The organism is Prolixibacter sp. SD074, from assembly GCF_009617895.1.
Taxonomy (GTDB): domain Bacteria; phylum Bacteroidota; class Bacteroidia; order Bacteroidales; family Prolixibacteraceae; genus Prolixibacter.
The window spans coordinates 115,001-230,343 of record NZ_BLAW01000001.1 but is presented as its reverse complement, the minus strand read 5'-3'; the positions used below and the strand labels follow the sequence as shown (position 1 = coordinate 230,343).

Genomic DNA, 115,343 nt, shown 5'->3' with positions numbered 1-115,343 from the left:
CCTTCTGTGAACAACAGGTCCTTATCAGGATAGGACTCCTTCACCAGTTTCTCATTATCCCATTTCGGTTGGGCGCCGGTCCACGTTTCGTACCAGTGCATTCCCATTCCCCAGGCATATTTGGCTGCATCCGGGTCACCGAAAATGGTGTTAGCCCGGTCGACCATCAAATCGCGGTTATGGTCCCACACAATGATTTTTTTGTCGCCAAAACCAGCTTTTCCCATGGCCGGACCAAGGAAATTTTTCAGGAAATCACGCTCGTCCTCAGCGGTATATACACATGATTCCCACGTTTGAACGGCCATCGGTTCATTCTGAATGGTGATTCCCCAGATGGGGATTCCTGCTTTTTGGTATGCCTGAATAAACTTTACGTAGTAATTGGCCCAGGCCTGATCGTATTCCGGGAGCAATTTACCGCCATGCAGCAAACTCTTGTTGCTTTTCATGAAAGCCGGCGGGCTCCACGGACTGACAAACAGAACCATCTTGCCACCTGCTTCTGCAATGGCTTTTTTAATCATCGGAATGCGATACTTCATATCGTGAGCGACCGAGAAGGTTTTCAGCTCCTTGTCTCCATCTTCTACGTAAGTATAACTGTCACTACTGAAATCACAACTACCGATATTCGTCCGCATCAGCGAATAATCGATACCGTTCTTTCCGTAATAAGCGGCTAAGAACTCTTTTTGCTTATCAGCAGGAAGTTTAGCAAATACTTCTGCCGATGCATCGGTAATGGCCCCGCCAATTCCCAGGAATGACTGGAACGATTTCTTCGGATTAACGAAGAGGGAAATTTCTGATTCTTTGGGTTGAACGGCTTTCTGAAACGCTAACTCGCCGGTATGAGCCAGACGTAGGTTGGTATCTTTCGCCGTCGTAAACACCTCAATCTTCTTCCCGTTTGTTGAAAAATCAGGTACCGGAGTTTCTTTCTTTTCATGTGCCGGTTGAGCACACGACCAGGACAGAAAGGCACTAACGAATAATAGGGAATACTTCATCAGGTTATATTTATTGTTCGATTACCAAACATACGTTCCCACAGCTCCTCCCCCAAGTGTACTGGTAACTGTTTCGTCGCCCGGTTTCATATTGAATGCCTGGGTAACAGAAGCATCGTTCAGCACAATCAAGACAATAGAACCGTCGGGCGTTCGGAAAGCTACGTTCGGTAAATTATCGGGTTGATTCGTCGAAATACGTACCGAACCCGGGCGCACAAACCTTGACGCATGAGCAATGATGTAGTAGGCCGGATTCCGGGTAACCTTATCGCCATCGATGGTTAAAGCTCCCAGGCATTGCGAACAGCCACCATCAGTATGCGGCTGAAGGTTCGAATCAGCAGCCAGGTTCCATTCCAAAACGGTTTTGCACCAGTTTCGGCTGGCGCCGATGATCAATTCGCGGGTGTGCCATCTCAGGTCGTTAGGAAAATCACCCGGAGCGCCAATCCATTGCTCGGTAAAGTAAAGATTCTTGTCAGGATAGCTGTTATGCAACGCAGCCAGGCTATTGATAGAGCCGGCGTAGAGGTGAAAAGCCGCTCCATCGACATATTGCGAGGCATCAGCATCGTTATATATTTCAGCCGGATAATCGGTCCGGTCGCAGTTGTGATCGTAAATAATAATTTTCGTGTTGATGCCGGCCGCTTTAAATGCAGGCCCGAGACTCGTTTTAATAAACGCTGCCTGCTCCGGTGCCGGCATATACATGCTCGGATTGTTTCCGTCGTGCAACGGTTCATTCTGAACGGTAATGGCATCGATGGTAATTCCTTCCTGCGCCATTCCCTGGATATATTTCACAAAATATTTCGCGTAGGCATCGTAATATTCCGGTTTCAGGCTTCCGCCGACAGAATTGTTGTTCGTCTTCATCCACAGTGGTGCCGACCAGGGCGAACCCAGTATTTTGATATTCGGATTAATCGTCAGAATTTCCTTCAGGACAGGAATCAGGTATTGCCTGTCGGGAGCCAACGAGAAATGGGCCATGTTGACATCCGTTTCACCGGAAGGTAAATCGTCATACGAAAACACAGACGCATCCAGGTCGGAAGCCCCGATGCTGATACGAAGATAGCTGATGCCAATGTTGTTGTCGTTATAATCGAACAACTCTGTCAGGAGAGCATGTCGCCTGGCAGCCGACATATTGTAAAGGTGCATGGCGCTTCCACCGGTCAGGGCAAAGCCAAAGCCGTCCATTGTTTGAAATGTGGTAGCCGGGTCAATTTCAATCAGGGGTAAATTATTATTGATTGCCACCGACACACTGTTTTCCTGTGCTGTAAACAGTACCGATTTGTCTGGTTTCGTTAAATAAAAAGCTACATCAACGGGTGTAGAAGGTGGCGGAGGTGGCGGGGTCGCCCCCTTTTTATCATTACATCTCCATCCCATTACACTCAACGTTATCAGCGTAAGCAGTCCAATCGTTAATTTTCGTTTTCCAGGAATCATATATTTTAGTTAAGTAACCAGGTGGCCGAAACCACCTGGTTTTATTTCAGTTTAGTTTTTGACAAACTGGTAAGTTCCGGTTTGATAATCATTACTGACAACAATGGTAGCTGTATAACTGCCATCAACCGTCAGGTTGTTAAAATTCTCTCCACCATTGTTAGTCATGGTACCGCTTAGGGCGGAGGGATCGTCTGCGCCGAACTGCACATCCCACGGCGAGTTAAACTTCATTTCGTATCCGGCCATCAGGTTCGCAGTTACAGTGAAAGTGTACGGGTGCACATATGTCATCACAAACTCATCGCGGGTATCCCAGTTTGACCAATGGAACAACTTCATGTTATAATAGTACCAGCTTACACGAGCTGTAGAAAAGTCAAAGTTTAGCATATAAGCCTGATCTTTTTCAACCGTCATACCACCGGCGTCCCCGGACAAATCAGAGGTTCCGGCTACCTTGTCGGCATCAGGGTTACCGGCATCGCCAACATTTCCGTTGAGCGCATAGCTGGTTCCCGAACCGTCGGGAGCACTGTTCAGCGTATAGGAAACACTGCTTTGCAATGCCAGATAAATTCCGGAAGTAAAGGTATCACCATCTTTGGTGAATTCGTGTACCATGGAACCATCAGCCAGTAAGTACAAATGATCGGGCGTGGTTACCGGACCGGCTGCATTCGGGTCACGTTCAATGGTGTAGGTATAAGGGTCACTTGACAAGTCGAGCGTAAAAATACACAGACCTGATAAGGTAGACTGATCATTTTCAATGGAGATGCCCAGTTCATTGGCTTCAGATTCCATGATGAGCGAATTATCTGTACCGACAATGTGCTTCAGCAGGTAGCCCCAGTCGCCGTTGGCACGGAATACGAACCCACCTTTATCGATCAGGTTGATGCTGCCCTTCCAGACACCGCCGCCCTGGTATTGCAGTGGTTCGTCGCCACCCCAGCCGCCGTCGATAATATCACCGACAACGCTCCATTTATCAATTTTCTGTAGTGCATAAGTATTATTATCCAGATCAACTGTAATACGATAAGCAGCTGAATCCGGTACAACAATTGCTGTTCCCGACTTCACCAGGTTTCCGTCGGAACCACCATATTGATGGGCCGGCAAACTGGTGCCACTGAAAAACTTAAAGGTTTTGCCTTTATCGAGATGGGTGTAAGCTTCGTAGCGGTTAAGGCCGTTTCCGTTGGCATCCTTCAGGCGGCGCATGGGAATCGCCTTTGACAAATCAGTACCATTCTCCGTAGCCTCACCTGAAACATACAGTGATGTAGGAATGATTTCGTGTACAAAACGGGTCACTGACAAATCGCCTGAGGAGTAAGTACTTTTGGTCAAACAGCTGGCCACCACTGCCCAGGTTACTTTCGATTCGGCATCCGCCGGATAGCCCGCCAACGACATTGCTTCGTTCAACTGACTGAACGTAATGGAAGCCGAAAGAGCCGTACCACTATTTCCCGATTTAACGGTAAGAATGGGCGTATCAAAACTTGTAGAGCCAGCCGTATCAATCACGGCCGAATAGTACACCCCAAAGCCGGCAGTGGAAGATGCCCCCGTCCAGGTAAAGACGATGGTAGAATCAGGTTTGGTTTCATCCAGCACAATGGACGAATTCGCTGATGGAGAAACAATGGCAGGATTACTCAAATCCCAGTTTCCCTCCGGCGCAAGATTATCTTCTTCGGTGCACGACCAACCGGCAAACAGCAGTGCGATGGTCATGAGCAATAAACTATATCTTGTCTTCATTTCTTTTCATTTATTGTTTGAAAGTGACATGGTTCCGGTGTCACCTTATATGCCCCTAAATTGTTACTCTCCAACCTGGAGTATATAACCGGCAACACCTTTTTCATGCTTTTTCATCTAACATAAATATCAATATAACCCTCTATTACAATGGGTTTTGTTCCAGTTGCGGGTTCCTGTCGAGTTCCTGCTGCGGAATCGGGAGCAGTGTTTTGGCTTCCGTTACGTTGTACTGGGTTAGCTGACCAGTTCTCAGGTCAATTTCCTGCAGATTGTTCATTGTAGAAACCACCAGATTGTGACGTTTCAGGTCGTCCCAACGCTGTGCTTCCTGAGCCAGTTCCAAACGGCGTTCATTTAGAATAGCGGTACGTAAAGCGTCTTTTGTACCGGTTTGCCCAGCCGTCAGTGGTGCAAGATTTACACGAGCACGAATTTTATTTACTTCAGTGGCAGCAGCCGACAGGTTACCGGTTTCGTTTAGCGCTTCAGCTTTCAGCAACACGATGTCGCCATAGCGAAGAATATACAAACGGTCGGTACTTGCCCAACCCATCGCATTTTTCATCTTGTAAGCAAACGGAATGCTGCTGCCTTTCGCATTACCCCAGTATTCGTCAATCCAGTCTTTGACATTTTCGAAAAGCACACTGGCATTTTTCCGTACTACATCACCTTCTGCATCATAAGCATCTACCAGGTTATGCGACGGAACGACAAACTTGCGCCAGGTATCACCGCTTAACGAGGGCGGCAACATCATCTGCGGGGCCCAGTTTCCTTCACTTCCTCCGGTAAACTGTACTTCCAGAATCGACTCGGCATTGTTGTAGTGGTTACCGTCAAACAGGTCGGCATAATTATCCAGTAAACGATAATTAGCCGAGCTTGCCTCAACTTTTGCAATGTATTCCAGCGCTTTGGCATAGTCATGCGAAGGCTCCTGCATACAGGCCTTTGCCGCAAGTGCATAAGCTGCACCGGCTGTGGCGCGTGCTTTGTTAACCGTTGCATCACTTCCATAAGTATCCGGCAACCGTTTCGCTGCTTCGTCCAAATCTTTCAGGATCTGGGCATACACCTCTGCTTCGGTGGCACGAGGTAACTGTATCTTGCCTGGATCAGTTGTTGTCGTCGATTCGAGCACCAGGGGTACGCCGCCCCAGTTTTTCGCCAGGTTGTAGTAATGCAACGCCCTGAGGAAGTAAGCTTCGCCCATGATCTCTTGTTTGCGTTCATCTGTTAACTTCGGATCGGTAACGTCCTGAATCCGGTCGATGACGGTGTTGGCTTTCAGAATCCCGTTGTAGAGCGACGACCACCACCCCAGTACACGGCTATTCGTAGGGGTGATATTGAACAAATCAATAGCGAAAATCTCCGGGTTGTCTCCTCCTGCATAGTCATTGTCGGTGCGAACATCTTCCAGAAGAATCTGATCCCACACGTAGTAGTCGGACGACTGGAAAGTCTCGTACGCACCGGTCAGTGCAGCCTCAATTTGATTAGCGGTTGAGTAAGCACTTCCGCTCGTCTCTTCCGAGATCGGCGTCAAATCGAGATAGTTGTTACAGGCAGCCGCCGAAAAGAGCACCGCTGCGCTGAGGATATATTTTTTGAATGAATGCAAATTCATATCTCAATCTTTTTTAGAAAGTTATATTTAAACCAAAAATGATATTCCGGGTCTGCGGATAGGTACCGTAGTCGATGCCCTTCGCGGTATTTTGCGTACCGAAGGCATTCACTTCCGGGTCAAATCCTGAGTAGTCAGTAAGCGTCCAGAGGTTCTCCCCGGTAGCATACACCTTCACGTTCTGCATTTTCACTTTGTCCATCCATGCTTTCGGAAGCTGATAGCTCAGTGTAACCGATTTCAGACGGAGGTAAGAACCATCTTCGATAAACCGGGTTGAAATACGTGAATTGTCGTAGCTACCCCAACTGGCTTTGGGAATGTCTGTTTGATCGCCAGGTTGTCTCCAGCGGCGCAGTACGGCAGTCGACTGGTTCTGCGGACCGGTCATGCCTTCAGTTTCCATACGGGAAGCATTCAACATGTCGTTCCCCTGCGAACCTTGCAGGAAGATAGACAGGGACAGTGATTTATAGGAAATATCGTTGGTCATACCGTAGATGAAATCAGGGTTGGCATCCCCAATCACCACACGGTCGCCAGCCGAAGGAGTAAACGTGCTGGTTCCGTCTTTAGCAATGTAATATGCATTACCAGTTTGTGGATCAACACCTCCCCAAACATAACCGAACAGCGTTCCCAACGGCAGGCCTTCTTTTACCAGACTGGCATCCCCGCGGTTGGTGATGGTTCCTGCAAAAATCTCCTGACCAACCAGGTCAACCACTTTATTCCGGTTAAACGAGATATTGAAATTCGTTGACCAATTGATGGCTTTCTTCACATTCACCGTAGTCAGATTGAATTCCAGACCTTTGTTCTGCAGTTTTCCTACGTTCTGAATGGCCGAATCGAAACCGGTACTGCGGGGCAGCGGTGCATTCAGCAACAGGTCGCTGGTATTCCGGATGTATGCATCAGCTGAAAACTGGATACGTCCGCGGAAAGCCATAAAATCAAGTCCAACGTTGGTTTGTTCCGATTGCTCCCATTTCAGGTTCCGGTTTTCTACCGAAGAAGGATACGTTCCTGGCATTGTCGAACCGCCAATCGGGTAATTGGCCCCGCTGCCCACACGTCCGAACCATGCATAATTGCTAATCTGGTCGTTACCGACAATACCCCAACCGGCCCGCAGTTTCAGGTCGTCAATGAAGCTAATATCCTGCATAAACGGTTCCTGGGAAATACGCCATCCGACAGATGATGACGGGAAATATCCCCACCGGTTATCCGGACCGAAAACACTGGAAGCATCCGCACGGAAATTGACTGTCAACAGGTACTTGTCTTTGAAACTGTAGTTGACACGTCCCAGGAAGGAAGTATTCCGCTTTTTCGATTTATCGGAAGAAGCGCCAATCATTTCCGAACCACCGTTGGTCGTTTGGATTCCGTTACCGGAGAAATTACGTGTTTCGATGTGGGCGTTTTCCCAGTAAAACTCCTGGATAACACTACCGGCTAACGCTTCGATTTTGTGTGAACCTAACGTTTTGTTATATGTCATTGTGTTATCCCAGATGTAATAACTGGTCTTGTTTGTATTGTTAATTCCCTGTCCGTTCAAAGCCCGCCCATAGCTGGTCAGGAACGGATCGAGGAAGTAGTCATAAATATCATTGCGATCGTCGATACCCAGATTGGATTTGAAACTAAAATCCTTCAGGAAACTAACTTTAGCATACACATTACCCAGCATTCGCTGGCTTTTGTATTTGCGGTTCGAACCATCGGTGCTGGCAACCGGGTTTTCCCAGTTCTGGAACGGGTTACTGGTAAAAGTCCCGTCTTCGTTATAAATACCGATAACCGGGGGAGTCGTCAATGAACCGAGCAGAACACCACCTTTATCGACACCCTGGTTATCGTTCACATCCACGTCAGAATAAACCGAGTAAGCCATGCGGGTTCCTACGGTCAGCCATTTATTCACCTCCTGATCGAGGTTAATTTTGAAGTTGTAGCGGTTCATCTGTGCACTGCGCACTGCTCCGACCTGTTCTACCCAACCACCGGAAATATAATAAGATGTTTTATTGCTCTTTCCGGAAACGGACAACTGGTAATTCTGTGAACGACCGTTCCGGAAAATCTCTTTCTGCCAATCCGTATTGTGTGTATACTGTGACCAATCGGTATTTTTGCCCATTTCGGTCATCAGGTCACGGTACTGCTCACCGTTCAGCACCGATAATGTTTTCCATACCTGCGAGAAACCATTGTACACGTCGAGTTTTACCACAGGTTTAGCTGAAGTTCCCTTATAGGTGGTAATCAGCACAACACCGTTAGCGCCTTGTGCACCGTAAATGGCAGCCGAGGATGCATCTTTCAGGATGGAAATACTTTGAATATCGGCCGGATTGATGGCGCGGGTATCGGTTGTAGGTACCCCGTCGACTACGTAAAGCGGTTCACTGCCTGCGGTAATGGAGTTGGTTCCGCGAATGCGAATGCTCAGTCCCTGGGATGGTTTACCCGAACTGGAAAGCACCTGTACACCAGCCGCTTTCCCTTCGATGAGCGCTCCCATTTGCGTATTGGGACGCGAGTCCATTTGCTTGGAATCGACGATGGCAACCGAACCGGTTACATCCTTTTTCTGCTGGGTACCATAACCAACCACAACCACCTCATCGAGGCCTGTTACACTCTCTTTCAGGGTGACATCAATCGTTGAGCGGCCACCAATGTTCACCTCCCGGGTCTTCATCCCGATAAAGCTGAAGGTCAGCACGCCATCGGAAGGGATATCTCCCGACAGGCTATACTTGCCTTCAAAATCGGTAATGGTACCGGTTGCAGTTCCTTTCACCATAACGGTTACCGAGGGAATTGGCTCTCCTGATTTGTCCGTCACGAGCCCTGTAATCGTTCGCTGCTGTGCATACGAACTCACCGACAGGAGTAATCCTGCCAGCAGGCATAATACAGATTTATGCCAAAGACGAAATTTCATGAACGTCATTGTTTTTTCTTTTTTCATAGGATTATTTGTTTACCTCCAATTGACTTACCAGGCTATCCGGATGCTCATTGTGCCCACAACACACAATGTTCACATAAATGGCACCAAATAATAGCCGGACATTTTGAGTGCAAATTCTTATTGATTACCAGCCGTCAGCGTGTATTCGTTATTACTACCTACAGCCGGAATAACTGTATTCAATTCAAATGATCTGTGTGGGGTTGCCCGTTCCGGTGGATGGCGGTTGATGTGCTATCGGTTATGAAAGGGGCAAGCAACATGGTGCCCCGCGGAAAAGTGCGCAAAGTCTTCTTCATAGCGATTGTAATTTTAGTTAGCAATGTGCCAAAACGGTTACCGGCCGGCTGCCCGCAGATGTCGACCGTTACTCCCCGCTTTTAGCAAGAGTAAATAGAAACAGATTGGGAAGAAATTGCGAATGGAGGTAGAGAAAATGTAGATAAAAGTAGCTCCACAAGAAGCACTATCGCCTCATATTTAGACAATTAAAATTCTCGCCAGGACAAAAAAAAGTGGATGGTTTAAATCGAAAATGAATACCATTATCTTATTGAGATGAGGAAAAAGAGAAGAATAACTAAACTAATCCCAGCATTAACCTTGCGAAAATTCACCGATTTTCATCACGTAATCTTCAAAGACGTCGCGGGGAACAGCAGCCCGGTTTTTTACTTTCACCCGGTAATTATAAATGGTATTCACCGAATAGCGGAGAAGTTTGGCAATGTTGGCGCTGTCGTTAATTCCAAGTCGGATAAGGGCGAAAATGCGCAATTCCGTATTCAGCAACTCCCCCTTTTTGAGAACAATCTTCTCATCCTCATTTAGCAGGGCATTGAAATTTTCTACAAAATCGGGATAGATCTGCAGGAAGGTATGATCGAAATTGTCATAGAACTCCCTGATTTCATCTTCGATTAGTCGTTTCGACCTGGTTTTCTCAAACAGTTCAGCCACTTCCCTGTCGGCAATCTGTTTGTTCACGTTCCGGCGGAAGCCATCGAGCTTATCAATGTAATCGGAGCAAATGCTAAAGAAGTTGCCAATGTACTGCTCTTTCACGTGGTTCGATTCCGATAGTCGATTATTCAGCTCGTTCAGCTGAGTGTTGGCATCGGACAGGTGTACGTTCAAATCCTGCAATTTCAGGTTCACCGTTTGCAATTCCTTTCGGGCTTTCGCCAATTTCTTCACCTGATTGTAAATAAACAGAATGGACAGCAACAACACGAGCGACAACAGGCTAATAATAATCAACAGATTACGTAAATGGGCCTTCTGTTTGTCACTTTTGCTTTGATACGCCGCTGTAACCACCGGAAGGATGTTGGATATCTGCATATACCGCAAACGCGAATTGAAATAAGCCGCGTCTTCGAAAGAAAATTTCACATACTCATATGCACGATCAATCTTGTTTTCTTTGTAAAGAATGGTAGACAGGGCTGCCATCGATGCATTATCCTTCACCGCGGCACGGATATCGGACATGGCCGACAAAATCAGGTATTTTTCCCGCAGTACCGTATTGTTTTGAAGTTGGTAAGATAACGATCGATCGAAGGTTATCATCGAATATTCGCGGGTCCCCATTTGGGCCATCGCCAAACGCTTGCTGTTCACCCAACGGCACGAATCGTACTCTCCGGCGTCGCGGTACTGTTTTTCCTTAATGGCCAGGAAAGCTTCCGAATTGGGGTCGAGCAGTTTCACCACCGAATCACGGTAGGCTTTATACAATTTGTAATATTTCCCGGCATTCTCCTTTACCTGGTTATACACATTCAGGTCGGAATACACATGCATGAAATCGTTGTAGTAGTTCGGCAGTAGTTTTTCCGATAGATGTTTTCGGTCCACTTCGTGCAAAATATCCAACGCCTCTTCGTACCTGCCCGATGAGGCCAGGATTCCCGAAAGGTTAATGTGGGTTTCATTCAGCATCGTCTTGTTTTCCAGGTCACGGGCCAGCTGAAAATTCAAATCGATGTAGTGAAGGGCCGAGTCGAAGTTAAACGGGATGTATTCGTCGAGGATACGGTTGTTGATGTAATATCGCTGGTTCAAATTCAGCCCCGGCTCATTGAGTAAGTTTTTGATGTTTTTTATCTTCTGCAGCTTGACCTGCTCATATTGCTTCCGCTGTTTCATGGTTAAATCCAGCTGGTGCAACAACGAATCAATCTCGCCGGCCCTGCCCATTTGCCAGCTTCCTGCCAAAAGAATAAGTAACAACAGTAACTTCCTCATTCTGCAAAATTAAAAAAACAACAACATGTCATGATAATCCTGATCTTCGGCAAGATAATCAGAATCCTCCAATTATCCTGTATCCAGCAGTAAATAAGCAGATTAAATAACACCTGGATACACACTCTTCTCTTCGGATGTCATTAAGCATAACATCATCAAAGCACTCGTCAGGATTTTTCCCAACATATTTTTTTATTTTCGTTGGTTATTTAGAACGGCCCTTTATAATGCACCCAGTTAGATTGGAGCCGATACAAACGCATTTATTCATTCAAATTTTAAAACAAACAGGATGAAATGAACATGATTACAGGAAGTTCCAATAGAAATCAGTATTTCCCAATCGTGTGAATTCCATGTGGTAACTAAAAAGTAAAAACAAGCACATGAAACGACATCTTTCTTTTCTGCTTATTGCGCTGGCGGTTGTAATAACGTCCTGCAGCAATGGCAACAGCGGCAAATCAGCCGATAAAAAAACCACCGATTTGAGCAACAACCCCTTTATGAAACCCAGCACCCTGCCTTTTGGCGCCCCGGACTTCACTAAAATAAAAGACAGCGATTTTCAGCCTGCCATGGAAGCCGGAATGAAAGAACAATTATCCGAAGCCATTAAAATTGCCAACAATCCGGAAGGCCCTACCTTCGAAAATACACTGGTAGCCCTTGAGAAAAGCGGTCAGACCTTGAAACGCGTATATGGCGTTTTCAACTTACTGGCCGGGGCCAACACCAATCCTACCCTTCAAAAGATAGGAGAAGAAGAGGCACCGAAACTGGCAGCACACGAGGATGCCATTTATCTTAACAAAGAGCTGTTCTACCGCGTGAAACGGTTATACAACCAGCGTAACAACATGAACCTCGATCCGGAATCGAAACGACTGGTTGAATATTACTACCAGCAATTTGAACTGGCCGGCGCCAATCTTTCGGAAACCGACAAGACCAAACTCAAAAAATTAAACGAAGAAGAAGCCACGCTCAGCGCCCAATTCACCAACCGCCTGATGGCAGCAGCCAAAGACGGAGCCATGGTAGTAGATAACAAAGCAAAGCTGGCCGGACTTTCGGATAATGAAATACAGGCTGCAGCCCAGGATGCCAAAGCCAATAACATGGATGGCAAATACCTGGTTCCACTGCAGAATACCACACAGCAGCCGGCATTGCAATCGCTCACCGACCGCGCCGTGCGCCACGAACTCTTTGAACACTCGTGGACCCGCGCCGAAAAAGGCGACAGCGATGATACCCGTGCCATCATTTCCCGCTTAGCGGAAATCCGTGCAGAGCAGGCAAAATTGTTAGGCTTCAGTAATTATGCTGCCTGGAAACTACAGGACCAGATGGCTAAAACGCCCGAAGCTGTTGAGAACTTCCTAGACAAACTCGTTCCGTCCGCTACCGCGAAAGCCAAAGGCGAAGCCGCCGAAATTCAGAAAGTCATCGACAAGGAAAAAGGCGGTTTCAAACTGCAACCCTGGGACTGGAACTTCTACGCCGAAAAAGTGCGCAAAGCCAAATATGACCTCGACGAAAGTCAGATCAAACCTTATTTCGAGCTGAACAACGTACTGGAAAACGGGGTGTTCTATGCCGCACACGAACTGTACGGCCTGAGCTTCAAAGAGCGTCACGACATTCCGGTTTACCAGGAAGATGTTCGTGTTTTCGACGTGATCGACAAGGACAGCACCACCATTGGTTTGTTCTACTGCGATTACTTCAAACGCGACAACAAATCGGGCGGTGCCTGGATGGATAACATCATCGGCCAGTCGAAATTACTGAACACCAAACCGGTAATTTACAACGTATGTAACTTCACCAAACCGGCTCCGGGACAACCGGCACTGCTTAGCTTCGACGATGTAACCACCATGTTCCACGAATTTGGTCACGCATTGCACGGCTTCTTTGCCAACGAGGAGTATCCGAGTCTTTCGGGAACAAATGTTGCCCGCGACTTCGTAGAATTCCCGTCACAGTTTAACGAGCACTGGGCAATGTACCCGAAAGTATTCAAGCGCTACGCCATCAATTACAAAACCGGCAAACCGATGCCGAAAGAATTGGTGGACAAAATCAAGAAATCAGCGACGTTCAACCAGGGTTACGCTCTGACCGAATTGCTGGCTGCTGCCGAACTGGATATGCAATGGCACACCATTCCAGCCGGCGACTCCATCAAAAATGTGGATCAGTTCGAGGCCAACGCCCTGCAGAAAACACACCTGAACCTGGAACAAGTCCCGCCGCGTTACCGCTCTTCTTATTTCCTTCACATCTGGGGAAATGGTTATGCTGCCGGTTACTACGCTTACCTGTGGGCCGAAATGCTGGACAACGATGCCTATGCATGGTTTGAAGAGAATGGCGGTTTGACCCGTGCCAATGGTCAGCGTTTCCGCGACATGATTTTGTCGCGTGGCAACACCGAAGATTACAACAAAATGTACAACGACTTCCGCGGACGCGATCCGGAGATTACCCCGATGTTAAAAAAACGTGGTTTGCTGAAGTAACTCTTTCTGAACCGGTTCAGAAAGCATAAAAAACTACCCCCTGGTTCCTGAGAATGGAGTCGGGGGGTATTCGTTGTAGAGAGCCGTCAGGACCTTTTTAACCTACTCCTGAATGCAATAATTCCTCAGAGAACGTTCATGTTCGTTTTGGGCACAAAAAAAGAAAACCTCCTGCCTTCCGGCCCCGCTGTTCCCACATCGCTCAAAAGTTCCCGTTTTCCTGTCCTGTAAACGAATGAGTTTTCAACTTAAGTAAAAAAACTCTTTTGTGCCAAACATTTAGACGAATGGCCGATTTTTTATGGTGAACGGCCGGATCTGCCAGGTGAACGAAAATTTTGATAAACGAAAAAGGGGTTTGGATGGGGACCCCGATGCCCGGTTTTGAGCAATTTTTTCTACATTGAGGAACTGAAATAACTAACAGAATGCCAACAGACCTGATCATCGTACTTGAAAAAGCCCGTCACCGTGATAAAACAGTGGTTACTTTTGGGTTTGACTACGACCAGAAGGTGATTGAGCAGGTAAAGCAGGTAGCCGGTGCACGCTGGGGCCAAACGATGGGATGTTGGTACGTGCCGGAAGGGCAGTTGGATTTGCATGCCTTTTTTGAGTCCCTGAAGGGGATGGCTTTTATTGACTATTCCGGACTGAAACAAGAAAGGAAGAAACCACCCAAAAAAGAAAAAGTCATTAAAGGGGAGCGACTTTCCCTTTCCATAGGCCGTCCCCGCGAAGCAAATCCGTTACCGTCTGTACTTAGCAAACCAGAAATACAGCAAATCATAACAAAGTGCAGCAACATTAAGCATAAATGCATTTTATCGCTCATTTATTCAGCCGGGTTGCGTAGAAGCGAATTGATCCATTTAAGGCCTACAGACATTGATTCTCAAAGGGGGCTAATCCGAATTGAAGGAGCGAAAGGAAAGAAAGACCGGTACAGTTTGCTCTCTGCGCCTTTATTATTGCAGTTACGGGCGTATTTCAAAAGGTATAAGCCCCAGACATGGCTATTTGAAGGGCCTGGTGCCGGGCACGCCGTACAGCCCGACAAGCATTGCGAAAATTTTACATGAGGCCAGTACTAAAGCCGGCATTCGCAAACGGGTGACCCCGCACATGCTGCGTCACTCATTTGCCACACATTTGTTGGAACAGGGAGTTGACATCCGTTACATACAAACAATATTAGGACATGAACCGAGTACAACAACGGAGATTTACACCCATATTTCAAAACGATATATTGAAAAGATTAAAAATCCATTGGATGAACTTTTCGAAAATTCAACATAACAATGTACACAATACATCCCAATATGGGTGTATAACAACAACTTATCAACTGGCATAAGAGAAATAACAACAATATTGATACACACTAATTGGCAACATAATGAAAGACAAAAAGACCATAGTATCAACTTTTAATTTTAATCAAATGAACAAAACATTAATTGGAATTGCGATTGTTACAATTGCATTTAGCTGTACGACACAGCAAAAAGTGGTGAAAGTAGAGCCACAAATTCAAGAAGTAAAGCAAGAGGATCAGGCATTAAAGCGAAAAGTTGCTATTGCTCGTTTTTCGAATGAGACTCAGTATGCTAAAGGCGTATTCTATGACAAAGATAACGACCCAATTGGAAAGCAGGCAGTTGATATTTTATCCACTAAACTGGCATCGACAAACAAATTTATCTTGTTAGAACGTCAGGATATGGATAAAATAATGGAGGAATTAAAACTCGCTGGAAATGAAGGTCTACAAAAAGTTGGTGCAGACTACTTAATTATTGGTTCTGTAACTGAATTTGGAAGAAAAAATGTTGGTGATGTTAACGCATTTTCAAGAAGTAAAACTCAAACTGTGCAAGCTGGTGTAAGCATACGTTTGGTTGATGTTTCTACCGGACAGATTATCTATTCCGAAGAGGCTAAAGGAGAAGCGGAAACTACAAATAAAACAGTTATGGGCTTAGGAGAACGAACTGATTATGACGCTACCTTGAGTGATAAAGCAATTTCAGCAGCAATTTCAAAATTGGTTGAAAACATTATTAATAACTGTATGGACAGACCTTGGAAATCATACGTTCTCTCGTATGATGAAGACGGAATCTTAATTTCAGGTGGGAAAAGTCAAGGCTTGAAGGTCGGAGACATTTATGAAGTTGTTGAGAAAGGCAAAAGGGTTAAAAATCCTCAAACAGGCATGATGATGGAATTACCTGGAAAATCCGTTGGAAAAATCAGAATAGATTTTACCGGGGGTGAAAATCCACAAAGCGAATTTTCTATGGTTACATTTACTGAGGGTAGCATAGACAAACAAAATTTAAGTAAGTACTATATAAAGGAGATTAAATAATGAAAAAGATACTTTTTGTAATGGCAATTGGTTTGATATTTCTTACTGGTTGCACAGGTGTAAAAACTTTGTCCACAGGTTTAGAAAACGAATCATTCCTGGAATTCATTGGAAAACCTAGTAATTATTCTGGCGGTGTCGATGTCAGTATTGACGACAAAAGTACATTTAAGGCAGAAGTAAACAAAGACCATGCTAACCGGCCTAAAGGCAAGGTCTATTCAATATCCACAGGAACACATATTGTTACTGTATCCAACAATAACAATGTAGTTTTCAAGAAAAAAATATTCGTTTCAGCACAAGAAACTAAAAAAATAATTTTACCGTGAAAAAAATACTATTCATTTCTATAACTGTTTTAATGTTGGCATCATGCACAACGCAGAAACCTTTGTATTCTTGGGATAATTATGAAATCACCAGCTACAATTATCTAAAAAATAGTGATGAAAAATCAACTCAAGAATTAATCGAAACCTATCAAAATATTATTGAAAAACAGAAAGGTTCCAGAGGGGTTGTCCCCCCAGGTGTTTACGCCGATTATGGCTATGTATTACTTCAAGCTAATAATACAGAAGAAGGTAAAGCAATGTTGTTAAAAGAGGTTGCTTTATATCCTGAATCAAAAATATTTATTGATAGAATCTTAAAAATGATTGAAAAATGAAAAAAATAATTTCTTTCATCATATTAGCAGCCGCATTATTAACAAGTTGTACTACAACCGCACCAATTGCAAAGTCAGCAGCCTATAAAGGTATGTATGACGAAAAGCCGTTAACCGTTTTACTTATGCCTCCTATAAATAGGAGTACAAATGTTGAAGCAAAGGAGTATTTTCACTCAACATTAAATATTCCCATCGCTAACGCAGGTTATTATGTTATTCCTACTTTTCTTTCAATGGAAATCCTAAAAAAGGAAAGCGCTTATGATGCGGAGCTTTTTTTAAATTCTCCTCTTACTAAGTTTGGTGATGTATTTGGTGCTGACCTAGCTGTATTTACAATAATTCATAAATGGGACAAATCAGGGCTTGCAGCAAAAGTTTATGTACAAGTAGAATATATTATCAAATCAACCAAAACAAATGAGGTAGTTTATACAAGAACTGGTGATGTAACTTACGATGCTTCCGTTTCAACGAGTGTTGGCGGTGTTTGGGGTGCGTTAGCTGATATTGCAACATCAGCAATAAATACCGCGGTAACAAAATATGTTGACGTAGCAAGAGCTTGCAACGCTTACACGTTTAAGGATTTACCTGCAGGAAAATATAGTACAACTTATGAAACGGACGGAGAACTACCTGCTGGCAAAAAGATTTTCAAAGTAAATCTAAACTCAAAATACAGATAGACAATGAATTACGTTGCCTAATCGAGTAGACTGCCCCGCCAGTAATTAGCTGACGGGGAGAGCCTCTCACACCACATAGCATACGGGTCTCGTACTACGCGGTTCGTTAAACAATGGGAAATACTTTCCTGTTGTGCCTACCGGCGGCTTCCGCCAGATGGCGGATCCGTTCGGTATTTGCAACTGTTTAACGTTCAGCCCTTCATTGTCTTGTGAGACCTCCGCTTCATTCATCGGCTCGTTACTGGCAACTACTATGGCCTCTGCTGACTCCTTGCCCTAACCAACCCGTGGTTGACAAGGGATCCCCTGGTAAAAGCTTTTCCCTTCTGTCTATTCCTCTGGAAAAATACACACTTGTTATTTCGCTACTATGTAAAGTTTATTTGTATTTTTGAACTTTTTCAATAGCTTACAATTTACCGTTGGGCAGGCTAAGAGACCGAATTACACAGAAATAACCTGTTTAGAATTTGAAAAAACGGATTGAAAATATTGTCTCATTGATTGTAGGTTGGTGCAAGAAAAAATTAGTTTTTGTTAGCCCGCGTCTGCCCTTTGGGGCAGTTTGGGAAGCCCACGCACATTGCACACATTTGCAAATCGCTCGGGCTGACACGCAAACCAAAATTTGCAAAAGAGTGCAATTTTTCGGCAGTACAACTTGATTGATACTTATCGTCCGTAGTCTTATAATCATCTTTTCGCAATCTTTGTTCAAAATTTAATGTGAAATGGAAACATCTTACACGATTGAGGATAAAGAGTTATTACAAAAAGTTGGTGAGCGAATTAGACACTTTAGAATTGAAGCTGGATTGTCTCAAGAAAAGCTTTCATTTGAATGCAATCTTGATAGAACATATATTGGTTCAGTTGAAAGAGGAGAACGGAATATTGCATTAATTAACTTAAATAAATTAGCTAAAGCACTCAATGTTTCTATTTCAGAATTATTAGAAATAGAAATATGAATAATTTATTTAAAATTCCTGCTAAATCTCCTCTAGCACTAACATCTCTGGACGAACTACAAAAGAGATTAAGCTCTATGATTGGTCGAGAGTTTATTTTAACTGGGAAATCAAGAACAGATGGTTCCAATAATCGAAAACTTATTGCAAAAACTTTAGAAGAATATCCTTTCCCTGAGCCCGCTTTTGATGATGGTTACGAAATTGTTCCTCCCAAAAAGAAAGGAATCCCAAAAATAGTTCGTGAATTTATTGATACATATATTGTTACAAGCGGTTCTTCTTACAATCTTCAAGTTTGGAATCGAATACCAGCTAGTAAAACTCTTCTGATAAAATATGAATCTGGAGAAAGTTTAAAATGCAACGATGTACGTTTCGTAATGACTAAGGTGGATATCGAAACTAAGAAAGTATCATGTGTTATCATTGCAACTCCAGAGTACATAGTTAAAAAGTTTGGGAAATTTGGGAAACCTACAATCAAACATCAACTATTAATCTCATCCAAAATCAGGAAAAATATTTACGATAGCGAAAGTAAAATTATGTTCTTCAAAGATTCTAAAAAGCTATCATATTTAATCAGACACGATTTTGAACCTCCAAAAGATAACATGGTTGAAGAAGCAAAGTCAAACGAAGTTTTGGCAATTGAATTAATTAAAACAATGGTTGCCGAAAAATTAATAGGATATAAACTTGCTGCAGATTCAACAAAAAACAGAGGTCAATCATTAGAAAGAAAGGTTCTGGAACTACTTGGCTACGAGCCAACAAATTCTGATTTACTCTATGGTGCTTTTCCAGATATTCCCAATCAGTTACTGGAAGTTAAAGTTCAAGATACCCAAACGGTAGATTTAGGTAAGTTTTCACCTGAAAAAGAGGAAGTTATTAATGAAGAATTAAATATCACGACTTTCGATATAAGATACCTGATTGCCTTGACAAATCCTAAAACTGAAATAATTGAGGGAATCATTCTAAGTCCAGGAGAAAAATTGGGTGAAGTTTTTTCTTACGTGTCAGACCAAAGTTATAAGTGCCAAAGGTCTATTCCTATGGATTTTTTCGATAAGTACAAGGGAAAAGTAGTTGTTAATCCAGATTAATAACTGTCGAAACATTATAAGCTTTTGCTACTTGATTTTCTAAAACTTTGGTCAACTTGGAAATTGTTTTTTCATCATCCGTTCCATTAATTTGCTTAACGGTATTAATAATATCTCTGGATTCAATTGTGTCAATATCAGGAAGTGGATAATTTTCAACATATTGTGAAAAATAGCGTCTGCGGCCAGAATAAAGCTTATTATTAAAAACTAAGTCGTGATACTTTGTCATTAGCTTCGAATTTGCTATTCCTTGGATTAGTAATAATATATTGTTATCCGCTTCTTTTTCTGCAACAATCCAATAACAATTACCATTTACAATTTTACCAGTATTGTCGTAATAAAATCTAGGACCAGTACTAATGTCAGGAAAAACTATTTTTGGTAAATTCCAAAAGGATGGATTCTGAGGCACCCAAATTTCAAACCAGTTTCTACCTGCATCAATTAAATATTTTCGACTTTTAAGTTTTTCTTCGTGACTAAGAAAATAAGCTTTAGCTTTTGGGTACTTTTCAAGGTTGATTGTATATTTCTTTCCATCTTTTGAATAATGAGGATAAAGCACTTTTAGTTTTTTCTTATCACATGAACCCCAAGGTTTTATGTTTTCTTGAGAAATTAATTCTTTTAATAATTCATCTTCAGGTTTGGTTCCGTTTAAATCAGCCCATTTGTCACTTATAAATACTTTGTCAGCAGTTGTTTTTATGCCAACACGAACTTTAAAATGGTCTTTAATAAAAGTTTTAGAATTGCTTTCAATCTCAGAAACCCACGAGCCTTCTTTCTTTGAAAGCATTGTCCATGTATTTTCTTTTGTTTTACTAAACTTTAAAATACCAGATGATTTTTTTAACCGTTTTTCACCGACACTAAAAAAACCATCATTTTCAGAATTTAAAACATCGAAAACAGAATTTTCTGGAATTAATTCCCCTTCATATCCATTTAATTCTTCATATATCTTATAAAACTTTGACGTTGTATTAGTTACATTAGATTTTTTACGTCCAATAAAAATTGCTGGTAAAACAGCCGCATCGAAGAGTTTTGTGTCACCAAGGTCAATAACTTCTAATACTTCATAATTGTCAGTTAAAAATTTACGGACACTTTCACCACTTTTTGTTGATAAATAACGATTTGAAGTTATTACACCGATTAAACCATTCTCTTTTAAAGCATGTGTCATGGCAATCAGAAAAGGATAGTATAAATCAACTCGACCTTTTAAACCAAATTTTTTTGAAAGTAATTGAGATTGGTCTGCTCCTAATATTTGTGTACGCACATAAGGAGGATTAGCGATTATTAAATCGGCAAATTCGTTAACAGAACTAGAATCATTGTCAAATAATGATAGTTGTTTTTTCTTTAAATCAACAACTTCAAGAAAATCAGCTAAAGTTAGATTAGCATTTTTGATATGATTATTAATTAATAAGTTTTCTTTGCCTATTGATAGATATTCATTATTGGAATCAAATCCATGTAATTCAAAACTCCGATTATTTTTTTGCAAAACTTCAGCCATTGCCATTAATAAAGCTCCATCTCCACATGCAGGGTCAAGTACTTTTAGATTGTCTCCACTTTGATAACAAGAAAGCTTCTGAGCTAAAAATAGAGCTAATTCCTTTGGTGTAAAGGTTGCTCCAGTCTGCTTAATATGGTCAATTTCTTTTTTCATAATTTAATAATCATCAACAAAGCAAAGATACTTATAATCATCAACAAAAGCAATAGCTATTTATTAACTAAAGCCAGCCCTATTTGTATGCACATTGCCAAAGCCCCACGAGCCATAGCTCAAATCAAAGCTTTGTCAAAGAGCTTACAAAGCCGTCCCGATTTGCCCACAGGGCATTAGGGTTTGCCAACGCACAAAAAAACAAAATAAATTTGTGCTTCGTAGACAGTTTGGTGGGTTTTAAAAAAGTGATTGCTTTAGAGCTAATTAATTGATTAATAGTCAGAAATGAATAAACAACAGTTTGTAGCATTTTAGGAATTAAGGCACAGTTGGGCCCTGAAAAAAGGCAGTAAGTTGATTTACCTGCTGCCTTTTTTCAGGGTAGTTCCCATTCGGGGTCCACGCTCAATTGTGTTTTAATTCGTGTTGGGCTTAACCGTTTGAGCAATTTTTTCAAAGAACGATTTGCAGGGTAGGCACTATCCGGGTTCCCTCGGAACATCTTTCACCAAACCGGCAAAACGCAACCTCCCTTTTTTGCATACCGGGCAGTTAGGCTGCCGGAAGTTTTGGATACATTCCAGGATTTCAGTCCACACCGTATCCTTCGCCGGGAAAGCCTTTAAAGTGCCTGAGCTGTATGCGGTGAAGGTCGCACGTACAGTTCTTTGGGGGCGTAAGCTACCCGGTCAAACAATTGTGAAAAAACTGTTCCGCTCAAAATATTGTTTCCCTATAAGGAAATATTGCTTATCTTTGTAAAAACTGATTTTTGATGATTAAGTATGCAATAATATTTTTAGAATTGGCAAAAGAATTCCTTGACAACCTTGACGACCAAACAAGAAAAAAGGTAATCTACAATATTTGGAAATCCAGAAATGTTAATGACCCTGAATTATTTAAAAAACTGGATGGAAATATTTGGGAATTCAGGACAAAATATATGACAAAACAAATTCGACTTCTTGCATTTTGGGACAAAACAGAAATGGAAGAAACTCTTGTTGTCGCGACTCATGGATTTATTAAAAAGACACAAAAAACGCCAAAATCAGAGATTGAAAAAGCTGAAAAAATTAGGAAACAATATTTTAAAGAAAAGGGAGAAAAATAAAATGAAAAAGTACACATTAGACGAATTAACAGATAAATATATTGGAGAAAAAGGTTCAACAGAAAGAGAGCAATTTGAATTTGAATTAAAATTAGACATCCTTGGAGAAATGATAAAAAAAGCAAGGAAAGAAAAACATTTGACACAGGAACAATTAGGAGAATTAATTGGAGTCCAAAAAGCTCAAATCTCTAAAATTGAAAACAATGCAAAAGACGTTAGGTTATCGACAATAATGAAAGTTTTTAATGCTTTAAAAGCAAAAGTAAAAATGACAATTGATTTTGACGCTAACTCTCATTTGGAAATAGCCTAAACAACAGTTTGTAGCATTTTAGGAATTAAGGCACAGTTGGGCCCTGAAAAAAGGCAGTAAGTTGATTTACCTGCTGCCTTTTTTACCTGTTTCCCTAAAATACGGATTCCATCTTCCAAGGCTTTTTCTTTTTGGTTTTTCGGTTTCCTGTGCCAGCAGTTGTTTTTCCGTTTCGATGTTTTGTTTACGGTAATGGCCCGATAAAATCCCGGAACAGGTGTCCGAACGCTTCCGGAATTTGCAATCGGCAATGTGCCACCAGTAACTTTTCCGTGTCCTTTCACTTAGATTGCGTAAAACCGTTTCCTGTTCAAATCTTTTTTTAAATTTGTCATAATAATTAATTTTAAATGATTAAATGCCTCAAAGATACTGGTTTTCGGTGGCCTGTAAAACCACCGAACGCCAGTGAGGTTAAGTTCAACAAGCGGTATGCCCAAGGTTGAAAAAAGAAAAAAACCACACTAACTAAATGATAGTATCATATATAAATTGGAACATTGACCCTGAAATTGTCAAATTATTTGGAATATTTTCGATTAGATATTACAGCATACTTTTCGTGATAGGATTGATTTTGGGCTATTTAATAGTTAAACAGATTTACCTTAAAGAAAAGGAACCGATAGAAAATCTTGAAAAATTATCGGTTTTCGTTTTCATTGGAACAATTGTAGGCGCAAGATTGGGACATTGCTTATTTTATGAACCAGCTTATTATCTGAGTAATCCTTTGGAAATGATTTTACCTTTCAAATGGAAAACAGGAGAAAGTTTTGAATTCACTGGTTATCAAGGTTTAGCAAGTCATGGAGGTGCAATCGGTGTACTGATAGCAATACTAATTTATTGTAAAAAATATAAAGTCAATTTTTTATGGGTAATGGACAGACTTGCGGTTGCCACTCCAGCTACGGGAGCATTTATCCGTTTTGGAAATTTTATGAATTCGGAAATAATTGGAGAACCAACAAATTCAAATTTTGGTGTTGTCTTTGAACGAATAGACTTAATACCAAGACATCCAACACAACTTTACGAAGCATTCGCATATTTATTAATATTTTTAGTATTGCTCTGGTTTTATTCAAAACATAAAGAAAAAAGAAAAGACGGATTTATCTTTGGTCTGTTTTTAGTTATGTTATTTATTGCTAGAATCTTAATTGAATTTTTTAAAATAAATCAAGTTGACTTTGAAAATGGAATGTTTATGAATATGGGGCAATTACTAAGTATCCCATTTGTATTAACAGGATTATTAATAATGACATGGAAGAAAAAACCCAGGGCATAATAAATAGGACTCTGAGCGGTCTGCAAGACCCAGCGATGAGTCGGTGTTGAACTACACCAGCCGGGCTCAGAGCTATGTACTTTCTGAAGGTTTTTAGTATTTTTTGAAGAAGAATAATGAAGGTGTTCTTTGACGTATTGCAGGTTTTTACGCTTTTACACGCCATTGGCACAGGCAAGTTGGTGCTTGTACCCTGCTTTTTTGCCATTCTTGCTGGTATTATGGCATACCTTTCCCGGTTGCACCGGGAGCGCAAATTTGAAAGTTCCTTAGATTTGTTTTACCCGTTTTTTAAAAGTGTCTCCTGTGGGGGAACGTATCCGGGGCAATTCTCTTATGATAACCATCCGGCCGGTTTTACATACGGGACAAATACAGGGATTTACGCCAGTCAGCCTTGCAAAGCGTTCAACATTTGTTTCAGGCGTTTTTTGTTGTTTGATAAGCGCATCAATACCGGGCTTCTCTTCCTCGGTAAATTGTAAAGCCAGGTTTCGTTTGGTGGTGTGGTTGTAAATGCCGAACCGACGGATTTTAACAAACCGGCGGGGCAGTATATGCATGGTAAACCGCCTCAGGAATTCAATTCCATCCATTGTAACCGGCTTTTTGATGGCATTGTCGCGGTAATCTTTTGCGATGAACGTTACTTTATTATCGGTAATGTTCAGGATGCGCTCATTTGTAATGGCCACCCGGTGAGTGTACTGTCCGAGATATTTTATCACGTGTTCTGCGCCTGCCAGCGAAGGTTTGCAATGTACCACCCATTTGGTTTTATATGCTGCCTGCACTTTTTCGGTAAACAGCGAAAGCTCATTTTGTTTTCGCAAAGCCCGTTTCAGGCTGTCGGGGAACGTTCCTTTAAAGGCACTGCTGAGTTGATGCACTGGATAAAGGAAGTTCCCGGAGTGCCCGATGTTTTTCCACTTCCCGTCGAGGGTATAACCGGCAGCCGGAACAATACAATGAATGTGAGGGTGCAGTGAAAGGTTCTGTCCCCATGTATGCAAAACCGCTATTGCACCGCTTTCCACACCATAATGCGAGTAGCCGAATGAGCGTAGCGTATGCCACACCGAAGCAAACAGCAGGTCATAATACATCCTTTGGTTGTGCAGGCAAACCTGATTTAAGAGGTGCGGCACAGTGAATATGACATGATAATGCTTTATAGGCAGGGTGCCACGCACCAGGGCGTCAATCCAGAAAGCCTGTTTTGAAGCCTGGCATTTAGGACAATGCCTGTCGCCGCAACTATTGTAACTGTAGTGCACAGTCCCGCAATTTTCGGGTAGTTATAAAGCGTGTCGAGCGGACTGTGCGGTTTTATCAGCGGGCATTGTGCCACATGCAGGTAAATCATAGTTGTGGTGATTTCGGCATGTCCCAGCAATTCTTTCAGGGTTACAATATTGACTCCCTGTTCCAGAAGATGTGTGGCATAAGAATGGCGCAGCGAATGCAGGTTTACATCTTTGGTGACGGATGTTTTTTTCAGGTTTTCGCGCATTACCCACGATAAACCACGGACACTGTATTTCCCGCTTGCATCTTTACCGTTAAACAGCCATATGTGGGGATTTTCGGCTTTCAGGTACTTTTTCAGTCCAACAGCCATACTTTCGGCAAGCGGAACAATGCGGTCTTTTTTGTATTTGCTTTGGCGGATGTGGATAGTCTTCCGCTGAAAATCCACATCCGGGATTTTCAGGTTAATCACTTCCTGGCCACGCAGTCCGGCCGAGTAAATCAAGGTCAACACAATTCGTTGTTTGAGAAGCGTTGGGGCGCTGAAAAGCTCTTTAAGTTCCAGTTGGTTGAGGATAACGGGAAGTTTGGTATTTCCTTTTAGCGATGGCAAAGCGATAGCATTTTTGTTCATCCCCAGCAAACGGTAATAGTAACGCAACCCGTACACCATGTGTTTAAAACTGCTGCGTGAAGGGGATTTGGGGTCGCGGGCCAATGCAGCCAGGTACTCGTTAATTTCATCCGGGTCGATCTGCTCGGGCAGCTTGCCGAAATGAACCACAAACAGCGCAATACGCCGGATATAATTATTTAATGTACTTTTGCTCTGTCCGCGCAAAGTAACCTGTTGCTCCAGCTTGCGGACAACTTTTTCAAACTCAGGAACAAGCATAATGGCCTGCCCAACAATAGTAAAACCCGATTTCTTTCTCATAATCTGAAATTTTTATGGTAAATAATCTCGGAGTATAGGAAGAATCGGGTAATTTTGAAAGGGCTACCCGCGAAGGCGGGTTTAGTTCAGCGCGCGGTAATAAACCATTGGGGTATAGTTGTTTACGAAAAGTTTTTGCTCCGCACTAAATTTTTCGCCAGCCGACAAGAATGCGGTAAGCATTCCCAACGGTTCATACCGCTTTCCGTTAGCAAACATTTAAAAAAAGCAATTGAGCCATGAAAAATAAAATAATAGAGAACATCAATAATCCTGAAACCCTTGAACAATTGTATCAGCAAAATAAACAGGATTTTTCGAAATCATTTGCTGAAATCTCGGAAGATTATAATTTTGATTTGGTGAAGTTTTGGAAAATTCGCTTAGCTCACGAAACAGATATAAAAGCGCAAGAATTTTCAAAACTGGATTTGTTGATAGTATTACTTCTCTCTCTTGTTACCGGATTATTAGCCAAACTTCCGGCTATACTTTCGCAAATCAACACGGAGTTTTTTTATACAAGGGATTTGGCAATCATTGTATTCAATGGCATTATTCTTTATACGTTATGGCAAAATAAGATTTTTAACTTAAAGCGCTTATTGACTTATGGATTAGTTGTATTGATATTAATTTTTTTTCTTAACCTTCTTCCCAACACAGGAAGTGATTCAGTCATGCTTTCGATGATTCATGCCCCTTTATTGTTATGGTGTTTATTTGGTTTATCATTTATTTCTTTTGACTATAAAAATATGGCCAAACGAATAGCATTTATCCGTTTTAATGGCGAATTACTCATAATGACCGGATTATTTCTAATCGCAGGCAGCATGCTTACAGGGATAACAATCGGTTTATTTTCGGCAATCAATATGGATGTTGAACGATTTTATATGGAAAATATTGCAATTATTGGGGGTGTAGCTGCACCAATTATTTCATTTTATTTAATTCGCCTCTATCCAACTATTACAAATAAAATAGCTCCTGTAATTGCACGGGTTTTCACCCCTTTGGTGCTGATAACGCTTGCTGTGTATTTAGTTTCCATAATTTTTTCACAAAGTAATATTTTTGAGGACAGGAATTTATTACTACTATTTAATGTCATGCTTATAGCAGTAATGGCACTAATTGTGTTTTCTATTTCAGAATTGGATAAATCAAAAAAGAAAAATATTAATGTTTTGGTCTTATTCTTATTGGCATCCCTGGCAATCATTATCAATTCTATTGCATTAATTGCGATAATTTTAAGAGCTACCGAAGGTTTAACACCAAATCGAACAGTAGTATTGATTTCAAATATCCTGATTTTTGTGAACCTGATACTTATAGCAAGGAACTTATATAAGTCCTATTTTAATCCTAATCAGCTGAATACTGTTGAACAGACAGTAGCAAAGTATTTGACCATCTATGCCGGTTATACAATTATTGTGATATTTATTCTGCCGTTTCTGTTTGGACTAAAATAAAAACGTTTGTACAACGTGCATATGTAATGCGGGCGGGCGTGGTATTCAAGCGTTTTCGCCCTGTTAAACCACCGCCAATCCATATTTGACGGATGACGGTTTTAAAATGATGTTTAATAAAAAGCCGGCTTGGCTCCGTGCAGGTTTGAAAGGGAACCGTTTCAAAATCCCGCACTCCACATAGCCAAACCGTTACCGTGCATTATGAAAAAAGAAAAACAGCTCATTTAAAGATTGATTATATTTGGAAAAAACAAGATGAATACATCGAAAATTCAAATATTTACAACCAAAGATGGAAAGGCTGAAATTGAAGTTCAGCTTGATAATGAAACAGTTTGGCTATAAATCAATATCAGCTTGAATCTTTATTTGAGACAAATAGAACTTCAATAAACTGTCACATATCAAATATTTATAAATCTGAATAATTAGAAGAAAAGTCAACTTGTGCAAAAATTGCACAAGTTCAAAAAGAAGGTGAACGGGAGATAAAATGAGACAGAGTATAAAAATACCACGGATTTTAAAAAATAACTGGATAAAAGAATTATCTATTTCAGTTGTTTTTAATAATGGACAATCAAGGATTATTGATTTTAGGAAAGTTCTTAAAAAAATTAGAGTAAATGAGGATTCATCATACTTTTCGATTCAAATGAGTTTGCCAAAGTTGAGCTTGAAGGCAATACCCTTTCATGGAGTAATGTTGAGCAATACATTACAATGAGAAATGGTAAAAAATTAAAAGTTCCATTTGAGATTGGAGCGGATGTTTTATTAAAATATAGCCAGCCTGAGAAATCAGAGCTTTCATTAAAGACAGGTCAATTGATTAGAGAGGAAAGATTAAAAAACGGATTGACGCAACAAGATTTGGCCTTAAAAAAGTGGCACTTCCAGGACATATATTTCTCGGATTGAGAATGACCGATCTGATTTAGAAATTGCAACACTGAGAAAGATTATTAAAACTGGATTAGGTAGGAAACTTGATATATCAATAAAGTAACTAACCACAACAGCCGGTCATAAAACATTGCGCGGGAAGGTTAAATTTAAACGACATAACATTTAATCAACAGCATCAACGGTCTGATAATGACATGATTCGAAATGCACAACGTTTTATACCAGCGAACCGTTAGCGGTCATACTAAGATAGCACCGTATAAACAAATGGATAAAAAATATAGACAAATGAAACAGATAAAACTTTTTACATTGCTTTTTGCAATTCTTCTCGGACAGACAGTTGTTGCTCAAAAGGAATTACCAATTATCAAAGCAAATTCTACAAGCGTTGACATTAGGGAGGACAATATAATACGAAAAAATGCGTGGCGAATTGTTCCAGAAGAAAAATTAGACATTTATACAACTTCTGCCAAAAAAGTTACTTTTTACACAGACATAGATTCTATTTCTTTTGAAATTGACCCGAAAAAACAATACGACTTTGTTATTTTGCTTAACGAAAAAGATTCTGCACGAACACAGATAAAATATGAACCTTCACGATTAGACATTTTGAAAAGTGCAGGAAAATATAATTATTCCGACAATCGTTTTATTCCAAAATTCTCATATCAATCGGCAGATAACCCCAACTTACAAAAAATCAGAAAAGACTTAAAATTGGATTCTATCGCAGGAAAAGGAAGCGAACTTTCTAAAATTTTCAATCTGCTTCATTGGGTTCATAATACAGTAAAACATGACGGAAATAGCAATAACCCAGAGAATAAAAATGCTATTGATTTGCTATCTGTTTGTAAAACTAAAAATCGTGGAATAAACTGTAGAATGATGGCAACAATGCTAAATGAATGCTACTTAGCTATGGGGATTAAATCAAGATTTATCACCTGTATGCCAAGAGAAACTGAATTTAATGATTGTCATGTAATAAATATGGTTTACAGTACAGAATTGAACAAATGGATTTGGATTGACCCAACATTTGACGCTTATGTAATGAACGAAAAAGGACATTTATTAGGAATACAAGAAGTTAGAGAAAGACTAGTAAAAGAACAACCTCTGGTTCTTAATGCAGATGCAAACTGGAACAGAACAGATTTACAGACTAAAGGGCATTATTTAGAATATTATATGGCTAAAAACCTTTATAGACTTCAAGTTCCATTAATAAGTGGTTACAATACTGAAACTTCGGAAAACGGAAAAGAAATAACATATATTGAGCTCTTACCTTTAGATGGGATTGAGCAAAATCCGCAAAAAAGAGAATTTACAAATAATAAAACAGGAGTGAAATATATATTTTATAAGACAAATAATCCTGATTTATTTTGGAAAAGGCCTGAATAAGAATGTACGAACGCACAACCGAGTAGACTGAGGGTGTCCGAAAAGTTGAATTGGAAAAGTGTTTACTTTCAAATTGAAAGCAATCTTGGATTTACCCCTCCAAACCTCCCCTAAAGGTGAGGCTTAAAGTCCCCTTCAGGGGATTTAGGGGTAAATAACTAAAGCTGTACTTACAATTTGATAGTTCTGAAAATGCTCTTTGGACTTTTCGGACACCCTCAGGCCTCTCACATTTACCCTGTTAAACAATATCGTTTTCACAGGGCAAGCCGTGCGTACGCGAGTCTCGCCCATGAGCGTATACGGTAGTTAGATACGTATCAGCTTAATGCTCTTTTTCACCATTACGCCTTCGTTGTAATTTAAAAATAGGGCGGCGCCGAAGAAAAAATAATGATAAAATTAATTCAAAATAAAAATTGTGTTATTTTCGTATTTTTTTATTGTGTTGGCGTTAAAACTATTAAAAATTCATTGCCAGCCTTTGAAAAATTAGTTAGCAATTTCAGGAGGTAATAAAGTGCAGTTGTCAATTTATCTATTACCCATAGCAGGACTTATCATCGGTATTCTAATATCTTTAATGGGTGGGGGCGGAGGAATATTTTATGTTGGAATGCTGACAGGATTGTTTGCTATTTCAATGGATCAGGCTGTGTCTGTATCTCTTGCAACAATTATCCCGACAACCCTGGCTGCTTCAATAAGTCACTACAGGGCAGGAAATGTAAAGCCCAAAACAGGATTTCTACTTGTGGAAGGCGGAATTGTCGGAGTAGTCGCCGGTTCCTATCTTGTCACAATTATTCCGGTAAAAGTTCTTAAAATAATATTTGGGATTTTTCTTCTATTCATGGGAACCAGAATGGTGATTTCAAGAAAGAAAAAGCAAGTCAAAGAAGAAATATCAAAAAACGGACACCCCGAAGAACCGATTGCCAATGAAAGTAAGCCTGTTTCAAAGCTTTTTATAGTAAAAGGCTTGGTATTTGGGCTACTTGGCGGGCTGATGTCAGGTATGCTCGGTGTAAGCGGCACGCCTCCAATCCTTGCAGGACTGTACAGCATGGGCCTTTCCTCTTTGGAGGTAGTGGGCACATCAGTCATGGTACTATTTTTTATAGCTATTACAGGAGTCGTGACCCATAGTGCATTTGGAAGTCTGAATTGGCTCCTGGTAATCCTGCTTGCATCTGGCACTATAACCGGTGCAATCCTCGGACCTCTACTTGGTAAGCGGATAAACAAAAAAGCTTTGGAAAAATTCTATGACCCGTTTTTTATCGTATTTATTATATTAATGGCAATCTCGATGTTCTTCTAATATTTTTCACACTGGCAGGGAACGAATAACCTGAAAATAAATAGTTGAGTCATACAGCAGCCTTTGTTGAAAACATTTCTGACATCTAGTTTTAACTCAAACTTTACCGAAGATTGAAAGGTTTCGTGTTCCTTTATATGGAATGATTTATATTAATGCATCTTTGTTCCACATAATGTGCAAAAAGTGGAAACCGTATTTGCTTTCAAGCGTTTACAAAACAAGATTTAATAATATGCTTACCAAGTTTAAGGCAAAATAAACAGTCGTATGAACAAAAAATTCCTGCTCCTGGCCTTTTCGGGAATGCTGAGTTTCTCAGCGATGGCACAAACCGGTGATGACAACAATCTGTATGTTGAGCCATCCAACCGGCCCCCGGAACCTTTTCTCTTCTCGGTTTCAACACTTACTCCGGAGGATCACGCCTGGAGTGTGAACTATTCCAGCAGCTACGGCAAGCGCTCCGAAGAACTTTTTGGCTACGAGGGCGTTGGCCAGCAATTCGCCCTGAAAGGCTACTTAGGCCATCGGTTCACCTTGTACGTGAATGCCGCACTGGGCTTCCAGGCCAACGAGAATGTTGTCAGTTCACAACAAGCGGAGATCATCCGTGATGTCATCGGAGGAAAGAAAGCCAGTGGATTGCGATTGGGGGCCGGTTTGGGATTGCAACGCGACTTCAGCAACGTCACCTCGGCATTAAGCCGGATAACTGCATCCTGGGAAGCATCCCGCTGGGACATCGGTGGAAATGTATTACTGGAAAAGGCATTTGCCAGCAACCGCGATAAGATTGACATCCTGACAAGCCTGGGTGTCCAATATCGTTTGTTAGGCAGTTTGTACGGAGGAGTCGAGGCTGTTGGAGAAGATTTGGAAGGTATTTGGGATCCGGAAGAAGCCGAAGGTGGCGCCAAAATACTGGTAGGTCCCTCACTCAACCTGGTCCCCAACGCTTCCCGATTTTCCTTTTCGCTCTCAGGCGGTCCGGTCATGTATGCCTCCCGCAGCAACGAGACGAATCCGGCAGCCATTCGGGAACTCCCGTCTCAGGCAGGTTTAATGGTACGCGCACGAATTGTCTTTAATCTTTCAGGTAGTTAAAATCAGGTAGTTAAAATAATTTCAATTGATGAATCACTTTTACAAAGCCGGAGTCATCCTGGCTTCCATCATTATTTCATTATTTCAGGGGAAACCGGGCTCGGCACAAACGCCAGGTCCCACCGGGCAGTCAAAACAGGTTTTGTTACCTAATGGATGGAAACTAAGCCCGGCCGGAACGGCTTTAACTCTTGGCGACTTGCCGCTCAACCTACAAGTCAGTCCGTCGGGGAAATACGCGGCTGTGACGAATAATGGACAAAGCACACAAACCGTCCAGTTAATCGACCCGAAGCACGAGAAGTTGCTCGACACGAAAGTGGTTGGAAAATCATGGTACGGCCTGGCCTTTAGTCATGATGAGAAGCACTTGTATGCATCAGGAGGATATGACAACCTCATCCTGGATTTCCATCTGCAAACCAACAAATTAAGTATTCCCGACACCATTCGTCTGGGTAAACCATGGCCCAAAGGCAGAATTTGTCCTACCGGTATTGCGGTTAGCAAAAATAATCAGCTCCTGTACACCGTCACAAAGGAGGATAACCGCATTTATGTGCTTAATCTGAAAACAAAAAAAGTAATCAACAGTGTTTCCTTACCGGGAATAGCTTATTGCTGCGTGTTGTCGCCCGACGAAAAAAAATTGTATGTTTCGTTGTGGGGGAAGAATCATGTGGCCGTTTTCGATACCGCAAAGAAGACGATTTCAGCAGAAATCAAAACCGGGAGCCATCCCAATGAGTTAGTCCTGAACCGGAAAGGAACGATCCTGTATGTAGCTAACGCGAATGACAACACCGTTTCGGTTATCAATACCCGCAAAAACAAGGTGATCGAAACACTCTCGGCGGCGCTCTATCCAACCCGTTTGACAGGCTCAACGACTAATGGAGTTGCTTTGTCGAAGAATGAAAAGACCCTGTACATTGCGAATGCCGATAATAATTGCCTGGCCGTTTTTGACGTTTCCGAGCCGGGAAACAGCGAGAGCAAAGGGTTCATCCCGGCGGGCTGGTACCCCACCAACGTGAAAACACTTGGCAATAAAATTATGGTCACCAACGGCAAAGGCTTCTCATCGACGGCCAACCCGGACGGTCCGCAACCCGTATCAAAAAAAGACGACAGCGGTTATCAGCATGGGGGTTCAGCGAAAAAGCATGTGCAGTACATTGCCGGCTTATTCAAAGGGGCTCTCTCTTTCATCGACGATCCAGATGAAGCAATTCTGGAGAAATACACCCGGGAAGTTTATGCCAACACACCTTTTAACAAAGAAAAAGTGAAAGACGCGCCAGGCCAAAAGGGAAATCCCATTCCCCGGGAAAAAGGAGACATCTCTCCCATCAAGTACGTTTTCTACATCATCAAGGAAAACCGGACCTACGACCAGGTAATGGGTGATGTAAAAAAGGGAAATGGTGTTGATTCTCTTTGCATTTTCGGGAAAAAGGTAACTCCCAATCATCACGCCATTGCCAACGATTTTGTATTGCTTGACAATTTCTACACCGATGCCGAGGTAAGTGCCGACGGCCACAACTGGAGTACGGCCGCCTACGCCACCGACGTGGTCGAAAAAACCTGGCCAACGTATTATGGTAACCGGGGTGGAACCTACGGCTACGAAGGACAGATGAAAGCCAGCTACCCGCGCGACGGGTACATCTGGAACTATTGCCAAAGGGCCGGAGTGAGTTACCGCAGTTACGGCGAGTTCTGCAACATGGGCAAAACATCGTTGAAAGCTTTGAACGGACACGTGTGCCCACAATCACCCGGCTTCAATCTGGACATTAAGGACCAGGTACGGGTAGATGCCTGGATGCACGATTTCGATTCACTGGTTACCCGCCATGCTGTTCCGCATTTCAACACCATCCGGCTGTCGAACGACCATACCAGCGGGCAACATCTGGAAAGTATTGCTCCACGGGCAGCCGTTGCCGACAATGATTTGGCGCTGGGCCGTTTCCTGGAGCACCTTTCGCACAGCCCCATCTGGAAAGAGTCGGTAGTTTTTGTGTTGGAAGACGATGCGCAGAACGGTCCCGACCATGTGGATGCACACCGCTCGCCGGTATTTGTAGCCGGCCCGTATGTGAAACGCGACACGGCCATTCACGACATGTACTCTACCTCGGCGGTGCTGCGGACCATTGAGTTGATTCTGGGCCTGCCGCCCATGAGCCAGTACGATGCTGCGGCCACTCCGCTCTACAAGTGTTTCACCAATCACCCCAACTTCATGCCCTACGTTCATAAGCCGGCCAACATCGACCTGAACAAGCGCAATGTTGCCGTTAATGCCAGTAGCAAACTATCGGCAACATTCGATTTTTCGCATGAAGATGCTGCTCCCGATTTGGCCTTGAACGAAGTAGTTTGGAAAGCCGTCAAAGGGGAAAATTCCGAAATGCCAACCCCAAGGCATAGTGCATTTGTTGTTCCGGTGAAGCAGGATCATGACGATGATTAAAATAAAGAATATTGACATTTGAACCGGACTAAAAAGAGATACAGTGATAGACTTTTTCTTTTGGGGCGATTCAAATCATAAGGACTTTGTATCATGATTAGTTTATTCCCTCTCCCGCAGCTGTTCCCAGTGTTCAGTAATTACGAAACTTTCATCCAGATTCTCACAAATCTCTTCGAATAGAGGATAGGTCAGGGTCATCGAGGTGATGTCTTTAGAAATTCTATTTCGTTTAGAAATATCATGAAATCCCCATACTGCTTTTTTTTCACCTTTTTCTGCATATAGTATCGGAACGGTAAAAACTGACATACAGGCCGAAGCAAACTGAGTGACAATTCTTTCTTCTTGTGGAGCTTCAAAACAAATAAGATTTTGTAGCGCTGAAACCTGGTCGGCATTGACAAAGAAAATGATCAACTCCGGTTTTTCATCATCAGAAAAAAATTCCAGGGGTTTGAAAACAATGGCACCTTCCCTGTGCGGATTACGACGGTAAGCTTCCAATAATTTCTTTGCCATCGCCGGCGTTTTTATGAAGCGTTCAGGTTCCCTTCCCATAACGCATTCGTTGGAAAGATATTTTTCAATGCCATCAAAAATCCAGTCGGTATAACCCAGATAAAATGCCGAGCAGGGAAGTCCGGTGGTATTTTTATCAAATGCAAATATTTTTCCTTTGGCGCTGTTGTATGGCATCATGGCTACGCAACCAGCACCTTCTTTTTTAAAATGGAATGCATCTTCGGGTAACTTTTCCGTGAGAAGCACGCCCACCGGGGAAAGGCTCATTCCCAGTTTTGCCTTGATGTCTTGACTTAGTGATTTGAAATCCTTCATGATTAACCTTTTTATTTCTGGAAACTTATGAAATCCCAGTATTTGTAAGTGTCAAGTTTCACAAGGTTGTTTATGAAAACTCGAATTATAATTATCTTCAAATTTAGTATTTTACATTAAAGTTCTAATGGATTTTGCTAAGTACATGACAAAAATATATGTACCTGAAAGTGCGCTGGAGTTATATAAAGAGCCTTGGCAAATTGAAACAGCCACCGGCCCTTCAAAAAGGTAAACCCCTGAACGCCACTTCCGGTAATATTCTTCCAGTGATTTAAAAAGCCTGTCGGGTAGGGGAAGTTCCCGTTGTTTGTTCCCTTTTCCGGCGATTTTAATGACACTTCGCTTCCGGTCAATGTCTTTCAGCCGGATGTGCAGCGGTTTAAGAAAGCCACCTCCCCGGGTTGGTGATCGTTTACTGTATATTATGATGACGTGGAAAGGGAAAGAAAGAGATTCGATTGAAAAAACATAAAAAAACCGCATTAACCCCTATTTGTGTAAAACCCCGATGAAACAGGATTTGAGTGCCTGGCTGATCAGACTTCCAGTGGCAGCAAAACTGCCTCTACCCGAAGGTAGAGTGAGGCCTGTCTTAACAGTCATAAGCTTACTCGTTACTATTAATAACGTTGAGTTTACCAATGTACAGGAATTAATGCGGAAAAAATTATTTCATTTTCAATGAACGTTCTTGAATATATACTTCGAAAGTACACCGCATCTCCTAATTTTCCAAGCATTCGGAAGCTTTTTTATGCTCCGGTTCCATATTCAGAGGTAAACCTATCTGATTCTTAAATCATTGAGAATGCCTGTTTTGCAATATTTCACTATTATGTTAATACAACTGATGTAATGTTCATAAATTCAGCATAATGCGTCGATGTGTTAGATTAAAGTATAATGAGTGGTTTTTTTTTTGCAAAATTTATTTTGAGCAAGTGAAAATCATTTCTACATTTGCAGCACTCAAAATCAACGGAGAGGTGGGTGAGTGGCTGAAACCAGCAGTTTGCTAAACTGCCGTACGGGTAACCGTACCGGGGGTTCGAATCCCCCTCTCTCCGCCACAGTTTTAGATTCCTTCGGGAGGTCACATACGATTCGGGGTGTAGCGCAGTCCGGTTAGCGCACCTGCTTTGGGAGCAGGGGGTCCCAGGTTCGAATCCTGGTACCCCGACTGATTGAAAATAAAGGAGTTATGTCACTGTGCATAACTCCTTTTTTATTGTTGGTTTAACCTTTCGGTGGAGTGGGAACACATTTAAAACTCCCCAACCAAGCCGGCCGGGGGATATATTGTCTGATTGTCTTGTTCGCTTTATTTAATCGGTATGGCTGTATACTCCGATTTAGTGTTTCCTCCGCGGGTTACGTAAAAATCAATACGTCCCAGCAACAAACCTGCCCAACCGACCTGGTTCACCAAAATTTGTTTGTTGGCTTTGTTCGTATGCATTTCCGGATGTTTGAGGAAAGTATGTGTATGTCCGCCGATAATCAGGTCGGTTGTATAGGTATTATCAGCAATAACCTGATCGCTTACTTTGTTACTCCGGTACTTATACCCCAGGTGTGAGAGACAAATCACCATGTCTGCGCCCTGCTCTTCCCGCAAGTATTTCTCCTGTTCCAGAGCAATCTTCAGCGGATCAAGATAACCGGTTTTCCCAAAGTTATCGGGAGCCACCAAGCCATCCAATTCTACACCTAGTCCGTAAACACCGATACGAAGCCCTCCCCGCTTGAATACTTTGTTTGGAATCGTTTTCCCGGCAAGGATGGTATCGGAGAAATCATAATTTGAACAGATAAAAGGGAATTTTGCATGTGGCAACTGGCTATCGAGACCTGCTAAACCATTGTCGAACTCATGGTTTCCAATGGTCGCGGCATCGTAATTAATTTCACTCATCAACTCAAACTCGATTTTTCCTTTATAGAAATTGAAATAAGGTGTCCCCTGAAATACATCACCGGCATCAAGCAACAGTACGTTGTCTTCCTCCTTTCGTATCTGGTTAATTAATGCACTACGGCGGGCAATTCCTCCTTCGCCAGCATGCCGCGGCGCATCGCCCGGAAATGGATCGATATGCGAATGCCAATCGTTGGTATGCAGAACCGTCAGTTTTGTGTAATCATCGCTTTGCGCAGCCAGCGAAACAGCAGCGTCTCCCAACAAGCTGACACCAACCGAGCCGGCAGCCAGATTTTTAATGAATGTTCTCCTATTTTGCATGATAAATCCTCCCGTCAAGTTTTGATGTTGCCATTTTTCCGTCCTCACCCAATTTTCGCATGTGAGCAATAATCATATCGCGCAGTTTTACGCCGGTATTCACCCGTTGCAGATTTTTCGACAACGATTTACTACCGTCACCTCCGTCAGCAAGGTAATCGCTGGTTACCATCCAATACAGGTTATCATTATCAAGTGGTTTTCCATCAACCATACATTTAATCGCTTTATCCTTGCGGATACCAAACCGCATTCCCGCAACACCTTCACCACCTCTCGAGGCCATATGGTTCATCAGGCGACGAAGGTCACTGCCTTTCAGCTTTAGCAGGACCACTTCATTTTCAAATGGCATTAGCTCAAAAATACTTTTTACAGTCACTTCTCCTTTCGGAATGGGTGCCCGAAGACCTCCCCGGTTCATATAGGTCACCACGGGATGAATGTCCGGATATTTCTTTTGACACAATGCTTTTCCTTCGGCCAGGACCAAATCGGAAACAAAATTCCCCAACAGGCTCTCCGGCCGACCGGTAAACAGATCTTCTGAAGCCACACAAAGTCTTTGCGACATTTGTGCCTGGAGGCTATCCCGGTAAGGTTTAATTTGAGCTTCAATTTTTGGAGCAGCCGATAGCTTAAGTGTGGAATCCAGTTTTATATTTTGGTACCGCACCTGGTCAATCGTTGCGGTATGCTGCTTACAGGCTGCAAGAGCCATTGCAAATACCAGCAACAAAAAAAACTTCTTCATTTTTGCAATTTTCATTAGTGGTTAAGACTTGATCCTTTTAATCGCGTTTCAAAATAACAAAACATTCGCTAAACCATTTATGGAGCAAAGAGTTTAATTAAAAATACCTCAGCGAACATATAGGTTTTGTCTGAATCAGAGGTTATTTTAGTGAAATGTGAAGTAGGATTAAAAAAGGCACCAACCTGATGTACAAAACAGCTCCCGATCAACCATCCATTTTCATTCGTATAACTATTCATACCATCTTCATTTTATTTTGGTTCGGTAGCAGTTATGCCCAAAATTCCGGTTACCCGGAAGTAAAAGCTAAGAGAGGAGACGGAATATATAATTTACTTGAACGAAATGGTTTACCTGTCGGTGAATACCTGGATAAGTTCATCGAACTGAATAAATCGAAGTTGGGCCCGAACAATTCGCTTTACGAAGGACGAAGTTACTTGCTCCCGGTGGCTACCTTATATGCAGAAGAACCACTTTTCGGGAAGGAATATGAGAAGGTCCGTATTCAGGACAGAAAACTGAAAGGCGCCGTATTTTACCTGGTGAGTGGTCATGGTGGCCCCGATCCGGGAGCGATGGGAAAAATTGGTAAGCATCGGTTAACTGAAGATGAGTATGCGTACGATGTAACATTGCGTCTGGGCAGGGCATTGCTTCAACACGGAGCCAAGGTGCACTTCGTCATTCATGACCCGAAAGATGGAATCCGCGATGACCACTACCTGGAGAACCGCTCGGATGAGTATTGCTATCCACATCAAAAAATTCCACTTGACCAAAATCAGAGGCTTCGCCAAAGGGCTGCCACCGTAAATGAACTCTACCGAAAAGATCCTTCAGCGAAATATAAACGTTGTATTATCATTCATGTTGATGCGCGAAACCGGCACAGGAACATCGACCTCTTTTTCTACCATTACGAAAAGAGTAAAAGTGGAGAACAACTGGCCGAAGCGATGCGACATTCGATGATGGAGAATTACAAGGAAAACCAACCCAACCGGGGATACAATGGCACGGTATCGAGCCGGCGGCTATACATGCTGACACGAACGAATCCAACTGCCGTGTACATTGAAATGGGAAACATTAATCATACACGCGACCAGCAACGGATTATATACCCAAGTAATCGTCAGGCACTGGCCGATTGGCTGACCGAAGGCATAGTGCAAGACTACCAATCGCGTCAATAAATATCGAGAGGGAACATGAATAACGAGCTAAATAAACCGGTTTTACTCTATGATGGTGTTTGCAATTTATGCAATGCTTCCGTGCGGTTTATCCTGAAATACGAAAAAAATCCCCGCTACCGGTTTGCGCCGCTACAAGGCGAGTTTGCTTCAAAAGTCCGCTACCAATATTCCCTTCCGGAAGATGCGGACAGCGTGGTTTTAATCGAAAATAATCAGATTTTTACCGCATCAACAGCAGTACTTCGAATCGCTAAATACCTGAAAGCACCCTGGAATTGGCTGGTTATTTTCGAAGTATTACCAGTTTCCTTTCGGGATGCTGTTTACCATTGGATTGCCAAAAACCGGTATCGCTGGTTTGGAAAGAAAGATTATTGTGAAATGCCCTCACCGGAAGTAGCCCACCGGTTTCTTAACTGAAAAACAGGATCACTAAAGTTCCAGTTTTCCGCTCTCGTATTGCTTGTAATAGTGTGCCAAATGCGCCAAAAACTGGCTAAACATTTTCACCGAAGCCAATGTTCCCGGCGTCACCTCCTCGCCTTTCAGCTTTAATAACAATACTCCGTAAAGCGCATTCAAGCTGGTTTCAACATCATTTTCCCCGGCGCCTCCGGCTTTCGCCGAAAACTCGTCAATAAAGGGTTTCGCCTGACGAAAGTGCATATCATATTGAGGAAACTGACCGCTCTTCATCACCAGCAAATGAAACTCATACAAATCGTTCACCTGATTCCGGTTGATCTGCAAATGCCCACTTTTCCTGACATTCTCGCGCTCCATCATCAGGATCAGATTCTCGTACCAACCGGCAATCTCTTCCCGCTCCTCGTTTTTACTGTCAAACTTGTCGACAATGTTTTCGCGGATACGGGCCATGTCGAACTGATGCGCCCGAATCAAATCTTCCACCTGCCACATGTAGAGGATGTACTCAACGATATTCTCTTTGCGTTTTTGACGAGCAATTAACATTGAACAAAAAATATTTAATGCTGATTTGAAAATAGCCTTAAGAAACGTCTGAAAATCATCGGTTCCCTTTCAACCGGTCGATATCGCGGCGTTCTTTTTTTGTTGGACGTCCGGTTCCGCGTTCCCGCTCGAACCAACCCATATTTCTCTGCATTTCCATAATTTCCAGTTCCGAAACCGGAGTAATATCCTCCATATACTCCGGAACCAGTTTAGCTCCCATCCGTTTCCCGATTAGCTGTTTGACTTTGTATGAATAAGTCACCGGGCTTTTGCGGACCTTCACCACATCACCGGGTTTAATCACGCGTGATGGTTTCACCGGTTGCTCATCTATAGTCACACGTCCTTTCTTGCACTCCTCCGTAGCGATGCTTCGGGTTTTAAAAACCCTGACAGCCCACAACCATTTGTCTATGCGAACCTGTTCTTCCATGATGCAAAATTAATAACTGGAGAAAATAATTCCGGCAAAGTTCACTTGTTGTTGAACTGGCTCATTGTCCGGGCCACGCCTATGGTAGCAAATGATTTGATGATATCGATGCAAAGTTCGATGCGTTTGGGAAGTATCTTCTCCTCTTCCGGTGACCACTTTCCCAGAACATAATCGATCTGGTAGCCTTGCTGAAAATCGTCACCAATACCAAACCGTAAACGGGCATAATCCTGTCGGCCCAATACCTGGTTGATGTTCTTCAAACCATTGTGCCCGGCATCGCTCCCTTTGGCCCGCAAACGGATTTTCCCCAGCGGCAACGCCAGGTCATCGACCAGAATCAGCACCTTGTCAACCGGAATTTTCTCCTTCTGCATCCAGTAATGCACAGCCCTGCCACTCAGGTTCATATACGTAGAAGGCTTCAGGAGAATGAAGGTTCGCCCGGCATGTTTCATCTCAGCGACAGCGCCATAACGCTTATCGCTAAAAGAAATATTGGACACTCCGGCGAGAGCATCCAATATTTTAAAACCGATATTGTGTCGGGTATTTTGATATTCTTCCCCGATATTTCCTAAACCTACTATCAGGTACTTCAAAACACAATTGCTTTATTAGTTTCCGCCTTTGGCAGCTGCAGTCAGGGCCGCACGAGCTGCACGGGTAATTACTACGCTGGCTACCGGAACTGATTTATTATTCAGAATTTCAAGGCCGTCAACCTGGACATCGCCAACACGAACACTTTCACCTAATCCCAACTCAGTTACATCGATATTAATGGTATCGGGCAGGTCTTTTGCCAAACCTTTCACACGCAATACACGAAGGTTGGTTTTTAAACGTCCACCTTTCTGAATACCTTTTGCGAAACCTGTCAGTGCAACAGGAATATTGATTTTAAGCGGCTTATCTTCAACAACTTGGAGGAAGTCGATATGCATAATCTCATCAGTTACCGGGTGGAACTGAATGTCCTGCATACTAGCCCGATATTTTTTACCACCAATTTCAATGTTAATCAAATAAACACTGGGGGTATAGATTACGTGACGGAATTCGGCTGCTTCAGCTTCGAAATGAACAACTTCCCCGCCACCATAAAGTACGCAAGGAACTTTACCTTCGGCGCGCAGTTTTTTTGTCTCTTTTTTTCCTACTGCTGCACGGGCAGTACCTTTTACTTCAAACGTTTTCATCGTAAATTAATTAATTTTTTAAGTGCTTACTCAGATCTCCCTCCTTTCATCAGGAAGGCATCCGCATCACACCAGTAAAGGTATGCTGCAAAATTGGGCGCAAATATAGCAAATAATCACATAAAATCTTCACGTAAGAAGAATTTTCGCACATCTTCATCGGTAAGTTATTTCAACGGATTACTATATTCAATTATCATTAAATGAACGAAGTACTAATCGATTCGTTCTTGTACACTTTCTGAATAACGTCAGCAATCAGTCCAGAGCAGGAAATAATCTTAATCTTGTCTGACTTTTTCCTCAACGGGATGGAGTCGGTAAAATAAATTTCATCCAGATCCGATTTGTCAATGCGTTCGTATGCAGGGCCTGAAAGAACCGCGTGGGTTGCAAAGGCACGTACGGTGTTAGCTCCCTTCTCTTTCATCAGATTGGCGGCTTTAGTAATGGTCCCGGCCGTATCAATCATGTCATCAATAATAACGACATCTTTACCTTTCACGTCACCAATAACGGTCATATTACCCACCACATTAGCCTGGCTGCGCGATTTATGGCAAATCACCATATCGGTTCCCAGGAATTTGGAATAAGTGTTAGCACGTTTGGTCCCCCCGACATCCGGAGATGCCACCACCAGATTCTCCAGGTTCATTTTCCGGATATGCGGAATAAAAAGCGTTGATGCGGTCAGGTGATCAACTGGCACATCGAAAAATCCCTGAATCTGGTCGGCATGCAAATCCATGGTAATCAACCGGTCGATTCCGGCGGCTGAAAACATGTCGGCCATCAATTTGGCGCCGATTGAAACGCGCGGTTTGTCTTTCCTGTCCTGACGGGCGTATCCGAAGTAAGGAATAACCGCAATAATTTTGTAAGCCGAAGCCCGTTTGGCAGCGTCAATCATCAGCAACAGTTCCAAAATGTTATCAGCTGGCGGAAAAGTCGACTGAACAATGAAACAGTGCGAACCGCGAATGGTCTCTTCGTAGCACGGCTCAAATTCGCCGTCTGAAAAAACCGGGCAAGATGAGCGGCCCAGGTGCAAACCGGCACTACTGGATATTTTTTCTGCTAAATAACGGGTTTGGGTTCCTGAAAAGATTTTGATGGGAGCATTTCCAGCCATTTCCTCGGATTTTCAAGTTTGAAGTTGCATGTAGTTCAGGTGCGCAAATGTAACAATAATGCCTCAACTACGAATTGGGAAAAATCACTTTTTATCAAAAATATAGCAAGCCGAATGTATCCGGCAAGCGTTGCTCAATTATTCGTAGCTACCGTCATTAAGCTGCTGGATAAAGTTCAGTACCTCGTCTCTTCCTGTTTCCGAAGTAGCCGAGGTAACGAAAAATGGAGGCATCTCTTCCCAGCTCTTCAGCATTTCTCGTTGGTAAGCAGTCAGGTTTTTGTCTACCTGCATTTTTCCCAATTTGTCTGCTTTAGTGAAAACCATGGCAAATGGAATTCCGTTTACCCCCAGCCAGCTCATGAAATCCATGTCAAGCTCCTGCGGTTCCAGTCGCATATCAATTAAGACCATAACACAGTAAAGATTTTTCCGCGAAAGCATATATTCCCGGATAAAACTCATCCACTTGGCCCGTTGATTCCGCATTACCCTGGCATAACCGTAACCCGGCAAATCGACCAGGTACCATTCGTCATTTATCAGAAAATGATTAATAAGCTGGGTCTTGCCGGGTTGGGTAGATGTTTTGGCAAGTTTTTTATGATTGGTCAACATATTAATCAGCGAAGACTTTCCCACATTGGAGCGGCCAATAAATGCATATTCGGGCCGATCGCTTTTCGGGCATTTTGCCGGGTCGGTATTACTAATAACAAATTTGGCGCTTTTTATCTGCATAAGTCAATCGTGATTAATATAATAAAAGAAGAAGGGAAACATTTGTCATATTTTCCCTTCCTCATATTTTACTTTATAAAAACTTCAAGCATTTTCACCTTCTGCCCTTCTTTGGGTACCAGGATGAAATTACTGACCGAGGCCGGCACCAAAATGGTTTCTCCTTTCGAAACCTCCATGGCCTTGTCTTCACTCCAGCTGATGGCATAATTTCCATCGAGACACATGTAAATGATAAACGAATCGAGATCGTTGTAATCCATCTCAACTGAATGTGTCAGCGTCAGCAAATTGGTCGTAAAATACGGGCAACTGACTAATTCAGAAGATTCGTTATTGTGAGCATGATAATGTGTCCGGTACTCTTTTTCAAAAGTGTAATCGATGGCATCCAGGGCCAAATCCGTATGAAGTTCGCGGGTATTTCCCTTATCGTCTTTCCGGTTATAGTCATAAATGCGGTAAGTCACATCCGATGTTTGCTGAATCTCAGCCACCACAATCCCTCTCCCGATGGCATGAACACGGCCGGCTGGCATGAAGAAGACATCACCCGCTTTTACCTTTTCGGTATTGAGGATTTCCATCAGGGCATTTTTTTCAAGGTGCCTGAGGTACTTTCCCTGGTCGACTTCCTGGTTAAAACCGGCAATCAGCTCAGCGCCTTCATCAGCCTGAATCACATACCACATCTCGGTTTTACCGAAAGCATTGTGACGCACTTTCGCCATCTCATCGCCCGGGTGCACCTGAATAGAAAGATCATCGTTGGCATCGATAAACTTGATGAGCAGGGGAAACTCGATTCCGAATTTCTCATAAACTTTCTCTCCCACCAGTTCGCCCATGTAAATTTCGACAAGCTCTTCCAGGTTATTCCCTTCCAGAAATCCGTTCGCTACTACCGAAATTTCATCCTGAACCCCGGATATTTCCCATGATTCCCCACAATTTGGCAACGGTGAAAATTCCTTATTCAGAAGTTCCTTCAACTTCTGTCCACCCCAAATTTTGTCTTTGTAAATCGGTTTAAACTTAAAAGGATACAGCTCTTGCACGTCTTACGCTTTTGGATGTTAACTATTCCGTTTATTTCTATACGGAATTCAAATTCGAAATCGGCCTGTCTTCCCACAAAGGGATGAAATCAGAAGTTAAAATCAACGGCAGCCCGTTCGGTAGTCAACTCTTCCACCAGGCCAATAACTTTCAAATGCTCCGGATGAACGCGATAAACATCCAGGCCGGCTATATTTTCGAAATGAGTAATCAGGCACATATCGAATGATGGTGCATCCAGTGTATAGTGCGGATTCACTTCAATATGTTTCAATTCTGAAATTTCATTTTTTAAATTAAGAAGAGCAGCTGTCAACTTTTCAATTGCCACTTTTTTAGCCGACGGCGAATCAAAATCCTTGAATTTAAACAGCACGGTATGGTTAATCATAACAGCTATGGGTTTTTTATTGTTGTTCCAAATTTCTTTTGCGAAATTAATACTTTATAATTTCACAGCCGCTTTTTTTTAAAGGCAGCGTAAATGATCCTTCAGATTTAACAAAGATTGATATATTTGGTTGCATCGGGCAAAGGGCTGATTGATGCCATATACTCAACAATTAAAACGCAAACATGCTTGTTATTGGAATTGCCGGAGGAACCGGCTCGGGAAAAACAACCGTTGTAAAAAAAATTATTGAACGTCTTCCGGAAGGCGATGTGGAAGTTCTGGCACAGGATGCCTACTACCGTGACAATAGTGATATTCCGTTGGAAGAACGACAAAAAATTAACTTTGACCATCCCGATGCCATCGAGTTTGAATTGCTCGCCGAACATATTCGCCAGCTGCGAGAAGGAAGCACGGTAAAGCAGCCCATTTATTCATACCTCACGTGTACACGTGCCGAAGAAACCATTCCGGTGAGTCCGAAAAAAGTAATTATTGTGGAAGGAATTCTTTGTCTGGCCCCCAAAGAGCTGCGTGATTTAATGAATATTCGGATATTTGTGGATTGCGAAGCGGATTTGCGACTTTCCCGTGTCATCAAGCGCGATATCATCGAACGTGGACGAAATGTAGCTCAAGTGCTTGATCGATATGAAAAAACCGTACGCCCAAGTCACCTGCAATTCATTGAGCCCACAAAACGTTACGCTGATATTATTGTTCCGCAAGGCGGACAAAATACAGTAGCTATCGACATCATTACCCAATTTATTGAAAAACACTTGAACGATAACGCCTAAAACCAACCAGCCATGCTCGATCACCTCAAACCTGAACACGTACTCTACCTCGACATCGAAACGGTCCCATTGACCAAATCACTGGAGGAAATGCCCGGACGCCTGCAGGAACAATGGGCCAAAAAGGCAGGAAACATTGGCTCGGATGAAGATTCACCCGAGAGTTTATTCCAGCGTGCCGGTATCTATGCGGAATTTGGAAAAATCATCTGCATTTCAGCCGGGACCATTTATCGGAAGGCCAAACAACGGGTTTACCGGGTAAAATCGTTTTATGGCGACGACGAAAAGCAATTGCTGATTGATTTTGCCGATATGCTGGATAAATTCACCGCCAATCCGGCACATAAACTTTGTGCACACAACGGGCAGGAATTTGATTTCCCGTGGATTGCACGCCGTATGCTGATTCATGGTCTTAAACTTCCCAAAATACTCGATATCGCCGGCGCCAAGCCATGGGAAATCAAGGACATGTTAATTGACACTATGCAGCTTTGGAAATTTGGTGACTACAAACATTACACGTCACTGAACCTGTTGTGCGCCGTTTTCGATATTCCAACGCCAAAAGACGACATCGATGGAAGCCAGGTGGCTGAGGTTTATTATGAACAGGGAGACCTGGAACGAATTGCCCGTTACTGTGAAAAAGATACGCTTGCCGTTGCACAGTTATTGCTTCGTTACAAAGGAGAACCGCTGATTGCCCCGGACAGTATCGAATTGGCTTTACCAAACTAAAACAAAAGCCCACCTAAGGCCCTCTCTTTTGGGGGCTTATATCGACAAAATAAATTTTTACACTTTTCGCATACGATCCATTTCCCGTTTGGCATCTTTCTTTTTTAGCGTCTCTCGTTTATCATGCAGCTTCTTTCCTTTCGCCAGGGCAATTTCCAGTTTGGCCAAACCCCGATCGTTAATAAACAGCCTGGTGGGAATAATCGTTAAACCCGATTCTTTTGTCTTCCGCTCCAGTTTATGCAACTCTTTCTTATTCAACAACAACTTACGTTCGCGTCGTGTTTCGTGATTATAATGCGTACCGTAGGCATATTCAGCAATATGCAGGTTCTTTACATACAGCTCTCCCTTCATAAAATAACAGTAGGCATCGGACAGACCGGCTTTCCCCAGTCGTATCGACTTAATCTCGGTGCCCAATAAAACCAGTCCGGTTACGAATTTATCGATAAACTCGTACTCAAAACTCGCCCTACGGTTCTTGATATTTATTTTTTGTTGTAATGCCATCGTTTTCCTTTGATAGTAAATTGCATAATTAACAACGAATGCTTCAGGCAAATGCCATCAGGAAGGTAGTCAGAAAATAGCGGACGAAGGCAAAAACAATAATCATTAATAATGCCGATGTGAGAAAAAATCCAACGTGTTTCTGTTCCGGTATATCGAATAGCACAGGTATTCCGACATAAAAAAGGTAAAAGGAATACAACCCCAGCACACCTAACGGATACAAAGCAGGAACCAGGCCGGTAATCATTGATACCACCAACGAAGGGACCGTCGAATAAATCACCAGGCTAGCCGAACGTCTCAGATTCTTTTCCCCTCCAAAACTTTTAACCAACTCGTTGACCAAATACGTGCAGGCATATACCGAAAGTAAAAAGCCAAAGAACTCACGCAATCCATCTGCCAACAACAGATTCCCATCCAGTCCGATATTGACTTTTTGAATAATACGCCCCAGCAATGAAGCCAATGTTGCTACCAACAACAATGGCAATAGAAAATTCCGAACAACCAGGGCCATGGTAACATTCTCTTCTTCAATAACCCTCCATTCTTCCTTCGGGTGCAGAATTAACGCTTTACTGCGTTCATAAATTCCGGATGCCAGTTTTTTAAAATCCATTAATCCTTCCTTTAATTCTACAAAAATAACTTATTTTGACATTCTCAAAATATTTCATCAATAAATCGAAGCCTCCCGGAATACAATGGCAGCATTAACGTACAATATGGTAACGGTTCTTGGCGCAACGGCATCAGGGAAAACAGCTGTTGCAGCTCATCTGGCCAAATCCATTGGCGGAGAAATTATCTCAGCTGATTCCCGGCAGGTTTACAAAGGAATGGATATCGGTACAGGGAAGGATCTCTCCGATTACTTCATTGATGGAACATTAGTGCCCTACCACCTGATTGATATCGCCGAAGCCGGTTACCAGTACAACGTATTCGAATATCAGCGCGACTTTCTGACCGTTTTTGACAAACTGCAAAAATGGGGGAAGTTTCCGGTACTATGCGGAGGAACAGGCTTATACATCGAGGCTATACTGAAAGGGTACAAATTAATACAGGTCCCGGTGAATGAAATTCGCCGGAACGAGCTGCAAGGGATGTCGCTGGAAGAATTGACACTAATTCTTTCCGGATACAAAGAGCTGCACAACACCAGCGATATCGAAAACAAGAAACGGGCAGTCCGTGCCATCGAAATTGAAGAATATTATCAAAAGCATCCGGAAATCGATTTATCCTTTCCGGAAATTAACAGCCTGATAGTTGGCGTAAAATTTGACCGGGATTCCCGGCGTCGCCGCATTACTCAAAGACTAAAGGATCGGTTGCAAAATGGAATGATTGAAGAGGTGGAAAAATTACTGACCAGCGGGCTTTCGCCCAAATCGCTAACTTATTACGGACTAGAATACAAATACCTAACCATGTATGTGACCGGCGATATCTCATATGATGAAATGTTTCAAAGCCTGAACACAGCCATCCATCAGTTTTCCAAAAGACAAATGACCTGGTTCCGGAAAATGGAACGCGAAGGTTTTCATATTCATTGGCTCGACGGGTACATGCCCCTTCCGGAGAAAATCGGGCAAATTAAGCGCTGGATGCAATCATAACTCCCCCTTATTTTCTTTTCAAAATATTATTCGAAACAAAAGAGAGGTAGCTTCTGTTATTTTGAATTGATTATGAATTTATTCAATTTTACATAAACTTATTGAACATAATTTAACATGAGTATTCGTATTAAAACCCAGGAACAAATTGACGGCATACGCAAAAGCTCTAAACTGGCAGCAGAAACGTTGAAATTTATTGAACCACATGTTAAAGAAGGGGTTACAACCGAATACCTCGACAACCTGATTCATCAGTTTATTCTTGACCACGGCGCTATTCCAGCCACTTTAAATTATAACGGTTACCCGAAGTCAAGTTGCATTTCTCTGAATGAAGTGGTATGCCACGGCATTCCATCACCTGATATAACCTTGAAAAACGGAGATATTCTGAATATCGATGTGACGACAATACTCGATGGTTATTACGGTGACACCAGTAAAATGTTCACCGTAGGTGAAGTCAGAGAGAAAGCACAAAAACTCATTGAAGTAACCAAACATTGTCTCGATTTGGGCATTCAGCAGGTCCGCCCCGGAAACTACCTGGGAAATATTGGCTATGTTATTTCGCGTTACGCTACATCACAAGGGTTTAGCGTGGTTTATGAATTCTGTGGGCACGGCGTGGGCGTGGAATTTCATGAAGATCCCCAGGTTGACCACTCATCGAGGAAGAATAGCGGCCCGAAGATGCGTCCGGGCATGATATTTACTATTGAGCCCATGATTAATGAAGGACGTCCGCGTGTAAAACTCGACAAGCATGACGGATGGACTGCCCGGACCATTGACGAACAGCTTTCGGCACAATTTGAACACACCATCCTGGTAACCGAAACAGGTTATGAGGTATTAACTGATATCTTGGATAAATATCCGGTTTCCTGAAAGAATTAAACGGAAAAGAAAAAGGATTGCAAAACCAGCAACCCTTTTTCTTTTTCCTTCAGTTAAGCCTAAACAATAAACTACCCCATATACTTTTCAACATCGCTAAACGGGATCTGTGTTATACCAAGCTTCTTCCATTTTTCAAATGGTAAGGGAATATTGGGAAGTTCTTTTATGGCGTCAGAAAATACAAAAACTTCCTTTCCTCTTTCCGCTAAACCTGTCACTGCCTGGTCAACACACACATTGGTAGTGACACCGTACACAAATATCCGGTCGGGTTGAATGATATCGAGGACACTATCGGTATATGGATTTCCCGCAAATACATCAAAAGCATCTTTTCGGATAAGTACATTCCTGAAACGCCCAGGATTATCCAAGCGGGAGTTCAGCATCAACTCCTGGTTCCAGTCAATAATAATAGGCCGTTCCGGATCGGTTTCGGGAATATACATAGCTCCCTTCGTTTCGGCCATGCAATGTGGGGGAAAAGTATTGACAAAATCAGGGGAATTAGAAATTTCAGCCGAGTTAATCAAATGGTAATCTGCTGTATTCACCACCCGGACGTTTTTTTCGCTCGCAAAACGGGTAATTTTTCCAAGAACCGGACGAATCTCCTCTGCCCCCTGGACGTAGAGTTTTCCATCAGGCTCCATGAAGTCGGCCTGGGTATCAACATTCCAGAAAATAATTTTCGGACTTTTCATATTGCTTGCGTTTTAATTAATCAAACTCAGTAAAGTTATAATAAAACACTTCTAAAAAAAGAAAAGCCCTTCCGGTTCCCGGACGGTTCGTCCTAATTGTGTTATTCTTCATTTCGTTTCTGATACTCCGCTAATCCCTTATCCAGGAAATCGACAAAATGATCGGGATTTAAATCCCTTGCTGTTGGCTGAGTGAGCATCTTCCCACTGTTATCAAGTAACACGTAATAAGGCTGTGCATTCACGCCAAAACGGGATATCTGGAAATCAGCATATTTCCTTCCCAACGTTTTTTTAATCTTCCCGTCATAGGTTGACTTCACCCAATCCTCTTCCGGTAATTTAGTCTTATCATCCACATACAGCGCGATAATTACGTAGTCGTTTTCCAAACGCCCCAACACCCGGGGATCGGACCAAACATTGGCTTCCATTTCACGACAGTTCACACAACCGTGACCGGTGAAATCGATAAATACCGGCTTGTGTTGTTCTTTCGCGCAAGCCATTCCCTGGTCGTAATCAAAATATCCCTGCAATCCATGAGGTAACTCCAGGAAGCCGGAATATTTTGGTTTTTCACAAAGCGCTGACTCTCCTTTCTTAAAATCATAAGTACCACTGGTGCTATTGACCAGTTTCACTTCATCCCGAATAATTTTATGCAAATCAAAATCATGGGTAGCCATAGGCGGCAGGTACCCTGAAATTGCTTTCAGTGGAGCACCAAACATACCGGGAACCAGATATACGACAAATGAGAATGTTATTATTGAAAGAAGCAAGCGTGGGACCGTTACGTGCGGCACGTCACTGTCGTGTGCAAACTTCAACTTTCCGAGCAGGTAGAAACCTAACAGGGCAAATATTACAATCCAGAAGGCCAGGTATACTTCCCTATCGAGAATTCCCCAGTGATAAGTTTGGTCAGCGATACTCAAAAATTTTAGTCCAAGCGCAAGTTCCAGGAATCCAAGAACTACCTTTACCGAATTCAGCCAGCCACCCGATTTTGGCAGGTTGCTCAACCACTGCGGGAAGAAAGCAAACAATGTAAATGGTAAGGCAAATGCCAGAGCAAAGCCAAACATACCAATCACCGGTTTCAGGATCATCCCTCCTGCCGATTCGACTAAAATTGCTCCTACAATCGGTCCGGTACAAGAGAATGATACCAGCACCAGCGTTAATGCCATGAAGAATGATCCTCCGAATCCGCCTCTGTCGGCTTTGCGATCGCTCCTGTTCACCCAGCTACTGGGCAATACTATTTCGAATGCGCCAAAGAATGAGAAGGCGAAAACAAGAAAAATGATAAAGAATAGGATATTCGGCAACCAGTGAGTGCTGAGCCAGTTGGCAAATCCAGGCCCCAATGTGACAGCCACGATGGTTCCGATCAACGTGTAAATCACAATAATGGATAGCCCATACACAAGTGCCTGCATTTTCGCTTTTACTCTCGACTCGCTGCTGTGCATAAAAAACGATACCGTCATCGGAATCATCGGGAATACACAGGGAGTTAAAATGGCAGCCAAACCAGCAAGAAAGCTGAAAAGGAAAAACCACCCCAAGCCGTGATGCTGAGTGCCAACGGGCCCTATCGGCCCACCGGGTGTTGTTTTTTCAGCAGCGGGCACAGCTACCGCCCCTTTTTCTCCCCCTCCGTTAAACGAAAAAGAGAAATCCTTCTCGGTAGGCGGAAGGCAGGTTTCGTCGTTACAACTCATGAACTCAACCGAGCCATTTATTTCCAAAGGCTTATTGGTTAAAAGTTTTACACGTTGCACAAACACTGCTTCATGAGCGTAATACTCCAGTTCCATCTGGAAAGTCTGATCAAACTTTTTGATCACGGGACTTTTGGCATCCGGTTTTCTATCCAACTCGAAACCATCGCCAGGTTTAATATTAATGGAGGTTTTTACCGGGCCACCCGCCGGAAGGTCAGTAGAATAGAGATGCCACCCCTGGTCGATAGACGCCTTGAATGTCAGGTCGTATACACTATCGGATACCTGTTTTTGCTCAAATGTCCATTTTACCGGTTCGAGAATTTGAGAAAAAGCAGGCATTGAGCCCAACACCAGGAATAATGTAAACAGAATATATCTTTTCATCGGGTCACGTTTCTATTATTAACGTATTTAAATTATTGAATAAGTTCAAAAATATAAAAAAAACCGTCCGATCACGTGACTAATAATCGGGCGGTTCATAAAACTTCTTAAAATACGATTTCCTCTCTGTTTTCATCGAAATATTTCGATTCAAGGAAATTAAGCGAGCCAACCTCGTCGACGGCGACCCGTTTTCGGAATTCGAGCATCCATCGGAGCCTTCGCGAGGGAAATCCCTTCTTTAAATAGGCAGCCACAAAAGGATGCAACTGAATTGTCAATCTTTTCTTTGCCAGCTCACCGAAAATGAATTTGACCCGCTGTTCGATTTCTTCTGTAAACAGAATGGTTGGTGTTACTTTTCCGGTCCCTTTACACACCGGACACACCTCAGTCGTATCAATATTCATTTCGGGCCGCACCCTCTGTCTGGTGATCTGCATCAGACAGAATTTGCTCAAAGGAAGGATGTTGTGCTTTGTTCTGTCGCTACCCATCGCCTCCTTCATCTTATCGAAAACTTTCTGACGGTTTTCATTACCGTGCATATCGATAAAATCGATAACAATAATGCCACCCATGTCACGCAACCTGAGTTGTCTCGCAATCTCATCGGCTGCAGCCATGTTAACCTCCAGGGCATTTGTTTCCTGATTTCCGCTTTTTGACCGATTCCCGCTATTGACATCGATAACGTGGAATGCTTCGGTATGCTCGATAATCAGGTAGGCACCGCTCTTAAACGAGACGGTTTTACCAAAAGATGCTTTGATCTGTTTGTCAATTCCAAAGTGTTCAAAAATTGGGGCCCGACCGCTGTAATATTTTAGAATTTTTTTCTTTTCCGGCGCAATGGTGCCCAGATAATCTTTTATTTCAATGGCAGCTTCCTGATCATTGATCATGATAGCACCAAAGTCTGGCGTGTACACATCACGAATCATCGCAATAGTACGGTCGAGTTCGCCCAAAACAAGCGACGGAGCAACATGCCGGCTTAATTTAGCCATGGCATTTTCAAATTTTGCCACCAGTCGTTTCAGTTCCTGATCCAATTCTGCAACACGTTTTCCTTCAGCAGCTGTCCGAATGATTACCCCATACCGCTTGGGGCGAATACTTTGAATTAATTTTTTCAGCCTATTTTTCTCTTCGGCCGATTTAATTTTCTGCGAAACAGAAACTTTATCGCTGAATGGCATTAACACCATATTACGGCCAGCGACGGAAATTTCAGAGGTTAACCGGGGGCCTTTGGTAGAGATGGGCTCTTTGGCAATTTGAACCAGAATACTCTGGCCTTGTTTTACCACCTCGGTTATTTTTCCCTCTTTGTTAATGTCCGGATCCGATTGGATTTTAGATACGGGCACAAACTTGCTCTTCTTCGAACCGGCAAGCTTCAGGAATTTGTTCAGTGTCTGGAATTGCGGTCCCAGATCCAAATAATGAAGGAACGCATCTTTTTCATAGCCTACATCAACAAAGGCAGCATTCAAGCCGGGCATAATCTTTTTGACTTTCCCGAGGTAGATGTCTCCTACCGCGAACTTGGCGTTGCTGTCCTCCCTATTGAGTTCAACCAGTCTTTTGTTTTCGAGTAAGGCAATTTCCACGTGTGAGGGTGATACATCAATAATTAGTTCATTACTCACGGCCTTTACTCATTTTACAAAAATAAATTCAAATTCAGTTTAAAGACAATAAACCTAAAGCACCCATGCACTTTAGGTTTATCGATAGTTAAACCATTATCGAAAGCTTATTTACTTCTTCTTCTTATGACGATTTTTCCGCAAACGCTTTTTCCGCTTGTGGGTCGCCATCTTATGTCTTTTTCTTTTTTTACCGCTCGGCATAATTTTAGGCTTTAAAATTATTTTACATTATTCTTTACCTTATTCACGAACGACTTAGCAGGTTTAAAAGCCGGAATGAAGTGTTCAGGAATAATAATCGTGGTATTTTTCGAGATGTTGCGGGCAGTTTTCTCGGCGCGCTTTTTAACGATAAAGCTACCGAAGCCCCGCAAATAAACATTTTCCCCATCAACCAATGAACCGGACACGGTTTCCATGAATGTTTCAACAGTTTTCTGTACAGTAACTTTTTCGATACCAGTGTTCTTCGAAATCTCGTTTACGATATCTGCCTTTGTCATTGCTATTAATTTAATTATACACTTCTTTCTTAAAATTTTGGTGAACAAAGATAGACTTTTTCGTATGATTAAAGAAATACAAATCAATTATTTTTGTCCTATTGAACTAAAATTTAGTTTATTTAACAATATATGAACAAATTCGCCAAACATCTGATTAACTGGTATAAACACAACGGGCGTAAACTTCCATGGCGCGAAACCCGTGATCCGTACACGATTTGGGTATCTGAAATCATTCTCCAGCAAACAAGAATTAGCCAGGGAACAGCTTATTTTCATCGTTTTATTGAACGATATCCCAACGTTTCTGAATTAGCGTCAGCCGACGAACATGATGTATTAAAACTTTGGCAGGGACTGGGCTATTACTCCAGGGCGCGCAATATGCTAGCCGCTGCCAAACAGGTTATGAACCTATTTGAGGGTCAGTTTCCCCGCACCTACAAAGGGTTATTACAGTTGAGAGGTGTTGGCGAATATACGGCCGGAGCCATTGCATCTATTGCGTACAACCTGCCACATGCGGCAGTCGACGGGAATGCATTGCGTGTGCTGTCGCGGTTTTATGCAATAGATACACCAATCAGTTCGACCAAGGGCAAAAAGCTCTTTTCCCAACTTGCGACGGAAATGGTTCCAAAAGAAGCTCCCGGAATGTTTAATCAGGCCATTATGGATTTCGGAGCCATGCAGTGTACCCCGCGCAGTCCGGATTGTCCCAGCTGTTCGCTCGCAGATATGTGCCTGGCCTATATTAAGAATAGAGTACAAAATTATCCTGTAAAAGAAAAGAAGGCCAAAGTTCGCGACCGCTACATGCACTATCTGTTCATAAGGTATAAAGACGACCGGCTTTGGCTGGAAAAGAGAAATGGCCAGGATATTTGGAAAAACATGTACCAGCTTCCGCTGATTGAATCATACGAAATACTACTCCCCGAACAGGTTCTGCGCTCGAAGGAATGGCAGACGATCTTTTACAACGCCCAAGTTGAAGTGCGTTCGGTTTCCAACGAAATCATCCATATGCTAAGCCATCGAAAGATACATGCCTTTTTTTATGAAATACAATTGATAAAAGGCGAAGTTCAACATCCGGCAAAACCGGTTTATTTGAAAGATATTTTTAATTTTGCCATACCAAAGCTCATTGAAAATTACCTGACTGAGAAGATTCAAATAACTCAATCAGTGTAAGAATTTTAACAAACACAGGTGGAAAATCGATTTTTAAAAGTTGATCAGTTTTCGTAAATTTAATTTTATTCATTAAAATTGCTTTTAATATGTCTATTAACAAAGTCATCTTAGTCGGAAACGTTGGGAAAGATCCCGAAATCAGGCACTTGGACAACAATGTATCCGTTGCCAATTTTCCATTAGCCACCTCTGAAACCTACACCAACAAAAGCGGTGAGAAAGTAACAACAACTGAGTGGCACAATATTGTAGCATGGCGCGGTCTTGCCGATATATGCGAAAAGTACATTCAGAAAGGGAAACAGCTGTACATTGAAGGAAAAATTCGTACGCGCTCCTACGATGCACAAGACGGAACGAAAAGATACATGACGGAGATTTATGCCGACACGCTGCAAATGCTGGGCCGCAAGGATGATTTCCAGAACGGCTCAGCACCTGATCGCTCTTCGGCTACCGTGAATGAGCCAAATGGCAACAATGCCCCACTCGACTATTCTCCGAGCGATGCTGAAGAAGACGATTTACCATTTTGATATTAAAACTTTTAAAGATTGGAAACAGACATAGTTCCTCCGGCGGGAGCCCATTTTGGAGATATTCAATTTTATCCGTTTACGATCGAGACGTTAATTGGGCTCTTCGTGCTGGTAATTTTACTAATCATTTCTGCATTAATTTCAGGATCCGAAGTGGCATTTTTCTCTTTGGGCCCAAAAGATAAACACGAGCTGGAAGAGAACAAGGGCCGTTCCAATGCCCTTGTTCTCCGACTGCTTACCATCCCTGAGCAACTGTTAGCCACTATCCTGGTTGGGAATAATTTTGTCAATATTGGAATTGTTATTCTATCGGCCCACATCACCAATATGGTGATTGATTTCTCAGCCGTTCCCACGCTGGGATTTATATTTCAGGCAGTTGTCATTACCTTTTTATTGCTCCTGTTTGGTGAAATTATTCCAAAGGTATACGCAACACAATATGCGCGTTCGTTTGCCATACGAATGGCTCCGATGTTAAACGGACTCAGAAAAATAACCCGTCCACTGAACCATGTTCTAATTTCGTCGACCGCCTTTGTCAACAAACGGGCAACAAAGCACCGGAAATATCTGTCCATCGATGAAATATCAAAAGCGCTTGAGCTAACCGATGAAATGGAATTTACCGAGGATAAGGAGATTCTGGAGGGGATTGTAAAATTTGGAAACAAAAGCGTGACCGATATTATGCGTTCCCGTGTCGATTTGGTAACTCTTAATATACGCGACGACTATGCCGAAGTACTGCGGCTGATCAATGAATCGGGATACAGCCGTATTCCGGTTTATTTGGAAACCTTCGACAATATTCGTGGCGTCCTGTATATCAAGGATTTACTCGCCCATCTCTCCAAAGGTAATACATTCCGGTGGCAGTCGCTGCTTCGACCGCCTTTCTACGTCCCGGAATCAAAAAAAATCGACGAACTGTTGGAAGAGTTCCAAAAGAATAAAGTCCACATGGCTATTGTAGTCGATGAATATGGAGGAACCTCCGGTCTGGTAACGCTGGAAGATGTCTTGGAAGAAATTGTCGGTGATATTGCCGACGAATTCGATGAAGAAGAAGAATATTATACCCGCGTTGGCGAAAACGAGTATCTGTTCGACGGAAAAACAATGCTCAATGACTTTTACAAAGTATTTGATGTCCCGGATAATATTTTCGATGAGAATAAGGGCGACGCGGATACACTTGCCGGATTAATACTGGAGCTTCAGGGAGAAATACCGGCCAAAAACGAGAAAATTGAGTGCCCCGATTTTCTGTTTCAGATTGAAGAGTCAGACGCGCGCCGAATCAAAAGTATTCGGGTATTTGATACACGTGATAATGAGAAGGGGGGAAATATCTGATATGGGAGGAAGAATTCACAGGATGCAATTGCCAATCGTCATTATCCTTATGGCAATAACAATCAGTATGATTTCGTGCAAACATGACTATACCCCAAAACCGAGGGGCTATTTTCGCATTGCGTTCCCAGCGAAGGCTTACCATCAAATGAATAAGGATCTTCCCTACACCTTTAAAATTCCCGATTATTCCAATGTCTCGAAAGATTCTGACTACCAGGCAAAACGTTACTGGATCAACGTTGATGTACCATCCAATAAATCTTCAATTCACATCAGTTACAAAGCGATACGCGGTAACCTGGCAAAATACACCGAAGAATCACGTATGCTGGCTTACAAGCATGCTCAGAAAGCCAGTGCTATCGATGAGAAAATATATGTTAACCGGGCGAAAAAGGTCTTTGGAACACTATACAACATCAAAGGGAATGTTGCCTCGCCCATGCAATTTTACCTGACAGACAGCACACGTCACTTCATTCGCGGAGCATTGTATATTCGCGAAATTCCTAATATTGACAGCTTACAACCTGTCATTAACTTTCTGGAACAAGATGTTCTTCAACTGGTTGAATCAACTGAATGGAAAGACGTTAAATAATGCCTCTCTTTACCGCTGAAAACATAGATGATTCCCTTCTGGGACTATGGGAGATAACCGAAACGCCTAAGGAATTAAGGCAAATGGTTTCCCTGACACCTGCTGAAGAAAAAGAATTCAGAACCTTCACAAATTCACGCAGGCAACGTGAATGGCTGGCCACCCGGGCACTGCTGCAAAAGATGCTCGAAGAGTCTTTCGAAATCTGCCATCTTATGGACGGCAAACCGGTACTGGAAAATACTCCCTACCACATCAGTATTTCGCATTCGACTGAATACGCTGCTGTTCTGCTACACAAGAAAATGCAAACCGGCATCGATATTGAAAACGTGTCACGTTCCATCGACAAGGTTGCACCTCGTTTCCTTTCGGCCGAGGAGCTGCAAAACTGCCTGACGAATGACGGCTATTCAAACATCAGGTTATTTATGCACTGGTGCGCAAAAGAAGCCATCTTCAAAATGATTCCTCATCAGGGAGTTGAATTCTCAACGCAAATACAAATCCCCGCATTCGAGATGACTGGTTCAAACGGTTCATTTACCGGACTATTCAGGGGAATTTTTGGCACCGAACATATCGACTTGAATTATCGATTCATTGAAGATAATCTGATGGTTTGGGGACTTTACGAGTAAACCATACAGTAACCGCAACAGATTTACATGCTAATCGTAAACGATATTCTAAAGCTTAACGGTTTGCTGTAAAAATCGGATACTTCTATTTCCGATTGGAACATCTTGTTTCACTACTTTTAACAGAAACTTTCCATTACTGACTAAACAAATGAAGGGAGATCTGTTTTATATAGAAGTAATTTAGCATTCGCAAAAAACATATCTGTATATGAATACACCCGAATCACTTATTCTAATCATATTCGGCGCATCAGGAGATTTGACCAAAAGAAAACTGGTCCCAGCTATTTGCAAGTTGCATAACGGCAAAAGATTACCGGAGAAGTTTGCCATTCTGGGCGCCAGCCGTACCGAAATGACCGATGAGGAGTTCCGCGAAAGCGTTACCGATTTCCTTCCAAAGGGCGATGATCATTGCAAGTGCGATGAATTCCTCGAAAAACTCTATTATCAACCACTGGAAACCGCTGACGCCAATGAGTACGGTAAACTGAAAGACCGGTTGGAAAAACTGAAAAAAAAACTGGATATTCCCGGCAATTACATTTTCTACCTCTCCACTCCGCCTAAGTTGTACGGAATAATCCCGGCCAACCTGGCATCGGTCGGATTAAATCAGCAGAATGATGGTTATACACGATTGATTGTGGAAAAACCTTTCGGGAATAGCCTGGAAACAGCACAAAAGCTGAACAAGGAACTACTCAACTATTTCGACGAAAAACAGATTTACCGTATTGACCACTATTTGGGTAAAGAAACCGTTCAAAATATGTTGGTGACCCGCTTCTCCAACGGAATTTTCGAGCCGATTTGGAACAGGAATTTCATTGAACGTGTGGAAATTTCATCGGCCGAAAGCCTCGGTGTGGAAGGACGGGGCGGTTACTACGACCAATCCGGGGCCCTGCGCGACATGGTGCAAAATCACCTTCTACAATTGGTCGGAATGGTTGGAATGGAACCTCCGGTGGTGGCCGAAGCAGATGCCATTCGTAACGAGACGCTGAAAGTTTTCCAGTCGCTCAGGCCGCTCAAACCGGAAGAAATAAGAAGCAATGTCATCCGTGGCCAATACGTTGAATCGCATATCAAAAATGAGTTGGTCAATAGTTATCGGAGCGAAAAAGGTGTCGATCCGAAATCGCGGACTGAAACTTTTTTGGCGATGAAATTTTACATCGACAACTGGCGGTGGGCTGGTGTGCCTTTTTATATCCGTACAGGGAAAAAATTACCAACACGCGTAACGGAAGTAGTCATTAAATTCCGTCCCACTCCGCACCACCTTTTCCAGGAAGACGGAGTGACAGCGCATGTGACGAACCAGTTGATTATTCGCATCCAACCGGATGAAGGTATTCTGCTCAGATTCGGATTGAAGGAACGAGGAGCTGGGTTCCGGGTACAACCGGTGAGTATGGATTTCCATTACAGCGATTTATCGGATGTGGAATTACCAACCGCTTACGAGCGTCTCCTACTCGATTGTATGATGGGTGACCAAACCCTTTATCTGCGAGGCGACGCTGTTGAGGCAGCCTGGCGCTTTGTTCAACCCATTCTCAATGCGTGGAAAGAAAATCCGTCACTTCCGATATATGGATATCCGGCTGGTTCGTGGGGACCACAGGAAGCAGACAATTTGATTGAAGGTGAAGATACCTGGCGGTACCCCTGTAAGAACTTATCCAACGACGGAACGTATTGTGAATTATAAATAAAAATCAAACAGGACTAATGGAACCTGAAATAAAAATATACGATAATGCAGCCGGTGTAACCAAAGCTTTTGCTAAACATATGGCTCAATGGATTGAAGAAAGTAAAAACCCCCTTTTTCACATTGCCCTTTCGGGCGGAAACACGCCCAAGCTGCTATTCAGGTACTTAGCCGACAACTACAAAAACTCAATTGAGTGGAGTAAGGTGCACTTTTGGTGGGGTGATGAGCGGATGGTCCCGCCCGATGATGATGAGAGCAACTACAAAATGACTAACGAATTGTTGCTTTCTCAAATCGACATTCCGGAAGGAAATATTCACCGGATACGTGGAGAAGAAGATCCGCCAACCGAGTCAGTCCGCTACGGTGACGAAATAGAGTCGCTGGTTCCCGATAAGGAAACCTGGCCGGCTTTTGATTTGATCATTCTGGGTATGGGTGACGATGGACACACCGCGTCTATCTTCCCGAATCAAATGGAACTGCTCCATTCGCTCGATGTTTGCGAAGTAGCGACACATCCTTCTTCGGGACAAAAAAGAATAACCTTAACGGGAAAAGTGCTGAACAGCGCTAAGAAGACTGCTTTCCTGGTAACAGGAGAAAATAAGGCTAAGCGTTTACAGGAAATATTTTCCGGCCCAAATAAAGGCCGTTTATTGCCTGCTTTCCACATTCACCCGGCAGGGGAATTATTCTGGTTTGTGGATCAGGCAGCAGCCGGAAAACTGGAAAAGGAATAAAAAACAGTTATCAACCGCATACCGCTTACCGGGCATTTAGGCCGTGAGCGGTATACGGGAAACTGTTCAGGTTTTTGCTTCAGATAAATCTTTCTGCTTTCGCTTTAAATCGTTTACATATTCGGCAGCAGAAAGCGCAGCAATGGTTCCATCGGCAACGGCTGTCGTCACCTGACGGTAAGGCTTTTTAATGCTATCGCCGGCAGCAAATACACCGGGAATATTAGTTTTCATACGTTCGTCGGTAAGCAGTTCGCCGTATTCATTCAACTCGACTACATCTTTAAAGAAAGCAGTATTCGGAACGTAACCGATGAAAATGAATGTACCTTCCACATTGATAACCTTCTCCTCACCTGTCCGCATATTCTTCACCCTGGCAGCTTCCAGATTTTCAGTTCCGATAAATTCCTGAATCATGGACTCCATCTCGAACTCAATCTTTTCATTCTCGCGGGCATTGCGGATGGCATGCTCAAATCCCTGGAAATGATCAAACTGGTGAACGATAGTCACTTTCGAGGCATATTTAGTAAGTGAAACAGCTTCTTCCAACGCTGAATTACCACCGCCAACAACAATAATTTCCTTGTCCTGGAAAAAATCACCATCGCAGGTAGCGCAGTAGGAAATACCTTTCCCTTTTAACCCCTCCTCACCGGGAACATTCAACATGCGTGGACGACCGCCCGGTGCCAGAATGACCGTATGGGCAGCATATGTATCTTTTCCATTGACTTCAACGGTTTTAGTTTTGTTCTTCAAATCGACTGCCGTAATGTGCAGGTTCGATTTTATTTTACAGCCAAACGACCTGGCCTGATTTCTCATAATATTTCCCAGTTGATATCCGCTGGTGGATTCAACTCCGGGATAATTGGCAATTTCGTGTGTCAACACCAATTGCCCACCGGGTGTACCCTCATTAAGAATAAGTGTGCTAAGTTTCGCCCGTGATGTATAAATTCCGGCAGCTAAACCGGCAGCTCCTGCCCCCAGAATAATGACGTCATAAATGGTATCTTCTTTCATCTGATTCCAATCTTAAAGTGTTTTCCGGTCAAACCGGAAGAAAGCTAAACCTGCTGCCGTAATCAAATATAGCAGCAGGCTGGCTTTGTAAATTTTATTTCGGCTCGCCAAACTGTTCGTTAAGAATAGCAGTAACCTGATCCATGGACTGAATACTGCTGGTAGCTTTTACCAGTTTGCCATTTTTGTAATATACAGTAAACGGCAGGCCCATAAATCCACGGCATTCAGGAGCATTGCGAATGACAGCTGACTCAGGATTATCGAATTCCATATCAGCAAAAGTTACGTGAGTATAGTCATCTTCCAGCTCCTCCATAATTCCGTAAACCGGAATACACATGGGGCCCATACGACCACAGCAAATCATTACATTATCATTCTCTTCGATGAACTTCCGATGTTCATCAGCAGTCATAATGTGCTTCAAGTTGGTTTGTAACATGATTTCAACTAAATTAATGAATAAACTATATTTTTAGATATATTGATGTATCGATATCAAATGACATACCAAACTTGCCACCACCTGATGGATTCAACAGCTACACCCCTCACTTCATGAACATAAACTAAAAACACAAGAATCGCCACATTGTCCTGACGCCTAACCTGACATACAAAAATACTGTCAAATCGTCACTTTTGTTGCCAATAGCAAACTTTTCCACTAAAAAATAAAAAAGAACCACCTGTAGTTGGATGGCCCTCTATTTCAAAACCCGGTATGGTAACAACATTAATCTTGAAAGCCATATTCGGGATATAAATCGGCGCCACCTTCATATATCCCCTGAGGAGACCATCGACAATCATGCCATAAGCTTCTGATTCCTCCGGCTGATAATAATCTAAAGAAGCTACGACGGGAAAAGGACGATTTCTGTTTCATAAGCTAATTGGTTTTCACGGTTAGTCGGGTACATCGCCAGGATATTACAACCAGAAACCACCGATTTATCTTTTTATTTTTCAGAAAATAAGAAGAAACTTGTAGTAGTGATAAAAGTGTCCGTTTGACACGTGAAATACATTTGACGATGATGAAATTTTATTCTCGGCACAAACGCTTTTTATTAGCCCTTGACGTCATTATTTTCGGGTTCGACGAAGAAGGATTGAAGTTACTACTCATCAAAAGAGGTTTTGAACCATGCAAAGGACAATGGTCGCTGATGGGCGGGTTTTTGCAGGAAACTGAAGATATGGAGCAGGCAGCCGACCGGATTTTGCACAAACTAACCGGGCTGGGTGATTTGTATCTCGAACAACTTCGACTTTACAGCCAACCCGGCCGCGATTCGGATGGACGGATAATTTCGATGGCCTACTACGCTTTGATGAAAACCGAACGCCAGGATTCAGAACAATTGGAAAAACATAATGCTACGTGGTTCAAGATTGACGACATTCCGGAACTGGTTTTCGACCACAAAGCGATGGTTGATCATGCCCTGGCACGGTTACGCCGGAAGTGTCGTACACAGCCCATTGGTTTTGAGCTCTTGCCCGACAAGTTTACCATTCCGCAACTTCAAAAATTATACGAAACTATTTTAGGTATCGAGCTTGATAAGCGGAACTTCCGAAAAAAGATATTATCAATGGAACTGCTCCAAAAACTGGAGGAAAAGGATAAGAGTAGTTCTCGAAAGGGAGCATTTTTGTATCAGTTTGATAAAGAAAAATACGGCCGGTTAATTGGCGAAGGCTTCAGCTTTGCCGTATAACCGCGACAAAACTAAGCGGGGCACGAATCTCTTAACGTACCCCCGCTCATTTTCATCCAGAATAAGGGACTAATTTAACATACTAAATTCCACCTCAGAAATCTTTTCTTCATTACGGTAATGGTTAAACTTCCTGGCAGTTCTCAATGTACCATGAAACCGGATGTTTTCTGCCGGAAATCAATTCTTCGAGCAATTTGTGATCATCCCAATTGCTGTGATAGCTACAGGTTTGATCCAATGCCCGGGAGAGCAATAGCCACTCCTGAACGACAGCCATCGTCAGCCGGCCTTCAAATTCCTTCAGAATACGCAGGCAACGGGGATTAATCAGATCAACTTTGGGTTCTTCGCGCTTGAATGAATCACGCGTGGTAAAAAGATGATCCTCTACTTTGATAAATTCGTTTTCATCCAGCGTCATACTGAAGTTGAATGTTACTGTTTTCATGTTGGCACCTCCTGATAGATTAATTCCACATATCAGTAATTTAATATATTAATGGGAATAAATGAAGTACAAATGCTCCTGAACAGCAGGTTATTAAACATATCTTTCTCGTTGTAAAGAAGAAAAGTCAGTAAAACTGAACCGTCCGGCTTATGTAGAATGTAACCAAATAAAAAAGCCGGATGCATTAGCTTCCGGCTCTCTATATGATAATGGGCATAAACGTTAAACATTAAACCGAAAATGCATGATATCTCCGTCCTGTACAACGTACTCCTTCCCTTCGACAGCAATCTTACCGGCATCGCGGCAGGCCGCCTCAGAACCTAAGCGCACATAATCATCGTACTTAATCACTTCCGCCCGAATAAACCCTTTTTCAAAATCGGTGTGAATAATACCAGCCGCCCCCGGAGCTTTCGTTCCCTCTTTGAATGTCCAGGCCCGTGATTCATCAGCTCCGGTAGTAAAATAAGTCTGCAGGTTCAATAATCGGTATGCCGAATGAATTAATTTGTTCACACCGGGTTCATCCAATCCCAGGTCTTCCAGGAATAGTTGTTTTTCTTCGTATGTTTCCAGTTCTGCAATATCCGCTTCAGTAGCTGCTGCAATAATCAGGATTTCGGCATTCTCATCGGCAATACTTTCTTTCACCTTTTCTGTAAAAGCATTTCCCGAAGCAGCAGAAGCCTCATCGACATTGCAAACATATAACACAGGCTTATCTGTCAGGAGAAAGAAATCGTGAATCAAATCTTTTTCATCATCAGTTAGTTCAACGGCACGCACTGAAATTCCTGATTCCAACGAAGCTTTCAGTTTTTCGGCCATAGCCAACGCCTTCATCGCCGCCCTATCCATCCCAACACGCGCCTGCTTTTGTAAACGTGCAATACGATTCTCAACCGTTTCCAGATCCTTCAGCTGAAGTTCCGTATCAATCACCTCTTTGTCGCGGACCGGATCAATCGAACCGTCGACGTGCGTAATATTATCGTTCTCAAAACAGCGTAAAACATGAATAATAGCATCCACTTCACGAATGTTGGCCAGGAATTGGTTGCCCAATCCTTCGCCTTTGCTCGCCCCTTTTACCAAGCCAGCAATGTCAACTATTTCGACGGTAGTGGGCACAACCCGTTTCGGTTTGTCAATCTTCTCCAACTCAATTAACCGCTTATCGGGAACGGTAATAACACCCACATTCGGTTCAATGGTGCAAAAGGGAAAATTGGCCGATTGCGCCCGGGCGTTCGACAAACAGTTAAACAAGGTTGATTTTCCAACGTTGGGCAACCCAACAATTCCACATTGCAATGCCATCTTATTCTCCTTACGTTTAAAATTTTCGGTGGGCAAAGTTACTATTTTCTGTGAGAAGAAGCGCGTCCTCGTTCCAATCCAATGGGATCAATTAATTCATCGCTAAATCACAATTTCAATGTTAATTCATCTTCTTTTTTATATGTAAACCTATTTAAGAACATCATTTAAAGGGAAAATCATGAGATTTTAATGAGGATTTCTACTTTTGTAGAAAAGTGAGAATATGAACATTATCCCTTCACTCTCGATTGATTGTGTGATCTTCGGCTTCCACGAGAAGAAATTGAAAGTGTTATTACTGGAATACGACAAGGAACAACTCGACGCACCGATCAAGAATCCTGATGCCTTTGCTCCATATGCAGAAACAGAGCCTGACGGAAAGTTCCCTTACGAAAAACCCATCGGTTTGCCTGGCGGCCATGTTCCGGTCGATCGTTCCATTAACGATTTTGCCAGAGATATCCTGGAAACAGCAACAGGGATAAAAGATATCTATTTGAAGCAATTGGGCGCCTTTGGCGAAACCGAGCGTGTTTCCTTTCTGCGGGTTGTTTCGGTTGTTTATTACGCCCTGATTAACCCAGAGCATTATAACATTCGTGGTTCCAGCTTATTGAAATCGCTGGAATGGTACGATATCGACAAAGTTCCTGAATTGATTTTCGACCACAATGCGATGGTTGAAAAAGCACTCAAGCGCCTGCGCGAGGAAGTGCAAATCAGGCCGGTTGGATTCCATCTGCTTCCGGAGATGTTTACGCTCACACAACTACAGCAGTTGTACGAAACCGTTTTGGGAATCGAACTTGACACCAGGAACTTCCGCAAAAAAATTCAAAAAATGCATTTGGTAGTTGACACCGGGAAAATGCAAACAGGCGTTGCGCACCGTGCAGCCCGGCTTTTTAGGTTCGATGAGAAGGTTTATGAGATGTTGGCAGAACAAAGTTTTTCATTCCGGGTATAACAACCGGTTAAACCTTTACCTTTATTCACAGTCTTATTTTTTCTGAATAAGAAGGGAATTCTGCATTTGCATGCACATCGACGAAAAGGAATTAATAAACGATCTGAAGGACGAAACCAGGCGAGCCATGGCCTTTCACATCCTGGTAAAATCATATCAGGAGCGATTGTATTGGCATGTTCGCAAGATCGTGGTGAATCATGATGATGCTGATGATGTACTACAGAATGTCCTTTTGAAAGTCTGGAAAAGTGTTGGAAATTTTCGGGCCGATTCGAGCCTTTACACCTGGCTGTACCGCATTGCCACCAACGAAGCGTTAAGTTTTATCAACGAGCGCAAACGAAAATCCCGTCATTTACTGGATGAAGGAAGCGAATTTCTTTTGTCGACACTGGAAGCCGACCAATATTTTGACGGCGACCAGGCACAATTGAAATTACAGAAAGCCATCCTCACGTTACCCGACAAACAGCGGTTGGTTTTCAATATGAAATACTTCGATGAAATGAAATATCAGGAGATCTCTGAAATTCTGGAAACATCAGTAGGAGCCCTTAAAGCCTCCTACCATCATGCTGTAAAAAAAATTGAAGCATACATTGAAAACAATTAACGATAGTGGATTAAACCTTTGGTAGCGAATCGTGTCTAAAATTCCGAAAGCTTAAAATTCCGATGAAGGAGCACAACGAACATAAAGAGTCACCACTCTCCCATATTAAAAAGGAGAATCCGTTCGGTACCCCGGAGGCTTATTTTGAGACCTTCTCCAAACGGTTGAACAGCCGCATCCGGGCAGAAGAGAAGCCTGTCCCGAGGCTACAGTGGTTAAGTATACTCAAGCCGGTCCTGGGACTGGCCGCCAGTTTTGCGTTAGTTTTCTTCCTGTTGTATGTCCCGCTTGAAAATTTCCTGCCGGGAATATGGAATAATTACCTGGCCAAACATCCGGGAAATACGGTTCAGACTGATGCACCCGGAGACAGTTATTTTGAAACACTGATGGACTACCAGGTTTTCTCCAGCTCTGACGATCTTCAGATTTTGAGCGCCCTCACTGATGCCGACAATACGATGTCAACAGACACGTTGACGTCGCAGCAAATAGAAGATTATATTGTTATGAATTCCTCCGATTTGGAAATCCTTCGAAATTACAATCAATAAAAATACCGGAATAATGAAAAAGCTAATACTTATCGCAATATTGTTCCTCTCCGCATCTTCGCTCTTTGCCCAACACCATTCAAAAAAAGATTTTCCCGGATGGGATGCCATCAAAAACCAAAAAATTGCCTTCCTGACAGAACAATTGTCATTGACTCCTGAAGAAGCACAAAACTTCTGGCCAGTATATAACATGCTGGAAAGTGAACGTGAAAAGATATGGCATGAGAAAAGGGACCTGGAAGATGCGTTTCACAACGATTCAACCACTATGACCGATGCCCAATTTCGTCAAATGGCAGAAAAATACGCCGATATCCATCTTCGTGAAGGACAAATCATGAAAGAATACAATGACAAATTGCTAAAGGTACTTCCGGCCAATAAGGTTGTGACACTCTATTTCACTGAGCGGAAATTTAGGAGTTACCTGATGAAAGAGTATCAAAGGAAACACGATAAAGACTAAAAGAAAAGCCGGAGCAATTTACTCCGGCTTTTTTATTTTATCAGGCAAATCTGCCTTTATCCAAAAAATCGATGGTTTGGTTGATGCCTTCGTACATCAAGGTGTCTTCTTCTACAAAATCAACACGAGTCCGGTATTGCGCCAGAAAATCCTCCAGGTACGGCGAGGTCTTCAACGGCCGGCGAAACTCCAGCGCCTGTGATGCATTATACAGTTCGATGGAAAGAATCTTCAACGTATTGTCTGCTACTTTCAACACCTTGGTAGCCGCATTTCCTCCCATACTCACATGATCTTCCTGCTCGTTCGAGGAAGGAATGGAATCGACTGACGCCGGCGTACACAATTGCTTGCTCTGACTCACAATGGAAGCGGCCGCGTATTGCGGAATCATGAAACCGGAATTCAATCCCGGATTGGCCACCAGGAATTCAGGCAATTCACGTTCACCGGAAATCAACCGGTAGGTCCTTCTTTCCGAGATACTCCCAAGCTCCGATAAGGCGATAGCCAAAAAGTCAAGTGAAAGCGCCAACGGCTCACCATGGAAATTACCACCGGAAACAATCATGTCATCTTCCGGGAAAATGGTTGGATTATCGGTAACCGAGTTCATCTCCACTTCAATAACATTGGCCACATAATCAATAGCATCCTTCACTGCACCATGAACCTGCGGAATACAGCGGAATGAATAAGGATCCTGTACGTGTTTCTTGGGTCTTTCTATCAGCTCACTTCCAGACAGGATGGATCGGAAATTACGTGCCGTTTCAATCTGACCGTGATGTGGACGAATGCGCTGGATACGCTCCTCGAATGGTCCGATAAGTCCATTGAAAGCGTCGAGCGACAATGCCCCGATGATATCGGCGTATTTAGCAATTCGGAAAGCCTTAAGCAGTGTGAAAATACCATGAGCCAGCATGAACTGCGTTCCGTTCAAAAGAGCAAGCCCTTCTTTCGCCTCCAGGCGAATCGGTTCCCAACCTAATGATTCAAGCACATAGGAAGCTTCCATGCGTTCGCCGCGATAGTAAACCTCCCCTCTCCCCAAAAGGGGAAGGAATAACATAGCCAACGGAGCCAAATCACCAGAAGCACCCAACGATCCTTGTTCGCAAACCACCGGTACAATGTCGTGGTTAAACATGTCGATAATGCGCTGTACGGTTTTTACCTGAACCCCCGATTTACCGTACGACAAAGCATGCGCTTTCAAAAACAGCATCAGTTTTATTACTTCGTGAGGAAGTTCAGGACCGATATTACAGGCATGAGATAAAACCAGGTTTTCCTGAAGTTTGCTCAAATCATCCTTCGGGATTTCCCGATCGCACAATGCTCCGAACCCGGTATTGATACCATAAATCGGTTCTTCGCTACCGGCCAGCTTCTTATCAAGCCAGTTTTTGCAGTCGTTTATCAGCTTTTTTGATTCCTCGGAAAGGGCGAGGGTTTTATGGTTTTCCAGCAAATCCTCAACATCGTCAAACGTAAGTTTTGCCGGAGAGATGTAATGAATATTTTCAGACATAAAAATTCCGGATAAATAGTTAAACATAAATCGTCCGTATCCCATTGCTCGGAATACGCTATTCTGCTAACATTTCACACGGATTCACGGGAAGCGAATATCGCCTCCTGCCAGTTTTACCATTCGATATGATTTATTTTCCCGGCCCCTTTTCATGGTACCGGAAAAATAAGAACCTTATTGACGATAAAAAACCTATTTTGTCAGGGTTTCCAACAATTGACGGGAATCAAATTGTTGCTGCCCACCTGTCTCCATATTTTTCAATGTAAATAAGCCATCAGCAATCTCGTTCTCACCAGCCATAGCCACAAACAAAATTCCCTTCTTATTCGCGTAGTTCATCTGCTTCTTCATCTTGGCAGCTTCCGGAAATATTTCTGCATTCACGCCGGCCGCCCGCAACTTTGCCAACATTGGCATGCAATATTTTTCTTCCTCCGGACCAAAATTGACAAACATGAGCCGTGTGGTCGCGATGCGGTCTTTCGGGAAAAGATCGAGTTGGGTCATGACATCATAAATACGGTCGGCGCCAAACGAAATACCAACACCCGATACATCCGGCAGGCCGAAAATACCAGTCAAATCGTCGTAGCGGCCGCCACCGGTAATGGAACCAATTTCAACATCGTTCGCTTTTACCTCGAATATTGCACCCGTGTAGTAATTCAAGCCACGGGCAAGCGTCAGGTCCAATTCCACTTCAGTCCCCAAATCGAGTTGCTTCAGGTAACTAAAAATGGTACGAATTTCGTCAACACCTTTGCGTCCGGTTTCCGAGCCACCGATAACCTGCTCAATCTGATCCAGTTTTTCCTCATTGGTCCCGCTCAATTTCAGAATAGGCTGCAACCTGGCAATGGCATCGGTCGAAACACCTTTCTCTCCGAGCTCGGCATTTACTTTTTCCAGACCAATTTTATCGAGCTTATCAATAGTCACCGTGATATCGACAATCCGATCGATTTCATTAATGGTTTCTGCTATTCCCGAAAGGATCTTCCGGTTATTCAGCTTTAATACCACATTGATATTCAATCTCCGGAAAACCTCATCCACAATTTGAATCAATTCCACTTCATTCAGCAATGAACCGGAGCCAATCACATCGACATCGCACTGGAAGAATTCGCGGTAACGGCCTTTCTGCGGCCGATCGGCACGCCAAACCGGCTGAATCTGGAAGCGTTTAAACGGGAAAACAATTTCGTTGCGGTGTTGCACCACATAACGGGCAAATGGAACCGTCAAGTCGTAGCGCAGCCCTTTTCCCGAAATCTGGTTGGTAAGTTTTATCGAGTCTTTCCCTGCCAGTTCGATGTCGTTTACTTTCGACAGGAAATCGCCTGAATTCAAAATCTTAAAAAGAAGTTTATCCCCTTCTTCACCGTATTTGCCCATTAACGTAGAAAGGTTCTCCATCGCCGGGGTTTCAATGGACTGAAAACCATACAAACGAAACACCTGTTTGATGGTATCGAATATGTAATTTCTTTTCACCATTTCTTCTGGTGAAAAATCACGTGTTCCTTTGGGGATAGAAGGTTTCTGTGCCATAAGTTGTATATGGTTTTCTTTACGTTGCGTTATCTTTTCTCTGAGAAACTGCAAAATTAAAGAAAATATTGAAACCACTAAGTTTCACGGTAGTTTCCCATTTATTTACAAGGCAATATTCCCCACCAATTCCCTTCCGTGAAATTCATCGGACGGCACCATACTTTTTACCTGCTCAAAATTCTCGTTGGTTACTTTTCCGGTGTAAACAAAATCACCGCCACGCGGCCGTATCATAACCATAAAGGGAACCGGCAAAGTCTCTTTGCTTTTTTTTATTGTTCCGTACGATGGCGTAGTTCCTCCCACGGCTAAGTTTTCACAAAGTTCGATCCGGGTAGCACCTGCATGAACTGCATTCAGCGCTTCGGACAGACTTTCCACACATACTTCCTTCAGCACACTCATAATAAATAAACCTATTGAATGAATCGGATGGTTATCGGGTAACGAAAGCTTCGACCTTCCGAATTTCTCACGACAGCAACAATCACCACTGTTATCCAGAAAATAAGCAACGCCGGTAAAATAATAATCCCGATAATAACAAAAATCAATGGGATACAAATCAACAGGTAGATAGTCATCGTGATTTGGAAATTCAGCGACTCTTTTCCCTGCTCTTCCACAAACCGGTAAATATCCTTTTTCATCAGATAAACCAAGAGTGGCCCAAGAATATTCCCCAGGGGCACAACAAAACCCAGGAATGAGGCAAAGTGGCACATCATGCCCCAGGTTTTTTCGTCGTGATCAGTTACAATGAGTTCCATAGCAAAATGTTTTATTAAAAATACAGCAAAAAAACGGCACCCCAAATGCTTTTTAAATGCATTATAGTTAAGGACAAGTTAACCGTTTTTCGCCAAAATGAAGAAAGGATTAACTTCCTGTTTTTACATCCAGATGGCGGTTTTAAAATGAGACTACCCCTGAAATAATTTCTACCTTTGGGCAAAATCACAATACATGGCACAAGAAACTGAACGGAAATTTCTCGTTACCAATGACGACTGGCGGATTATGGCACCGTCCGTACATTATATTCAAGGATACTTAACCACCGATCCGGAAAGAACAATAAGAATCCGGATCGCCGGAAATCGTGGTTACCTGACCCTCAAAGGCAAGGTAGAGAGTTTCACCCGTCCTGAGTTTGAATATGAAATCCCCGTTAGTGATGCCCGGGAACTGATGAACCTGAGTGTAACCCAACCGGTGGAAAAATTCAGGAGCAAAATTCCCTTTGAAGGGAAAATATGGGAAGTCGATGAGTTTATTGGAGCTAACGAAGGACTGATTATAGCGGAAATTGAGCTCGAATCGGAAGACGAAGATTTTGAACTTCCTCCGTGGATTGGAGAAGAAGTAACCGGTAATACGCATTATTTTAATTCCTATCTTGCCAGAAATCCATTTTCGAAATGGTGAAAGCATGTGAGTTTACCTGAATTTCATTGATTATTTTCGACACATATTCTGATGTATATCAAACGTTTTGCAATTTTTTTCCTGGGATTACTCAGTCCCATTCTGCTGCATGCACAGTCGCACGCTAACGGGAAAACCTATCGCCCGAAACTGTTAGTGGGGATTGTGGTGGAAGACATTCGTCCCGATTACTTCGACCGTTACTGGGATAAGTTCCGGACTGACGGTTTTCGCCGGTTGGTTAACCAGGGATTTGTGTGCCGAAACAATCATATCGACAACCTGATTCAACGTCCGTCAGTAGGGATGGCAACACTATTTACCGGTGCCGCTCCTTCGTTCAACGGTATTGTGAACGATCAATGGATTGACCGCCTTAGGAAGAAAGTAATCGATTGTACCCAGGACGATTATTATACAACCGTTGGTTCAAACAGCATGGAAGGCGACCGGTCGGCAATGAAACTGATGACGCCGACCATTGGTGACGCACTGAAAATAATGACCAATGGAAAAGCGAAGGTATATAGTGTGGCACTAAATGCACCCGCAGCAGTTTTTTCTGCCGGCCATGCGGGGGATGGAGCATACTGGTTCGATGCCGAGAGCGGCAACATGATTTCCAGTTCATATTACGTGGAAACATTCCCGGATTGGGCTTTCAATTTCAACAACCAAAAACTTGCTGACGATTATATTCACCGTAAGTGGGAAACACTGTATCCCATTTCAAGTTACACCGAAAGTATTGAGGACGGTTATATTCTGGAGCCTGGTTATTACGATAAATGGAATACTTTCCCTTACGAACTGTCGAAGTTACAGAAACGAACGGAAGACTACCGCGTACTAAAAACCACACCATACGGAAATTTAATGGTTTCGGACTTTGCCACTTCACTAATTGCCAATGAGGGGCTTGGCCAGGACAGTGTCCCGGATATGTTGACCGTCACCTTCTCATCAATGGATTATGAACGGAATTCTTTTGGCCCGGCTTCTGTTGAGATGGAAGATACTTACCTGCGAATGGATCAGAATATTGCTCATTTGCTGAATTATCTTGACCGTACCATTGGAAAAGACAATGTTGTTGTCTTTCTGACGGGCACTTCCAGCGAATCTTATCCTTCTTCCTATTTGAAGGAAGAATTTCACATGCAGTCCGGCACCTTCAATCCCGAAGGAGCTGTTGCGTTGTTAAAGGCCTACCTCAATATTAAATTCGGGCAAGGAAACTATGTAGAAAGCTACATGAACCAGCAGGTTTACTTCGATCGCGACCTCATTAATGAGCGAAAAATTGATTTAGCGGCCCTACAAAAGGAGGCAGCCAGTTTCTTAAATCAATTTCAGGGGGTAGCCAATTGTCGCGCGGCATCCGAACTCGAGTCAGTCAATTTGCTGGGAAGCGCTTTTGCTCCTTTCCAGAATAGCTACAATCCCAAGCGATCGGGAGATATCTTACTTCGATTTGAGGAAGGTTGGCAACCCAAAGAAAAATACCAACGCATTGATTATACCGAGAATAGCCAGGTCCCTTTAATTTTTTGGGGTGGACATGTAAAACACGGGACCCTTAACCAGCGCACCAATATTATGGATGTGGTTCCCACAGTAGCCGATTTTCTGGGAATTATGCCGCCCAATGCTGCCAAAGGAAGTATTATTAATGTAAGAAAGTAACATCTCACTCATAATAAATATGTTAATCCGAAATATACAAACCGGCTTATTTGCGCCTAATCCATTACACATATGTCTCACCGAACGTTAAGCATCTGTTAATCAAGCTGACGCCTCTTGACACCTATCCCAATATTTACTAATTGGAAAGGTTGTAGCATGGTAGAAAAAGAAATATTATCCAACAGATGTTCAGTCTTTTTAACCCGGAGAACATGTATTTTTACAGCGATATTCTTAAAGCTATTTAAAATGATTAGGGCTGTAAAAAAGAGGATGAACAATGGAGGCCATCCTCTTTTTTATTTATTTCCCGCTTTCCAACGAATATTCCTTTAAATAGCTCTTGGGCGTTTTGCCGTAAGCTTTCTTAAATGCTTTGATAAACTGGCTGATATTGGAATAGCCAAGTGAATAACCCACTTCTTTCACCGAATATTTACACGAAATCAGTTGCAGGCGTGCAACTTCCATTCGTGCCTCCAACCGGTATTGATACACCGATTTTCCAAATACCTGCTTAAAAGTTTTGTGCAGTTTGCTTTCGCTCATTACGGCTATTGAAGCCAATTCCGGTATACCGGGATGTGCATTTAAATCAGACAAAATCTGTTCGCGCACCTTCAGTATCCGGGTAATATCGTCGGGTTTGGCGGTAAAATCGAACTTTCCCTGGTACTTCTCTTCCAAACTATCCAGTAACATACTGATAAATTCCAGAGACTTTCCGTGAAGAAATATTCCCTTTACGGAAGAATTCACGGAAGGAGAAATCAGCTTAGCCGATATTTTCTGTAAATCGGGTGTAATCGGATGTTGCATCAGGAATGGTCGGCCGGAATAGAAAACACCTTCGAGGTATTCATTATCAATATCCGGAAAAAACTCCCGCACCGACGGAGAAGAGAACAGCAACGTAACCACTGAAGTGGTTTTACCGGCCTCAAAGCCCAGCAAACGACTTTGTTCAGCCGAGCCAAAGAAAACACCATTGACAGATACCATACTGGGACCAAGACGCTGACCGTTGTATAACAGTGCCGACTGATCTTTTTGGTTAAAGAGATGAATCTGAAAGTAACCTTCCATAAAAGACGGAACTTTCAATAAAATGGAAGGGACAGGTTCTTTAAGCTTCAACTCTGTGATGGCGGCATAGAACGACGGAGTAAATTCCACCAGTTCAAAAGAGCCTTCACCCATCGATTGAGGGATAATAACCTTGTTTCCTTTTATTTCACCATCAGTCTGCCTGGCAAAATCACTTAGCCAGTCTCTAAGCTTTATCGATTGAATACGGAAGTTCATTATTCACCCATTTTTGATAAAAAACACTCTTGAAACCCAAAAGGTTTATGACTTATGCAATATACTGTATATAATTAAAATAATATCTGCATATGTTTAATAACAAATCATCCTTGTTTTTCAATTTAGTGATTAATAGTGATTTCTGGTAATAATCTCATCTACATTTTTCCGAATCTTTTTTCGAACCGGCTTGTCCGTGTACCCTATCGTTATAATTAAAAGTATACGCTTACTATCCGGAACTCCCAGGGTATTACGGACTTTTACCTCGTTGAACCAGCCAATCATGCAACTTCCCAATCCTTCAGCAGCTGCAGCTAAACAAATATGTTCTGCAACAATTCCGATATCCATCAATGGGAAATGCTTCTTTTTAATCCAACCACCGGCCTTTGAGGTAAAGTTCGGCTTCTCCTCCACAATGACGATCTGAACAGGCGCTTCCCATGAAAAATGATTCATTCCAAGCGCACGACTTGATGCAGCTTCTGCAATTCTGTGCCGCTTATCCTCGTCATCCACTACAATCAGGTGCCAGGGTTGTGCGTTGCAGGCCGACGGAGCCAACCGGGCACACTCCAGAATCCGTTCCAGTTTTACCGGTTCAATTGCTCTATCGGAATAAGAGCGGTCGCTTTGACGAGTGGTTACCAATTGCAGAAAATCCATAGCTGAATCATTTAGGTACAAACAAGAAAAGCAGCACCGCAATAACCGGTAACTGCTTTTCCATCAATTGTAAGATATATTACTTCAGTAAATCAAGCTTAACTAAGTCTTGTACATCAAGCATTCCAACCGGTTTGCCTTCCTCTACAACCACAAGATTATCTACCTGGCTTTCCTCAATCAAACCAGCTGCTTCTTTCAGCATAGCCTTTGAATCGATGGAAAGTGGATTTGCCGTCATATGTTTTTCAATCGGCTCGTGCAGAATATCTTGACCGTTATCCCGCAGTTGACGCCGTAAGTCACCGTCAGTGAAAACACCTTCCAGCTGACCATCCCCATCAACAACTGATACCGCGCCCAGCCCCGATTCACTCATTTTAATCAAAGCTTCCATCACAATTGCTGATTTCCCAATCACCGGGTTTTTATCGGAAATCACTTCTTTCACCTGCATGGTAATCATTCGTGTATCGGCAATAAACTGGTCTGTTCCCACTTTCGTGAAATTGTTATCGGCCAGTTTCTTCATTACCTTCCAGGGGATGGTAATGTTATGTGCTCCCAACAACATCGCATTACGGATGTGCTCAGCATGACGAACTGATGAAAACATCAGTTTCGAATCGTAACCATAATGATTAATGGTATCGACGATATCGCCAACCAGTTCCAGCGCATTGTGTCCCTGATCCTGCATACGGCCAACCAGGACACAAACATAATTAGCACCAGCCGTAAGTGCCAGTAATGCCTGTTGAATATTGTAAACGAGATGAATATTCACCATGATATCTTCGTCGCGCAGCATCTTGCAGGCGCGGATTCCTTCCATGGATACCGGAATCTTGAAAACAGTTTTCTTTTTATCTAACCCCAGGGCCAATTGCCTGTGAGCCTCTGCAACAATGTCCTCTGCTTTTTCACCAAGCGCTTCGATCATCAATACAGGAACCATTTTCGACAATTTCACGATGGCGCCGTCAACATCTGTCAGGCCATTCAGGTGCATAAAAGTCGGGGTGGTCGTAACGCCATCGATGAATCCAAGCTTAAGCGCTTCTTCAATTTCTTCGAAGTTGGCTGAATCAAGGAAAAATTCCATTCTTTGTAAGTTTATTTGTTTAATTAATCACGATATTTCACTTCCAGGTCATGGAATTCGATGAGCGGCTTCAAAAATGATTCCACATCATCGATGCACATTTGGCTGGCCGCATCACACAACGCCCTTGAGGGATCGGGATGGGTTTCAAGGAACAATCCATCAATACCTGCTGCCACACCTGCCCTTGCCAGCGTAGGAATGAACTGTCTTGCGCCTCCAGCCGGATCGGCACTTGGAATACCATATTTCCGAATGGAATGCGTTACATCAAAGATAACCGGGTACCCAGTTTGTCTCAGATGATAAAAGCTCCGGGGATCGACAACCAGATCGTTGTACCCAAAAGTATAACCCCGTTCCGTCAGCAAGATTTGATCATTTCCTGAACTGACCGCCTTTTCAACCGGCTTGATCATATTTTCAGGCGCCAGAAACTGCCCATGTTTAATGTTAATCACCTTCCCGGTTTTGGCTGCCTCTACAACCATTGTACTTTGCATGCAAAGATATGCCGGAATCTGGATGATATCGACCACATCAGCTGCCATTTTAATCTGATCCGGATAATGCACATCGGTAATGATGGGCACCTGAAATTGTTCTTTAATCTTTCGCAGAATCTCAAGGCCTCGTTCCATACCGGGCCCGGAATAAAATTCGAGCGAACTTCGGTTGTCTTTTTGAAAAGACGATTTAAAGACGAGCGGAATATTCAGTTTTTGTGACAGATCAACCAAAAACTCAGCTGTGACCATCATTGTTTTCACGTCTTCCACTACGCAGGGTCCGGCAATCAAAAATAATTTATCGGAACCACAGGCAATATCACCAACGTGTACTATTTTCTTATCCATGGTATCAAATTTACATTTTCATGTATAAATCCCTGAGTTTTTCTCGGGTAATTACACTTTCCCACTCGGGACCTGCCACGTGAGCCCACATGAAAGTCAATGTAAGAGCCACATCCACCATTTTTTCGATATCCCCGGAAGAATAATCTTTCAAGACACCTTTTGGCAAATCGACTTTATTAATCTCCATCATTTTGCGGAACTCGTTCACTTCGTCCGGGTAAAACTCATCGAGCTGATTGAACACAATGCAGTTTCCGATTCCGTGGTGAATTCCTGTTACGGTCGCCAAACCATATGAAATAGCGTGACAAGCACCCACTTCAGAATAGGTCAAAGACAATCCGCCAAGATAAGATGCAACCATCAGCTTCTCGTCATTCTCAGGCGTCCGGCTATTTCCCGAAAGGAATATTTCCTGGCACAATTGTAACGATTCGCGACCAAGTGAAGCTCCCATAACCGTTCTGCGATTTCCATTCAATGCCTCAACATTGTGAATGTAACAGTCCATCCCCGTATAAAAGTGTTGCGGGTCGGGTACCGACTTGATTAAATCGGGATCAAGTACCACCTGATCGGCCGGAGTGTAATCTCCTTTGATTCCCAGTTTTTTCTCGGGACCGGTTAAAACGGTTGTCATCGAAACTTCGGCACCGGTTCCTGAAATGGTAGGAACAACAGTACAATGAACTCCCTTATTTTTAATTAAATCCAAGCCTTGATAACGAGCCGATGACCCCGGATTCGTAAACATTAACCGAATGGCTTTGGCATAATCCATCGAACTTCCTCCGCCAATTCCGACAACAGATACCGGAGGGGCACCCTTCTCATTCATCACCTCTTCAACCACCGCATCAACTACTTTGGTTTTGGGCTCATCGGTCACATTCATAAACCGGATCAGATCCATTCCTTTCATCGGAATTCTGCGTACCAGTTCTTTCCCTTCAAAATACTCATCCACAAGAAAAAGGACATAAGAACCTGCATCGAAACGAAGCGGTTCGAAAATGTCATTTAACTGAGCAAATGCATCCCGGCCATAAAGTACGCGGCCGACAGCTTTATAATTCCTAAACATCCATTAATTATTTAGTGCGCTATTCAGTGCAGTTCTTAATTTCAATTGCAATTCTTTCAATTTCTCATCACTCCAGTTTACCATGATCTGAACCATCACCAGTCGTTGCATAATGCCATCGGTAACGGGTAGCGAAAGATTCTCGTAATCCGGAACATTGTCCACAGCCGTCAACGGCAGCGGATAAATCGATTTCAGTTTTTTCAGATGTTCCCACTGTCTGTGATAGTGGAAGTTATTCTGATACCAATAGGATGAACCGATGCCTTGTTCCTGTAAAGCATCGAAAACAGCCCGTGCCTTTTTCGCGTCCGGAAGAAAAAAACTCAGGAATGTGCCCGAATCACCATCCTCGTCAGGTACTTCCCTGAGTTGAATTTCAGAAAACTCACCGAGTATTTCTTTCAACGCGGCCTGATTTTTCCGTTGCTGTTCAATAATGTATGGCAATTTACGCAACTGTGCCAACGCAACTGCCGCATGCAATTCCGACCCACGGAAATTAAATCCGAGTATCGGGTGTTGTTCTGCACCCCGGTTGTTTCCGATGTGGTCGTGGCCATGATCGGCATACATATGTGTCTTTTCATACAGTTCATCACTGTTCATGGCCACAGCTCCACCTTCACCGGCAGTGATGATCTTATAAAAGTCAAATGAAAACGCAGAAACATCACCAAATGTTCCCAGCATTTTTCCTTTATAGCTTCCCCCCAATGCAGGAGCGGCATCTTCGATCAGTTTCAGATTGTGTTTCTTACAAACTTCGACAATCTCGTCCATCCGTCCCATTGAACCGAACACCTGAATAAGCAGAACGGCTTTAGTCCTTGGTGTAATCGCCTTTTCGATGGCTTCAGGGCTCAAACACAAAGTCTCATCAATATCGGCAAAAACGGGTACGCCGCCGGCCGTTAAAACCGCTTCAATGGGCGCAATAAACGTGTATGGCGGGACAATTACCTCGTCTCCAACGCCGACACCACTTACCGCAAGAGCAATGGCATCAGCCGCTGTCCCGCTTGAGCAGAAATGAGCATGCTTACTGCCCAGGTAACCGGCAAATTCCTGTTCAAATGTTTTTGCTTTCCAGATATTATTCCGTTGGTCATCATGATTATAGCGAAAGAGAATGCCTGTCTCCAGGACATCCATAACCTCTTTTCTCTCCTCCGCACCGAAAAGTTCTGTTCCGGCCATAATAATTTATGTTTTAGATTATTTTATTTTGAAACTTCGGGATAAAAACAAAGCGAATGCCCTGCTAACTATGTAGAAATGAAAGTAAATAATTGTAACATCAGCCATGGATTTTAGCTGTCTAAAATAACGAACTTATTCCGGATTGAAAAGAGCCCTCTTTTTTTTTATTTGTACAAACGGATCTCTCGTTGATTCCGGGAAGCCCGGACCATGAAAGTTTCATACATATTTGCTATACTGCAATCAATCTGCAGATTTGTCACCGCCCACTTTTCAGAGTATCAAAAAAAAACAGGCCGCAGGAAAAAGTTTGTATGCTTAACAGGTTTTGCCGGACAAAAAGTATGTACCCAGAACATATTTCAGGGTGTGCCGTGAGAAAAAGTATGTCAAACTGCAGCATTTTTTGCGTATAACTTTACGATTCTGTCCCGAACCGGGCTAATATTGAATTCGATCGGACTGAACAATGATTGAAGCGTAGCTCCTTTCAGTGTCGATGAAAGAAAAATCCGACCTGAGCAATCTCTTTCAGCACATCATCCTTGCTTTCGAAATAGTTGTACAACAGACCTTTGGATATATAGGCCTTCTCAGCAATTTTGGCAACCGACGTGGCATGATACCCCTCGCTGGCAAACAATTCAAGGGCCCCATCGATTATCTTGCGCCGCTTCTCCTGACGCATCTGTTCGTATTGTTCGGGCGTAGGTGGCACAGCATTCTTATTTATGACTGAACGCACGGTCATTTTTTGACTGAACGATTGGTCAAAGTTAAAAACAAAAAAATCCTAAAAATGAGGGATAAGAAAACTTAATGGATGAAAAAAACGGCAATGCCCCCAACTGTAATAAATGCACCCAATACTTCCCTCCAGGTTAATTTCTCACCAAAAAACAGAACAGAGGGCAACAGAATAAATACCGGAACGGTAGCCATCAGTGTGGAGGCGATTCCGGCTGAGGTATGTTGAAGGGCAACCATGCTAAGTCCAACTCCAATAAATGGGCCGAAAAAAGCTCCTATTAAAATCGGCTTCATGGCTTTGATATCCTTAACTGTTGAGAAAACGCCCTTCCATTTGCGGGTTAAGGTAAAGATGAGCGAGAATCCTAATACACCGGCAATCACCCTGATTTGTGATGCCGAGAATGCGTCGTAGCTTGCCATTCCAAATTTTGACAAAACAGCTCCTGAGCCCTGTCCCACTGCTCCCCCAAAAGCCAACAATATTCCTTTTAAAGAATATTTGAACCGGCCATTACTCTCCGTTTTATCGCCGCGATTAAGAATAACCATCGCAATCCCAGACAACACCAGAAGTAATCCAACCGTATTTAACAGGGTAAAACGTTCACCTAAAACAATGTATCCAAGTAGCGCTGCTACAAGAGGGGCTAGCGACATCATCAGCATGGAAATTCGTGCACTGACAAAAGAATAGGAGCGAAATAAGAAGTAATCGCCCAAAACAAACCCGATGAGTCCGGATATGCCCAACCATTTCCATGCTTCGGGAGACGCGTCGGTAGGAAGCCAGATACCACGGCTGATGCGCATGTACAGCACATAAAAAATAAACGCCAGCACAAGGCGTATAATATTGACATTTAGTGATCCGGCCCGGCGTGTGGCCACCTGAAATGCCATGGAAGTTACAGTCCAAAACATGGCCGTAGCAATGCCAGCTATTTCCCCGATATATTGCATTTATTTCCTCAATCCAATAATACAAATGCAGGCGATTTTCATTACCTGCAAACTTATCGCAATAGTGTTAAAATGAAAGTCCGAAAATAAGAATAATCCGGTTACTTGCGTAGATCCTTCGCTCCTAAAATGGCATTAACCAATGACACTAACAAGCTGAAAATAATGGCCCCAAAATAACCCACCGACATAATATCTATTTTTCGGTAAAAAAAATGCTTTCCTACAACACACTTTGTAAAAATCTTGTTTCTTCGGATTTTAGAAATTTATTTAGCGTTTTTATAATAATTGCAGCTAATTTTGTTCGCTGACTCACGAAAAATCTGCTATGAGACTAATCATTCAACCTGCACCTGATGATGTGGCCCGTTGGGCAGCCAACTACATCGTACGTAAAATCAACCTGGCAAATCCTACGGCTGACAAGCCATTTGTACTGGGATTACCCACCGGAAGTACGCCTCTGAATACTTATCATGAACTGATACGATTGCATCGGGAAGGAAAAGTTTCATTCAAACATGTGGTCACTTTTAACATGGATGAATATGTCGGGCTTCCGGAAGAACATCCCGAAAGTTACCACTCTTTTATGTGGTCCAACTTCTTCAAGCATATCGATATACAAGAGAAAAATATCAATATTCTCAATGGAAACGCAGACGATCTAAAAGCCGAGTGCGCCCGTTACGAAGAAAAGATCAAATCAGTTGGCGGAATTGATTTATTCATGGGAGGTGTTGGAGCTGACGGACATATTGCATTTAATGAGCCGGGATCCAGTCTGGTGTCGCGAACACGAGACAAAGAACTGAATTACGATACACGGGCCGCCAATTCCCGCTTTTTCGACAACGACATTAATAAAGTACCCAAATTGGCTTTGACCGTTGGTGTGGGAACCGTGATGGACGCAAAAGAAGTACTGGTATTGGTTACCGGACATAACAAAGCACGTGCCTTGCACCAGGCAATTGAAGGTGGGGTCAATCATATGTGGACCATCACCGCCTTGCAGCTTCACCCGCGTGGTATCATTATTTGTGAGGAAAATGCCACCGTTGAATTAAAAGTAGGAACCTGCAAACATTTCAAAGATATTGAGAAAAACAATCTTTCACCCGACGCAATTTGGGAGAAAGACGGCAATTTAGGGTGGTAAAATCGGGTTCCTGTCATTCTGAACCGAAGGTTTGTCTAACAAATTACCACTCTTGAAAAACTCTTTAAACGCTGAAATACTGATAATTGAATAAAACAACCAACGCATTACATTGGAAATTCGCAATAAATTTTCATCCGGTAGATGCATTGAACATCATAATTTCATATATTTATAGCAAGAAACAGAACAACTAAAAAAAGAGATTACTGAAAACGGTTGTTTGAAACAAATTTCTTAATTTTATGTTCTGTTAGTAAAAGTGACCTGTAATTATCCCTCCTCATATCTGTCTTGGTCTTTTATGAACAGTTGCCTGTCAATCCCCGACGGGCAACTTTCTTTTTTAATGGCTTTATCGTCATGTTTTAAAACACAGCACAATGCTGAATTCACATTAAATACCTTAAAAAATTATTGGCTAACTTTAGTGTCCAAATGCAATCAAAATGTTAACCTCCGGATTTTGAATAAATTTATTAATATGCAGGTTAAATTATTTATGAACAAATGAGTATCTGCTTCCCGGAATGATGTGAATTTCATTCAAACCAAGAACATAGTTTTGTGTTTAGTTTTATTTACCATTGAAAATAAAGTTTAGTTTTGCAACAAATTCATCATAGTTAATTCGAATTAATATTCAACACTTTATGGCTAAAAATGTATACAAATTCGGTAATGGACAGGCGGAGGGCCGTGCCGATATGCGTAATCTGTTAGGAGGAAAAGGAGCCAATCTGGCAGAAATGAACCTGATTGGAGTACCGGTTCCCCCAGGCTTCACCATTACCACTGATGTATGTACCGTTTACACCAAAGAAGGCCGTGATGCAGCACTCAAACTAATCAATAATGAAGTAAAAGAAGCTGTCGCGCACATTGAAGAGCTTACCGGAACAAAATTTGGGGACAAAAACAATCCGTGTTTGGTTTCTGTCCGTTCAGGCGCCAGGGCTTCCATGCCAGGTATGATGGATACCATCCTCAACCTTGGGTTGAATGATATGGCAGTGGAAGGGATGTCAAAAAAAACCGGCAACAATCGTTTTGGATGGGATTCATACCGACGTTTTATCCAGATGTATGGTGACGTGGTAATGGATCTGAAGCCGAAAAACAAAGAAGATATCGATCCTTTCGAAGAAATCATCGAAGCGATGAAAGAAGAGAAAGGAATCGAACAGGATACCGAATTCACCATTGACGATCTGAAAGTTCTGGTTCTTCGTTTTAAAGAAGCGATTAAAAACGAAACCGGCAAAGAATTCCCAACGGATCCATGGGAGCAGCTTTGGGGGGCCATTACGGCTGTATTTGACAGTTGGATGAACGACCGTGCAATCTTGTATCGTCGCCTGAACTCCATTCCCGAAGAATGGGGAACTGCCGTTAATGTTCAAGCCATGGTATTCGGTAACATGGGAGACAATTCAGCTACCGGTGTTGCCTTTACCCGTGATGCTGCAACCGGCGAAAACCTGTTTAACGGTGAATACCTCATCAATGCGCAGGGTGAAGATGTTGTTGCCGGGACCCGTACTCCACAGCAAATTACCAAAGAGGGTTCTCTCCGTTGGGCAAAACTCCAGGGCATTAGCGAAGAAGAACGCGCCAGCAAATATCCTTCACTGGAAGAATCAATGCCAACAGCTTACAAAGAACTGGACGAAATACAGCATAAACTGGAAGAGCACTACCAGGATATGCAGGATATGGAATTCACCATTCAGGAGGGCAAACTTTGGTTGCTCCAAACCCGTAACGGCAAACGCACCGGTGCAGCCATGGTAAAAATTGCCATGGATATGTTGAAAGCTGGAGAAATTGACGAAGAAACAGCCATTCTTCGCCTCGAACCCAACAAACTCGATGAGCTTCTTCACCCGATTTTCGACACCAAAGCCCTGGAGCAGGCAACTGTTATTGCAAAAGGCCTTCCGGCATCCCCCGGTGCTGCTACCGGCCAAGTCGTTTTCTTCGCTGATGAAGCCAAAAAATATGAAAACTCCGTTCTCGTTCGTATCGAAACTTCTCCGGAGGATCTCGAAGGGATGAACGTTGCACGTGGAATTCTTACTGCACGTGGAGGTATGACTTCCCACGCAGCTGTAGTTGCCCGCGGTATGGGTAAATGCTGTGTTTCCGGGACCGGAGGCATTAAAATTGACTACAAAACCCGCTCTTTCGTTGCTAACGGAAAAACATACAAAGAAGGTGACTGGATTTCACTCAACGGAACTACCGGAGAAGTTTATGATGGTAAAGTAATTACCAAAATTCCCGATCTGAGTGGAGACTTTGGCCTCATCATGGAGCTGTCAGATAAATTCACCCGCATGTATGTTCGAACCAACGCCGACACACCGAAAGATGCGCAGATTGCCCGTAATTTTGGCGCTCAGGGTATTGGCCTCTGTCGTACCGAGCATATGTTCTTTGAAGGAGAGCGTATCAAAGCCATGCGTGAAATGATCCTGGCTTCAGATGAAGAAGGAAGACGGAAAGCATTGGTTAAGCTGCTCCCCTACCAACGTGAAGACTTTGAAGGTATCTTCGAAGCCATGGCTGGTTACGGAGTAACAGTTCGTCTGCTTGACCCGCCACTTCACGAATTTGTTCCTCACCAGCAGGCAACTCAGAAAGAGCTGGCTGGCGAAATGGGTGTTGCAATCGACGTTATCCGTTCGAAAGTAGCCGAGCTGGAAGAGTTCAACCCGATGCTCGGACACCGTGGTTGTCGTTTGGGTAACACCTATCCGGAAATCACCGAGATGCAGGCTCGTGCTATTATTGAAGCAGCAATAAACCTGAAAGCTAAAGGTATTGATGCCCGTCCGGAAATTATGGTCCCGCTCGTAGGTACCCTGAAAGAACTGAAACTTCAGGCAGACATCATTAATGAAACGGCTGAGAAAGTATTCCAGGAAAAAGGTGACCGCATCGATTACAAAGTTGGTACCATGATTGAAGTTCCGCGTGCTGCACTTACTGCTGCCGAGATTGCTGAAGTCGCTGAATTCTTCTCATTCGGGACCAATGACCTTACGCAGATGACCTTTGGTTATTCGCGTGATGATGCCGGTAAATTTCTGCCGATTTACATCAAGAAAGGTATTCTGAAGCAGAATCCGTTCCAGGTCCTCGATCAGGAGGGAGTCGGTCAATTAATTGATATGGCCACTAAACGTGGTCGTGGAACTAACCCGAACCTGAAAGTGGGTATATGTGGTGAGCATGGTGGTGAACCGAGCTCTGTTGAGTTCTGCAACAGTGTAGGCCTCGACTATGTAAGTTGTTCTCCTTACCGCGTTCCGATTGCACGTCTGGCAGCAGCTCAGGCCAACCTGAAACAAGGATAAAGCATTATCAACTATTGTTTTCAAAATAAAAGGAAAGGGTGCCGTCCGAACGGGCACCCTTCTTTTTGCTGCTTTATGTAAGCTATTCTGATTGATTAATGACAGTTGACATCTCCGTATTGGGGGGCAATAAGTGTAGAAGTTTCCGCCGAAACAGTAGATATCTCAATGCTCATGCCTGGTTACCATCGGATGACGACGTCCCCAGGGAGCCCGGGCATAAACCCTTAATCTTCGGTTGTAGCAGGGAATTCTGTAATGACGGTGATTTATATAAACCGGATCCATCTTCTGAAACGACAAATCACTATGCCAATCCTTTATATTGAAATGAGAAAAAATCAAATAAACATGTATCTTTGCCTTCTCAAAATCAAAAAAACGTGGGAAGGATTCTGGCCCTTGATTACGGCAGAAAGCGAATTGGAGTAGCGGTGACCGATCCACTTCAGTTAATTGCCAGTAGGCTTACAACCATAGCTACACACGAAATCTGGGATTTTCTGAGTGAATATTTACAAAAAGAAGATGTTGAAACTCTTGTAATCGGTTATCCGGTGCAGTTAAACAACGAACCTTCTGAATCCATTCGGTACATCAATCCGTTTCTGAAAAAATTCAGGAAACTCTATCCTGACATGCCCGTTAAACAAATAGATGAGCGCTTTACATCCAAAATAGCGTTTCAAAGTATGATTGATGCCGGCTTGCGAAAAAAATCGCGACAGGACAAAGCAATGGTGGATGCCGTAAGTGCCACCATCATTTTACAATCTTATTTGGAAGAAAATAAATACAAAAAATAAACAGCATGATTTTACCTGTAACCGTTTTCGGCGACCCGGTTTTACGAAAAGTGGCTTCGGACATTGACAAAGACTACAAAGGTCTGCAGGAACTTATCGATAACATGTTTGAAACCATGTACAATGCAGAGGGAGTAGGACTGGCCGCACCACAGGTTGGTTTGTCTATCCGTGTTTTTGTGGTCGATGCCACGCCCATAGCTGACGAAGAACCGGAGTTAAAAGATTTCAAAAAAGCATTCATCAATCCCCATATCATAGAAAAAGACGGTGAAGAAGTTCTCATGGAAGAAGGTTGTTTGAGCATTCCTTTCATCCGGGAAGAGGTGAAACGGAAAAGCCGCATCCGCATGAAGTATTTCGATGAGAATTGGGTGGAGCATGACGAAGTATTTGAAGGATTTACTGCAAGAATTTTGCAACACGAGTACGACCATCTCGACGGAATCCTGTTTGTCGATTACGCTACACCGCTGAAAAAGCGTTTGCTGAAAAGCAAGTTGACAGCGATTACCAAAGGAAAAGTACAGCCTTCGTACCGGATAAAGCTTCCCAAAATCTAATTGGGGGTAAATTCGCTTCTAATATTCAAGGTATTTTAGTGAGATTATCGTAATTTAAATCATCTGATTATGGTAATCTCATTTTTATGACCAGCCTGACTGACCATCTTCGCCGAGTTCCTTTCTTCCGTTTTCTCCTTCCATTCGTCGCCGGAATCCTGTCCGGCTATTCCATAGAAGGCTTCCATTTGTATATTGGCCTCGCCGGGCTCTCCATTCTTTTTTTCTTACTGATAACATTTCGTCGATCGGGCTACCGGGTGGCACCTTTGTTCGGTGCTCTCCTGTACTTTTTCCTATTCGTCTTCGGATGGTACTGGTACCAACAACGACAATGCCGTCCCCAACCTATTCCGGAGCAAACAACACTCTTTGCCGTAGTAACGGGTTTCCCGGAAGAAAAGACCAATTCATACAAAACGGTTTTACAAATCCTTCCCGGCAAGCAAACCATACTAACATACCTGAAAAAAGATTCGATAGCTGCCAGTTTAACTCCCGGACAGGTTATTGCCTTTCATCGCCGACCAACCTCCATCCCACCTCCCACCAACCCGGGCGAATTCAATTACCAGGAATACATGATAAGGCACGGCATTGCTTACCGGCTCTATCTCAGCACAGAAGATTACTTCGTTACAACCGCAAAAATCCGCCTGAACCTCCGTCAAAAAGCGTTGGTTATTCGCAACCATCTGCAAAATGTATTTGTCCGTTACGGTTTTTCCGGCAACGAGATGAGCATACTGTCGGCACTGGTTTTAGGAGACCGGGAAAATATTGATCCGGAAATAAAGGAAGAGTTTACCAATTCCGGCGCCATTCATATCCTGGCCGTATCAGGCCTGCACGTCGGAATAATCTACTTCGTATTCAGCTTTCTGCTGCGTTTTCTAAAAACATACCGTAAGGGCCGCTTTGCCAGGCTCTTCATACTCCTCACAGTTATATGGGGTTATGCGTTTATTACCGGGTTATCTCCCTCTGTTTTGCGTGCAGCCACCATGTTTTCGTTCATCGCTATTGGCGAAAATATCAACCGCCAAAACAACGTTTACAATACGCTGGCAGCATCAGCCTTTTTATTGTTACTCTTCAATCCCATGTTGCTGTTTGAAGTAGGATTCCAACTGTCGTATGCAGCCGTTCTTTCCATCGTATTCTTTCAGCCATTAATTTACCATACCATTTACATACGCAGCTGGTGGCCCGATAAACTTTGGGGACTGCTGACCGTTTCCCTGGCGGCTCAAATTGGTGTTTCTCCTCTCTCTATCTTTTATTTCCATCAATTCCCGGTTTATTTCTGGCTGACCAATCTATTTGCGATCCCCCTGACCACCCTCATCATTTACGCCGCATTTCTACTTCTTTCACTCTCCTTCATTCCTGTAATAGGGAAAGTCATAGCACTTCTCCTGCACATTGTGGTAAAGGCCCTATTATACGCAGTGTCGACTGTTAACATGCTTCCCGGATCGATTATTTCCAATATTTCATTCCCCCCCCAAATGCTGGTTACTTCGATCCTGGTTATCATCTTTCTTACCCTGTTCATTACTGTAAAACAAAAGATATATCTTCAGCTGACACTACTTTCACTCATCATCTTATCGGGAATAACAACCTTCGAGAAGTATCAACTTCTAACCCGGCGGGAAATCGTATTCTTCAATATTCCCCGAAAAACATTGATTGCTACCATTCATGGCAAAAGCATCGTTTGGATTTCATCGGAAGATTCAATCACAACCAAAAAAAAGATGGCCATTTACATGGGGCCTTTCGAACAGATGCATGGTACAACCACGTCCGTAATAATTCCGTTATCCGGGAAAAGAGCCCGGCAGTTTTCCTTTCTACGCAAGAAAAAAGACATGATAAACTTCGCCGGTATGAGAATATGGGTCCCGGAAAAAGCAGAAATGCCGGCGTTTATGCCACCTGCCGACCTGATTTACTTGTATAAATTCGACCCTGAGGGCATCACGAAATTCAAGGCAGAAGAACATCCTGTTATGCAATTTGTTACGAACACCCCACCGTTTCCTGATAAAAAATCGAAAAAAGCCGGAAAAAGTAAAATCCTTCCGGGAAATGTATACTCTCTTCCTGACAAAGGAGCGCTACGCGCAAACATCTTTATTTCAGATAAAAACAAAAAAAACGGCATCAAAATTGGATATATAACTCATTAATAATTTACTTTGCGGTGCATTTAAAATTAGGCTGAAAGAATTATGAAAATTATAATTGCCGGTGCCGGCGAGGTGGGAACACACCTCGCTAAAATGTTATCAAAAGAAGATCACGATATTGTCCTAATGGACGACAACGAGGAAAAGCTGAATAATATTTCCTCCTTGCTTGATGTATTAACTGTTCTTGGGTCAGCCATATCAATCAGTGATCTGAAGGAAGCCAATGTTCAGCACGCCGACTTGTTCATTGCGGTAACGCCCTACGAGGAGCGTAATATCGTGGCCTGTCAGTTGGCCAAACATCTTGGGGGCCGCAAAACAGTCGCCCGAATTGATAATCAGGAATTTTTGTTTCCACAAAACAGAGAATACTTTGCCAGCCTGGGTATTGACGAATTGATTTACCCGGAACACCTGGCAGCCAAAGAGATTGTTACTTACCTGAAACAAAGCAGCACGCGACTGATTCATGAATTTTCGGGCGGTAAGCTTATTCTGTTTGGTGTCAAGATTCGTTCGAATAATAAAATCGTTGGCAAAACGCTGCGTGAGTTAGCCCAGGGAAAAGAAGAGTTCATGGCGGTAGCCATCACTCGTGAATCAGAGACGCTGATTCCGCACGGAGATGATCAGATTCTTGCTGGAGACATCGTTTTCTTTGTATCGAGCCCTTCCACTGTTCCGTCAATTCTTGAAAAAGCCGGTAAGAAACGATTCGAAGTAAAGAATGTGATGATCATGGGCGGAAGCCGCATTGGAATGAAAACGGCTATGCGACTGGGTGAGCATTTCAATGTGAAAATTATCGAGCAGGATAAAGCTCGCAGCCTGAAAGTTTCTGAAAAAGCAAACAAAGCCCTGGTTATTCATGGTGACGGCCGCGATATGGATCTACTGAAGACCGAAGGAATCGACCAGATGGATGCCTTTATTGCGGTAACCGGAAATTCCGAAACCAATATTCTTTCCTGCCAGTTGGCAAAGCAAGTAGGTGTCAAGCGGACCATTGCCGAAGTGGAAAACATCGATTATATCGACTTTGCCGAACGAATTGGTATCGGTGGTGTGATCAACAAGAAACTGCTGGCCGCATCGTATATTTATCGCTTTACGTTAAATGCCGAAGTATCACATGTAAAGTGCCTGGCTGCTTCAGATGCAGAAGTTCTCGAATTCATCGTGAAAAAAGATTCACTGGTAACCCAAAAAACCATCCGCGACCTAAGTTTCCCGGAAAATGCAACTATTGGAGGATATATCAGGCAAAATCAGGGGTATATTGCCAATGGCGACACAAAATTTATTGAAGGAGATAAGGTTGTTGTTTTCACCCTGCCCTCAGCGTTGAAAAAAATTTCGAAATTCTTTAAATAATTTTCCACCCGGCCTAAGAGAAGAAATTCTGTGTTTAACTTCAAGGTCATCGTAAAAATAATGGGACTGCTTCTCGTGGCAGAAGCAACGGCCATGATTGTTGCACTACTCGTGGCAATTGGATACGGTGGGCCCGGCATAAATTCATTTCTCTATTCAATTGGAATTACAGTAATTTCCGGAGGTATTCTTTTTCTATTCGGAAGAAAAAGCTCAAATAATATCGCCAAGCGTGATGGCTATATCATCGTTACGTTAACCGGGATTGTATTTTCCCTGTTCGGAAGCCTGCCTTAGCACTTCCTCACGGGATATTGTTTTGGCGTAGTATGACGCAATGGTTGGGCGGTATGGGAATCATTGTTCTTTCTCTCGCAATTCTTCCGGTATTAGGAATCGGAGGGATGCAGTTTTTTGTTGCTGAAGTTTCCGGCCCAACGCCAAACAAGTTACATCCGCGGATTAAGCAGACGGCCAAACGATTATGGGGCATATACGTGCTATTTACCGTTCTGGAAACCATCTTGCCCTACATCGGGAAAGTGCCATTGTTCGATGCAGTCTGTCACTCCTTTACCACCATGGCAACAGGAGGTTATTCAACTAAACAGGCAGGTATCGCATTCTTCACATCGCCATACATTCAATATGTTATAACCATATTTATGTTTCTGGCGGGTACTAATTTCTCTCTCTCCTATCTTGTCCTTAACGGGAAATTGAAAAAGGCATGGGCAAATGAAGAATTCAGGTGGTACGGATTACGCCGGCTTATTCATCCCAATGCGGTTATTCCGGTCCGATTCAATCAACGAACAGTTTCCGATCAGATTATGCTGAATGTTCTGGCCTTCTTTATAATTTACGTATTGGTCTTTTTCGGAAGCGTGGTCATTTACACATTCATCGAACCCGATTTAAGTTCAGCTATTGGCGCTGTTGCAACCAGTTTGGGTAATATCGGCCCCGGCTTGGGCAATGTGGGACCTACGGAGAATTTCTATCATGTACCAGCTTTCGGTAAATGGTTTCTTTCGTTCCTGATGCTACTCGGACGTTTGGAGCTCTTCACCATCCTGATTCTGTTCACTCCTTTCTTCTGGAGAAATTAAACCGAAAGAATTACTCGAGTAATTCACCTTTCCCCTGCCGAATAATTTGTGGAACATCCCCGGTACAATCCACTACCGTAGAAGGAATATTATCACCATATCCACCGTCAATAACCAAATCGATCAAATCGCCAAACTTTTCTTCAATCAGTTCAGGATCGGTCGTATATTCCAGTATTTCATCCTCATCACGCACCGAAGTCGACATAACCGGATTTCCCAATTCACGGACGATTTCGCAAATGATGTTGTTATCAGGGACCCTGACGCCAACGCTTTTCTTCCGGTTCTTAAACATTTTTGGCACCTGGCTATTAGCCTGAATAATAAAGGTAAACGGTCCCGGAAGATTTTTTTTCATTAGCTTGAAAACCGGATTGGAGATGGGCTTACTAAAATCGGATATATGGCTCAAATCATGACAAATAAATGAAAAATCAGCTTTTTCCGGTTTCATATTTTTCAGGCGGGCCACCCGTTCAACTGCCTTGGGTTGCGTAATATCGCAACCGATACCATAAATTGTATCGGTTGGATAAACGATGACTCCACCGTTTCGCAACACATCAACCACCGTCAGGATATCTTTCTGATTTGGATTTTCTTCATAAATGCGTATCAACATAGCGTTCCTGCTTGATGCCGGAGCAATATCCGGCAAGATTGCCTAAAATTAATTTTTTCAGACTAAATTCGCCCGCGATTAACCATAAAAGATTTTCAGCTTTGAAGCAGTCAACCGATCTGACACACGGACATATATCACAACAGATAATTAAGCTATCAGTTCCCATTATGGGCACATCTTTCATTCAGATGGCCTATAGCATGATCGACATGATTTGGCTCGGACGCGTAGGCAGCGATGCCGTAGCCGCTGTCGGCGCAGCTTCGTTCTTCACCTGGCTCGGTATTTCACTCATGCTGATAACCCGTACAGGAGCTGAAGTAGGGGTTTCGCAATCACTCGGATCCGGAGACAATAAAAGGGCTATCTCATTTGCGCAACAATCGCTTACAGGAGCGTTGGCACTGGCAATTTTGTATGGGATTTTAACCTATATTTTTGCCCCCGGACTAATCGGTTTTTTTAAGTTGGCGAACACCGATGTCAATCATAACGCTGTTTCTTACCTCCGGATTATTTCTGCCGGTTCCCTCCTCTATTACAGCAATCCGACTTTTTCCGGCGTATTCAACGGGGCTGGCAATTCCAAACTACCATTCCGGATTAACTCCATCGGGTTATTGCTGAATATTGTTGCCGATCCACTCCTTATTTTTGGCGTTGGCCCCATTCCGCAAATGGGTTCTGATGGCGCTGCCTATGCGACTGTTGCCTCACAGGGGCTGGTGTTGTTGTTGTTTATCATTCGAATAAAAAGCGGAAAGTCGCCATTAAACAAGGCCAGCATTCTTTCCGGTTTGGATCTTCCGTACATGCGGAAAATTTTCAAACTCGGTTTACCGGTCGCAATGCAAAGTATTTTGTTCGCCATTTTTGCCATGATTCTGGCCCGCATTGTTGGACGTTGGGGAGCGCTTCCTATCGCCGTACAGAGTGTTGGCGCGCAAATTGAGGCACTAAGCTGGATGACGGCCAGTGGATTTGCCACCGCCCTGGGCGCTTTTGTCGGACAAAATTTTGGTGCAGCAAAATGGGAACGCATTTACAAAGGATTTCTCATCACAGTTGGACTTAGCAGTGTCGTTGGCTTTATTGTCGGCATTCTGTTTGTCGGTTTCGGGCAACAGGTATTTGCCATATTCATTCCCGAACCGGACGCCATCCAAATGGGAGGTAAGTATCTTGAGATTCTGGGCTACTCACAAATATTCATGTGTATGGAAATTGCCACATCCGGAGCATTTAACGGAATCGGGCGTACCATGCCCCCTTCTATTATCGGAATCACATTAACCGGCATGCGCATCCCCCTCGCCTTGGCGCTGGCGCTCGGTACATCATTAGGGTTATTGGGCGTTTGGTGGAGCCTCTCTTTAACGTCCATCCTAAAAGGTATCATTCTGTTTGTCTGGTTTTACCGGCTGGTTACTAAACATCCCGATAATTTGGCCGTGCAAGGGCGACCGCTGCAGTTCATTCGTCTGATTCCAAACCGTATCAGGCAACAATTTCTCGGAATAAAAACCAAATAGACAATGAAACGGCAAATACTGACAACCGAAGATGGTTCGCATACCCTGTATGTTCCCGAAATGGATGAGCATTACCACTCAATTCATGGGGCCAGGCAGGAATCGATGCATGTTTTTATTGAAGCCGGATTGAACGCCCATCCCGGGAAAGAACTGACCATTTTTGAAGTAGGCTTCGGTACCGGATTGAACGCATTTCTCACAGCCTTGGAAAGTAAGCATCAACAAAGAAAGATCACCTATCACACCATCGAAAAATTTCCCTTACGGGAAGAAGAATGGAAAAGCCTGAACCCTGAAAAGGATACAGATAATGAAGACAGCCAACTATTCACCCACCTCCATAACTGTCAATGGGAAAAGATAAACCATATTGATGATAAATTTCAACTACAGAAAATAGAAGGCGATTTAACAAACTTCAATTTCCAGGCACTTCCTCCATTCGATTTGGTCTATTTCGACGCATTTGCCCCCGATAAGCAACCACAACTTTGGTCACCCAAAATATTTGCCGCCATTTTCAATCATATGGCGAATGATGGAATACTTGTTACCTACAGCGCCAAGGGCACAGTGAGGCGGATCATGCAGTCAGCAGGTTTTCAGATGGAAAGAATTCCGGGGCCTCCGGGAAAAAGAGAAATGCTCAGGGGAAGAAAACCCTGATTATCTTTTGTTTTTTTAACAGCGAGCCAAAGGACTCCTCATCGAAAAAGTATATATTCGCAAGACATAAAAAGCTCAATATTATTATGTCAAAAAAGGAGTTAAACTCACAAGTAGAAAAATTTAGTTATTCCATTGGTTTGAGTATTGCAAGCAATCTAATCGGTTCAGGAATCAAAACAATTGATGCCGAATCTTTTAGTATGGCTATTGAAGATGCCTATGAAGGGCACGTACCGAAAATAAGTGCTGACGAAGCCAATCAGATAATCCAGGAATATATCAGCCGGGTCCAGGATAAAGAAAAAGACGAAAACCTGAATGCAGGAAAAGCCTATTTAGAAGAAAATAAAAAGAACCAACACGTCGAAGAACTTCCCAACGGGATGCAGTTTGAAGTGATGGTCCAGGGAGACGGCGAATTGCCTTCCGCTTCCGATAACGTAAAATGTCACTACCACGGAACATTAGTTGACGGTACCGTGTTCGATAGCTCCATTGAGCGGGGCGAACCGGCTCAGTTTCCGGTAAACGGCGTCATCCAGGGATGGCAGGAAGCTCTTCAGCTCATGCCCGTAGGTTCAAAGTGGAAACTGTTTATTCCCCCGCACCTCGCTTACGGCGAAAACGGTGCAGGTGGTGTAATTGGCCCTAATGCAACCTTAATTTTTGAAGTAGAATTATTGGAAATTGAAAAATAATCAAAAGCTTAATTATAAAATCTTTGCACTAAAATTCTTAACATTTTAACAACTATGAAAATTCTCAAAATTGCACTTATCCTTGTTGCCGCAGTATTGGTGATGGCATCATGCAATCAGCAGGCAAGCCGCAATGTTACGCTCAAAACAGCTGCTGACTCTGCCAGTTACGCCATTGGCGTCGATCTGGGAAACAACATAAAAATGAACCTGAAGAATACTCCGGGTGGTGTAAAACTTGATTCAAGTATTATGCTGGCTGGATTTGAAGATATGCTGATGGACAATGACCTGAAAGTACCTGCCGAAAAAGGGCGGACTATTATTCAAGCTTTCTTCAGCAAAATTCAGGATCGGGTAGCTCAGGAAAACCTGGAAAAAGGGCAGAAATTCCTGGAAGAAAACGCAAAGAACGACAGCGTAAAAACGACTGACAGCGGACTGCAGTACAAAGTCATCAAGCAAGGTAACGGTGCGGTTCCAAAAGCAGGACAAAAAGTAAAAGTTGACTACACCGGAAAAACGATTGACGGAAAAGTATTCGACAGCTCTATTCAGCGTGGCAAACCGGTTAGTTTCCAGGTCGATCGCGTAATCAAAGGATGGACGGAAGCTTTGGAAATGATGCCTGTTGGTTCAGAATGGATGCTCTATATCCCTGCTGATTTGGCTTACGGCAAGCGCGGTGCAGGTAAAGATATCGATCCTAATTCTACCCTGATCTTTGAAGTTCACCTATTAGGAATTGAAAAATAATCCAAATTAATGGGCTGATATTGGCCCGGAAAAAGGAACACAATCAGGACTCGGAACGGCCAACGCCCTTCCGGGTCTTGCCTTTTTCAACCGATAAACAGTTACTTAAAAGAAACCAGATTATGAGTTTTAAAGTGAAGGGACAGATTGAGCAGTTGCTTCCGGTTGTAACAGGTACCAGTGCCAGAGGAGAATGGAAGAAACAGGAGTTTGTCGTTCAGACCGATGAACAATACCCAAAAAAAATTTGCTTTACTTTATTCAACGACAAAATTAACTTGCTGGAAGGCTTTAACAGCAACATGGAAGTGGAAGTGTCGTTTAGTGTGGAGTCAAGAGAATATAATGGAAGGTGGTTCCATAATGTAAATGCCTATCGCATTGATAAGGCGAATACTGAACCGGAAGGGTTCAATCCACCACCGTTTAACGAGAATGATATACCGCCTGAAACGGAGGATGACGGCGGCGATTTGCCATTCTAAAAAAAAGAGGGTGTCCGAAAAGTTGAATTGGAAAAGTGTTTACTTTCAAATTGAAAGCAATCTTGGATTTACCCCTCCTCCCGATGGACATCGGGACTCCCTAAAGGTGAGGCTTAAAGTCCCCTTCAGGGTTCCGATACTTCGGAATAGGGGTAAATAACTAAAGCTGTACTTACAATTTGATAGTTCTGAAAATGCTCTTTGGACTTTTCGGACACCCTCTTTTTTTATTTTATTGGAATTTGCCTTTTAAATTCCTGCTCTAATGAGATAAAAGTCTCCGTCCGGGAGATTCCATCGATACCCTGAAGATCGGTATCGATAATCTTCTTCAGGTGCTTATTCGTTTTGGTCTGTATTTTTATAAAAATTGCATACTGACCGGTCGTATGATGGCACTCCACAATTTCTGAGATTTCGCGCAATTGCTTCACAACTTTTCTATCGTAACTTGCTCTTTCGAGATATATCCCCATATAAGCACAAGTGTTGTATCCAAGCTTTTGCGGGCTCACAATAAATTCAGAACCGGTAACTACACCCAAATTCAACAGGCGCTGAACACGTTGGTGAATCGCAGCGCCGGAAACACCACACTCACGGGCCACTTCCAGAAACGGAATACGGGCATTGGTGGTGATGAGCTTCAATATTTTCCTATCCAAATCATCGATCTGGATGATCTGCTCCTGAAACTCCTCTTCATTTTCTGCATTATACTTTTTTACCATACTTTCGATTTGTCACAAAATTGGCTATTTTTTTTATATATTAAAAGAGCCAATGTTATAAAACATCGGCATTTATCCATCGATAAATCGACATTAAAAAACACCTCGCGGGCAGGATCAGCCTAATACCTCGCTAGTGATGAGCAATATACGCGGCAACCAAATCACATTAACAACGCTTTATAAAGGACTGCAAACATACAAAATTCAGGCTTCATTATTGTTCACCTGCTTCAAATTGCGAAAATCTTCGCCGGAAGGGTTCTGAAAAACCCGTAGTCCGAATTCAGGTAATACGGCTAGAATATGATCGAAGATATCAGCCTGCAATTCTTCGTAGTTTGCCCAACGCTGATCTTTACTAAATACATATATTTCAACAGGGATTCCTTTTTCAGTTGGTTGCAAATGACGAATCAAAAATGTCATCTCATCATGCACCATCGGATGATTGTGTAAATAAGCTTCAAGATACTTTCGAAAGATTCCCAGGTTAGTTTGTTTTCTACCGGAGACATAATCCCGATCATCAAGTTGTTTTGCCTGGTTATATTCCTTAATTTCCTTTTCCTTTCTCTCTACATATTCCCGAATAAGAGAGAACTCACGAAGATGCTCCAGCAACTCAGTATCGGCGAAACGTACCGTCGTCATATCGATATTAATGGATCGCTTGATTCGGCGTCCGCCAGATTCCTCCATCCCAATCCAGTTCGTCATTGAGCCTGAAACCAAGGCATATGTCGGAATGGTCGTAATGGTTTTGTCCCAGTTCTGCACTTTTACCGACGTGAGAGAAATATCTTCTACCGTTCCATCAGCATTGTAGGAGGGCAACGAGATCCAGTCTCCAGGCTTCACCATTTTATTGGCAGCCAGCTGAATACTGGCAATAAAACCAAGAATGGCATCTTTAAACACGAACAACAACACAGCTGCCATTGCCCCCAAGCCGGTAAATAGTCTTCCGGGGCTCTTCGAAATGAGCACCGAAACCAGAAAAATGCCCCCAATAAAATAAAGCAACAACTTCATCAGCTGTATATAACCCTTTATTGGCCTTGCCTTGGAAAAAGGATACGTTTGATAAATATCGAGTGATGAACTAAGCAACCGGTTAAAGACAGCTATGAGAACAATAATCAAATAAATTTTGGCTATTCCCAAAAGCGCCCCAGCCATCCAGCCAATATCATTTCCGGCAAAGTTCGCCGCCCACCGGATTATTAAAACCGGAGCGATATGTGCCAGTACGTTAAAGACCCGGTTTTTAAATAGGATATCGTCCCACTCAAAACGAGTACGTTTTACAATTCTGGAAAATACTCCCCGCAATGCAGACCTCAAAATCAGATGAAAAATGCCGGAAATGGCAGCAATACTGAAAAGCACAACTATGGCTGAAAAAAGCACAGCCATTTGCTCATTATGAACTACATCGAGAAAAAGATTCTTTAACCAGGAATAATATGTTGACATTTTTACAGTTTTAAATAAAAAAGGTTGATTAATTTTCCCACCATGAAAGCAAAAATAAACAAAGATACCTACATGAAAAGCATCCTTTTAAACATACTTTTCATATTACTGCCTTTTTCGGGAATTGCTTTTCCCCGATTTGGTCAATATTTTACGGAAGGCGCCCTTCGCTTCGATTATCTACTGGCAGGCAACAACAAAACAGTCCAGGTTTTCCCGGCGGCCACCAAAAGAGAAAAATTCTGGAGCGGTTCACACAATTACCTGGTCGATACATTAAACTTAGGAGCTTACCGTTACAGGGTATTCGACAAAAATAGCGGCAAGTTGATTTTTAGCCGGGGGTTTGCCCCGCTTTTCCAGGAATGGCAAACCACACCGGAAGCAAAAAAACAAGAACGCTCATTCTACCAGGCACTCCGCTTTCCGTTTCCTCAAAACGAAGTAAAACTTGAAATTGATCAACGAAACTGGGATGGTAAATTTGTTCCGGTTTTTCAAACCGATATTGATCCGAAAGATTATTTCATCATTAATGAAACGCCTACAAAAGAGAAAGTAGTAGATGTTTTACATTCGGGGAAACCGGAAAATCATGTAGACATCGCGATTCTGGCTGAAGGCTACACCGCAGACCAAATGGACAAATTTGTACGTGACGCCACCCGTATGACTGATTATCTCTTCGCCGTATCACCATTTTCTGAAAACAAAAGCAAATTCAATGTTTATGCGGTCGAAACTCCATCGGTTGAATCGGGGACTGACATTCCCGGACAACATATATACAGGAACACAGCTTTCAATACAACCTTTTACACGTTTGATGTGCCACGTTATTTAACTACGACGGATATGAAATCGGTTAGCGATGCTGCAGCCTGCGTACCTTATGATCAGGTAATTGTTCTGGTTAACTCCGTAAAATACGGTGGAGGCGGATTCTATAATTTCGTTAATGTCTGCACAGCCGACCATAACCTGTCAAACCTGGTTTTCGTACACGAATTTGGACACGGATTTGCCGGGCTTGGAGATGAATATTACACATCGGCCGTAGCATATGAAGATTATTACAATCTAAAAGTGGAACCATGGGAGCCCAACCTGACCACATTAGTTGATTTTGGGAAAAAATGGAAAGACATGGTGGCTCCTTCTACGCCAATCCCTACACCTCGCACTCCTGAATATAATAATAAAACAGGTGCTTTCGAAGGTGGCGGTTACATGAATAAAGGAGTTTACAGTCCTTACGAAGACTGCCGGATGAAGTCTAACGAAGCATCAGGTTTTTGCCCTGTTTGCAAAAGAGCCATCATTCGGACCATCGATACGTATACCAAATAATTACGTTTCAATACAACTAAAAAAGAGGGTGTCCGAGAAGGAATATAATGGAAGGACATGTAACTCCGGACGTAAGAAGCTTTTCGAGTTACTGAAGGGTGAAGGACGAGACGTTGCGACACAATCTATTTCCGGTATTAACCTGAAATATGTGTGGTCGTTTGTTACCAGCTTTTTTAATAAACTAAACCTTGACTAATTTCGATTACCATCAAGATAAAAGCCCGTTCTTCCATATTTGTAATACATATTCATATATTGATTTATTGCACATTACAGGACAATGCAGTCATCTACATGCTGTACAACATATAACTTTCAATTTGTTACACAAAAGAACAAAAAGGAATACAACCGAAATTAAAAATCCACCGCATACTTCTAAGAAATCAAAAACCTGAACCGCCTAATTTAAAAGATAAAATAGACACATTTCTGTAATGTATACAGACCGCATTTTACCTTTCGAAAAGTGATTGCAGAATGCAAAAAAAGCAGTTGATTTGTATCGTTAATTACAATTTAAAACTAGTTAAACAGATAAAAAATTCGAGGTCATGAAAAACTTGAAACAATATTTCGCAATTACAATCATGGCATTGGTTATATCACTTTTCAGCAGTACAACATTTGCCATTGGTAATAAAAACAGCAATGATTTAAATGGCTTTAAAATCACACCTGTTGAAAATATCGGAACGAGCCATACCGATGTTTGGAACCTGGAATATTCCAATTCAGCAAAAAACATCAACATTGTAAAATCAGTTGAAAAGGGAGTAACTCAGTACATCGTTCGCGGAGAATTCCTCGAAGTTCGCTATGTTTCTTCCAAGAAAGGTTTCGGCGCCCGTTTGATTAAAGAATCTGAAGCACAAGTCCCAAGCGCCATCCGCGATAACGTTATCAACCTGGATGCCGTTAAGCAACAACGCATTATCAGTTCAGAACCTGTAAATGACCAAACAGCGCTCAGTCTCATAGCAGCATACCTGCCTGAGTTGGTTAACAACAATTATAAGCACATTTTACAGTAAGTATTCACACGAGGTTAAACGATGTAAAGCCTTCCGTAACCGGGAGGCTTTTTTATGTGCGGGAGACGATACACAGTTGTGAGAAAGATTATATTTTTGCTAAAATAATACATCTATGATTGACTTTTGTACCACCGTCGCAGCACGGGAAAATTTCTCGACAAACCGGTTGAAGTTGAAAAATTAAACAACTCATAACCGCAGGCTTACTGGCCCCTTCTTCCAAGAATAACCGCCCCTGAAAGTTTTTAATTGTTGATGAGCCGGAGAAACTCAATGTGCTGTCTTATTCCAGGCACTACGGCTCTTCTTTCCTGGCCAACACCCCATTAGCCATTATTATTTTAGGTTCTCAGGAAAAGAGCGATGTTTGGGTAGGGGATTGCTCCCTTTACTGATAAAGGCGTAATATTTCTTCGTCGCTATTACCCGTTGTAATTGTCTTCTTTATCAACTCACCATTTATCCCCTCATACCCGAACTGGTAGCTTGTTTCTTTCTTCAGTCGAAAAGGCAAAAGCCGGTTCAAATCATCCGTAGACGATGGAGAAAACCCAAAATCAACCTTCTCACCGTTTTGAGTAACCGTTACCTTCTCGTGTACCCGGTTATTGCTGTCATCGGCTGCAGTTGTTGAATCTTTCAGAACGACCACCTTCACCCACAATTCGTTTTCGCCCAATTGTTCATCGGTAAGTTGTTTCCTATACAGGTCAATATAACGCTGAGTTACATCAACTCCGTGCACATAACCGGCCTGCTCATCCCACACCAACGGATACTTCATCCCGGTAGGTTTATATGATGTAGCATAGATGCGATGTTCGGGCTGTCCCGGGTCCGCTTTTCCGGCATCGGCCAAGAACCAGCTCTTATTCAGCGCGTCCATATAGTATCCGGTAAAGTACCATTTCCCGTCGATCCAAACTTCCACCCAAGTATGATTTCCCCGCATATTGGTCCACATGGGCGTACCGGCAATGCGCGCAGGGATTCCAACCGACCGAAAAGCATCGACAAGCAAAATCGACAGGCCGGTACAGGTTGCCATTCCCTGCTGAATCGACTCATAAGGCGCCTGATCGACTTTCTTGCGCCTGGTGTTGTATTCCACCTTCAGGATATCCTTTATATGGCGGTTTACGCTGTCAACAGCAGCCAGCATACCAGGCGCTTTTTTAACCAGGGGCGCGAACCATTTGAAAAAATCCGCTCGCCAACGTTCTCTCTTTTCGGAAAGAACGGCATACGGCAAAACTTCATTATAAAAAATAGAATCGGGTAACGCGGCGGTCCATTTAAATTTATCGCGTGCTTCATAAGCTTTATCCACATTTTCGATCAGGAACTCGGCTGAAAGGCTATTCAAATCACGCTCGGGCATGTACCCGATTAAAAATGCCATGGCTGGCTTTTCGTCATGACTGGCATCTTCCAGTGCAATCTTCAACTCTTTCCGGTTATCGTCTGCTTTGCGTAATGCGTTACGGACAAGCTGCGTCTCCTGTCGGCTCAGGTCACGGTGCCATGAATCATGGCAGGAGGTCATAAAACCGGCAATTAGTAAGAGGGGTAGTATTCGATACATTGATATGTTTAACTAAATAATATTTACACGAATTAAGATATTTTTACCTGCCTCCCAAAACATTTGACAAAGCAATAATGTTCTGGTTATCAGAAGAGCTTAATTCATATTGAATCCAAATTCACACAGCAATTTTTCCCGTCGGGCATTGCATTCCGGAACCTGAAAGAAAGAGAAATAAATATTGGGCGCACTGCCATTGTCCTTCAACCAAAATTAAATACCGGCTTTTACTGACAAAAAGTTAATAATTGTTACAAATAATGATAAAGATGGATTGTTTATTGAAGATTTATAAACATTTATCTTAATTTTGGAACAGGAAAAATTTGCTGCCATGACACACAAACACCATCTTGACGAAATCGATCTGAAAATTCTGGATATTATCAGTCAGAATGCCCGTATACCCTTTAAAGACGTTGCTTCGGAGTGCGGAATTTCGCGCGCTGCGGTACATCAACGGGTCAACCGGATGATTGAGATGGAGGTCATCACCGGTTCAGGATACAATATCGATCCGAAAAAAGTGGATTACCACACGTGTACCTACATTGGAATTTTTCTGAATAAAGGTGAACTGTATCATAAGGTTGCCCGGGAATTAATGTCAATTCGTGAAATTGTTGAATGCCATTATACTACAGGTCAATACGCGATTTTTGCCAAGGTTTATGCCAAAAACAATGAGCATTTAAAAGAAATTCTGAATGACCAGATTCAGCGGATTTCGGGAATTTCGAGTACAGAAACCTTTGTTTCGCTGGAAGAAACGTTCAACCGGCAAGTCCCCATTTATAAAAATCAGGAATGAGCCTGTATGCGTTGACGAACGGCTTCGAAAATCAATACCGAAGCGGCCACTGAAACGTTCAACGAAGCAATTTGTCCAAATTGCGGAATTTTCACCCACGCATTAGCTAATTTCAGTAACTCCGACTCTATTCCTTTGTCCTCGGCCCCCATAACAATGGCTGTTGGTTCCTGCATCGAAGTTTCGAAGTAATTCTTCTCTCCCTTTTCAGTCGAGGCCAGAACATTCAACCCACTCTCGCGCAGAAAAATAATGGTATCAGAAAGGCTTTTCACCCGGCAAACCGGAATAATATTCAAGGCCCCGGCAGAAGTTTTCAGTGCATCAGCATTAATCTGGGCCGCACCTTTTTCAGGAATAACAATAGCATGCGCTCCGGCAACTTCTGCAGAGCGGGCTATCGCACCGAAATTCCGCACATCGGAAATTTTATCGAGCACCAGTACCAAAGGTACTTCACCCTTTTCATAGATTCCGGGAATCACATTTTCAATTTTCTGATAGGTGATTGGAGAAAGAAATGCCAAAACGCCCTGATGGTTCTTCCGTGTAATCCGGTCGATGCGCTCTATCGGAACATTCTGGACCGGAATATCCATCTCGCGGACAAGCGAAAACAGTTCACGCGATAATTCATTGGAAAGGCCTTTCCTTACCAGGATTTTCTCGACTTCCTTACCAGCCTTAATCGCCTCGATGACAGATCGTGTTCCAAATACGAAGCTGCTTTTATCAATCGGGGCGCGGTGCCTTACCACGTTTTTTTTGCGTTCCATTCTTCCAGTTCCTCCGTTGTTTTTCCCCAGTCTTCCATCTTCTTATCCAACTCTTTCTTTTTCAGGGAATATTTTTCGAGCAATTGCTCCATATCTTCATTATCAGGATTGGCTAATCGCCCGTCCATTTCTTCAATTTCGGCTTCCAGCGAAATAATTTTCGCCTCTGTTTCGTTCAATTGTTTTTCCAGTCGTGAAATGGTGCGATTAACCTCTTTGCGCTCTTCATAGTTGAGCTCCGGTCCGTCATTTCGTTTTTCTTCCTGTTCAACGACTCGCTGAACAGGCTCATTATTTTTCCGCTCTAACTCTTTCAGCGAATCCATCTTCCTCCGGCGAAGAAACTCATAAATACCGCCCAGGTGTTGTTTTATTTTCTTATCACGAAATTCATAAACAACATTGACCAGCCCATCCAGAAATTCACGGTCGTGCGAAACCAGCAACAGGGTTCCGTCATAATCCTGAAGCGCCTGCTTCAAAATATCCTTCGAATGCATATCCAGGTGGTTGGTCGGCTCATCGAGAACAAGGAAATTAACCGGCTCCAGCAACAAGCGAATCATGGCTAAACGCGACCGTTCTCCACCGGAAAGCACTTTTACTTTCTTATCGACATCTTCGCCGCTAAACATAAATGCTCCAAGAATATCGCGGATTTTGGTCCGGACATCGCCAACAGCAATCCGGTCAATGGTGTCGAACGCCGTGGCGCTCTCATCCAGCAACGAAGCCTGGTTCTGGGCAAAGTACCCGATTTTTACGTTGTGCCCTAATTTAGCGTGCCCGTCAAATTCGAGCTCCTGCATAATGATTCGCGCCAGGGTGGTCTTTCCTTCGCCATTCTTGCCGACGAAAGCAACTCGGTCACCACGCTCAATGGTCAAATCAATATCATTCAGCACCATATTGTCGCCATAACGCTTGCTCATCTGTTTCGCTTCAAAGACCACATTACCAGAGCGGGGAGATGGCGGAAACTTGATGTTCAATGAACGAACATCTTCTTCGTCAATTTCAATGCGGTCAACCTTTTCCAGTTGTTTGATCCGCGACTGAACCTGAACTGCTTTCGTTGCCTTGTAGCGAAAACGTTCGATAAATTCCTCCGTATCCTGAATCATTTTTTGCTGATTGCGGTATGCAGCCATTTGCTGTTCACGGCGTTCTTTACGCAATTCAACATATTTCGAGTAACCAACTTTGTAATCGTATACCTGACCAAGTGAAATTTCGACCGTTCGATTGGTTACATTATCGAGAAATGCCCGGTCGTGCGAAACCAATACTACTGCTCCGGCATAATCTTTCAGGAAATTCTCCAACCATTGAATCGATTCGATATCCAGGTGGTTAGTCGGCTCGTCGAGAAGGAAAACATCCGGCTTAGCCAATAGAATCTTAGCCAGCTCGATACGCATTCGCCAACCTCCGGAAAACTCGGTTGTCTGCCGGTCGAAATCAGAACGTTTGAATCCAAGTCCAACCAGGGTTTGCTCAATATCGGCGTGAAAATTCCCACCGCCCAACAACTGAAAACGGTCATTGGCTTCGGTAACCTCATCAATTATTTTGTGATAAGCATCCGATTCATAATCCTCGCGGGTAGCCAGTTGATGATTCAGATACTCAATTCGCTTTTCCATCGCTACAATTTCGTCGAAGGCAGCAACAGCCTCTTCCATCACTGTTTTACCATCTGCCGTAATCATGTGCTGCGGCAAATAACCAACCCGCACGTCCCGGGGTGCTACCACCCGGCCTGAACCTGGCTGCAACTGTCCGGAAAAAATTTTCAGCAGCGTTGATTTACCTGCACCATTTCGTCCAACCAAACCAATCCGATCCCGCGGATTCACGATGAAACTTATCTGCTTGAATAACTCAAATCCACCAAACTCCAGGTGTAAATCTTCAACTGAAATCATAAAACACTACTTCTTCTAAAATTGGGACAAAGATAACAGAAATTACAGGGGAGGCCACTGGTTGTTTCCGATTATCAGCCTTGATCCTCATTCTTTTCCGGCACCAAATTACGGACGTTGAACCAATCACTTTGGCCGCCCAAAACCAAGGTTTTCCATACAAGATGAATTTATATCTTTGGAGAAATTAAAAACAGAAGATTTTGGGCAGAAGAAAAAAACCGCTTCCCTTATTCGAAAGGGTAACCATTGCGGATGTAGGAGCTGAAGGGAAGGCCGTTGCCAAGGTTGATGATATTGTTATTTTCACCACACATGTGGTTCCCGGCGACATAGTCGATTTGCAGGTATTCCGGAAAAAGCGCCGGTTTATGGAGGCACGGGTTGTGAACATTCATGAATATTCGTCCGAACGCACCGATGCGTTTTGCCAGCACTTTGGCACCTGCGGCGGTTGTAAGTGGCAATATTTACCCTACGACAAACAACTTTTCTACAAAGAAAAACAGGTGACAGAACAGCTGCGGCGTATCGGACATTTAGAGCTGCCTGAAATTACGCCCATCAAGGGTTCCGATAAAACTACTTTTTACCGGAACAAACTGGAGTTTACTTTCTCGAATAAACGCTGGCTCACGCAGGACGAGATTGATACAGGAAAAAATTTCGAGAACATGGATGCACTGGGATTTCATATTCCCGGGATGTTCGACAAGGTGCTCGACATTGAGAAATGCTGGCTTCAGACCGAATCGTCGAACGACATACGGAACGAAATCAGGGCGTATGCATTGAAAAATAATCTTTCATTCTTCGATATCCGAAACCAGGAAGGCTTGCTGCGCAACCTGATTATACGAACCGCCAGCACCGGCGAACTCATGGTCATTATTTCCTTCTTCCACGAAAGTGAAGAGGAACGAATTGGTTTGCTGAAGCATGTAAAAACGAAATTCCCGGAAATCACATCGCTGATGTATGTGATTAACGAGAAAGCCAACGACACCATCACCGACCAGGAAATCATTTGTTTTTCCGGACGCGACCACATCTTTGAAGAAATGGAAGGGTTACGGTTCAAAATCGGTCCCAAGTCGTTCTACCAAACCAACTCTAAACAGGCTTACGAATTATACAAAATTGCACGTGAATATGCTTCCCTTACGGGAGATGAAGTGGTTTACGACCTGTACACCGGAACCGGGACCATCGCCAATTTTGTAGCCGGGGAAGCCAAAAAAGTGGTGGGAATCGAATATGTACCCGAAGCCATCGAAGACGCAAAAGTCAACTCTGAATTGAACGATATTCAGAATACCTCCTTTTTTGCGGGCGACATGAAGGCCACTCTTACGCCGGAGTTCATCGAAAAAAACGGACAACCGGATGTCATCTTCACCGATCCGCCACGTGCCGGAATGCATGACGATGTGGTGAAAGTAATGCTTCTGGCGGCGCCTAAGAAGATTGTTTATGTGAGCTGCAACCCGGCCACGCAAGCCCGCGATTTGACCTTACTCGATGAGGGATACCGCGTAGTGAAAGTTCAGCCGGTTGATATGTTTCCGCACACGCACCATGTCGAAAACGTTGTGTTGCTCGAAAAGCGAGAAAACGAATCCGCTAATTTCCGCTTTGCGAAATAAAATAAAAAACGCCGGTTGGAAGCATGAACTTCCCGACCGGCATTTTTTGTATCTCGCTAACGTATTACGATTGGTCTTTCAAAATCACATCATGCGCTCCACCTTCCACAATACTGGTCGACGAAACCAACGTTACCTTACCATTTTCCTGCAACTCTTTAACAGACAAAACACCACAGCTGCACATGGTCGACTTGATTTTCCCCAGTGTAATATCCAGGTTATCCTTCAGTTTCCCGGCATACGGGACATAGCTGTCAACACCTTCCTCGAACTTCAGGTTTTCGCTGCCGCCCATGTCATATCGTTGCCAGTTCCGGGCACGGTTCGAACCTTCGCCCCAATACTCCTTCACATAGTTGTTACCAACTTTCAGTTTCCGTGTCGGACTTTCGTCGAAACGGGCAAAATAACGTCCCATCATCAGGAAATCTGCTCCCATCGCCAACGCCAGCACCATATGATAATCGTGAACAATACCACCGTCACTGCTAATCGGAATGTAAATACCGGTTTCCCGGAAATACTCGTCGCGGGCTTCGGCCACCTCAATCAGGGCAGTTGCCTGTCCACGTCCAATACCTTTTGTTTCGCGGGTAATACAAATTGAACCACCACCAATTCCAACTTTCACAAAATCAGCACCAGCTTCCACCAGGTAACGGAAACCTTCTTTATCGACCACGTTTCCGGCACCTACTTTTACATCGTCGCCATAAGTCTTTTTGATGTACTGAAGCGTTTCGCCCTGCCACTCCGAAAAACCATCGGATGAATCAATACAGAGCACATCAGCGCCAGCTTCGAGCAATGCAGGGACCCGTTCTTTGAAATCACGGGTATTGATACCTGCTCCAACCATCAGTTTTTTATTAATGTCCGATAATTCGTTGGGATTGTCCTTGTGATCGTCATAATCCTTTCGGAATACGAAATACTGTAGCTTCTGTTTTTCGTCGATAATCGGCAGACTATTCAACTTGTTGTCCCAAATAATATCGTTGGCTTCATTCAGCGAGATGCCCAATTGGCCGACAAACAAATCAGAAAAAGGAGTCATAAACTCTTTTACCTGTTTATCGAGACTATCTTTTGAAACACGATAATCGCGGCTGGTTACTACCCCCATCAGTACACCGTTCGCTGTACCGTCGTTGGTAATGCCTACCGTAGAATGACCGGTCTTTCTCTTCAACGCAATAATATCAGCCAGCGTATGTTCGGGAGTAAGGTTTGAATCACTTACCACAAAACCTGCTTTGAATTTTTTTACCCTCCGCACCATATCAGACTGCGAATCGATGGGCTGAGAACCAAAAATGAAGGACAAGCCTCCGTTTCGTGCCAGCTCGATTGCCAAATTATGGTCGGAAACCGACTGCATAATAGCCGAAACAAAGGGGACATTCAGTTCAAGGGAGGGCGTTTCTCCTTTCCGGTACTTTACCAGTGGAGCCTTCAAAGAGACATTATTGGGAGTACATTCTTTAGTCGTGAGCCCGGGAATCAGAAGATACTCATTAAACGTCCGGGATACTTCATTAAAATACTGGGCCATATCGATTGGATTGTTGTTATTAGCACACCTTTTGCTTAAAAAATTTCGCAAAGGTAACCAGCCCGGAATTAAAATACAAAATATCAGAAAGATTTCACAAATTTCATAATGGGCAATCCAGGTAATCGTCCGGTTTATATCGAATTAAAAGTTAGAGGAGACAGCTCCGGGAGAAGGTGAATCGCTGGTTCGCTTTATTTCGATGAAAAAGGTTGAACCCTCGCCCGGTTTACTTTCCAGCCATATTTTTCCACCACTTTTCTTCACAAAATTACTGCAAAGTTTAAGACCAAGTCCATTTCCTTCCTCACCCCGAATGCCATTGGTCGTAAAATACTTTTCTTCGTTGAAGATTTTCGATTGATCCTCGGGTTTTATTCCAACGCCCGTATCGGCTACATACAAAATAACAGTACCATTTGTTTTGGAAACTCCCATTTCGATATATCCACCTGAAGGGGTAAACTTCATTGCGTTGGAAAACAGATTACGAATGACCATCTTGAGCATCTGATAGTCGCTATATACAGTAGTTTCCGGTGAACAGGCATTCACCAGGTTGATATTCATTTCACGGACATCCGGCTGGAAGAACGTAATAATCTCATTTCCCAAATCATATACGTTGATAGTAGTGTAGTTGACCGTTGTTGTATTCAACTGTTGCCGGGTCCACGATAAAAGATCTTCCACCATGTTCAATGCACGGTCCGTCAACTGCATGTTGTCCCGGATAAGTTCGCGCTTTTCTTCTTCCGATAATTCATCCGCTGAAAGTAATTCCAAAATATTATAAAGTGACATCAACGGAGTTTTAATGTCGTGCGAAATAATGGAGATCAGTTTATTCTTGAAAGCATTTTCCTTCTCCAACAGTTTATTTTGTTCGGTGATTTCATTGTTGTTTGAAATTAATGCCTGATTCAACCTTGATTTCAATCGCGAGCGATAGAACAACAAAATCGATATAAGCAGGGCGCTGATGACAATGACGATGGAAAGAAGTATCAAAATCTTTTGCTGTCCCAGTTTCAGGCGAACATTGGTCAAGGCCTGTTTATCGAGTTGCTGGCGCTGCATCAGAATCTTATTGGTCGCTTCCTTTTTCTGCAACTCATAAAGAAAAGCAAAGTTACGGGTAGTCTTATTATTGATGGTGTCCTGATACTGCGTGTTGTACTTACTGTATAAATCGTAAAACTTTAATGCTTGGGAAGCATTTCCTGTATCACGATAATTATCAGCCAGCAACTTCGTTATTCCAGGCAAGAGGTGTAACATATTATTTTCGGTAGCAAGTTGGAATGCCTCGTTCGCAAACCTGGCAGCTATATGAAATTTCATACGATTCTCATAATACTTTGCCATTTGCGTCGTCCCCTCAGCCAACACATCATAAATATGAAACTTACGCGCCAGGGCAATTGATTTAGTCAACTCATTGAAGGACTTTTCCGTCTCACCCAGATTTCGTTGAATGAGCCCCAAATTCAGGTAAATGATGGAATGCAAATACGATTCACATTGTCCTGAAAGTAAGGCTTTTGCCTCGTTGGTATATTTTAAAGCCGTTTTATTCTGATTATTTTCATAGTTCAAATTCCCTATATTAATCAGGGCAGTAGCCTGCATATTTCGATAATTCAAAGAATCAGATAAATCACTGACCTTTTGATAATATTCCATAGCCAGTGAATCGTTTCCCAAATAGAGATAAATATTGGCCAGGTTATTCAATGGTTCCAGGTAATACTCCCGGCTCCCCATTTTCTCAAGCGTATCGATGGCAGCACGGTAATACTGCAGCGCCATTGCATAACTTCCCCGAATATCGTATGCTTTCCCGAGGTTATTATAGAGGACTGCCATGAACTTCTTATTGTTCCGTTTTTTGGCAAGCTCCAAAGCTTCTTTCAGGTAATTAATACCCGTTTCAGAGTTATGCCGGTCTATCATTGCATTTCCCAGATTAATCATCGCAGGTAATGCAGCCACGGAATCATGACGTAATTGTGCCAGATGCAAAGACTTGCTGTAGTAATAAAAGGCAGAATCGCGCCGTCCTTTTAACTGCATAACTTTGCCTTTGGCATTCAATACAACCGCAAGCAATGATGAATCGTTTAAATGTTTGGCATAGGTCTCTGCCAAGTTTGACAAACTGTCCGACAGATGAATATTCCCCTTAATCACTTCCCGTCCGGCAATATACGCCATTACCGCAACCGCAGAATCGGGATTAACTGAAGTTGTCGAATCCAGCTTTTGCAACAATTCAGGCAAAATTAACCGGGAAGAGTCGTAAGCGGTTGTCAAATACCTGTCATATTTTTTGACAAGCAGGTGCAATTCTCCTGATGACTGCACCAGTTGTTGCCCATTATCATTTTTGCTGTGACAACCAGTAAGAAATAGTAAAAGAACAATAAATACAAGTTCAGTTACTGATAATGAATATATTGACTTGTAGTATTTTCTATCCAATAGTACGTAGTATTTGTGACCTTATAAAGTACTTTATAACCAATGCTTCTAAAAAATAATTCAAACGCCTCTGATCTTTATGTAACCAGAATGAGATAAAAGGAAAACGGTAGCCAATATGAATTTATTTCACCAAACGCACAGAATATCTGACCAATTTGTGTAGTTCGTTAATCAGAAACGAGTTAGAAAATAGTTTGGTTTCATTCTACACTGTAGGCATCGGGCCTACATAATATTTCTCCAACAGCCTCGACTCCTCCCGTCAAAAAAAAAGGCAGCCATCTGGCCACCTTCACACACACAACACTCCTAGCCTTTCCCGGCATTTACCGGAACTCACTAATCAATCCTTTCAGGGTATACAATATCTTAAATATCACGCCCGTTGTCTTTTGTCTCTCCCCTGGTGCCTTTATCAGGGACCAAAAAAGCCCGGCTCCAATCAAGGAACCGGGCTTTACGTTTAAAATAAGCGGCGGCCTACTCTCCCACATTTCTGCAGTACCATCGGCGCTGGCGGGCTTAACTTCTCTGTTCGGTATGGGAAGAGGTGGGGCCCCGTCGCTGTAGCCACCTAAAGTTTTCAGCTTGCTTTTCAGCTATACAATATCTTTTTGTAAAACAGTGGTAAGTGTTAGGTTTTAGGTTTTAGGTGTGAAGTAGTTATGCTTACTCCCCACTTTTGCCTTTTTACTTCTCACTTTTGCCTTTTTACTTCTCACTTATTTTACTGACATGAACCCTGGAAGAAAACACTTCATTACAACAAAAACACCAATTTCTAAAACCGGCATGGAAAGTTTCGGGCTATTAGTACCGCTCGGCTTTGACGTCACCGTCTTTACACCTGCGGCCTATCTACGTCGTCGTCTCCAACGGCCCTCTAAGGAGACCTCATCTTGAGGCGGGCTTCGCGCTTAGATGCTTTCAGCGCTTATCTCTTCCAGACATAGCTACCCAGCGGTGCCCCTGGCGGAACAACTGGTAAACCAGTGGTCTGTCCAACGCGGTCCTCTCGTACTAACGTCAGGCCCTCT

General features: G+C 43.0%; 106 protein-coding genes, 2 tRNA genes and 2 rRNA genes (2 of these 110 running past the window's edge). 58 read left to right on the top strand and 52 right to left on the bottom strand.

Annotated features, from left to right (window positions below; all coding sequences use genetic code 11):
* The 6 genes from GJU82_RS01070 to GJU82_RS01045 all read right to left on the bottom strand — a co-directional run.
* Window positions 1-1,013, bottom strand: partial view of a glycoside hydrolase family 30 beta sandwich domain-containing protein gene (locus GJU82_RS01070; protein ID WP_153630458.1) — the 5' portion only. Its footprint begins 448 nt before the window's first position; 1,013 of the gene's 1,461 nt are visible here — the first part of the coding sequence; it begins with the start codon at window positions 1,011-1,013; its stop codon lies off the left edge, out of view.
* 21 nt (window positions 1,014-1,034) lie between these two features.
* Window positions 1,035-2,480 carry a glycoside hydrolase family 30 beta sandwich domain-containing protein gene (locus GJU82_RS01065; RefSeq protein ID WP_153630457.1) on the bottom strand — a complete coding sequence of 482 codons (1,446 nt, stop codon included), beginning with the start codon at window positions 2,478-2,480 and terminating at the stop codon, window positions 1,035-1,037.
* Between the two features lie 51 nt (window positions 2,481-2,531).
* On the bottom strand, window positions 2,532-4,256 hold the full coding sequence (locus GJU82_RS01060; protein ID WP_153630456.1) for a SusE domain-containing protein: 1,725 nt from the start codon (window positions 4,254-4,256) through the stop codon (window positions 2,532-2,534).
* A 145-nt stretch (window positions 4,257-4,401) separates the two neighbouring features.
* Window positions 4,402-5,892 (bottom strand): RagB/SusD family nutrient uptake outer membrane protein, encoded by a 1,491-nt coding sequence (locus tag GJU82_RS01055; protein ID WP_153630455.1) that lies wholly within the window; start codon window positions 5,890-5,892, stop codon window positions 4,402-4,404.
* Window positions 5,893-5,905: 13 nt separating this feature from the next.
* The gene (locus GJU82_RS01050) at window positions 5,906-8,881 is read right to left on the bottom strand and encodes a TonB-dependent receptor (RefSeq protein ID WP_228488509.1); all 2,976 of its coding nucleotides are present in this window, start codon (window positions 8,879-8,881) and stop codon (window positions 5,906-5,908) included.
* Between the two features lie 600 nt (window positions 8,882-9,481).
* Window positions 9,482-11,137: a DUF6377 domain-containing protein gene (locus GJU82_RS01045; protein WP_153630454.1), complete on the bottom strand. Its 1,656-nt coding sequence runs from the start codon at window positions 11,135-11,137 to the stop codon at window positions 9,482-9,484.
* 389 nt (window positions 11,138-11,526) lie between these two features.
* On the opposite strand from GJU82_RS01045, the gene dcp reads away from it, so the two are divergent.
* The 9 genes from dcp (at window position 11,527) to GJU82_RS01005 (ending at window position 19,502) form a co-directional block, all read left to right on the top strand.
* Window positions 11,527-13,671, top strand: coding sequence for a peptidyl-dipeptidase Dcp (gene dcp, locus GJU82_RS01040; protein WP_153630453.1), 2,145 nt, complete (start codon window positions 11,527-11,529; stop codon window positions 13,669-13,671).
* Window positions 13,672-14,099: 428 nt separating this feature from the next.
* Window positions 14,100-14,753 (top strand): tyrosine-type recombinase/integrase, encoded by a 654-nt coding sequence (locus GJU82_RS01035; RefSeq protein ID WP_255473916.1) that lies wholly within the window; start codon window positions 14,100-14,102, stop codon window positions 14,751-14,753.
* Window positions 14,704-14,973, top strand: a complete 270-nt coding sequence (locus tag GJU82_RS17810) for a tyrosine-type recombinase/integrase (RefSeq protein WP_373921444.1) — start codon at window positions 14,704-14,706, stop codon at window positions 14,971-14,973. Before GJU82_RS01035 ends, GJU82_RS17810 begins: the two co-directional genes overlap by 50 nt.
* A 100-nt stretch (window positions 14,974-15,073) precedes the next feature.
* Entirely contained in the window at window positions 15,074-16,048 is a 975-nt protein-coding gene (locus tag GJU82_RS01030) for a CsgG/HfaB family protein (protein ID WP_228488508.1), read from the top strand.
* Window positions 16,048-16,380, top strand: coding sequence for a hypothetical protein (locus GJU82_RS01025; RefSeq protein WP_153630452.1), 333 nt, complete (start codon window positions 16,048-16,050; stop codon window positions 16,378-16,380). The genes GJU82_RS01030 and GJU82_RS01025 overlap by 1 nt, the downstream gene beginning before the upstream one ends.
* A complete protein-coding gene (locus tag GJU82_RS01020) occupies window positions 16,377-16,721 on the top strand; it encodes a DUF4810 domain-containing protein (protein WP_153630451.1) in 345 nt (114 codons plus the stop codon). The genes GJU82_RS01025 and GJU82_RS01020 overlap by 4 nt, the downstream gene beginning before the upstream one ends.
* Window positions 16,718-17,413, top strand: coding sequence for a GNA1162 family protein (locus GJU82_RS01015; protein WP_153630450.1), 696 nt, complete (start codon window positions 16,718-16,720; stop codon window positions 17,411-17,413). The genes GJU82_RS01020 and GJU82_RS01015 overlap by 4 nt, the downstream gene beginning before the upstream one ends.
* Window positions 17,414-18,147: 734 nt before the next feature.
* A complete protein-coding gene (locus GJU82_RS01010) occupies window positions 18,148-18,387 on the top strand; it encodes a helix-turn-helix domain-containing protein (RefSeq protein WP_153630449.1) in 240 nt (79 codons plus the stop codon).
* Entirely contained in the window at window positions 18,384-19,502 is a 1,119-nt protein-coding gene (locus GJU82_RS01005; RefSeq protein ID WP_153630448.1) for a nuclease, read from the top strand. The genes GJU82_RS01010 and GJU82_RS01005 overlap by 4 nt, the downstream gene beginning before the upstream one ends.
* Here GJU82_RS01005 and GJU82_RS01000 read toward each other — a convergent pair.
* Window positions 19,489-21,198: an N-6 DNA methylase gene (locus tag GJU82_RS01000; RefSeq protein ID WP_153630447.1), complete on the bottom strand. Its 1,710-nt coding sequence runs from the start codon at window positions 21,196-21,198 to the stop codon at window positions 19,489-19,491. The genes GJU82_RS01005 and GJU82_RS01000 overlap by 14 nt on opposite strands.
* Window positions 21,199-21,976: 778 nt before the next feature.
* Between GJU82_RS01000 and GJU82_RS00995 the strand changes: the two genes are divergently transcribed.
* The 3 genes from GJU82_RS00995 (at window position 21,977) to lgt (ending at window position 23,931) form a co-directional block, all read left to right on the top strand.
* Complete coding sequence (locus GJU82_RS00995) at window positions 21,977-22,318, top strand: type II toxin-antitoxin system RelE/ParE family toxin (RefSeq protein ID WP_153630446.1); 342 nt, start codon at window positions 21,977-21,979, stop codon at window positions 22,316-22,318.
* Window positions 22,263-22,634 carry a helix-turn-helix domain-containing protein gene (locus GJU82_RS00990; RefSeq protein ID WP_228488507.1) on the top strand — a complete coding sequence of 124 codons (372 nt, stop codon included), beginning with the start codon at window positions 22,263-22,265 and terminating at the stop codon, window positions 22,632-22,634. Before GJU82_RS00995 ends, GJU82_RS00990 begins: the two co-directional genes overlap by 56 nt.
* 472 nt (window positions 22,635-23,106) lie before the next feature.
* Window positions 23,107-23,931 carry a prolipoprotein diacylglyceryl transferase gene (lgt, locus tag GJU82_RS00985; protein ID WP_153630444.1) on the top strand — a complete coding sequence of 275 codons (825 nt, stop codon included), beginning with the start codon at window positions 23,107-23,109 and terminating at the stop codon, window positions 23,929-23,931.
* A gap of 269 nt (window positions 23,932-24,200) precedes the next feature.
* Here lgt and GJU82_RS00980 read toward each other — a convergent pair whose 3' ends face one another.
* The gene (locus tag GJU82_RS00980; RefSeq protein ID WP_153630443.1) at window positions 24,201-25,208 is read right to left on the bottom strand and encodes a transposase; all 1,008 of its coding nucleotides are present in this window, start codon (window positions 25,206-25,208) and stop codon (window positions 24,201-24,203) included.
* On the bottom strand, window positions 25,103-26,119 hold the full coding sequence (locus GJU82_RS00975) for a tyrosine-type recombinase/integrase (protein WP_228488505.1): 1,017 nt from the start codon (window positions 26,117-26,119) through the stop codon (window positions 25,103-25,105). Before GJU82_RS00975 ends, GJU82_RS00980 begins: the two co-directional genes overlap by 106 nt.
* Before the next feature lie 239 nt (window positions 26,120-26,358).
* Here GJU82_RS00975 and GJU82_RS00970 point away from each other — a divergent pair, with 239 nt between their 5' ends.
* The 7 genes from GJU82_RS00970 (at window position 26,359) to GJU82_RS00940 (ending at window position 34,853) form a co-directional block, all read left to right on the top strand.
* Window positions 26,359-27,603 carry a DUF4153 domain-containing protein gene (locus GJU82_RS00970; RefSeq protein ID WP_153630442.1) on the top strand — a complete coding sequence of 415 codons (1,245 nt, stop codon included), beginning with the start codon at window positions 26,359-26,361 and terminating at the stop codon, window positions 27,601-27,603.
* Between the two features lie 726 nt (window positions 27,604-28,329).
* A complete protein-coding gene (locus GJU82_RS00965; RefSeq protein WP_153630441.1) occupies window positions 28,330-28,527 on the top strand; it encodes a hypothetical protein in 198 nt (65 codons plus the stop codon).
* On the top strand, window positions 28,514-28,615 hold the full coding sequence (locus tag GJU82_RS17805) for a hypothetical protein (protein ID WP_153633254.1): 102 nt from the start codon (window positions 28,514-28,516) through the stop codon (window positions 28,613-28,615). The genes GJU82_RS00965 and GJU82_RS17805 overlap by 14 nt, the downstream gene beginning before the upstream one ends.
* Window positions 28,616-28,803: 188 nt before the next feature.
* Window positions 28,804-29,937, top strand: a complete 1,134-nt coding sequence (locus GJU82_RS00955; RefSeq protein WP_153630440.1) for a transglutaminase-like domain-containing protein — start codon at window positions 28,804-28,806, stop codon at window positions 29,935-29,937.
* A 526-nt stretch (window positions 29,938-30,463) separates the two neighbouring features.
* The gene (locus tag GJU82_RS00950) at window positions 30,464-31,261 is read left to right on the top strand and encodes a sulfite exporter TauE/SafE family protein (protein ID WP_153630439.1); all 798 of its coding nucleotides are present in this window, start codon (window positions 30,464-30,466) and stop codon (window positions 31,259-31,261) included.
* 270 nt (window positions 31,262-31,531) lie between these two features.
* Window positions 31,532-32,368, top strand: a complete 837-nt coding sequence (locus tag GJU82_RS00945) for a hypothetical protein (RefSeq protein WP_153630438.1) — start codon at window positions 31,532-31,534, stop codon at window positions 32,366-32,368.
* A gap of 28 nt (window positions 32,369-32,396) precedes the next feature.
* Window positions 32,397-34,853, top strand: a complete 2,457-nt coding sequence (locus GJU82_RS00940; RefSeq protein ID WP_153630437.1) for a bifunctional YncE family protein/alkaline phosphatase family protein — start codon at window positions 32,397-32,399, stop codon at window positions 34,851-34,853.
* A 102-nt stretch (window positions 34,854-34,955) separates the two neighbouring features.
* Here GJU82_RS00940 and GJU82_RS00935 read toward each other — a convergent pair whose 3' ends face one another.
* Window positions 34,956-35,693, bottom strand: coding sequence for a DUF169 domain-containing protein (locus GJU82_RS00935; protein WP_153630436.1), 738 nt, complete (start codon window positions 35,691-35,693; stop codon window positions 34,956-34,958).
* Window positions 35,694-36,676: 983 nt separating this feature from the next.
* Here GJU82_RS00935 and GJU82_RS00925 point away from each other — a divergent pair.
* Window positions 36,677-36,766, top strand: a tRNA-Ser gene (locus tag GJU82_RS00925).
* Between the two features lie 35 nt (window positions 36,767-36,801).
* Window positions 36,802-36,876: transfer RNA gene (locus GJU82_RS00920), tRNA-Pro, on the top strand.
* A 141-nt stretch (window positions 36,877-37,017) separates the two neighbouring features.
* Here GJU82_RS00920 and GJU82_RS00915 read toward each other — a convergent pair.
* Both GJU82_RS00915 and GJU82_RS00910 read right to left on the bottom strand, forming a co-directional pair.
* A complete protein-coding gene (locus GJU82_RS00915) occupies window positions 37,018-37,938 on the bottom strand; it encodes a bifunctional UDP-sugar hydrolase/5'-nucleotidase (protein WP_153630434.1) in 921 nt (306 codons plus the stop codon).
* Window positions 37,928-38,692: a 5'-nucleotidase C-terminal domain-containing protein gene (locus GJU82_RS00910; RefSeq protein WP_194830924.1), complete on the bottom strand. Its 765-nt coding sequence runs from the start codon at window positions 38,690-38,692 to the stop codon at window positions 37,928-37,930. Before GJU82_RS00910 ends, GJU82_RS00915 begins: the two co-directional genes overlap by 11 nt.
* Before the next feature lie 188 nt (window positions 38,693-38,880).
* On the opposite strand from GJU82_RS00910, the gene GJU82_RS00905 reads away from it, so the two are divergent.
* Entirely contained in the window at window positions 38,881-39,894 is a 1,014-nt protein-coding gene (locus tag GJU82_RS00905; protein WP_153630432.1) for an N-acetylmuramoyl-L-alanine amidase, read from the top strand.
* Between the two features lie 15 nt (window positions 39,895-39,909).
* Entirely contained in the window at window positions 39,910-40,317 is a 408-nt protein-coding gene (locus GJU82_RS00900; RefSeq protein ID WP_153630431.1) for a thiol-disulfide oxidoreductase DCC family protein, read from the top strand.
* 12 nt (window positions 40,318-40,329) lie between these two features.
* Here GJU82_RS00900 and GJU82_RS00895 read toward each other — a convergent pair whose 3' ends face one another.
* The 8 genes from GJU82_RS00895 to GJU82_RS00860 all read right to left on the bottom strand — a co-directional run bounded on the left by GJU82_RS00895 (window position 40,330) and on the right by GJU82_RS00860 (window position 45,839).
* Entirely contained in the window at window positions 40,330-40,872 is a 543-nt protein-coding gene (locus GJU82_RS00895; protein WP_153630430.1) for a DUF4924 family protein, read from the bottom strand.
* A gap of 55 nt (window positions 40,873-40,927) precedes the next feature.
* Window positions 40,928-41,308, bottom strand: a complete 381-nt coding sequence (locus GJU82_RS00890) for an RNA-binding S4 domain-containing protein (protein WP_153630429.1) — start codon at window positions 41,306-41,308, stop codon at window positions 40,928-40,930.
* 41 nt (window positions 41,309-41,349) lie between these two features.
* Entirely contained in the window at window positions 41,350-41,913 is a 564-nt protein-coding gene (gene pth, locus GJU82_RS00885) for an aminoacyl-tRNA hydrolase (protein ID WP_153630428.1), read from the bottom strand.
* Between the two features lie 15 nt (window positions 41,914-41,928).
* Window positions 41,929-42,513, bottom strand: coding sequence for a 50S ribosomal protein L25/general stress protein Ctc (locus tag GJU82_RS00880; RefSeq protein WP_153630427.1), 585 nt, complete (start codon window positions 42,511-42,513; stop codon window positions 41,929-41,931).
* A 199-nt stretch (window positions 42,514-42,712) separates the two neighbouring features.
* A complete protein-coding gene (locus tag GJU82_RS00875) occupies window positions 42,713-43,648 on the bottom strand; it encodes a ribose-phosphate pyrophosphokinase (RefSeq protein WP_153630426.1) in 936 nt (311 codons plus the stop codon).
* A gap of 138 nt (window positions 43,649-43,786) precedes the next feature.
* Window positions 43,787-44,389, bottom strand: coding sequence for a ribosome biogenesis GTP-binding protein YihA/YsxC (yihA, locus tag GJU82_RS00870; protein WP_153630425.1), 603 nt, complete (start codon window positions 44,387-44,389; stop codon window positions 43,787-43,789).
* A gap of 68 nt (window positions 44,390-44,457) precedes the next feature.
* Window positions 44,458-45,447, bottom strand: coding sequence for a type I phosphomannose isomerase catalytic subunit (locus tag GJU82_RS00865; protein WP_153630424.1), 990 nt, complete (start codon window positions 45,445-45,447; stop codon window positions 44,458-44,460).
* An 89-nt stretch (window positions 45,448-45,536) separates the two neighbouring features.
* Window positions 45,537-45,839, bottom strand: coding sequence for a Dabb family protein (locus tag GJU82_RS00860; protein WP_153630423.1), 303 nt, complete (start codon window positions 45,837-45,839; stop codon window positions 45,537-45,539).
* Window positions 45,840-46,024: 185 nt separating this feature from the next.
* Between GJU82_RS00860 and udk the strand changes: the two genes are divergently transcribed.
* Entirely contained in the window at window positions 46,025-46,642 is a 618-nt protein-coding gene (gene udk, locus GJU82_RS00855) for a uridine kinase (protein ID WP_153630422.1), read from the top strand.
* A 12-nt stretch (window positions 46,643-46,654) separates the two neighbouring features.
* Window positions 46,655-47,386, top strand: coding sequence for a 3'-5' exonuclease (locus GJU82_RS00850; RefSeq protein WP_153630421.1), 732 nt, complete (start codon window positions 46,655-46,657; stop codon window positions 47,384-47,386).
* 57 nt (window positions 47,387-47,443) lie between these two features.
* Here the strand turns inward: GJU82_RS00850 and smpB are convergent, their stop codons facing one another.
* Entirely contained in the window at window positions 47,444-47,899 is a 456-nt protein-coding gene (smpB, locus tag GJU82_RS00845; protein WP_153630420.1) for an SsrA-binding protein SmpB, read from the bottom strand.
* A 43-nt stretch (window positions 47,900-47,942) separates the two neighbouring features.
* Entirely contained in the window at window positions 47,943-48,524 is a 582-nt protein-coding gene (locus tag GJU82_RS00840) for a Yip1 family protein (RefSeq protein WP_153630419.1), read from the bottom strand.
* 85 nt (window positions 48,525-48,609) lie between these two features.
* Between GJU82_RS00840 and miaA the strand changes: the two genes are divergently transcribed.
* Both miaA and map read left to right on the top strand, forming a co-directional pair.
* Window positions 48,610-49,533, top strand: coding sequence for a tRNA (adenosine(37)-N6)-dimethylallyltransferase MiaA (gene miaA, locus GJU82_RS00835; RefSeq protein ID WP_153630418.1), 924 nt, complete (start codon window positions 48,610-48,612; stop codon window positions 49,531-49,533).
* Between the two features lie 117 nt (window positions 49,534-49,650).
* Window positions 49,651-50,427, top strand: a complete 777-nt coding sequence (gene map, locus GJU82_RS00830; protein WP_153630417.1) for a type I methionyl aminopeptidase — start codon at window positions 49,651-49,653, stop codon at window positions 50,425-50,427.
* Between the two features lie 80 nt (window positions 50,428-50,507).
* On the opposite strand, the gene GJU82_RS00825 is transcribed toward map, so the two are convergent.
* From GJU82_RS00825 to GJU82_RS00810, 4 genes are all read right to left on the bottom strand, one after another.
* Window positions 50,508-51,143: a cysteine hydrolase family protein gene (locus GJU82_RS00825; RefSeq protein ID WP_153630416.1), complete on the bottom strand. Its 636-nt coding sequence runs from the start codon at window positions 51,141-51,143 to the stop codon at window positions 50,508-50,510.
* Between the two features lie 101 nt (window positions 51,144-51,244).
* On the bottom strand, window positions 51,245-53,266 hold the full coding sequence (locus GJU82_RS00820) for a cytochrome c biogenesis protein CcdA (protein WP_153630415.1): 2,022 nt from the start codon (window positions 53,264-53,266) through the stop codon (window positions 51,245-51,247).
* A gap of 107 nt (window positions 53,267-53,373) precedes the next feature.
* Complete coding sequence (locus GJU82_RS00815; protein WP_153630414.1) at window positions 53,374-54,921, bottom strand: Rne/Rng family ribonuclease; 1,548 nt, start codon at window positions 54,919-54,921, stop codon at window positions 53,374-53,376.
* A gap of 221 nt (window positions 54,922-55,142) precedes the next feature.
* On the bottom strand, window positions 55,143-55,427 hold the full coding sequence (locus tag GJU82_RS00810; protein WP_153630413.1) for an HU family DNA-binding protein: 285 nt from the start codon (window positions 55,425-55,427) through the stop codon (window positions 55,143-55,145).
* 132 nt (window positions 55,428-55,559) lie between these two features.
* Between GJU82_RS00810 and mutY the strand changes: the two genes are divergently transcribed.
* The 7 genes from mutY to pgl all read left to right on the top strand — a co-directional run bounded on the left by mutY (window position 55,560) and on the right by pgl (window position 62,248).
* The gene (gene mutY / locus GJU82_RS00805; RefSeq protein ID WP_153630412.1) at window positions 55,560-56,627 is read left to right on the top strand and encodes an A/G-specific adenine glycosylase; all 1,068 of its coding nucleotides are present in this window, start codon (window positions 55,560-55,562) and stop codon (window positions 56,625-56,627) included.
* An 89-nt stretch (window positions 56,628-56,716) separates the two neighbouring features.
* Window positions 56,717-57,166 (top strand): single-stranded DNA-binding protein, encoded by a 450-nt coding sequence (locus GJU82_RS00800; RefSeq protein WP_153630411.1) that lies wholly within the window; start codon window positions 56,717-56,719, stop codon window positions 57,164-57,166.
* A gap of 18 nt (window positions 57,167-57,184) precedes the next feature.
* The gene (gldE, locus tag GJU82_RS00795) at window positions 57,185-58,531 is read left to right on the top strand and encodes a gliding motility-associated protein GldE (protein ID WP_153630410.1); all 1,347 of its coding nucleotides are present in this window, start codon (window positions 57,185-57,187) and stop codon (window positions 58,529-58,531) included.
* Window positions 58,509-59,135, top strand: coding sequence for a gliding motility lipoprotein GldD (gene gldD / locus GJU82_RS00790; protein WP_153630409.1), 627 nt, complete (start codon window positions 58,509-58,511; stop codon window positions 59,133-59,135). Before gldE ends, gldD begins: the two co-directional genes overlap by 23 nt.
* Entirely contained in the window at window positions 59,135-59,776 is a 642-nt protein-coding gene (locus tag GJU82_RS00785; protein WP_153630408.1) for a 4'-phosphopantetheinyl transferase superfamily protein, read from the top strand. The genes gldD and GJU82_RS00785 overlap by 1 nt, the downstream gene beginning before the upstream one ends.
* Window positions 59,777-59,987: 211 nt before the next feature.
* The gene (zwf, locus tag GJU82_RS00780; protein WP_153630407.1) at window positions 59,988-61,499 is read left to right on the top strand and encodes a glucose-6-phosphate dehydrogenase; all 1,512 of its coding nucleotides are present in this window, start codon (window positions 59,988-59,990) and stop codon (window positions 61,497-61,499) included.
* 20 nt (window positions 61,500-61,519) lie between these two features.
* Entirely contained in the window at window positions 61,520-62,248 is a 729-nt protein-coding gene (pgl, locus tag GJU82_RS00775; RefSeq protein WP_153630406.1) for a 6-phosphogluconolactonase, read from the top strand.
* 66 nt (window positions 62,249-62,314) lie between these two features.
* On the opposite strand, the gene trxB is transcribed toward pgl, so the two are convergent.
* Both trxB and GJU82_RS00765 read right to left on the bottom strand, forming a co-directional pair.
* Window positions 62,315-63,280: a thioredoxin-disulfide reductase gene (gene trxB / locus GJU82_RS00770; RefSeq protein WP_153630405.1), complete on the bottom strand. Its 966-nt coding sequence runs from the start codon at window positions 63,278-63,280 to the stop codon at window positions 62,315-62,317.
* 94 nt (window positions 63,281-63,374) lie between these two features.
* On the bottom strand, window positions 63,375-63,725 hold the full coding sequence (locus GJU82_RS00765; protein ID WP_153630404.1) for a thioredoxin family protein: 351 nt from the start codon (window positions 63,723-63,725) through the stop codon (window positions 63,375-63,377).
* Between the two features lie 595 nt (window positions 63,726-64,320).
* On the opposite strand from GJU82_RS00765, the gene GJU82_RS00760 reads away from it, so the two are divergent.
* On the top strand, window positions 64,321-65,010 hold the full coding sequence (locus GJU82_RS00760) for an NUDIX domain-containing protein (RefSeq protein WP_153630403.1): 690 nt from the start codon (window positions 64,321-64,323) through the stop codon (window positions 65,008-65,010).
* A 124-nt stretch (window positions 65,011-65,134) separates the two neighbouring features.
* Here GJU82_RS00760 and GJU82_RS00755 read toward each other — a convergent pair whose 3' ends face one another.
* Together GJU82_RS00755 and ychF are read right to left on the bottom strand one after the other, a co-directional pair.
* Complete coding sequence (locus tag GJU82_RS00755; protein WP_153630402.1) at window positions 65,135-65,461, bottom strand: hypothetical protein; 327 nt, start codon at window positions 65,459-65,461, stop codon at window positions 65,135-65,137.
* Between the two features lie 225 nt (window positions 65,462-65,686).
* Window positions 65,687-66,787: a redox-regulated ATPase YchF gene (gene ychF, locus GJU82_RS00750; protein ID WP_153633253.1), complete on the bottom strand. Its 1,101-nt coding sequence runs from the start codon at window positions 66,785-66,787 to the stop codon at window positions 65,687-65,689.
* A 226-nt stretch (window positions 66,788-67,013) separates the two neighbouring features.
* Here ychF and GJU82_RS00745 point away from each other — a divergent pair, with 226 nt between their 5' ends.
* The 4 genes from GJU82_RS00745 to GJU82_RS00730 all read left to right on the top strand — a co-directional run bounded on the left by GJU82_RS00745 (window position 67,014) and on the right by GJU82_RS00730 (window position 69,399).
* The gene (locus tag GJU82_RS00745; protein ID WP_153630401.1) at window positions 67,014-67,760 is read left to right on the top strand and encodes an NUDIX hydrolase; all 747 of its coding nucleotides are present in this window, start codon (window positions 67,014-67,016) and stop codon (window positions 67,758-67,760) included.
* A 70-nt stretch (window positions 67,761-67,830) separates the two neighbouring features.
* Complete coding sequence (locus tag GJU82_RS00740; RefSeq protein WP_153630400.1) at window positions 67,831-68,376, top strand: RNA polymerase sigma factor; 546 nt, start codon at window positions 67,831-67,833, stop codon at window positions 68,374-68,376.
* Between the two features lie 62 nt (window positions 68,377-68,438).
* Window positions 68,439-68,930 carry an EI24 domain-containing protein gene (locus GJU82_RS00735; protein ID WP_153630399.1) on the top strand — a complete coding sequence of 164 codons (492 nt, stop codon included), beginning with the start codon at window positions 68,439-68,441 and terminating at the stop codon, window positions 68,928-68,930.
* A 13-nt stretch (window positions 68,931-68,943) separates the two neighbouring features.
* The gene (locus tag GJU82_RS00730) at window positions 68,944-69,399 is read left to right on the top strand and encodes a hypothetical protein (RefSeq protein WP_153630398.1); all 456 of its coding nucleotides are present in this window, start codon (window positions 68,944-68,946) and stop codon (window positions 69,397-69,399) included.
* Between the two features lie 40 nt (window positions 69,400-69,439).
* Here GJU82_RS00730 and hutH read toward each other — a convergent pair whose 3' ends face one another.
* From hutH to GJU82_RS00710, 4 genes are all read right to left on the bottom strand, one after another.
* The gene (hutH, locus tag GJU82_RS00725) at window positions 69,440-70,936 is read right to left on the bottom strand and encodes a histidine ammonia-lyase (RefSeq protein WP_153630397.1); all 1,497 of its coding nucleotides are present in this window, start codon (window positions 70,934-70,936) and stop codon (window positions 69,440-69,442) included.
* Window positions 70,937-71,131: 195 nt separating this feature from the next.
* A complete protein-coding gene (hisS, locus tag GJU82_RS00720; protein WP_153630396.1) occupies window positions 71,132-72,496 on the bottom strand; it encodes a histidine--tRNA ligase in 1,365 nt (454 codons plus the stop codon).
* Window positions 72,497-72,601: 105 nt separating this feature from the next.
* Window positions 72,602-72,904, bottom strand: coding sequence for a copper homeostasis protein CutC (locus GJU82_RS00715; RefSeq protein WP_228488504.1), 303 nt, complete (start codon window positions 72,902-72,904; stop codon window positions 72,602-72,604).
* Between the two features lie 11 nt (window positions 72,905-72,915).
* Window positions 72,916-73,269 (bottom strand): DUF4870 domain-containing protein, encoded by a 354-nt coding sequence (locus tag GJU82_RS00710; RefSeq protein ID WP_153630395.1) that lies wholly within the window; start codon window positions 73,267-73,269, stop codon window positions 72,916-72,918.
* Between the two features lie 196 nt (window positions 73,270-73,465).
* Here GJU82_RS00710 and GJU82_RS00705 point away from each other — a divergent pair, with 196 nt between their 5' ends.
* Both GJU82_RS00705 and GJU82_RS00700 read left to right on the top strand, forming a co-directional pair.
* Window positions 73,466-73,927: a CYTH domain-containing protein gene (locus tag GJU82_RS00705; protein WP_153630394.1), complete on the top strand. Its 462-nt coding sequence runs from the start codon at window positions 73,466-73,468 to the stop codon at window positions 73,925-73,927.
* A gap of 51 nt (window positions 73,928-73,978) precedes the next feature.
* Complete coding sequence (locus GJU82_RS00700; RefSeq protein ID WP_153630393.1) at window positions 73,979-75,613, top strand: alkaline phosphatase family protein; 1,635 nt, start codon at window positions 73,979-73,981, stop codon at window positions 75,611-75,613.
* Window positions 75,614-75,919: 306 nt separating this feature from the next.
* Here the strand turns inward: GJU82_RS00700 and GJU82_RS00695 are convergent, their stop codons facing one another.
* The 8 genes from GJU82_RS00695 to GJU82_RS00660 form a co-directional block, all read right to left on the bottom strand.
* On the bottom strand, window positions 75,920-76,921 hold the full coding sequence (locus GJU82_RS00695) for an AraC family transcriptional regulator (protein WP_153630392.1): 1,002 nt from the start codon (window positions 76,919-76,921) through the stop codon (window positions 75,920-75,922).
* Window positions 76,922-77,053: 132 nt separating this feature from the next.
* Window positions 77,054-77,593: a nitroreductase family protein gene (locus tag GJU82_RS00690; protein WP_153630391.1), complete on the bottom strand. Its 540-nt coding sequence runs from the start codon at window positions 77,591-77,593 to the stop codon at window positions 77,054-77,056.
* Between the two features lie 79 nt (window positions 77,594-77,672).
* Window positions 77,673-78,698, bottom strand: coding sequence for a transaldolase family protein (locus GJU82_RS00685; protein ID WP_153630390.1), 1,026 nt, complete (start codon window positions 78,696-78,698; stop codon window positions 77,673-77,675).
* Window positions 78,699-78,721: 23 nt separating this feature from the next.
* A complete protein-coding gene (gene kdsA / locus GJU82_RS00680) occupies window positions 78,722-79,555 on the bottom strand; it encodes a 3-deoxy-8-phosphooctulonate synthase (RefSeq protein WP_153630389.1) in 834 nt (277 codons plus the stop codon).
* A gap of 10 nt (window positions 79,556-79,565) precedes the next feature.
* Window positions 79,566-80,642 (bottom strand): iron-containing alcohol dehydrogenase family protein, encoded by a 1,077-nt coding sequence (locus GJU82_RS00675; RefSeq protein ID WP_153630388.1) that lies wholly within the window; start codon window positions 80,640-80,642, stop codon window positions 79,566-79,568.
* Window positions 80,643-80,645: 3 nt separating this feature from the next.
* Complete coding sequence (locus GJU82_RS00670; RefSeq protein WP_153630387.1) at window positions 80,646-81,842, bottom strand: DegT/DnrJ/EryC1/StrS aminotransferase family protein; 1,197 nt, start codon at window positions 81,840-81,842, stop codon at window positions 80,646-80,648.
* Between the two features lie 493 nt (window positions 81,843-82,335).
* Complete coding sequence (locus GJU82_RS00665) at window positions 82,336-82,596, bottom strand: TetR/AcrR family transcriptional regulator (RefSeq protein WP_153630386.1); 261 nt, start codon at window positions 82,594-82,596, stop codon at window positions 82,336-82,338.
* Window positions 82,597-82,661: 65 nt separating this feature from the next.
* The gene (locus tag GJU82_RS00660; RefSeq protein WP_153630385.1) at window positions 82,662-83,558 is read right to left on the bottom strand and encodes a DMT family transporter; all 897 of its coding nucleotides are present in this window, start codon (window positions 83,556-83,558) and stop codon (window positions 82,662-82,664) included.
* Between the two features lie 331 nt (window positions 83,559-83,889).
* On the opposite strand from GJU82_RS00660, the gene nagB reads away from it, so the two are divergent.
* The 8 genes from nagB to GJU82_RS00625 all read left to right on the top strand — a co-directional run bounded on the left by nagB (window position 83,890) and on the right by GJU82_RS00625 (window position 94,141).
* Window positions 83,890-84,723 (top strand): glucosamine-6-phosphate deaminase, encoded by an 834-nt coding sequence (gene nagB / locus GJU82_RS00655; protein WP_153630384.1) that lies wholly within the window; start codon window positions 83,890-83,892, stop codon window positions 84,721-84,723.
* 653 nt (window positions 84,724-85,376) lie between these two features.
* Entirely contained in the window at window positions 85,377-88,085 is a 2,709-nt protein-coding gene (gene ppdK / locus GJU82_RS00650) for a pyruvate, phosphate dikinase (RefSeq protein ID WP_153630383.1), read from the top strand.
* Window positions 88,086-88,468: 383 nt separating this feature from the next.
* Window positions 88,469-88,891, top strand: a complete 423-nt coding sequence (ruvX, locus tag GJU82_RS00645; RefSeq protein WP_153630382.1) for a Holliday junction resolvase RuvX — start codon at window positions 88,469-88,471, stop codon at window positions 88,889-88,891.
* A 5-nt stretch (window positions 88,892-88,896) separates the two neighbouring features.
* Window positions 88,897-89,454, top strand: a complete 558-nt coding sequence (def, locus tag GJU82_RS00640) for a peptide deformylase (protein WP_153630381.1) — start codon at window positions 88,897-88,899, stop codon at window positions 89,452-89,454.
* 86 nt (window positions 89,455-89,540) lie between these two features.
* On the top strand, window positions 89,541-91,652 hold the full coding sequence (locus tag GJU82_RS00635; RefSeq protein WP_153630380.1) for a ComEC/Rec2 family competence protein: 2,112 nt from the start codon (window positions 89,541-89,543) through the stop codon (window positions 91,650-91,652).
* A gap of 42 nt (window positions 91,653-91,694) precedes the next feature.
* Entirely contained in the window at window positions 91,695-93,029 is a 1,335-nt protein-coding gene (gene trkA / locus GJU82_RS00630) for a Trk system potassium transporter TrkA (RefSeq protein WP_153630379.1), read from the top strand.
* Between the two features lie 60 nt (window positions 93,030-93,089).
* Window positions 93,090-93,326, top strand: coding sequence for a hypothetical protein (locus GJU82_RS17290; protein WP_228488503.1), 237 nt, complete (start codon window positions 93,090-93,092; stop codon window positions 93,324-93,326).
* Window positions 93,327-93,358: 32 nt separating this feature from the next.
* Complete coding sequence (locus GJU82_RS00625; RefSeq protein ID WP_255473914.1) at window positions 93,359-94,141, top strand: TrkH family potassium uptake protein; 783 nt, start codon at window positions 93,359-93,361, stop codon at window positions 94,139-94,141.
* Window positions 94,142-94,151: 10 nt separating this feature from the next.
* Here the strand turns inward: GJU82_RS00625 and GJU82_RS00620 are convergent, their stop codons facing one another.
* Complete coding sequence (locus GJU82_RS00620) at window positions 94,152-94,766, bottom strand: L-threonylcarbamoyladenylate synthase (protein ID WP_153630378.1); 615 nt, start codon at window positions 94,764-94,766, stop codon at window positions 94,152-94,154.
* A 101-nt stretch (window positions 94,767-94,867) separates the two neighbouring features.
* Here GJU82_RS00620 and GJU82_RS00615 point away from each other — a divergent pair, with 101 nt between their 5' ends.
* The 5 genes from GJU82_RS00615 (at window position 94,868) to GJU82_RS00595 (ending at window position 98,912) form a co-directional block, all read left to right on the top strand.
* The gene (locus tag GJU82_RS00615) at window positions 94,868-96,301 is read left to right on the top strand and encodes an MATE family efflux transporter (protein WP_228488501.1); all 1,434 of its coding nucleotides are present in this window, start codon (window positions 94,868-94,870) and stop codon (window positions 96,299-96,301) included.
* A gap of 3 nt (window positions 96,302-96,304) precedes the next feature.
* Window positions 96,305-96,970, top strand: a complete 666-nt coding sequence (mnmD, locus tag GJU82_RS00610; RefSeq protein WP_153630377.1) for a tRNA (5-methylaminomethyl-2-thiouridine)(34)-methyltransferase MnmD — start codon at window positions 96,305-96,307, stop codon at window positions 96,968-96,970.
* An 86-nt stretch (window positions 96,971-97,056) separates the two neighbouring features.
* Window positions 97,057-97,671 (top strand): FKBP-type peptidyl-prolyl cis-trans isomerase, encoded by a 615-nt coding sequence (locus GJU82_RS00605; protein ID WP_153630376.1) that lies wholly within the window; start codon window positions 97,057-97,059, stop codon window positions 97,669-97,671.
* 54 nt (window positions 97,672-97,725) lie between these two features.
* On the top strand, window positions 97,726-98,427 hold the full coding sequence (locus GJU82_RS00600) for an FKBP-type peptidyl-prolyl cis-trans isomerase (protein ID WP_305071362.1): 702 nt from the start codon (window positions 97,726-97,728) through the stop codon (window positions 98,425-98,427).
* Window positions 98,428-98,549: 122 nt separating this feature from the next.
* Window positions 98,550-98,912 carry a DUF3127 domain-containing protein gene (locus GJU82_RS00595; protein ID WP_153630375.1) on the top strand — a complete coding sequence of 121 codons (363 nt, stop codon included), beginning with the start codon at window positions 98,550-98,552 and terminating at the stop codon, window positions 98,910-98,912.
* Window positions 98,913-99,139: 227 nt separating this feature from the next.
* On the opposite strand, the gene GJU82_RS00590 is transcribed toward GJU82_RS00595, so the two are convergent.
* A complete protein-coding gene (locus GJU82_RS00590; RefSeq protein WP_153630374.1) occupies window positions 99,140-99,643 on the bottom strand; it encodes an Lrp/AsnC ligand binding domain-containing protein in 504 nt (167 codons plus the stop codon).
* 207 nt (window positions 99,644-99,850) lie between these two features.
* Window positions 99,851-101,122, bottom strand: coding sequence for a mechanosensitive ion channel family protein (locus GJU82_RS00585; protein WP_228488500.1), 1,272 nt, complete (start codon window positions 101,120-101,122; stop codon window positions 99,851-99,853).
* A 42-nt stretch (window positions 101,123-101,164) separates the two neighbouring features.
* Here GJU82_RS00585 and GJU82_RS00580 point away from each other — a divergent pair, with 42 nt between their 5' ends.
* Window positions 101,165-102,472 (top strand): M64 family metallopeptidase, encoded by a 1,308-nt coding sequence (locus tag GJU82_RS00580; RefSeq protein WP_228488499.1) that lies wholly within the window; start codon window positions 101,165-101,167, stop codon window positions 102,470-102,472.
* Window positions 102,473-103,029: 557 nt separating this feature from the next.
* Window positions 103,030-103,509: a hypothetical protein gene (locus GJU82_RS00575; protein WP_153630373.1), complete on the top strand. Its 480-nt coding sequence runs from the start codon at window positions 103,030-103,032 to the stop codon at window positions 103,507-103,509.
* 391 nt (window positions 103,510-103,900) lie between these two features.
* Here the strand turns inward: GJU82_RS00575 and GJU82_RS00570 are convergent, their stop codons facing one another.
* Window positions 103,901-105,097, bottom strand: a complete 1,197-nt coding sequence (locus GJU82_RS00570; RefSeq protein WP_153630372.1) for a transglutaminase family protein — start codon at window positions 105,095-105,097, stop codon at window positions 103,901-103,903.
* A gap of 337 nt (window positions 105,098-105,434) precedes the next feature.
* Here GJU82_RS00570 and GJU82_RS00565 point away from each other — a divergent pair, with 337 nt between their 5' ends.
* On the top strand, window positions 105,435-105,911 hold the full coding sequence (locus tag GJU82_RS00565) for an Lrp/AsnC family transcriptional regulator (RefSeq protein WP_153630371.1): 477 nt from the start codon (window positions 105,435-105,437) through the stop codon (window positions 105,909-105,911).
* Here GJU82_RS00565 and rlmB read toward each other — a convergent pair.
* Together rlmB and GJU82_RS00555 are read right to left on the bottom strand one after the other, a co-directional pair.
* On the bottom strand, window positions 105,902-106,687 hold the full coding sequence (gene rlmB / locus GJU82_RS00560) for a 23S rRNA (guanosine(2251)-2'-O)-methyltransferase RlmB (RefSeq protein WP_153630370.1): 786 nt from the start codon (window positions 106,685-106,687) through the stop codon (window positions 105,902-105,904). The two genes, GJU82_RS00565 and rlmB, sit on opposite strands and share 10 nt — an antisense overlap.
* Complete coding sequence (locus GJU82_RS00555) at window positions 106,663-108,615, bottom strand: ABC-F family ATP-binding cassette domain-containing protein (RefSeq protein WP_153630369.1); 1,953 nt, start codon at window positions 108,613-108,615, stop codon at window positions 106,663-106,665. Before GJU82_RS00555 ends, rlmB begins: the two co-directional genes overlap by 25 nt.
* Before the next feature lie 203 nt (window positions 108,616-108,818).
* Here GJU82_RS00555 and rlmD point away from each other — a divergent pair, with 203 nt between their 5' ends.
* Window positions 108,819-110,261, top strand: a complete 1,443-nt coding sequence (gene rlmD / locus GJU82_RS00550) for a 23S rRNA (uracil(1939)-C(5))-methyltransferase RlmD (RefSeq protein WP_153630368.1) — start codon at window positions 108,819-108,821, stop codon at window positions 110,259-110,261.
* Between the two features lie 64 nt (window positions 110,262-110,325).
* Here rlmD and GJU82_RS00545 read toward each other — a convergent pair whose 3' ends face one another.
* From GJU82_RS00545 to GJU82_RS00530, 4 genes are all read right to left on the bottom strand, one after another.
* A complete protein-coding gene (locus GJU82_RS00545) occupies window positions 110,326-111,819 on the bottom strand; it encodes an IMP dehydrogenase (RefSeq protein ID WP_153630367.1) in 1,494 nt (497 codons plus the stop codon).
* Window positions 111,820-111,963: 144 nt separating this feature from the next.
* Window positions 111,964-114,186, bottom strand: a complete 2,223-nt coding sequence (locus tag GJU82_RS00540; RefSeq protein WP_153630366.1) for a tetratricopeptide repeat-containing sensor histidine kinase — start codon at window positions 114,184-114,186, stop codon at window positions 111,964-111,966.
* A 587-nt stretch (window positions 114,187-114,773) separates the two neighbouring features.
* A 5S ribosomal RNA gene (gene rrf, locus GJU82_RS00535) occupies window positions 114,774-114,884 on the bottom strand.
* A gap of 213 nt (window positions 114,885-115,097) precedes the next feature.
* A 23S ribosomal RNA gene (locus tag GJU82_RS00530) occupies window positions 115,098-115,343 on the bottom strand (it continues 2,651 nt past the right edge of the window).

What these genes read in the sequence shown, in the direction of transcription:
- GJU82_RS01065 (WP_153630457.1), bottom strand. Translation starts at nt 2,480, where the DNA reads ATGATTCCTGGAAAACGAAAATTAACGATTGGACTGCTTACGCTGATA.
- GJU82_RS01060 (WP_153630456.1), bottom strand. Translation starts at nt 4,256, where the DNA reads ATGAAGACAAGATATAGTTTATTGCTCATGACCATCGCACTGCTGTTT.
- GJU82_RS01055 (WP_153630455.1), bottom strand. Translation starts at nt 5,892, where the DNA reads ATGAATTTGCATTCATTCAAAAAATATATCCTCAGCGCAGCGGTGCTC.
- GJU82_RS01050 (WP_228488509.1), bottom strand. Translation starts at nt 8,881, where the DNA reads ATGAAAAAAGAAAAAACAATGACGTTCATGAAATTTCGTCTTTGGCAT.
- GJU82_RS01045 (WP_153630454.1), bottom strand. Translation starts at nt 11,137, where the DNA reads ATGAGGAAGTTACTGTTGTTACTTATTCTTTTGGCAGGAAGCTGGCAA.
- dcp (WP_153630453.1), top strand. Translation starts at nt 11,527, where the DNA reads ATGAAACGACATCTTTCTTTTCTGCTTATTGCGCTGGCGGTTGTAATA.
- GJU82_RS01035 (WP_255473916.1), top strand. Translation starts at nt 14,100, where the DNA reads ATGCCAACAGACCTGATCATCGTACTTGAAAAAGCCCGTCACCGTGAT.
- GJU82_RS01030 (WP_228488508.1), top strand. Translation starts at nt 15,074, where the DNA reads ATGAAAGACAAAAAGACCATAGTATCAACTTTTAATTTTAATCAAATG.
- GJU82_RS01025 (WP_153630452.1), top strand. Translation starts at nt 16,048, where the DNA reads ATGAAAAAGATACTTTTTGTAATGGCAATTGGTTTGATATTTCTTACT.
- GJU82_RS01015 (WP_153630450.1), top strand. Translation starts at nt 16,718, where the DNA reads ATGAAAAAAATAATTTCTTTCATCATATTAGCAGCCGCATTATTAACA.
- GJU82_RS01010 (WP_153630449.1), top strand. Translation starts at nt 18,148, where the DNA reads ATGGAAACATCTTACACGATTGAGGATAAAGAGTTATTACAAAAAGTT.
- GJU82_RS01005 (WP_153630448.1), top strand. Translation starts at nt 18,384, where the DNA reads ATGAATAATTTATTTAAAATTCCTGCTAAATCTCCTCTAGCACTAACA.
- GJU82_RS01000 (WP_153630447.1), bottom strand. Translation starts at nt 21,198, where the DNA reads ATGAAAAAAGAAATTGACCATATTAAGCAGACTGGAGCAACCTTTACA.
- GJU82_RS00995 (WP_153630446.1), top strand. Translation starts at nt 21,977, where the DNA reads ATGATTAAGTATGCAATAATATTTTTAGAATTGGCAAAAGAATTCCTT.
- lgt (WP_153630444.1), top strand. Translation starts at nt 23,107, where the DNA reads ATGATAGTATCATATATAAATTGGAACATTGACCCTGAAATTGTCAAA.
- GJU82_RS00975 (WP_228488505.1), bottom strand. Translation starts at nt 26,119, where the DNA reads ATGAGAAAGAAATCGGGTTTTACTATTGTTGGGCAGGCCATTATGCTT.
- GJU82_RS00970 (WP_153630442.1), top strand. Translation starts at nt 26,359, where the DNA reads ATGAAAAATAAAATAATAGAGAACATCAATAATCCTGAAACCCTTGAA.
- GJU82_RS00965 (WP_153630441.1), top strand. Translation starts at nt 28,330, where the DNA reads ATGAGAAATGGTAAAAAATTAAAAGTTCCATTTGAGATTGGAGCGGAT.
- GJU82_RS00955 (WP_153630440.1), top strand. Translation starts at nt 28,804, where the DNA reads ATGAAACAGATAAAACTTTTTACATTGCTTTTTGCAATTCTTCTCGGA.
- GJU82_RS00945 (WP_153630438.1), top strand. Translation starts at nt 31,532, where the DNA reads ATGAACAAAAAATTCCTGCTCCTGGCCTTTTCGGGAATGCTGAGTTTC.
- GJU82_RS00940 (WP_153630437.1), top strand. Translation starts at nt 32,397, where the DNA reads ATGAATCACTTTTACAAAGCCGGAGTCATCCTGGCTTCCATCATTATT.
- GJU82_RS00935 (WP_153630436.1), bottom strand. Translation starts at nt 35,693, where the DNA reads ATGAAGGATTTCAAATCACTAAGTCAAGACATCAAGGCAAAACTGGGA.
- GJU82_RS00915 (WP_153630434.1), bottom strand. Translation starts at nt 37,938, where the DNA reads ATGCAAAATAGGAGAACATTCATTAAAAATCTGGCTGCCGGCTCGGTT.
- GJU82_RS00910 (WP_194830924.1), bottom strand. Translation starts at nt 38,692, where the DNA reads ATGAAGAAGTTTTTTTTGTTGCTGGTATTTGCAATGGCTCTTGCAGCC.
- GJU82_RS00905 (WP_153630432.1), top strand. Translation starts at nt 38,881, where the DNA reads ATGTACAAAACAGCTCCCGATCAACCATCCATTTTCATTCGTATAACT.
- GJU82_RS00900 (WP_153630431.1), top strand. Translation starts at nt 39,910, where the DNA reads ATGAATAACGAGCTAAATAAACCGGTTTTACTCTATGATGGTGTTTGC.
- GJU82_RS00895 (WP_153630430.1), bottom strand. Translation starts at nt 40,872, where the DNA reads ATGTTAATTGCTCGTCAAAAACGCAAAGAGAATATCGTTGAGTACATC.
- GJU82_RS00890 (WP_153630429.1), bottom strand. Translation starts at nt 41,308, where the DNA reads ATGGAAGAACAGGTTCGCATAGACAAATGGTTGTGGGCTGTCAGGGTT.
- GJU82_RS00880 (WP_153630427.1), bottom strand. Translation starts at nt 42,513, where the DNA reads ATGAAAACGTTTGAAGTAAAAGGTACTGCCCGTGCAGCAGTAGGAAAA.
- GJU82_RS00875 (WP_153630426.1), bottom strand. Translation starts at nt 43,648, where the DNA reads ATGGCTGGAAATGCTCCCATCAAAATCTTTTCAGGAACCCAAACCCGT.
- yihA (WP_153630425.1), bottom strand. Translation starts at nt 44,389, where the DNA reads ATGCAGATAAAAAGCGCCAAATTTGTTATTAGTAATACCGACCCGGCA.
- GJU82_RS00860 (WP_153630423.1), bottom strand. Translation starts at nt 45,839, where the DNA reads ATGATTAACCATACCGTGCTGTTTAAATTCAAGGATTTTGATTCGCCG.
- udk (WP_153630422.1), top strand. Translation starts at nt 46,025, where the DNA reads ATGCTTGTTATTGGAATTGCCGGAGGAACCGGCTCGGGAAAAACAACC.
- GJU82_RS00850 (WP_153630421.1), top strand. Translation starts at nt 46,655, where the DNA reads ATGCTCGATCACCTCAAACCTGAACACGTACTCTACCTCGACATCGAA.
- smpB (WP_153630420.1), bottom strand. Translation starts at nt 47,899, where the DNA reads ATGGCATTACAACAAAAAATAAATATCAAGAACCGTAGGGCGAGTTTT.
- GJU82_RS00840 (WP_153630419.1), bottom strand. Translation starts at nt 48,524, where the DNA reads ATGGATTTTAAAAAACTGGCATCCGGAATTTATGAACGCAGTAAAGCG.
- miaA (WP_153630418.1), top strand. Translation starts at nt 48,610, where the DNA reads ATGGCAGCATTAACGTACAATATGGTAACGGTTCTTGGCGCAACGGCA.
- map (WP_153630417.1), top strand. Translation starts at nt 49,651, where the DNA reads ATGAGTATTCGTATTAAAACCCAGGAACAAATTGACGGCATACGCAAA.
- GJU82_RS00825 (WP_153630416.1), bottom strand. Translation starts at nt 51,143, where the DNA reads ATGAAAAGTCCGAAAATTATTTTCTGGAATGTTGATACCCAGGCCGAC.
- GJU82_RS00820 (WP_153630415.1), bottom strand. Translation starts at nt 53,266, where the DNA reads ATGAAAAGATATATTCTGTTTACATTATTCCTGGTGTTGGGCTCAATG.
- GJU82_RS00810 (WP_153630413.1), bottom strand. Translation starts at nt 55,427, where the DNA reads ATGACAAAGGCAGATATCGTAAACGAGATTTCGAAGAACACTGGTATC.
- mutY (WP_153630412.1), top strand. Translation starts at nt 55,560, where the DNA reads ATGAACAAATTCGCCAAACATCTGATTAACTGGTATAAACACAACGGG.
- GJU82_RS00800 (WP_153630411.1), top strand. Translation starts at nt 56,717, where the DNA reads ATGTCTATTAACAAAGTCATCTTAGTCGGAAACGTTGGGAAAGATCCC.
- gldD (WP_153630409.1), top strand. Translation starts at nt 58,509, where the DNA reads ATGAGAAGGGGGGAAATATCTGATATGGGAGGAAGAATTCACAGGATG.
- GJU82_RS00785 (WP_153630408.1), top strand. Translation starts at nt 59,135, where the DNA reads ATGCCTCTCTTTACCGCTGAAAACATAGATGATTCCCTTCTGGGACTA.
- zwf (WP_153630407.1), top strand. Translation starts at nt 59,988, where the DNA reads ATGAATACACCCGAATCACTTATTCTAATCATATTCGGCGCATCAGGA.
- pgl (WP_153630406.1), top strand. Translation starts at nt 61,520, where the DNA reads ATGGAACCTGAAATAAAAATATACGATAATGCAGCCGGTGTAACCAAA.
- trxB (WP_153630405.1), bottom strand. Translation starts at nt 63,280, where the DNA reads ATGAAAGAAGATACCATTTATGACGTCATTATTCTGGGGGCAGGAGCT.
- GJU82_RS00765 (WP_153630404.1), bottom strand. Translation starts at nt 63,725, where the DNA reads ATGTTACAAACCAACTTGAAGCACATTATGACTGCTGATGAACATCGG.
- GJU82_RS00760 (WP_153630403.1), top strand. Translation starts at nt 64,321, where the DNA reads ATGATGAAATTTTATTCTCGGCACAAACGCTTTTTATTAGCCCTTGAC.
- GJU82_RS00755 (WP_153630402.1), bottom strand. Translation starts at nt 65,461, where the DNA reads ATGAAAACAGTAACATTCAACTTCAGTATGACGCTGGATGAAAACGAA.
- ychF (WP_153633253.1), bottom strand. Translation starts at nt 66,787, where the DNA reads ATGGCATTGCAATGTGGAATTGTTGGGTTGCCCAACGTTGGAAAATCA.
- GJU82_RS00745 (WP_153630401.1), top strand. Translation starts at nt 67,014, where the DNA reads ATGAACATTATCCCTTCACTCTCGATTGATTGTGTGATCTTCGGCTTC.
- GJU82_RS00740 (WP_153630400.1), top strand. Translation starts at nt 67,831, where the DNA reads ATGCACATCGACGAAAAGGAATTAATAAACGATCTGAAGGACGAAACC.
- GJU82_RS00735 (WP_153630399.1), top strand. Translation starts at nt 68,439, where the DNA reads ATGAAGGAGCACAACGAACATAAAGAGTCACCACTCTCCCATATTAAA.
- GJU82_RS00730 (WP_153630398.1), top strand. Translation starts at nt 68,944, where the DNA reads ATGAAAAAGCTAATACTTATCGCAATATTGTTCCTCTCCGCATCTTCG.
- hutH (WP_153630397.1), bottom strand. Translation starts at nt 70,936, where the DNA reads ATGTCTGAAAATATTCATTACATCTCTCCGGCAAAACTTACGTTTGAC.
- hisS (WP_153630396.1), bottom strand. Translation starts at nt 72,496, where the DNA reads ATGGCACAGAAACCTTCTATCCCCAAAGGAACACGTGATTTTTCACCA.
- GJU82_RS00715 (WP_228488504.1), bottom strand. Translation starts at nt 72,904, where the DNA reads ATGAGTGTGCTGAAGGAAGTATGTGTGGAAAGTCTGTCCGAAGCGCTG.
- GJU82_RS00710 (WP_153630395.1), bottom strand. Translation starts at nt 73,269, where the DNA reads ATGGAACTCATTGTAACTGATCACGACGAAAAAACCTGGGGCATGATG.
- GJU82_RS00705 (WP_153630394.1), top strand. Translation starts at nt 73,466, where the DNA reads ATGGCACAAGAAACTGAACGGAAATTTCTCGTTACCAATGACGACTGG.
- GJU82_RS00700 (WP_153630393.1), top strand. Translation starts at nt 73,979, where the DNA reads ATGTATATCAAACGTTTTGCAATTTTTTTCCTGGGATTACTCAGTCCC.
- GJU82_RS00695 (WP_153630392.1), bottom strand. Translation starts at nt 76,921, where the DNA reads ATGAACTTCCGTATTCAATCGATAAAGCTTAGAGACTGGCTAAGTGAT.
- GJU82_RS00690 (WP_153630391.1), bottom strand. Translation starts at nt 77,593, where the DNA reads ATGGATTTTCTGCAATTGGTAACCACTCGTCAAAGCGACCGCTCTTAT.
- GJU82_RS00685 (WP_153630390.1), bottom strand. Translation starts at nt 78,698, where the DNA reads ATGGAATTTTTCCTTGATTCAGCCAACTTCGAAGAAATTGAAGAAGCG.
- kdsA (WP_153630389.1), bottom strand. Translation starts at nt 79,555, where the DNA reads ATGGATAAGAAAATAGTACACGTTGGTGATATTGCCTGTGGTTCCGAT.
- GJU82_RS00675 (WP_153630388.1), bottom strand. Translation starts at nt 80,642, where the DNA reads ATGTTTAGGAATTATAAAGCTGTCGGCCGCGTACTTTATGGCCGGGAT.
- GJU82_RS00670 (WP_153630387.1), bottom strand. Translation starts at nt 81,842, where the DNA reads ATGGCCGGAACAGAACTTTTCGGTGCGGAGGAGAGAAAAGAGGTTATG.
- GJU82_RS00665 (WP_153630386.1), bottom strand. Translation starts at nt 82,596, where the DNA reads ATGACCGTGCGTTCAGTCATAAATAAGAATGCTGTGCCACCTACGCCC.
- GJU82_RS00660 (WP_153630385.1), bottom strand. Translation starts at nt 83,558, where the DNA reads ATGCAATATATCGGGGAAATAGCTGGCATTGCTACGGCCATGTTTTGG.
- nagB (WP_153630384.1), top strand. Translation starts at nt 83,890, where the DNA reads ATGAGACTAATCATTCAACCTGCACCTGATGATGTGGCCCGTTGGGCA.
- ppdK (WP_153630383.1), top strand. Translation starts at nt 85,377, where the DNA reads ATGGCTAAAAATGTATACAAATTCGGTAATGGACAGGCGGAGGGCCGT.
- def (WP_153630381.1), top strand. Translation starts at nt 88,897, where the DNA reads ATGATTTTACCTGTAACCGTTTTCGGCGACCCGGTTTTACGAAAAGTG.
- GJU82_RS00635 (WP_153630380.1), top strand. Translation starts at nt 89,541, where the DNA reads ATGACCAGCCTGACTGACCATCTTCGCCGAGTTCCTTTCTTCCGTTTT.
- trkA (WP_153630379.1), top strand. Translation starts at nt 91,695, where the DNA reads ATGAAAATTATAATTGCCGGTGCCGGCGAGGTGGGAACACACCTCGCT.
- GJU82_RS17290 (WP_228488503.1), top strand. Translation starts at nt 93,090, where the DNA reads ATGGGACTGCTTCTCGTGGCAGAAGCAACGGCCATGATTGTTGCACTA.
- GJU82_RS00625 (WP_255473914.1), top strand. Translation starts at nt 93,359, where the DNA reads ATGACGCAATGGTTGGGCGGTATGGGAATCATTGTTCTTTCTCTCGCA.
- GJU82_RS00620 (WP_153630378.1), bottom strand. Translation starts at nt 94,766, where the DNA reads ATGTTGATACGCATTTATGAAGAAAATCCAAATCAGAAAGATATCCTG.
- mnmD (WP_153630377.1), top strand. Translation starts at nt 96,305, where the DNA reads ATGAAACGGCAAATACTGACAACCGAAGATGGTTCGCATACCCTGTAT.
- GJU82_RS00605 (WP_153630376.1), top strand. Translation starts at nt 97,057, where the DNA reads ATGTCAAAAAAGGAGTTAAACTCACAAGTAGAAAAATTTAGTTATTCC.
- GJU82_RS00600 (WP_305071362.1), top strand. Translation starts at nt 97,726, where the DNA reads ATGAAAATTCTCAAAATTGCACTTATCCTTGTTGCCGCAGTATTGGTG.
- GJU82_RS00595 (WP_153630375.1), top strand. Translation starts at nt 98,550, where the DNA reads ATGAGTTTTAAAGTGAAGGGACAGATTGAGCAGTTGCTTCCGGTTGTA.
- GJU82_RS00590 (WP_153630374.1), bottom strand. Translation starts at nt 99,643, where the DNA reads ATGGTAAAAAAGTATAATGCAGAAAATGAAGAGGAGTTTCAGGAGCAG.
- GJU82_RS00585 (WP_228488500.1), bottom strand. Translation starts at nt 101,122, where the DNA reads ATGTCAACATATTATTCCTGGTTAAAGAATCTTTTTCTCGATGTAGTT.
- GJU82_RS00580 (WP_228488499.1), top strand. Translation starts at nt 101,165, where the DNA reads ATGAAAGCAAAAATAAACAAAGATACCTACATGAAAAGCATCCTTTTA.
- GJU82_RS00575 (WP_153630373.1), top strand. Translation starts at nt 103,030, where the DNA reads ATGAAAAACTTGAAACAATATTTCGCAATTACAATCATGGCATTGGTT.
- GJU82_RS00570 (WP_153630372.1), bottom strand. Translation starts at nt 105,097, where the DNA reads ATGTATCGAATACTACCCCTCTTACTAATTGCCGGTTTTATGACCTCC.
- GJU82_RS00565 (WP_153630371.1), top strand. Translation starts at nt 105,435, where the DNA reads ATGACACACAAACACCATCTTGACGAAATCGATCTGAAAATTCTGGAT.
- rlmB (WP_153630370.1), bottom strand. Translation starts at nt 106,687, where the DNA reads ATGGAACGCAAAAAAAACGTGGTAAGGCACCGCGCCCCGATTGATAAA.
- GJU82_RS00555 (WP_153630369.1), bottom strand. Translation starts at nt 108,615, where the DNA reads ATGATTTCAGTTGAAGATTTACACCTGGAGTTTGGTGGATTTGAGTTA.
- GJU82_RS00545 (WP_153630367.1), bottom strand. Translation starts at nt 111,819, where the DNA reads ATGGCCCAGTATTTTAATGAAGTATCCCGGACGTTTAATGAGTATCTT.